The sequence below is a fragment of the Paraburkholderia sp. USG1 genome, assembly GCF_031570135.1.
GTDB lineage: Bacteria > Pseudomonadota > Gammaproteobacteria > Burkholderiales > Burkholderiaceae > Paraburkholderia > Paraburkholderia dioscoreae.
In genome coordinates this window covers 1-114,585 of the sequence record NZ_JAMWXW010000025.1, presented here as the reverse complement: position 1 = coordinate 114,585, position 114,585 = coordinate 1, and the positions used below count along the sequence as shown (strand labels likewise).

Annotated in this window: 105 protein-coding genes and 1 tRNA gene (1 of these 106 only partly in view); 71 read left to right on the top strand and 35 right to left on the bottom strand. The window is 63.2% G+C overall.

The genetic code is table 11. From position 1 onward, the window contains the following. A protein-coding gene (locus tag NE850_RS28385; protein WP_007180294.1) for a long-chain fatty acid--CoA ligase crosses the window boundary here: on the top strand, positions 1 to 771 show its end. 903 nt of this gene lie to the left of the window's left edge; 771 of the gene's 1,674 nt are visible here — the last part of the coding sequence; the start codon falls outside the window, past its left edge; the stop codon is at positions 769 to 771. 210 nt (positions 772 to 981) lie between these two features. Here the strand turns inward: NE850_RS28385 and NE850_RS28380 are convergent, their stop codons facing one another. Then, positions 982 to 2,151 (bottom strand): porin, encoded by a 1,170-nt coding sequence (locus NE850_RS28380; RefSeq protein ID WP_007180295.1) that lies wholly within the window; start codon positions 2,149 to 2,151, stop codon positions 982 to 984. Between the two features lie 302 nt (positions 2,152 to 2,453). Here NE850_RS28380 and coq7 point away from each other — a divergent pair, with 302 nt between their 5' ends. The 18 genes from coq7 to lpxC all read left to right on the top strand — a co-directional run bounded on the left by coq7 (position 2,454) and on the right by lpxC (position 23,197). Further along, positions 2,454 to 3,092: a 2-polyprenyl-3-methyl-6-methoxy-1,4-benzoquinone monooxygenase gene (gene coq7, locus NE850_RS28375; RefSeq protein WP_007180296.1), complete on the top strand. Its 639-nt coding sequence runs from the start codon at positions 2,454 to 2,456 to the stop codon at positions 3,090 to 3,092. Positions 3,093 to 3,569: 477 nt separating this feature from the next. Further along, positions 3,570 to 3,998, top strand: coding sequence for a division/cell wall cluster transcriptional repressor MraZ (mraZ, locus tag NE850_RS28370; protein ID WP_165187104.1), 429 nt, complete (start codon positions 3,570 to 3,572; stop codon positions 3,996 to 3,998). A gap of 15 nt (positions 3,999 to 4,013) precedes the next feature. Continuing rightward, a complete protein-coding gene (rsmH, locus tag NE850_RS28365; protein ID WP_011489924.1) occupies positions 4,014 to 4,967 on the top strand; it encodes a 16S rRNA (cytosine(1402)-N(4))-methyltransferase RsmH in 954 nt (317 codons plus the stop codon). Continuing rightward, on the top strand, positions 4,964 to 5,314 hold the full coding sequence (gene ftsL / locus NE850_RS28360; protein WP_007180299.1) for a cell division protein FtsL: 351 nt from the start codon (positions 4,964 to 4,966) through the stop codon (positions 5,312 to 5,314). The genes rsmH and ftsL overlap by 4 nt, the downstream gene beginning before the upstream one ends. Continuing rightward, positions 5,311 to 7,176 carry a penicillin-binding protein 2 gene (locus tag NE850_RS28355; protein WP_007180300.1) on the top strand — a complete coding sequence of 622 codons (1,866 nt, stop codon included), beginning with the start codon at positions 5,311 to 5,313 and terminating at the stop codon, positions 7,174 to 7,176. The genes ftsL and NE850_RS28355 overlap by 4 nt, the downstream gene beginning before the upstream one ends. After that, positions 7,173 to 8,729, top strand: a complete 1,557-nt coding sequence (locus NE850_RS28350) for a UDP-N-acetylmuramoyl-L-alanyl-D-glutamate--2,6-diaminopimelate ligase (protein WP_007180301.1) — start codon at positions 7,173 to 7,175, stop codon at positions 8,727 to 8,729. The genes NE850_RS28355 and NE850_RS28350 overlap by 4 nt, the downstream gene beginning before the upstream one ends. Further along, positions 8,726 to 10,138: a UDP-N-acetylmuramoyl-tripeptide--D-alanyl-D-alanine ligase gene (murF, locus tag NE850_RS28345; RefSeq protein ID WP_007180302.1), complete on the top strand. Its 1,413-nt coding sequence runs from the start codon at positions 8,726 to 8,728 to the stop codon at positions 10,136 to 10,138. Before NE850_RS28350 ends, murF begins: the two co-directional genes overlap by 4 nt. A gap of 17 nt (positions 10,139 to 10,155) precedes the next feature. Continuing rightward, a complete protein-coding gene (gene mraY / locus NE850_RS28340) occupies positions 10,156 to 11,325 on the top strand; it encodes a phospho-N-acetylmuramoyl-pentapeptide-transferase (protein WP_007180303.1) in 1,170 nt (389 codons plus the stop codon). Positions 11,326 to 11,351: 26 nt separating this feature from the next. Further along, entirely contained in the window at positions 11,352 to 12,866 is a 1,515-nt protein-coding gene (gene murD / locus NE850_RS28335) for a UDP-N-acetylmuramoyl-L-alanine--D-glutamate ligase (protein WP_007180304.1), read from the top strand. Further along, complete coding sequence (gene ftsW, locus NE850_RS28330; RefSeq protein ID WP_007180305.1) at positions 12,863 to 14,140, top strand: putative lipid II flippase FtsW; 1,278 nt, start codon at positions 12,863 to 12,865, stop codon at positions 14,138 to 14,140. The genes murD and ftsW overlap by 4 nt, the downstream gene beginning before the upstream one ends. Before the next feature lie 246 nt (positions 14,141 to 14,386). Further along, positions 14,387 to 15,505, top strand: a complete 1,119-nt coding sequence (gene murG / locus NE850_RS28325) for an undecaprenyldiphospho-muramoylpentapeptide beta-N-acetylglucosaminyltransferase (RefSeq protein ID WP_310699698.1) — start codon at positions 14,387 to 14,389, stop codon at positions 15,503 to 15,505. Next, a complete protein-coding gene (gene murC / locus NE850_RS28320) occupies positions 15,502 to 16,905 on the top strand; it encodes a UDP-N-acetylmuramate--L-alanine ligase (protein WP_007180308.1) in 1,404 nt (467 codons plus the stop codon). The genes murG and murC overlap by 4 nt, the downstream gene beginning before the upstream one ends. A gap of 5 nt (positions 16,906 to 16,910) precedes the next feature. After that, positions 16,911 to 17,852, top strand: a complete 942-nt coding sequence (locus NE850_RS28315; protein WP_007180309.1) for a D-alanine--D-alanine ligase — start codon at positions 16,911 to 16,913, stop codon at positions 17,850 to 17,852. A gap of 24 nt (positions 17,853 to 17,876) precedes the next feature. Further along, on the top strand, positions 17,877 to 18,629 hold the full coding sequence (locus NE850_RS28310; RefSeq protein ID WP_007180310.1) for a cell division protein FtsQ/DivIB: 753 nt from the start codon (positions 17,877 to 17,879) through the stop codon (positions 18,627 to 18,629). Between the two features lie 27 nt (positions 18,630 to 18,656). Next, positions 18,657 to 19,889, top strand: coding sequence for a cell division protein FtsA (gene ftsA / locus NE850_RS28305; RefSeq protein ID WP_007180311.1), 1,233 nt, complete (start codon positions 18,657 to 18,659; stop codon positions 19,887 to 19,889). 150 nt (positions 19,890 to 20,039) lie between these two features. Then, on the top strand, positions 20,040 to 21,236 hold the full coding sequence (gene ftsZ, locus NE850_RS28300) for a cell division protein FtsZ (RefSeq protein WP_007180312.1): 1,197 nt from the start codon (positions 20,040 to 20,042) through the stop codon (positions 21,234 to 21,236). A 252-nt stretch (positions 21,237 to 21,488) separates the two neighbouring features. Next, entirely contained in the window at positions 21,489 to 21,992 is a 504-nt protein-coding gene (locus NE850_RS28295) for a peroxiredoxin (RefSeq protein ID WP_007180313.1), read from the top strand. A 287-nt stretch (positions 21,993 to 22,279) separates the two neighbouring features. After that, positions 22,280 to 23,197, top strand: coding sequence for a UDP-3-O-acyl-N-acetylglucosamine deacetylase (lpxC, locus tag NE850_RS28290; protein ID WP_007180314.1), 918 nt, complete (start codon positions 22,280 to 22,282; stop codon positions 23,195 to 23,197). A 71-nt stretch (positions 23,198 to 23,268) separates the two neighbouring features. Here lpxC and NE850_RS28285 read toward each other — a convergent pair whose 3' ends face one another. Beyond that, a complete protein-coding gene (locus NE850_RS28285; protein ID WP_310699697.1) occupies positions 23,269 to 23,754 on the bottom strand; it encodes a DciA family protein in 486 nt (161 codons plus the stop codon). 291 nt (positions 23,755 to 24,045) lie between these two features. On the opposite strand from NE850_RS28285, the gene secA reads away from it, so the two are divergent. The 4 genes from secA to NE850_RS28265 all read left to right on the top strand — a co-directional run bounded on the left by secA (position 24,046) and on the right by NE850_RS28265 (position 29,610). After that, positions 24,046 to 26,856, top strand: coding sequence for a preprotein translocase subunit SecA (gene secA / locus NE850_RS28280; RefSeq protein ID WP_310699696.1), 2,811 nt, complete (start codon positions 24,046 to 24,048; stop codon positions 26,854 to 26,856). 151 nt (positions 26,857 to 27,007) lie between these two features. Then, a complete protein-coding gene (argJ, locus tag NE850_RS28275; RefSeq protein WP_007180318.1) occupies positions 27,008 to 28,249 on the top strand; it encodes a bifunctional glutamate N-acetyltransferase/amino-acid acetyltransferase ArgJ in 1,242 nt (413 codons plus the stop codon). A gap of 54 nt (positions 28,250 to 28,303) precedes the next feature. Next, positions 28,304 to 29,173 carry an ATP-binding protein gene (locus tag NE850_RS28270; RefSeq protein ID WP_007180319.1) on the top strand — a complete coding sequence of 290 codons (870 nt, stop codon included), beginning with the start codon at positions 28,304 to 28,306 and terminating at the stop codon, positions 29,171 to 29,173. A gap of 8 nt (positions 29,174 to 29,181) precedes the next feature. Next, on the top strand, positions 29,182 to 29,610 hold the full coding sequence (locus NE850_RS28265; RefSeq protein WP_007180320.1) for an NUDIX domain-containing protein: 429 nt from the start codon (positions 29,182 to 29,184) through the stop codon (positions 29,608 to 29,610). A gap of 77 nt (positions 29,611 to 29,687) precedes the next feature. Here NE850_RS28265 and yacG read toward each other — a convergent pair whose 3' ends face one another. The 9 genes from yacG to NE850_RS28220 form a co-directional block, all read right to left on the bottom strand. Next, complete coding sequence (yacG, locus tag NE850_RS28260) at positions 29,688 to 29,885, bottom strand: DNA gyrase inhibitor YacG (RefSeq protein ID WP_007180321.1); 198 nt, start codon at positions 29,883 to 29,885, stop codon at positions 29,688 to 29,690. Positions 29,886 to 30,018: 133 nt separating this feature from the next. Then, positions 30,019 to 30,774: a cell division protein ZapD gene (zapD, locus tag NE850_RS28255; RefSeq protein WP_007180322.1), complete on the bottom strand. Its 756-nt coding sequence runs from the start codon at positions 30,772 to 30,774 to the stop codon at positions 30,019 to 30,021. A gap of 193 nt (positions 30,775 to 30,967) precedes the next feature. Beyond that, positions 30,968 to 31,570: a dephospho-CoA kinase gene (gene coaE / locus NE850_RS28250; protein WP_007180323.1), complete on the bottom strand. Its 603-nt coding sequence runs from the start codon at positions 31,568 to 31,570 to the stop codon at positions 30,968 to 30,970. 3 nt (positions 31,571 to 31,573) lie between these two features. Further along, positions 31,574 to 32,530: an A24 family peptidase gene (locus tag NE850_RS28245; RefSeq protein ID WP_007180324.1), complete on the bottom strand. Its 957-nt coding sequence runs from the start codon at positions 32,528 to 32,530 to the stop codon at positions 31,574 to 31,576. A gap of 27 nt (positions 32,531 to 32,557) precedes the next feature. Further along, the gene (locus NE850_RS28240; RefSeq protein WP_310699695.1) at positions 32,558 to 33,787 is read right to left on the bottom strand and encodes a type II secretion system F family protein; all 1,230 of its coding nucleotides are present in this window, start codon (positions 33,785 to 33,787) and stop codon (positions 32,558 to 32,560) included. Beyond that, positions 33,784 to 35,079, bottom strand: coding sequence for a GspE/PulE family protein (locus NE850_RS28235; RefSeq protein WP_007180326.1), 1,296 nt, complete (start codon positions 35,077 to 35,079; stop codon positions 33,784 to 33,786). The genes NE850_RS28240 and NE850_RS28235 overlap by 4 nt, the downstream gene beginning before the upstream one ends. A 130-nt stretch (positions 35,080 to 35,209) precedes the next feature. After that, the gene (locus NE850_RS28230; protein ID WP_007180327.1) at positions 35,210 to 36,508 is read right to left on the bottom strand and encodes an HlyC/CorC family transporter; all 1,299 of its coding nucleotides are present in this window, start codon (positions 36,506 to 36,508) and stop codon (positions 35,210 to 35,212) included. A gap of 200 nt (positions 36,509 to 36,708) precedes the next feature. Beyond that, positions 36,709 to 36,785, bottom strand: a tRNA-Pro gene (locus tag NE850_RS28225). Between the two features lie 49 nt (positions 36,786 to 36,834). Beyond that, positions 36,835 to 37,827 (bottom strand): polyprenyl synthetase family protein, encoded by a 993-nt coding sequence (locus NE850_RS28220; RefSeq protein WP_007180328.1) that lies wholly within the window; start codon positions 37,825 to 37,827, stop codon positions 36,835 to 36,837. A gap of 246 nt (positions 37,828 to 38,073) precedes the next feature. Here NE850_RS28220 and rplU point away from each other — a divergent pair, with 246 nt between their 5' ends. The 4 genes from rplU to proB all read left to right on the top strand — a co-directional run bounded on the left by rplU (position 38,074) and on the right by proB (position 41,220). Beyond that, entirely contained in the window at positions 38,074 to 38,385 is a 312-nt protein-coding gene (rplU, locus tag NE850_RS28215) for a 50S ribosomal protein L21 (protein ID WP_007180329.1), read from the top strand. A gap of 25 nt (positions 38,386 to 38,410) precedes the next feature. Further along, on the top strand, positions 38,411 to 38,674 hold the full coding sequence (gene rpmA, locus NE850_RS28210; protein ID WP_007180330.1) for a 50S ribosomal protein L27: 264 nt from the start codon (positions 38,411 to 38,413) through the stop codon (positions 38,672 to 38,674). Positions 38,675 to 38,910: 236 nt separating this feature from the next. Further along, positions 38,911 to 40,032 carry an Obg family GTPase CgtA gene (gene cgtA, locus NE850_RS28205; protein WP_007180331.1) on the top strand — a complete coding sequence of 374 codons (1,122 nt, stop codon included), beginning with the start codon at positions 38,911 to 38,913 and terminating at the stop codon, positions 40,030 to 40,032. A gap of 69 nt (positions 40,033 to 40,101) precedes the next feature. Beyond that, positions 40,102 to 41,220, top strand: a complete 1,119-nt coding sequence (gene proB / locus NE850_RS28200; protein ID WP_007180332.1) for a glutamate 5-kinase — start codon at positions 40,102 to 40,104, stop codon at positions 41,218 to 41,220. Positions 41,221 to 41,356: 136 nt separating this feature from the next. Here the strand turns inward: proB and NE850_RS28195 are convergent, their stop codons facing one another. Beyond that, positions 41,357 to 41,914, bottom strand: a complete 558-nt coding sequence (locus NE850_RS28195) for a CNP1-like family protein (protein WP_007180333.1) — start codon at positions 41,912 to 41,914, stop codon at positions 41,357 to 41,359. A gap of 77 nt (positions 41,915 to 41,991) precedes the next feature. Next, complete coding sequence (locus NE850_RS28190; protein ID WP_007180334.1) at positions 41,992 to 42,741, bottom strand: RNA pyrophosphohydrolase; 750 nt, start codon at positions 42,739 to 42,741, stop codon at positions 41,992 to 41,994. Positions 42,742 to 43,046: 305 nt separating this feature from the next. Between NE850_RS28190 and NE850_RS28185 the strand changes: the two genes are divergently transcribed. Continuing rightward, entirely contained in the window at positions 43,047 to 44,783 is a 1,737-nt protein-coding gene (locus NE850_RS28185; protein WP_007180335.1) for a proline--tRNA ligase, read from the top strand. Between the two features lie 12 nt (positions 44,784 to 44,795). Beyond that, positions 44,796 to 45,395 carry a MarC family protein gene (locus NE850_RS28180; protein ID WP_310699694.1) on the top strand — a complete coding sequence of 200 codons (600 nt, stop codon included), beginning with the start codon at positions 44,796 to 44,798 and terminating at the stop codon, positions 45,393 to 45,395. 116 nt (positions 45,396 to 45,511) lie between these two features. Here NE850_RS28180 and NE850_RS28175 read toward each other — a convergent pair whose 3' ends face one another. Both NE850_RS28175 and ffh read right to left on the bottom strand, forming a co-directional pair. Further along, positions 45,512 to 46,063, bottom strand: coding sequence for a hypoxanthine-guanine phosphoribosyltransferase (locus NE850_RS28175; RefSeq protein ID WP_007180337.1), 552 nt, complete (start codon positions 46,061 to 46,063; stop codon positions 45,512 to 45,514). Positions 46,064 to 46,217: 154 nt separating this feature from the next. Further along, positions 46,218 to 47,585 carry a signal recognition particle protein gene (gene ffh, locus NE850_RS28170; RefSeq protein WP_007180338.1) on the bottom strand — a complete coding sequence of 456 codons (1,368 nt, stop codon included), beginning with the start codon at positions 47,583 to 47,585 and terminating at the stop codon, positions 46,218 to 46,220. 81 nt (positions 47,586 to 47,666) lie between these two features. Here ffh and NE850_RS28165 point away from each other — a divergent pair, with 81 nt between their 5' ends. The 7 genes from NE850_RS28165 (at position 47,667) to NE850_RS28135 (ending at position 55,946) form a co-directional block, all read left to right on the top strand. Continuing rightward, entirely contained in the window at positions 47,667 to 48,584 is a 918-nt protein-coding gene (locus NE850_RS28165) for an inner membrane protein YpjD (RefSeq protein ID WP_007180339.1), read from the top strand. A gap of 9 nt (positions 48,585 to 48,593) precedes the next feature. Then, positions 48,594 to 48,914, top strand: coding sequence for a PP0621 family protein (locus tag NE850_RS28160; protein WP_007180340.1), 321 nt, complete (start codon positions 48,594 to 48,596; stop codon positions 48,912 to 48,914). Further along, positions 48,911 to 49,507, top strand: a complete 597-nt coding sequence (ampD, locus tag NE850_RS28155; protein WP_007180341.1) for a 1,6-anhydro-N-acetylmuramyl-L-alanine amidase AmpD — start codon at positions 48,911 to 48,913, stop codon at positions 49,505 to 49,507. The genes NE850_RS28160 and ampD overlap by 4 nt, the downstream gene beginning before the upstream one ends. Positions 49,508 to 50,047: 540 nt before the next feature. Continuing rightward, the gene (locus tag NE850_RS28150) at positions 50,048 to 53,053 is read left to right on the top strand and encodes a ribonucleoside-diphosphate reductase subunit alpha (RefSeq protein ID WP_165187092.1); all 3,006 of its coding nucleotides are present in this window, start codon (positions 50,048 to 50,050) and stop codon (positions 53,051 to 53,053) included. A 596-nt stretch (positions 53,054 to 53,649) separates the two neighbouring features. Next, the gene (locus tag NE850_RS28145; protein ID WP_035518486.1) at positions 53,650 to 54,885 is read left to right on the top strand and encodes a ribonucleotide-diphosphate reductase subunit beta; all 1,236 of its coding nucleotides are present in this window, start codon (positions 53,650 to 53,652) and stop codon (positions 54,883 to 54,885) included. Between the two features lie 86 nt (positions 54,886 to 54,971). Then, a complete protein-coding gene (locus NE850_RS28140; protein WP_007180344.1) occupies positions 54,972 to 55,298 on the top strand; it encodes a hypothetical protein in 327 nt (108 codons plus the stop codon). A 30-nt stretch (positions 55,299 to 55,328) separates the two neighbouring features. Next, positions 55,329 to 55,946, top strand: coding sequence for a histone H1-like DNA-binding protein (locus tag NE850_RS28135; protein WP_007180345.1), 618 nt, complete (start codon positions 55,329 to 55,331; stop codon positions 55,944 to 55,946). A gap of 268 nt (positions 55,947 to 56,214) precedes the next feature. Here NE850_RS28135 and NE850_RS28130 read toward each other — a convergent pair whose 3' ends face one another. From NE850_RS28130 to NE850_RS28085, 10 genes are all read right to left on the bottom strand, one after another. After that, complete coding sequence (locus NE850_RS28130; protein WP_007180346.1) at positions 56,215 to 56,691, bottom strand: glycine zipper 2TM domain-containing protein; 477 nt, start codon at positions 56,689 to 56,691, stop codon at positions 56,215 to 56,217. A gap of 26 nt (positions 56,692 to 56,717) precedes the next feature. Continuing rightward, positions 56,718 to 57,656: a carbohydrate kinase family protein gene (locus tag NE850_RS28125; RefSeq protein ID WP_310699693.1), complete on the bottom strand. Its 939-nt coding sequence runs from the start codon at positions 57,654 to 57,656 to the stop codon at positions 56,718 to 56,720. Between the two features lie 94 nt (positions 57,657 to 57,750). Next, positions 57,751 to 58,251: a thiol peroxidase gene (gene tpx, locus NE850_RS28120; RefSeq protein ID WP_007180348.1), complete on the bottom strand. Its 501-nt coding sequence runs from the start codon at positions 58,249 to 58,251 to the stop codon at positions 57,751 to 57,753. 73 nt (positions 58,252 to 58,324) lie between these two features. Next, positions 58,325 to 59,617 (bottom strand): zinc-ribbon and DUF3426 domain-containing protein, encoded by a 1,293-nt coding sequence (locus tag NE850_RS28115; protein WP_310699692.1) that lies wholly within the window; start codon positions 59,615 to 59,617, stop codon positions 58,325 to 58,327. Positions 59,618 to 59,665: 48 nt separating this feature from the next. After that, on the bottom strand, positions 59,666 to 60,568 hold the full coding sequence (prmA, locus tag NE850_RS28110) for a 50S ribosomal protein L11 methyltransferase (protein ID WP_007180350.1): 903 nt from the start codon (positions 60,566 to 60,568) through the stop codon (positions 59,666 to 59,668). Between the two features lie 3 nt (positions 60,569 to 60,571). Then, positions 60,572 to 61,939 (bottom strand): acetyl-CoA carboxylase biotin carboxylase subunit, encoded by a 1,368-nt coding sequence (gene accC / locus NE850_RS28105; protein WP_007180351.1) that lies wholly within the window; start codon positions 61,937 to 61,939, stop codon positions 60,572 to 60,574. Positions 61,940 to 62,067: 128 nt separating this feature from the next. Continuing rightward, positions 62,068 to 62,532, bottom strand: coding sequence for an acetyl-CoA carboxylase biotin carboxyl carrier protein (accB, locus tag NE850_RS28100; protein WP_007180352.1), 465 nt, complete (start codon positions 62,530 to 62,532; stop codon positions 62,068 to 62,070). A 69-nt stretch (positions 62,533 to 62,601) separates the two neighbouring features. Continuing rightward, the gene (gene aroQ / locus NE850_RS28095; RefSeq protein ID WP_007180353.1) at positions 62,602 to 63,057 is read right to left on the bottom strand and encodes a type II 3-dehydroquinate dehydratase; all 456 of its coding nucleotides are present in this window, start codon (positions 63,055 to 63,057) and stop codon (positions 62,602 to 62,604) included. 194 nt (positions 63,058 to 63,251) lie between these two features. After that, on the bottom strand, positions 63,252 to 63,800 hold the full coding sequence (locus tag NE850_RS28090) for a TlpA disulfide reductase family protein (RefSeq protein WP_035517871.1): 549 nt from the start codon (positions 63,798 to 63,800) through the stop codon (positions 63,252 to 63,254). Positions 63,801 to 63,810: 10 nt separating this feature from the next. After that, on the bottom strand, positions 63,811 to 64,464 hold the full coding sequence (locus NE850_RS28085; RefSeq protein ID WP_007180355.1) for a hypothetical protein: 654 nt from the start codon (positions 64,462 to 64,464) through the stop codon (positions 63,811 to 63,813). A 278-nt stretch (positions 64,465 to 64,742) separates the two neighbouring features. Between NE850_RS28085 and mpl the strand changes: the two genes are divergently transcribed. The 6 genes from mpl (at position 64,743) to NE850_RS28055 (ending at position 71,438) form a co-directional block, all read left to right on the top strand. Beyond that, the gene (gene mpl, locus NE850_RS28080; protein WP_007180356.1) at positions 64,743 to 66,137 is read left to right on the top strand and encodes a UDP-N-acetylmuramate:L-alanyl-gamma-D-glutamyl-meso-diaminopimelate ligase; all 1,395 of its coding nucleotides are present in this window, start codon (positions 64,743 to 64,745) and stop codon (positions 66,135 to 66,137) included. Next, on the top strand, positions 66,134 to 66,736 hold the full coding sequence (locus NE850_RS28075; RefSeq protein ID WP_007180357.1) for a YqiA/YcfP family alpha/beta fold hydrolase: 603 nt from the start codon (positions 66,134 to 66,136) through the stop codon (positions 66,734 to 66,736). The genes mpl and NE850_RS28075 overlap by 4 nt, the downstream gene beginning before the upstream one ends. 178 nt (positions 66,737 to 66,914) lie before the next feature. Then, the gene (locus NE850_RS28070) at positions 66,915 to 69,056 is read left to right on the top strand and encodes an RNB domain-containing ribonuclease (RefSeq protein ID WP_310699691.1); all 2,142 of its coding nucleotides are present in this window, start codon (positions 66,915 to 66,917) and stop codon (positions 69,054 to 69,056) included. Beyond that, positions 69,053 to 69,916, top strand: coding sequence for a shikimate dehydrogenase (aroE, locus tag NE850_RS28065; protein WP_007180359.1), 864 nt, complete (start codon positions 69,053 to 69,055; stop codon positions 69,914 to 69,916). The genes NE850_RS28070 and aroE overlap by 4 nt, the downstream gene beginning before the upstream one ends. A 49-nt stretch (positions 69,917 to 69,965) precedes the next feature. Then, complete coding sequence (gene mtgA, locus NE850_RS28060) at positions 69,966 to 70,688, top strand: monofunctional biosynthetic peptidoglycan transglycosylase (RefSeq protein WP_007180360.1); 723 nt, start codon at positions 69,966 to 69,968, stop codon at positions 70,686 to 70,688. Between the two features lie 525 nt (positions 70,689 to 71,213). Continuing rightward, complete coding sequence (locus tag NE850_RS28055; protein WP_310699690.1) at positions 71,214 to 71,438, top strand: hypothetical protein; 225 nt, start codon at positions 71,214 to 71,216, stop codon at positions 71,436 to 71,438. Positions 71,439 to 71,729: 291 nt separating this feature from the next. On the opposite strand, the gene NE850_RS28050 is transcribed toward NE850_RS28055, so the two are convergent. Further along, positions 71,730 to 72,200: a site-specific integrase gene (locus tag NE850_RS28050; RefSeq protein ID WP_310699699.1), complete on the bottom strand. Its 471-nt coding sequence runs from the start codon at positions 72,198 to 72,200 to the stop codon at positions 71,730 to 71,732. A gap of 480 nt (positions 72,201 to 72,680) precedes the next feature. Here NE850_RS28050 and NE850_RS28045 point away from each other — a divergent pair, with 480 nt between their 5' ends. The 11 genes from NE850_RS28045 to pyrF all read left to right on the top strand — a co-directional run bounded on the left by NE850_RS28045 (position 72,681) and on the right by pyrF (position 84,273). After that, positions 72,681 to 73,661 carry an IclR family transcriptional regulator gene (locus tag NE850_RS28045; RefSeq protein WP_007180361.1) on the top strand — a complete coding sequence of 327 codons (981 nt, stop codon included), beginning with the start codon at positions 72,681 to 72,683 and terminating at the stop codon, positions 73,659 to 73,661. Then, positions 73,658 to 74,722: a 2-dehydro-3-deoxygalactonokinase gene (locus NE850_RS28040; protein WP_007180362.1), complete on the top strand. Its 1,065-nt coding sequence runs from the start codon at positions 73,658 to 73,660 to the stop codon at positions 74,720 to 74,722. The genes NE850_RS28045 and NE850_RS28040 overlap by 4 nt, the downstream gene beginning before the upstream one ends. A 36-nt stretch (positions 74,723 to 74,758) precedes the next feature. After that, on the top strand, positions 74,759 to 75,439 hold the full coding sequence (locus NE850_RS28035; RefSeq protein ID WP_007180363.1) for a 2-dehydro-3-deoxy-6-phosphogalactonate aldolase: 681 nt from the start codon (positions 74,759 to 74,761) through the stop codon (positions 75,437 to 75,439). Further along, complete coding sequence (locus NE850_RS28030) at positions 75,436 to 76,212, top strand: SDR family oxidoreductase (RefSeq protein WP_007180364.1); 777 nt, start codon at positions 75,436 to 75,438, stop codon at positions 76,210 to 76,212. The genes NE850_RS28035 and NE850_RS28030 overlap by 4 nt, the downstream gene beginning before the upstream one ends. Before the next feature lie 132 nt (positions 76,213 to 76,344). Beyond that, positions 76,345 to 77,343 carry an arabinose ABC transporter substrate-binding protein gene (locus NE850_RS28025; protein ID WP_310699689.1) on the top strand — a complete coding sequence of 333 codons (999 nt, stop codon included), beginning with the start codon at positions 76,345 to 76,347 and terminating at the stop codon, positions 77,341 to 77,343. Positions 77,344 to 77,582: 239 nt separating this feature from the next. Beyond that, the gene (gene araG, locus NE850_RS28020) at positions 77,583 to 79,115 is read left to right on the top strand and encodes an L-arabinose ABC transporter ATP-binding protein AraG (protein WP_007180366.1); all 1,533 of its coding nucleotides are present in this window, start codon (positions 77,583 to 77,585) and stop codon (positions 79,113 to 79,115) included. Between the two features lie 54 nt (positions 79,116 to 79,169). Then, entirely contained in the window at positions 79,170 to 80,186 is a 1,017-nt protein-coding gene (araH, locus tag NE850_RS28015) for an L-arabinose ABC transporter permease AraH (RefSeq protein WP_007180367.1), read from the top strand. A 39-nt stretch (positions 80,187 to 80,225) separates the two neighbouring features. Then, entirely contained in the window at positions 80,226 to 81,026 is an 801-nt protein-coding gene (locus NE850_RS28010; RefSeq protein WP_007180369.1) for an SDR family NAD(P)-dependent oxidoreductase, read from the top strand. A gap of 20 nt (positions 81,027 to 81,046) precedes the next feature. Beyond that, entirely contained in the window at positions 81,047 to 81,937 is an 891-nt protein-coding gene (locus NE850_RS28005; protein ID WP_035517876.1) for an SMP-30/gluconolactonase/LRE family protein, read from the top strand. Between the two features lie 216 nt (positions 81,938 to 82,153). Then, positions 82,154 to 83,215, top strand: coding sequence for an aldose 1-epimerase (locus NE850_RS28000; RefSeq protein ID WP_035518487.1), 1,062 nt, complete (start codon positions 82,154 to 82,156; stop codon positions 83,213 to 83,215). Positions 83,216 to 83,457: 242 nt separating this feature from the next. Then, complete coding sequence (gene pyrF, locus NE850_RS27995; protein ID WP_007180372.1) at positions 83,458 to 84,273, top strand: orotidine-5'-phosphate decarboxylase; 816 nt, start codon at positions 83,458 to 83,460, stop codon at positions 84,271 to 84,273. 52 nt (positions 84,274 to 84,325) lie between these two features. On the opposite strand, the gene NE850_RS27990 is transcribed toward pyrF, so the two are convergent. From NE850_RS27990 to thiL, 4 genes are all read right to left on the bottom strand, one after another. Further along, positions 84,326 to 84,850 carry a cupin domain-containing protein gene (locus NE850_RS27990; RefSeq protein ID WP_007180373.1) on the bottom strand — a complete coding sequence of 175 codons (525 nt, stop codon included), beginning with the start codon at positions 84,848 to 84,850 and terminating at the stop codon, positions 84,326 to 84,328. Between the two features lie 23 nt (positions 84,851 to 84,873). Further along, positions 84,874 to 85,374 carry a CinA family protein gene (locus tag NE850_RS27985; RefSeq protein WP_007180374.1) on the bottom strand — a complete coding sequence of 167 codons (501 nt, stop codon included), beginning with the start codon at positions 85,372 to 85,374 and terminating at the stop codon, positions 84,874 to 84,876. Between the two features lie 63 nt (positions 85,375 to 85,437). Beyond that, entirely contained in the window at positions 85,438 to 86,019 is a 582-nt protein-coding gene (locus NE850_RS27980) for a phosphatidylglycerophosphatase A (RefSeq protein WP_310699688.1), read from the bottom strand. After that, entirely contained in the window at positions 86,009 to 87,004 is a 996-nt protein-coding gene (thiL, locus tag NE850_RS27975) for a thiamine-phosphate kinase (protein WP_007180376.1), read from the bottom strand. The genes NE850_RS27980 and thiL overlap by 11 nt, the downstream gene beginning before the upstream one ends. Positions 87,005 to 87,211: 207 nt before the next feature. On the opposite strand from thiL, the gene NE850_RS27970 reads away from it, so the two are divergent. The 4 genes from NE850_RS27970 (at position 87,212) to NE850_RS27955 (ending at position 93,900) form a co-directional block, all read left to right on the top strand. After that, positions 87,212 to 89,551 carry an NADP-dependent malic enzyme gene (locus tag NE850_RS27970; protein WP_007180377.1) on the top strand — a complete coding sequence of 780 codons (2,340 nt, stop codon included), beginning with the start codon at positions 87,212 to 87,214 and terminating at the stop codon, positions 89,549 to 89,551. 1,495 nt (positions 89,552 to 91,046) lie between these two features. Beyond that, positions 91,047 to 92,750, top strand: a complete 1,704-nt coding sequence (ltrA, locus tag NE850_RS27965; protein ID WP_310699687.1) for a group II intron reverse transcriptase/maturase — start codon at positions 91,047 to 91,049, stop codon at positions 92,748 to 92,750. 153 nt (positions 92,751 to 92,903) lie between these two features. Continuing rightward, entirely contained in the window at positions 92,904 to 93,320 is a 417-nt protein-coding gene (locus NE850_RS27960; protein ID WP_007180378.1) for a ribonuclease, read from the top strand. Positions 93,321 to 93,336: 16 nt separating this feature from the next. Next, positions 93,337 to 93,900, top strand: coding sequence for a barstar family protein (locus NE850_RS27955; RefSeq protein WP_007180379.1), 564 nt, complete (start codon positions 93,337 to 93,339; stop codon positions 93,898 to 93,900). 159 nt (positions 93,901 to 94,059) lie between these two features. Here the strand turns inward: NE850_RS27955 and NE850_RS27950 are convergent, their stop codons facing one another. From NE850_RS27950 to speE, 3 genes are all read right to left on the bottom strand, one after another. Continuing rightward, the gene (locus NE850_RS27950; RefSeq protein WP_007180380.1) at positions 94,060 to 94,800 is read right to left on the bottom strand and encodes a 16S rRNA (uracil(1498)-N(3))-methyltransferase; all 741 of its coding nucleotides are present in this window, start codon (positions 94,798 to 94,800) and stop codon (positions 94,060 to 94,062) included. Between the two features lie 19 nt (positions 94,801 to 94,819). After that, complete coding sequence (locus NE850_RS27945; RefSeq protein ID WP_007180381.1) at positions 94,820 to 95,233, bottom strand: glyoxalase/bleomycin resistance/extradiol dioxygenase family protein; 414 nt, start codon at positions 95,231 to 95,233, stop codon at positions 94,820 to 94,822. A 114-nt stretch (positions 95,234 to 95,347) separates the two neighbouring features. Continuing rightward, entirely contained in the window at positions 95,348 to 96,220 is an 873-nt protein-coding gene (gene speE / locus NE850_RS27940; RefSeq protein ID WP_310699686.1) for a polyamine aminopropyltransferase, read from the bottom strand. A 279-nt stretch (positions 96,221 to 96,499) separates the two neighbouring features. On the opposite strand from speE, the gene tkt reads away from it, so the two are divergent. Both tkt and gap read left to right on the top strand, forming a co-directional pair. After that, positions 96,500 to 98,521, top strand: coding sequence for a transketolase (tkt, locus tag NE850_RS27935; RefSeq protein WP_165187076.1), 2,022 nt, complete (start codon positions 96,500 to 96,502; stop codon positions 98,519 to 98,521). 95 nt (positions 98,522 to 98,616) lie between these two features. Continuing rightward, complete coding sequence (gene gap / locus NE850_RS27930) at positions 98,617 to 99,627, top strand: type I glyceraldehyde-3-phosphate dehydrogenase (protein WP_007180384.1); 1,011 nt, start codon at positions 98,617 to 98,619, stop codon at positions 99,625 to 99,627. Between the two features lie 91 nt (positions 99,628 to 99,718). Here gap and NE850_RS27925 read toward each other — a convergent pair whose 3' ends face one another. Further along, a complete protein-coding gene (locus NE850_RS27925; protein ID WP_007180385.1) occupies positions 99,719 to 100,423 on the bottom strand; it encodes a FadR/GntR family transcriptional regulator in 705 nt (234 codons plus the stop codon). Positions 100,424 to 100,651: 228 nt separating this feature from the next. Here NE850_RS27925 and NE850_RS27920 point away from each other — a divergent pair, with 228 nt between their 5' ends. From NE850_RS27920 to NE850_RS27910, 3 genes are all read left to right on the top strand, one after another. Next, the gene (locus NE850_RS27920; protein ID WP_007180386.1) at positions 100,652 to 101,974 is read left to right on the top strand and encodes a C4-dicarboxylate transporter DctA; all 1,323 of its coding nucleotides are present in this window, start codon (positions 100,652 to 100,654) and stop codon (positions 101,972 to 101,974) included. A gap of 115 nt (positions 101,975 to 102,089) precedes the next feature. Further along, positions 102,090 to 103,100, top strand: coding sequence for an allantoicase (alc, locus tag NE850_RS27915; RefSeq protein ID WP_165187068.1), 1,011 nt, complete (start codon positions 102,090 to 102,092; stop codon positions 103,098 to 103,100). Positions 103,101 to 103,113: 13 nt separating this feature from the next. After that, positions 103,114 to 103,626 carry an ureidoglycolate lyase gene (locus NE850_RS27910; protein WP_165187065.1) on the top strand — a complete coding sequence of 171 codons (513 nt, stop codon included), beginning with the start codon at positions 103,114 to 103,116 and terminating at the stop codon, positions 103,624 to 103,626. A gap of 114 nt (positions 103,627 to 103,740) precedes the next feature. Here NE850_RS27910 and fur read toward each other — a convergent pair whose 3' ends face one another. Continuing rightward, the gene (gene fur / locus NE850_RS27905; protein WP_007180389.1) at positions 103,741 to 104,169 is read right to left on the bottom strand and encodes a ferric iron uptake transcriptional regulator; all 429 of its coding nucleotides are present in this window, start codon (positions 104,167 to 104,169) and stop codon (positions 103,741 to 103,743) included. Between the two features lie 158 nt (positions 104,170 to 104,327). Here fur and NE850_RS27900 point away from each other — a divergent pair, with 158 nt between their 5' ends. From NE850_RS27900 to NE850_RS27860, 9 genes are all read left to right on the top strand, one after another. Then, the gene (locus tag NE850_RS27900) at positions 104,328 to 105,155 is read left to right on the top strand and encodes an outer membrane protein assembly factor BamE (RefSeq protein ID WP_007180390.1); all 828 of its coding nucleotides are present in this window, start codon (positions 104,328 to 104,330) and stop codon (positions 105,153 to 105,155) included. Positions 105,156 to 105,330: 175 nt separating this feature from the next. Continuing rightward, positions 105,331 to 106,128 (top strand): 4-hydroxy-tetrahydrodipicolinate reductase, encoded by a 798-nt coding sequence (gene dapB, locus NE850_RS27895; RefSeq protein WP_007180391.1) that lies wholly within the window; start codon positions 105,331 to 105,333, stop codon positions 106,126 to 106,128. An 89-nt stretch (positions 106,129 to 106,217) separates the two neighbouring features. After that, on the top strand, positions 106,218 to 106,928 hold the full coding sequence (locus NE850_RS27890; protein ID WP_007180392.1) for a MotA/TolQ/ExbB proton channel family protein: 711 nt from the start codon (positions 106,218 to 106,220) through the stop codon (positions 106,926 to 106,928). A 28-nt stretch (positions 106,929 to 106,956) separates the two neighbouring features. Continuing rightward, positions 106,957 to 107,388, top strand: a complete 432-nt coding sequence (locus tag NE850_RS27885) for a biopolymer transporter ExbD (protein ID WP_165187060.1) — start codon at positions 106,957 to 106,959, stop codon at positions 107,386 to 107,388. A gap of 274 nt (positions 107,389 to 107,662) precedes the next feature. Then, positions 107,663 to 110,254, top strand: coding sequence for a leucine--tRNA ligase (gene leuS / locus NE850_RS27880; protein WP_007180394.1), 2,592 nt, complete (start codon positions 107,663 to 107,665; stop codon positions 110,252 to 110,254). Positions 110,255 to 110,345: 91 nt separating this feature from the next. Further along, positions 110,346 to 110,897, top strand: a complete 552-nt coding sequence (lptE, locus tag NE850_RS27875; protein ID WP_007180395.1) for an LPS assembly lipoprotein LptE — start codon at positions 110,346 to 110,348, stop codon at positions 110,895 to 110,897. Positions 110,898 to 110,951: 54 nt separating this feature from the next. Then, a complete protein-coding gene (holA, locus tag NE850_RS27870; protein ID WP_165187057.1) occupies positions 110,952 to 112,070 on the top strand; it encodes a DNA polymerase III subunit delta in 1,119 nt (372 codons plus the stop codon). Between the two features lie 254 nt (positions 112,071 to 112,324). Further along, positions 112,325 to 113,596, top strand: coding sequence for a glutamate-5-semialdehyde dehydrogenase (locus tag NE850_RS27865; protein WP_165187055.1), 1,272 nt, complete (start codon positions 112,325 to 112,327; stop codon positions 113,594 to 113,596). An 86-nt stretch (positions 113,597 to 113,682) separates the two neighbouring features. After that, a complete protein-coding gene (locus tag NE850_RS27860) occupies positions 113,683 to 114,099 on the top strand; it encodes a CopD family protein (protein ID WP_007180398.1) in 417 nt (138 codons plus the stop codon). The last annotated feature ends 486 nt before the right edge of the window (positions 114,100 to 114,585 follow it).

Below are 114,585 nucleotides of genomic sequence, written 5' to 3'. Positions count from 1 at the left end.
ATCACGACAATTCCCGCCGTCAACACGCTCTACAACGCGATGTTGAATAGCCCGGATTTCCATAAGCTCGATTTTTCGAAGCTGATCGCCGCGAACGGTGGTGGTATGGCGGTGCAGGAGGCTGTAGCCAAGCGCTGGTACGAGCAGACGCACACGCCGATCATTGAAGGCTACGGGTTGTCGGAAACGTCGCCGTGCGTGACCTGCAATCCGGTGACCGTCACCGAATACAGCGGGACAATCGGCTTGCCGCTGCCGTCGACGGAAATCTCGATTCGAGACGACGAAGGCAACGAAGTGCCGCTCGGCCAGCCGGGTGAAATCTGCATCCGGGGCCCGCAGGTAATGGCGGGTTACTGGAACCGGCCCGACGAAACGGCAAAAGTGATGACGGAGGATGGCTTCTTTAAATCGGGCGATGTCGGCCTGATGAACGAAGGTGGCTTCGTCAAGATCGTCGACCGCAAGAAGGACATGATTCTGGTGTCCGGCTTCAACGTCTATCCGAACGAAATCGAAGACGTGGTCGCCAAACTGCCGGGCGTGTTCGAAGTCGCCGCGGTCGGCGTGCCGGATCAGCATTCGGGCGAGGCGGTGAAACTGTTCGTCGTGAAGAAAGATCAGGCACTCACCGATGCGGACATCTTTGCGTACTGCAAGCAGCAACTGACCGGTTACAAGCGGCCGAAGATCGTCGAATTCCGTACCGAACTGCCGAAGAGCAACGTCGGCAAGATCCTGCGCCGCGAGTTGCGCGACGGGCGCGCGTAAGCGGGATCGCGAACCGATCACGCACGAAGTCGGCATGAAATAGCGTACAGCGGTAAACGGCAAAAGCCCGGCAGATGAAAATCTGCCGGGCTTTTTTCAGTTCTGCGTCACCGCTGCCGTGCGAGGCCCGTCCGCAGTAGTGCGCAGCGCAGCGCCATAAAAAAAGGCGCCCGAAGGCGCCTTTAAGGCAAACTGCTTTATTACGACTTATTAGAACTTGTGGCGGATACCGACGCGCGCCGTGAACTGGTTCTGGTTCGACGAACCCGTCAGGCCGTTGATGCCTGCCGTTGCGTCGACCACAGCGCCACCAGCGGTGACCGTGTCGCCCAGAGCGTGTTGATACACACCCGTCACGTACACGTCGGTACGCTTGGACAGGAAGTAGTCCACGCCAACTGCGCCTTGGTGGTACTGAGCACGCGAGTTGCCGTTGATTTCCGCGCCGCGCGTGTAGTCATACGCTGCGCCGACCAGCAATGCCGGGGTCAACTGATACTTGAAGTTCAGTTCGGCGTTGTTGAACGTAGCCGACTGGCCCTTGAACGGCGATGCGAACGAAGCGCCCAGGTTGCCGAAGCGGATGTTCGAGTACGTCACGCCGACCGTTGCTGCGCCGAACGTGTATGCGCCGCCTGCACCGATGACCTGGTACGTGTTAGCCGACGAGAATCCAGCGTAGACCGGCGACGTCACTGCACCTGCTGCCGTCGTAGCCGTACCGCCGTTGTTGAACAGGCCACCCGAAGCTGCCGGGGTGCGTGCGTTCAAGTAGGCAACGCCCAAAACGAGGGGACCGTTGTTGTAGCCAGCGCCCAACGACCAGATCTGGTTCGACGTGACGTTGCCCGCGATGCCGCCGAAGCTGTACGTGCCGCCGAACGTCAGGCCGCCGTAGTTTGCGCTCGTGAACTTGACCGTGTTGTTGGTGCGGTATGCGTTGTTGAAGTTGTCGATATCGCCCGGGTGAGCAGCGATGTAGCCGCCCCACTGGTCGCCGGCTTCGAGCGGACCAACGTAGTCAACCACGGAGTCGTACTGACGACCCAGCGTGACCGTACCGAACTGGCTCGACAGGCCGACGTAAGCTTGACGACCGAACATCAGGCCGCCTTGACCGAGCTTGCCGTTGTTCACGTCAAAGCCGTTTTCCAACACGAAGATGGCCTTCAAACCGCCACCCAGATCTTCCGTGCCGCGCAGACCCCAACGCGAGCCTTGCAGAACGCCGCTCGACAGGTTGTACAGGTGCTTGCCACCCGAGTTGGTGTTGATGTTGAAGCCTTCGTCAATGATACCGTACAGGGTCACGCTGCTCTGAGCATGTGCGACGCCTGCGAATGCGCCCAGTGCTGCGAGAGCGAGAAGCGACTTTTTCATCGAATGATCTCCAAGGATTACGAATCTTTTGTACAAGGCGAATATTTATCTAGCGTTGAGGCCTTGCTTGTCCAACTTCGCGAGAAGTTGCACGTAATGTAACAAAAGGCCTACATGGCACAAAGAAAAAGGAGCGGGGCGGGAAGGCTCCTGTTTCGTTTACGCAACATGGTCTAAAATCAGAAACTGGCCGCCTGATTCACGCGGTTTGAAGGTTTCCGCGCAGCCCGAATTCAGCCGTAAAGCCTTATGGCACGGACCTGGCGGATCGATAAGGCGGTTGGTGAACGAGGGAGCGTTGAATGTTTCTGGACGAGTTGATTAGCGAGTTTGATCGGGGTTTACGCTCAATGACTGGCGTGTCGCGAATGAGCCGTCCGTTGCCGGTGCCGCAAGAATCCGCGGTGACGGAAGCGGCGCCCGAACTCTCACCGGCGGAGCGTGCGCACTCGGCCGGATTGATGCGCGTGAACCACGTCGGCGAGGTGTGCGCGCAGGCGCTCTATCAGGCTCAAAAACTCGCGACCAGGTCACCTTCGTTGCGCGCCGTGTTCAATCGCGCGGCAATCGAGGAAGAGGATCACCTCGCATGGACTGCGAAGCGTCTGGAAGCGCTCGACTCGCGCCCCAGTCTGTTGAACCCGCTCTGGTACACCGGCGCGCTGGCAATCGGCGTTGCAGCGGGGCGCATGGGCGACCGTGTCAGCCTGGGCTTCATGGCCGAAACCGAGCGTCAGGTGGAGCAGCATCTGGATAGCCATCTGGAGCAATTGCCGGCAGCCGACCGCGAGTCACGCGCAATCGTCGAACAGATGCGTGTGGACGAGGTGGAACATGGCAAGGCCGCAATGGAAGCCGGCGGAATCGAATTGCCGTTCCCCGTGCGCGGACTGATGCGTGCCGTGTCGAAAGTCATGACCCGTACGGCTTATTACATATAAGCTCGAGCTATCAGTTCGAGCGCTCCGCTCACGTACCTGCCGAAAGTGGGACGGCGCCTCGTGCGCCGTCGCCTGAAGTACCGGAAACGCCATCCGACACCTCCCGATCCCGCTTGACGATCTCTTTCAATCCGCGCCTTTCCCCTGCACTTTTCACGTATCACCTTCACAAGTTGCACTAGCTCATTCATTTATAACGGTTTTCCGTTTTATGTCTGGCGTGAAGGAGTCGCGCTAAGTCCTTGTTCTAACAAACAAAATTCGTCGCAAAAGCGCGCATCTCCCTTGACCCCTGTTTAGCGTTCCTCTAAAGTGGGAGACAGTGTGAGAAAGTGTATTTTTGTGTGATCTCACAGGCAGTTTCGGGTAGATTTTCACGAATCGGACAGCGGGCGCAAAAGCGCCACGAGCAACCAGGTTGCATGGGACCGGAGTAAAGCGCAAAAGCGCCAACTCCGGTCGACAGGGGAGAGCGAAGTGTTCCAAGGGGCGTCGGCGCTGACGCTCGATGCGAAAGGGCGGATGTCTATTCCCTCTCGGTATCGGGATGCGCTGCAAACACAGGCAGAGGGCCGGGTGACGATCACCAAGCACCCGGACGGCTGCCTGTTGCTCTTTCCTCGCCCGGAGTGGGAAATCTTTCGCGACAAGGTCGACAAGCTGCCCATGAACGCGACCTGGTGGAAGCGCATTTTTCTCGGCAACGCAATGGACGTGGATATGGACGGCGCAGGGCGCGTGCTCGTGTCGCCGGAATTGCGCACGGCCGGCGGGCTGGAAAAAGAAGTGACCTTGCTCGGCATGGGCCGTCACTTCGAGTTGTGGGATGCACAGACATACACCGCGAAGGAACAGGCGGCAATGGCAGAGGGCATGCCCGATGCCTTGAAAGATTTCACGTTCTGATCGCGGTTTACATATATGGCACCTGCGATGGGAAATGAATTGCAGCATCGCACGGTGCTGCTGGAAGAAGCGGTTCAGGCGCTGGTCACCCGCGCGGACGGCGTGTATGTGGACGGCACCTTCGGGCGCGGTGGTCACAGCCGGCTGGTGTTGGAGAAGTTGGGTGAGTCGGGGCGTCTGATCGCTTTCGACAAAGACCCGCTTGCCATCGCCACGGCTCAGCAAATTACGGATCCGCGCTTTGGCATCGTGCACGAGAGTTTTGCTTCACTGCGCACCGCAATGGCGGAGCGCGGCGTAGGACGGGTGTCGGGCGTTTTGCTGGATCTGGGCGTGTCGTCGCCGCAAGTCGACGATCCGGAGCGGGGCTTCAGCTTTCGCGCCGACGGCCCGCTCGACATGCGGATGGACCCGACGCGCGGCGAATCGGCGGCTGACTGGCTGGCGCGGGCCACGGTGCAGGAATTGACGGAGGTGATACGAGATTATGGGGAAGAACGGTTTGCTTTTCAGATTGCAAAGGCGCTTGTTGCTCGCCGGGCAGAGTCCGACCGTCTTGGGCCTCTCGTCAGCACGGGCGAGCTTGCCCAAATCGTGGCTAACGTCGTCAAGACCCGTGAGAAGGGCAAGGATCCGGCAACCCGCACCTTTCAAGCTATACGGATTCACATCAATCAAGAGCTTGCGGAGCTGCAAGTCGTTTTAGAAGCGGCGTTGTCGCTGTTGGAGCAAGGGGGGCGGCTGGTGGTCATCAGCTTTCATTCGCTCGAAGACCGGATCGTCAAGCGATTCATGCAGGCGCACGCGAGTACGCCGGCGGTCGATCGCCGTCTGCCGATTCGCGCAGTCGATCTGCCGAGCCCTCCGCTCAAGATCATCGGCCGCGTGTTCGCGAGCGACGCTGAAGTCGCCGCGAACCCGCGCGCCCGTTCTGCCGTGATGCGCGTGGCGGAGCGGATCGCACCATGAACCGCCTCAATATCTTCCTGCTGATTATCGTGATGGGCTGCGCCTTGTCGGTCGTCAACGCCACCAATCAGCAGCGTCAGATCTTTATCCAGTTGCAGCGCGCCCAATCGCAGGAGCGCCAGTTGCAGCAGGACTATTCGCAACTTCAATATCAGCAGAGCGCACTGTCGAAAACGTCGCGCATCGAGCAGATCGCCACTGATTCCCTGAAGATGCAATCGGTTACGACCGGCCGCACCCAGTACCTCACGCTCGATCCGGGCGCGGCGAAAGCCGAAGATGCGCCGATCCCGACTTCCGGCCCCGCATCGACGCCGGCGGCGACCCGTCGCGGAGGCGTGCGATGAAAAAATCGTCGGCTCGCAAGAGCGTGGCTTTCTCGGCCAATCCGATCCTGTCGGTGCGCCTGCCGATGTGGCGCTCCAAGCTCGTCGTGTTCATGCTTTTCATGGCGTTCGTCGCGCTCACCGCGCGCGCCTTCTGGATTCAGGGCCCGGGCAACGCGTTCTATCAGAAGCAGGGTGAAATCCGCTATCAGCGCCGGCTCGAACTGCCGGCCACGCGTGGCAAGATTCTCGACCGTAACGGTCTCGTGCTGGCCACGAGTCTGCCGGTGCGCGCGATCTGGGCGATTCCGGAATCGGTGCCGGACGACCTCGGCGCCGACAAGCTGACTTCGCTCGGCAAGCTGCTCGGCATGACGAACAAGGAATTGCGCACCAAGCTGTCGGAGGACAAAAACTTCGTCTACGTGAAGCGCCAGGTGCCGGTGGACATTGCCGAAAAAGTCTCCGCGCTGGAGATTCCCGGCATTTACGCGCGCGACGAGTACAAGCGCTTCTACCCGGAAGGCGAGATCACGGCTCACCTGATCGGCTTCACCAACGTGGAAGACGAAGGCCAGGAAGGCGTCGAACTCGGCGACCAGAAGCTGCTCGCCGGCGTGTCGGGCAGCCGGCGCGTGATTAAAGACCGCATGGGCCACATCATCGAGGACGTGGACGAGCAGGTCGTGCCGCACAACGGCCAGGACGTGGATCTCTCGATCGACAGCAAGATTCAGTACATCGCTTATACGAACCTGAAGGCGGCCGTCGAAAAATTCAAGGCGAAGGCCGGCGCGGCAATGGTGATCGACGTGCGCACCGGTGAAGTGCTGGCGCTCGTCAATTACCCCACATACAACCCGAACGACCGCACCCACCTGACCGGCGACCAGTTGCGCAACCGCATCCTGACCGACACGTTCGAACCCGGCTCGATCATGAAGCCGTTCACGGTCTCGCTCGCGCTCGATCTGCACCGCGTCACGCCGACTACACTGGTTGATACAGGCGGCGGCCGTTTCGTGCTTGACGGCGCGCCGATTACCGACGACAGCGCGTTCGGCGTACTGACGGTGGGCGGCGTGATCCAGAAGTCGAGCAACATCGGCGCGACGAAGATCGCCATGCAGCTCAAGCCCGAAGAGATGTGGAACATGTACACCAGCATCGGTCTCGGCCAGGCGCCGAAGGTCGGCTTCCCGGGCGCGGCGGCTGGCCGTCTGCGTCCGTGGAAGAGCTGGCGCCGCATCGAGCAGGCAACCATGTCGTATGGCTATGGTCTGTCGGTGTCGCTGTTCCAGTTGGGCCGCGCTTACACCGCGATCGCGCATGACGGCGAGATCATGCCGGTGTCGATCTTCCGCACGCCAGGCGATCAGCCGGCCACCGGCCCGCAGATCTTCGCGCCCACTACAGCGCGCGAAGTGCGCGCCATGCTCGAAACCGTCACGGCGCCGGGCGGCACCTCGCCGGATGCGGCGGTGCCGGGCTATCGCGTGGGCGGTAAAAGCGGTACGGCGTACAAGCACGGCGCGCACGGTTACGACCACTCCAAATATCGCGCGTCGTTCGTCGGCATGGCGCCCATGCCGAATCCGCGCATCGTCGTGGCCGTTTCGGTCGACGAACCGACGGCGGGCAGCCACTTCGGCGGTCAGGTGTCGGGCCCGGTGTTCTCGAGCATTGTCGGCGATACGCTGCGCTCGCTGAATGTGCCGCCGGACATGCCGGTCAAGCAAATGGTGGTGTCCGACGACTCGGCCCCGCCCGCACCGACTGCGCCCGCCACGCCTGCCACGGTCAAGAAACTCTCCACTAGCGCCGGCGCGAAGAAGATGACGATTTCCGCGAACGCGAAAAGCCATCCGGGAGTCGTGCGATGAGCGCGCTGCGTCACAAGCATCCCGCGCAGCGGCAGATCGCCGACGCTCTAACCTGGCTGCACGCTCACGTGCAGCCAGGCGCGCATCTGCACGCAGACACGCGCTCGCTCGCGGCCGGCGACGTGTTTTTCGCCTACGCAGTGGACGGCGCGGACAACCATCCGTTCATCGAGGGTGCGATCGAACGTGGCGCCGCCGCCGTGCTGGTTCAGCCCGAGGGCTTCAGCGGCGCGATCGATCCGTCGAACACGCTCGCCGTGCCGGCGTTGAACGAACTCGCGGGTTCGATCGCGAGCGGCTGGTACAACGACCCAAGCGACAGCATGCTGACGGTCGGCATTACCGGCACGAACGGCAAGACTTCGTGCAGCCAGTGGATCTCGGCGGCGCTGACGGCGCTCGGCACGCGTTGCGCGATCATCGGCACGCTCGGCACGGGTTTGCCCGGTCACCTGGTGCACACGGGTTTCACCACGCCCGACGCACCGCAACTGCAACGCAGCCTCGCGCAATTGCGCGACGCGGGCGCGCAGGCGGTCGCCATGGAAGTGTCGTCGCACGCGCTGCACCAGGGGCGCGTGAACGGCACGGCGTTCGACATCGCCGTGTTCACGAATCTCACGCAGGACCATCTCGACTATCACCAGACGTTCGAAGCCTACGAAGCCGCCAAAGCGCGCCTCTTCGCCTGGCCCGAACTGCGTGCGGCCGTGATCAATCGCGACGATGCAGCCGGCCGCCGTTTGCTCGCCAGCACGCAAGGCCATGCGCGCACGATTGCCTACGGCCTCGACAGCGAACAAGGCGCGCTGCAGGACGCGCCGCGAGCTGACGCGTTGCTGCTGGCCTCGAATGTGCGCGCCACGGCCACGGGCACCGCGTTCCATCTGAGCACCTCGGAGTGGGGCGATGCCGAAGTCGAAGTGCAAACGCTCGGCGCGTTCAACGTGAGCAATCTGCTCGGCGTACTGGGCGCGTTGCTTGCCGCCGACGTGCCGTTCGAAGCCGCGCTGGCCGAACTGGCGAAGCTCGAACCGGTGAACGGCCGCATGCAGCGTCTGGGCGGCCGCTTGCAGAACGACGAACCGCTCGTCGTGATCGATTACGCGCACACGCCGGATGCGCTGGAAAAGACGCTGGAGGCGCTGCGCCCGATGGCCGCCGCACGCGGTGGCGAACTGATCTGCATGTTCGGCTGCGGCGGCGATCGCGATGCGACCAAGCGTCCGCTGATGGGCGCGATCGCCGAGAAGATCGCCGACGGCGTCGTGCTGACCAGCGACAACCCGCGCAGCGAAGATCCGCAATCGATCATCGAGCAGATCGCGGCGGGTATGAAAGACGCGTCGAAGGCACGCCGTATCGAGGACCGCGCAAGCGCGATCCTGCAGGCGATCCGCAGCGCCGCGCGCGAAGACGTTATCGTGCTGGCCGGCAAGGGGCATGAAGCAACACAGGAAATCATGGGTAAGAAACGCGCTTTCTCCGATCAGGATCACGCTCGCCTCGCGCTGGCCGCGCGCGCGACGCAGGCACGCGGAGGTGGCGAATGAGCATGTTCTCGCTGCGTGAAGCTGCGGCGCTGATCCCGGGCTCGACCGTGCTCGGCGACGACAGCGTCGCTTTTGAACGCATCTCGACCGACAGCCGCAGCGCCGGCCCGGGCGATCTGTTCGTCGCGATCAAGGGCGACCGGTTCGACGCGCACGACTTCCTGCCGGACGTGGCCGCGCGTAACGTCACGGCGGCACTGGCCTCGCGCACGCCGCAAGACTGGAACGTGCCCACGCTGCAAGTCACCGACACGCGTGTAGGTCTGGGTGCGCTCGCACGCGGCTGGCGCCGCAAGTTCAGCATGCCGCTCGTCGCCGTGACGGGCAGCAACGGCAAGACCACGGTCAAGGAAATGATCGCGTCGATCTTCGCGGCCGCGGTCGGCGCCGACGCACGTCTCGCCACTGCGGGCAACTTCAACAACGACATCGGCTTGCCGCTCACGCTGTTCCGTCTGCACGCAGCACATCAACTGGCGGTAGTCGAACTCGGCATGAACCATCCGGGCGAAACCTCTGACCTCGCGAAAATCGCCGAGCCGACCGTCGCGGTAGTAAACAACGCACAGCGCGAGCACCAGGAATTCATGGCGACTGTCGAAGCCGTCGCGCTGGAACACGCAAGCGTGATTCACGCGCTCTCGCCCCAAGGTATCGCCGTGTTCCCCGCCGACGACGCTTACGCGAGCATCTGGCGAGTGGCCGCAACCGGCAACCGCATCATGGACTTCGCGCTGAACTCCGCGGAGCGCACCACTGAAGCTGCGGTAAAAGGCACGTTCGCCGGCAACATCTTGAGCATCGACACGCCGGAAGGCCATATCGAAGTCACGCTGCAAGTGCTCGGCGACCACAATGCGCACAACGCACTCGCCGCAACGTCAGCCGCTCTCGCCGCAGGCGTGTCGCTCGACGCGATCAGGCGCGGCCTCGAGTCGTTCGGCGCAGTAAAGGGCCGCTTGCAGGTGAAGCAAGCCGTACTCGGCACGCTCGCCGGCGCAACCGTGATCGACGACACCTACAACGCTAACCCCGATTCGATGCGCGCCGCAATCGACGTGCTCGCCCCGCGCCCCGCGCCCCGCGTGCTGGTGATGGGTGACATGGGCGAAGTCGGCGACAACGGTCCGGCGTTCCACCGCGAAATCGGCGCGTACGCGAGGGAACGCGGTATCGACGCGCTGTACGCAATGGGCGACGCCTCGCGCGACGCCTGCGCCGCGTATGGCGCGAACGCGCACCACGTCGCCGACGTCGGCACGCTGGTCGCGCAATTGCAGCAGGCCGGTTTCGGTCCTGCCGCAACGCTTCTCGTGAAAGGCTCGCGCTTCATGCAGATGGAGCGCGTGGTGGACGCCGTAACGAGTCCACAACCCAACGCAGCGGGCAGCACGCCCGCCGCACATTGAAATAGAAGGACCGAAGCATGCTACTGGCGCTGGCGCAATGGCTGCAGAATGACGCAAGCTTCTTGCGCGTGTTCAGTTATCTGACTTTCCGTGCGGTGATGGCGACCATCACCGCGCTGCTGATCGGGCTCGTCTGCGGCCCGGCGGTGATCCGCAAGCTGACCGCCATGAAGGTCGGTCAGGCCGTTCGTAAAGACGGCCCGCAGACTCACCTCGTCAAATCCGGCACGCCGACCATGGGCGGTGTGCTGATTCTGCTCGGCATTGCCGTGGCCACGTTGCTGTGGGCCGATCTGACCAATCGCTTCATCTGGATCGTGATGCTCGTCACGTTCGGTTTCGGCGTGATCGGCTGGGTCGACGATTACCGCAAGGTGGTCTACAAGGATCCGCGCGGCATGTCGTCGCGCGAAAAGTATTTCTGGCAGTCGGTGATCGGCCTGTTCGCCGCCGTGTACCTCGCGTTCAGCGTGTCCGAAGCGAGCAATGTGCGCGTGTATGACCTGTTCATGGCGTGGGTGCGCAGCGGCCTGTCGATGGGCCTGCCTCCCCACGCCGACCTGATGCTGCCGTTCGTCAAATCGATCAGCTATCCGCTCGGCGTGTGGGGCTTCATCGTACTGACGTATCTGGTGATCGTCGGCGCGAGCAACGCGGTCAATCTCACCGACGGCCTCGACGGTCTCGTGATCATGCCGGTCGTGCTGGTCGGCGCGTCGCTCGGCGTGTTCGCTTACGTGATGGGCAGCTCGGTCTACTCGAAATACCTGCTGTTTCCGCATATTGCCGGTGCGGGCGAACTGCTGATCTTCTGTTCGGCAATGGGTGGGGCGGGGCTCGCGTTCCTCTGGTTCAACACGCACCCGGCGCAAATGTTCATGGGCGACGTCGGCGCGCTGGCGCTCGGCGGCGCGCTCGGCACGGTCGCGGTGATCGTGCGCCAGGAAATCGTGCTCTTCATCATGGGCGGCATTTTCGTCGCGGAGACGCTCTCCGTGATGTTGCAGGTGACCTGGTTCAAATTCACCAAGCGTCGTTTCGGCGAAGGGCGGCGTCTCTTCAAGATGGCGCCGCTGCATCACCACTTCGAATTGTCGGGTTGGAAGGAAACCCAAGTGGTCGTGCGCTTCTGGATCATCACGTTGATGTTGTGTCTCTTTGGTTTGTCCACGCTCAAACTGCGTTAAGCAGCAGGTATTAGGGGAAGCAGGCGATGTTCGGCGAGAAGTTTCGGGATCGGCAAAAGCCGATGGTGCTCGTGCTGGGACTGGGTGAATCCGGTCTCGCTATGGCGCGCTGGTGCGCGCGGCACGGCTGTCGGCTGCGTGTGGCCGATACGCGCGAAGTGCCGCCGAACCTGTCCGCGCTCGAAGCACACGGCGTCGACGCGCAATTCGTCGGCGGCCCGTTTTCTCCGGTGCTGCTCGAAGGCGTCGAACTCGTCGCCATCAGCCCGGGTTTGTCGCCGCTTGCCGCGGATCTGTTGTCGCTGATCGCGGCGGCGCGCGAGCAGGGCATCCCCGTGTGGGGCGAACTCGAATTTTTCTCGCAAGCGCTGAAGACGCTCGGCGAAAGCGGCTATGCGCCGAAAGTGATCGCGATTACCGGCACTAACGGCAAGACCACGACCACGAGCCTCACTGGACTGCTCTGCGAGCGCGCCGGCAGGAAGGTCGCGGTGGCGGGCAATATCAGCCCGGCGCTGCTCGACAAGCTCTCGGAAGCGATCGACAACACCGCGTTGCCGGACGTGTGGGTGCTGGAGCTCTCGAGCTTCCAGCTCGAAACCGCGCACACGTTTTCGCCGGATGCGGCGGTTGTGCTGAACATCACCCAGGATCACCTCGACTGGCACGGCGGACTCGACGCATACGCTGCCGCGAAGGGCCGCATCTTTGGTACACAAACGGTGCGTGTGCTGAATCGGGACGACTCGCGCGTCATGGCGCTGGCGCCTTCGGAAGACAGCGAAGCAGAGGTGATCACGTTCGGCGTCACCGAGCCGAAGAACGACGGCGACTACGGTTTGCTGCGCGACAACGGCATGATCTGGCTGGTCGAAGCGCACGATCGCGACGCGAGCGACGAACCTGTGCCGAAGCGCCGCCGCAAGAACGAAGTGGCGACGCCGCCGAACATTGCGTTGAAGCGCCTGATGCCGGCGGACGCCTTGCGCATTCGCGGTTTGCACAACGCCGCCAACGCGCTCGCCGCCTACGCGCTCGCCCGCGCGGTCGGCCTGCCGGGTGCGCCGCTGCTGCACGGTCTGCGCGAATATCGCGGCGAGCCGCATCGCGTGGAATTGATCGCGTCGATCGACGGTATCGATTATGTGGACGACAGCAAGGGCACCAATGTCGGCGCGACGGTCGCCGCGCTCGACGGACTCGCGCAGCGCGTGGTGCTGATCGCCGGCGGCGACGGCAAGGGCCAGGATTTCGAACCGCTCGCGGCGCCGGTCATGCGCTGGTGCCGCGCCGTGATGCTGATCGGCCGTGACGCGCCGCAGATTCGCGCCGCGCTGGAAGACACCGGTATCGCGATGACGGACCACGCCACGCTCGAAGAAGCAACGCGCGCCGCGGCCGCGCTGGCGCAGCCGGGCGACGCCGTACTGCTGTCGCCGGCTTGCGCAAGCTTCGACATGTTCAAGGGTTACGCGCACCGCGCCGCGGTGTTCCGCAGCACGGTGGAAGAGATCGCAGCCGAACGGGGGACGATGATATGAGCTGGTCGGAACGTTTCGGTTCGCGTCAGGCTGCCGCCAGCGACGCAGGCGGTTTGGGCGGCGCGGGTCGGGTCGGTGGCCGCACGGGCGGCAGCGGTCTCGCGAGCGCCGTCAACGGCGTGCGTCCGCTGCGCTCGCGCATGCTCGACTACGATCATTCGCTGCTGTGGGTGGTCGTCGCGCTGCTCGGACTCGGCGTGGTGATGGTGTATTCGGCGTCGATCGCCATGCCCGATTCGCCGAAATACGCGTCGTACCGCGACTACGCATTCCTCGTGCGCCAGATCATCTTCGTGGTGATGGGCTCGGTGATCGGCGTCGTGGCGTTCCGCGTTCCAATCGCGACGTGGGACAAGTACGCGCCGAAGCTGTTTCTGATTTCGCTGGCCGCGTTGGTGATCGTGCTGATTCCACACGTCGGCAAGGGCGTGAACGGCGCGCGCCGCTGGATTCCGCTCGGCATCACGAACATGCAGCCGTCGGAAATCATGAAGCTCGCCGTGACGATTTACGCGGCGAACTACACGGTGCGCAAGCAGGAATACATGCATAGCTTCGCCAAAGGCTTTTTGCCGATGGCGGTGGCGGTGGGACTCGTCGGCGCGTTGCTGCTGCTCGAGCCGGACATGGGCGCGTTCATGGTGATCGCGGCGATCGCAATGGGCGTGCTGTTTCTCGGCGGCGTGAACGGCAAGCTGTTCGGCGGACTGGTGGCGACCGCGGTCGGCACGTTCAGCTTGCTGGTGTGGGCGTCGCCGTGGCGTCGTGAGCGGATTTTCGCGTACCTCGATCCGTGGGACGACCGCTATGCCCAGGGCAAGGCTTATCAATTGACGCACTCGCTGATCGCGTTCGGGCGCGGCGAATGGTTCGGCGTGGGACTCGGCGGCAGCGTCGAGAAGCTCAACTATCTGCCGGAAGCGCATACCGACTTCATCCTCGCGGTGATCGGCGAGGAACTGGGTTTTGTCGGCGTGCTGGTCGTGATCCTGATGTTCTACTGGATCGTGCGGCGCTCGTTCGAGATCGGCCGCCAGGCGCTTGCGCTTGATCGCACGTTCGCGGGCCTTGTGGCGAAGGGCGTCGGCATCTGGTTCGGCGCGCAGACTTTCATCAACATGGGCGTGAACCTCGGCTTGCTGCCGACCAAGGGTCTCACGTTGCCGCTCGTCAGTTACGGCGGCTCGGGCATTTTGCTGAACTGCGTCGCAGTGGCCGTGCTGATGCGCGTGGATTATGAAAATCGTGTGCTGATGCGTGGGGGGAAGGTATGACCCCCATGCAGCAGCGCACGATTTCGGCGAAGGCTAACTTCGTGCGCAAGGCGCGCGAAGTTAAGCGCAGCGGCCGAAGCCAAAACGGGTTTTCGTCCATGCTGATGCGTGGGGGGAAGGTATGACCCCCATGCAGCAGCGCACGATTTCGGCGAAGGCTAACTTCGTGCGCAAGGCGCGCGAAGTTAAGCGCAGCGGCCGAAGCCAAAACGGGTTTTCGTCCATGCTGATGCGCGGAGGAAAAGTATGACCGCTGTGCCGCAACGCACGCTGATGGTGATGGCCGGTGGCACCGGGGGACACGTGTTCCCGGGGCTCGCGGTCGCTCATCTAATGCAGGCGTGGGGCTGGAAGGTCGTATGGCTCGGCAATCCCGCGGGCATGGAAGCGACGCTGGTGCCGAAGCACGGCATCCCGATGGAATACGTGCGCTTTGGCGGCCTGCGCGGCAAAGGCCTGAAGACCAAGCTGATGCTGCCGCTGAATCTGCTGCGCGCATGCACGCAAAGCCTCAGCGTGCTGCGCCGCGTGAAGCCTGATGTGGTGCTCGGCATGGGCGGCTACATTACGTTTCCGGCCGGTTTGATGACCGCGTTGAGCGGCCGTCCGCTGGTGCTGCATGAACAGAATTCGATTGCCGGTCTCGCGAACAAGGTGCTCGCGAAAGTCGCTAAACGCGTGCTGGTTGCGTTCCCGAATGCACTGCCGCACGGCGAATGGACGGGAAATCCGATTCGTGCGGAACTTGCGGGCGCAATTGCACCCAAAGCACGCTACGCGCAGCGCAGCGGTCCGTTGAACGTGCTGGTGGTGGGCGGCAGTCTGGGCGCGGCGGCATTGAATGAAGTCGTGCCGCGCGCGGTGGCTTTGCTGGCGCCGAACGAACGGCCGCGCATCGTGCATCAGGCGGGCGCGAAGCACATTGAAGCGCTGCGCGAGAACTACGCGGCAGCCGGTTTGCTAGCAGGCGCTGACGTCGAACTCGTGCCGTTCATCGACGACATGACGAGCGCCTACGCGAACGCGGACCTGGTGATCTGCCGGTCCGGCGCGATGACGGTTTCCGAGATTTCGGCAGTAGGCGTGGCGGCGCTTTTCGTGCCGTTCCCGTATGCAGTAGACGATCATCAAACCACTAATGCAGCGTTCCTCGCCGACAACGGCGCGGCGCTGGTCGTGCAGCAACGCGACCTGTCGGCGGAAACCCTCGCCGACTGGTTGCGCAGCCAGACGCGAGCAACCCTCGCGGAGATGGCGGAGCGTTCGCGCTCGCTCGCGAAACCCGACGCCACGGAGCAGGTCGCGCAGATTTGCGCGACCGTGGCGGGTTCGATTTCGGGCGCGAGCCCAGAAGGAAAGCAATGAAACACATCGTCAAACACATTCACTTTGTCGGCATCGGCGGGGTCGGCATGAGCGGCATCGCAGAGGTGCTGGTCAACCTCGGCTATCAGGTGAGCGGCTCGGATCTGACGAGCAACGCGATTACCGATCGCCTCGCCGCACTCGGCGCGCGGATCGCGATCGGTCACGCGGCGGGGAACATCGAAGGCGCGAACGCGGTGGTCGTCTCTACCGCCGTGCGTAGCGACAATCCGGAAGTGCTGGCCGCGCGTCATCGCCGCATTCCGATCGTGCCGCGCGCGGTGATGCTCGCGGAACTGATGCGCCTGAAGCAGGGCATCGCGATTGCCGGCACGCATGGCAAGACCACGACTACCTCGCTGGTGGCGAGCGTGCTCGCGGCCGGTGGACTCGACCCGACCTTCGTGATCGGCGGCCGGCTGATCAGCGCGGGCGCGAATGCGCGGCTCGGTACGGGCGACTTCATCGTCGCGGAAGCCGACGAGTCGGATGCGTCGTTCCTGAATCTGTTCCCGGTGATCGAAGTCATCACGAACATCGACGCCGATCACATGGACACCTACGGCCACGACTTCGCGCGGCTCAAGCAGGCGTTCATCGAATTTACGCACCGTCTGCCGTTCTACGGTATCGCGGTGCTGTGCGTCGACGATCCGAACGTGAAGGAGATCCTGCCGTTCGTGTCGAAGCCGATCATCCGCTACGGCTTCGCGCCGGATGCGCAAGTGCGCGCGGTGAACGTACAGGCGCGTGACGGCAAGATGCATTTCACGGCGATGCGCGAAGACGCGGCGCCGCTCGACATCGTGCTGAACCTGCCCGGCGAGCACAACGTGCAGAACGCTTTGGCAGCCATTGCCATTGCGACTGAACTTGAAGTGAAAGATGCCGATATCCAGCGAGCGCTGGCGGATTTCAACGGCGTGGGCCGACGCTTCCAGCGTTACGGCGAGGTGCCGGTGTCTAGCGAAGGCAAGACGAACGGCGCGTACACACTGGTCGACGACTACGGTCATCACCCGGTCGAAATGGCGGCCACGGTGGCGGCGGCGCGCGGCGCATTTCCGGGCCGGCGTCTGGTGCTGGCCTTCCAGCCGCACCGCTTCACACGTACGCGTGACTGCTTCGAAGATTTTGTGAAAGTGCTGTCGACCGTCGACGCGCTTGTGCTGACCGAAGTCTATTCAGCTGGCGAGTCGCCGATCGTCGCCGCGGACGGCCGTGCTCTCGCGCGTGCGCTGCGGGTGGCGGGCAAGGTCGAACCGGTGTTTGTCGATACGGTGGATGAAGTGCCGGACGCGCTCTCGGCGATAGTGCGCGACGGCGATGTGGTGATCACGATGGGCGCAGGTTCGATCGGCGGTGTGCCGGCTCGCCTCGCGCAGGAAACAAAGGTGTGAGTGAGATGAGCAGTATCGACCCCAAACAATTCGGCAAGGTGGCAGTGCTGCTCGGCGGCAACTCCGCCGAGCGCGAGGTGTCGCTCAATTCCGGGCGTCTCGTGCTGCAAGGTCTGCGCGACGCCGGCATCGACGCGCATCCGTTCGATCCGGCCGAGCGTCCGCTCGCCGCATTGAAGGAAGAGGGTTTCGTGCGCGCGTTCAATGCGCTGCATGGCGGCTATGGCGAGAACGGCCAGATCCAGGGCGCGCTCGACTTTTACGGCATCCGCTACACGGGCAGCGGCGTGCTCGGCTCGGCGCTCGGTCTGGACAAGTTCCGCACCAAGCTCGTGTGGCAGCAACTCGGCGTTCCGACGCCGCCGTTCGAAACGGTGCTGCGTGGCGACGACTACGAAGCGCGCGCCAAAGACATCGTCGCGAAGCTCGGTTTGCCGCTCTTCGTGAAGCCGGCGAGCGAAGGGTCGAGCGTCGCGGTGATCAAGGTGAAGAGCGCCGACGCACTGCCCGCCGCGCTGATCGAGGCGGTCAAGTTCGACAGGATCGTGGTGGTCGAAAAGAGCATTGAAGGCGGCGGCGAATACACCGCATGCATCGCCGGCAATCTCGATCTGCCGGTGATCCGCATCGTGCCGGCCGGCGAGTTTTACGACTATCACGCGAAGTACATTGCGAACGATACCCAGTATCTGATCCCGTGCGGTCTGGCGGCGGACGAGGAAGCGCGTCTGAAAGTGCTGGCGCGCCGTGCCTTCGACGTGCTCGGTTGCACCGACTGGGGTCGCGCGGATTTCATGCTCGACGCCGATGGCAACCCGTATTTCCTCGAAGTGAACACAGCGCCTGGCATGACCGATCACTCGCTGCCGCCGAAAGCGGCGCGCGCGGTGGGCATCAGCTATCAGGAACTCGTTGTCGCCGTGCTGGCGCTGACGCTTAAGGACTAACCGGGGCGACCCGAAAGCAACACCATGTGGAACAACGTTCGCCAGCTCAATTTCGCCGCCAACGCATTGCATGTGTTGCTGGTGCTCGTGCTGCTGGCGGCAGGCGGTTACTGGCTGATCCAGCGCCCGAATTTCGCGCTGCGCGAAATCCAGATCGACGGCGACACCGAGCACATCAATTCGCCGACGGTGCGCGCGGGTGTAGTAGGCCGGTTGAAGGGCAACTTTTTTACGGTGGATCTCGACCTGGCGCGTCAGGCGTTCGAGCAGATGCCGTGGGTGCGTCATGCGAGCGTGCGGCGTGTCTGGCCGAACGCGCTGGCTGTCACGCTCGAAGAGTACAAACCGCTGGGGACGTGGGGCAGCGATCAGTTGGTGAGCGTCGACGGCGAGTTGTTTACCGCGAATCAGGGCGAGCTCGAGGAGGATCTGCCCGCGTTCGACGGTCCGGACGGCACGGCAAAAGAGGTGGTCGCGCGTTATCACGACTTCCAGAAATGGTTTGCGCCGTTGGGCGCGACGCCTGAAGAAGTGACGCTGTCGCCGCGCTACGCGTGGACGGTGAAGCTCTCGAACGGCACGCAGGTGGAACTTGGGCGCGAGCGCAATCAGGACACGCTGCTCGATCGGAGCCGCCGCCTGAGCGCGGCGTGGAGCGCGGTGACGCAACGTTGGGGAAAGGATATCGAGTATGCGGACTTGCGCTATCCGAACGGTTTCGCGATTCGCGCGGCAGGGATGCGCTTTATCACCGAACCCGACAAGGGCAAGAAGTAAACGGACATCACACGCAATGAGCACGCTATGAGTAAAGACTATAAAGATCTGCTGGTCGCCCTCGACATCGGGACGTCGAAGGTCGTGGCCATCGTCGCCGAGTTGAAGGGCGAAGGTCACTACGAGGTGATCGGCCTCGGCCAGAGCGAATCGAAGGGGCTCAAGAAAGGCGTGGTGGTGAACATCGAAGCCACTGTGCAGTCCATTCAGCGCGCGCTCGAAGAAGCCGAGCTGATGGCCGACTGCAAGATCACGAACGTATTTACCGGGATTGCCGGCAGCCATATCCGCAGCTTCAATTCCAGCGGCATGGTGGCGATCAAGGAGAAGGAAGTCACGCAGACGGACGTGGCGCGCGTGATCGAAACGGCGAAGGCGATCAACATCCCGACCGATCAGCAGGTGCTGCATATCCTGACGCAGGAATTCATCATCGACGGGCAGGAGGATGTGCGCGAGCCGATCGGCATGAGCGGCATTCGCCTCGAAGTGAAGGTGCATATCGTCACCGGCGCGGTGAGCGCGGCGCAGAACATCGTGAAGTGCGTGCGCCGCTGCGGGCTCGAAGTGAACGATCTGATTCTGCAACCGCTTGCGTCGTCGCTCGCGGTGCTGACGGAAGACGAAAAAGAACTCGGCGTGGTGCTGGTCGATATCGGCGGTGGCACGACGGACATCGCGATTTTCAGCGAAGGCGCGATTCGTCATACGGCGGTGATTCCGATCGCCGGCGATCAGATCACCAGCGACATCGCGATGGCACTGCGCACGCCGACGCCGGACGCGGAAGACATCAAGGTGGATTACGGCATCGCCAAGCAGGCGCTCGCCGATCCGGACGAAATGATCGAAGTGCCGGGTCTCGGCGAACGCGGTCCACGCACGCTGTCGCGCCAGGCGCTGGCGGCGGTGGTCGAGCCGCGCGTCGAAGAACTGTTTTCGCTCGTGCAGCAGGTGGTGCGCGAGTCGGGTTACGAGGAACTGCTCAGCTCCGGCGTGGTGCTGACCGGCGGCGCGTCGATGATGCTCGGCATGGTCGAACTGGGTGAGGACATTTTCCTGAAGCCGGTGCGAATCGGCGTGCCGGAATACGCGGGCGGTCTCGCCGATGTAGTGCGCAATCCGCGCTACTCGACGGCGATGGGCCTGCTCGTCGAAGGACGCTCGCAACGCATGCGCGGCCGCAAGGTCGCCGTGCAGTCGGGCTCCATGGGACAGGTCTTCACCCGCATGAAGGACTGGTTCCTCGGCAACTTCTAACGCATTCGCTGTATCGCTGCACAGAACAGGTTTCGAACGGGTTGTAGGAATACGCGCTGGTGCCGGCGGCCGGCGCGCGACAGGAGGTTGCCCGATCTCCCGCCGAATAACGGCCGAGTGGCTGTAATTTTTTATCTTGACGGAGGCATCATGGATTTCCAAATGCTGGAAACCGAAACGAACGGCACCATCATCAAGGTGATCGGAGTAGGTGGCGCTGGCGGCAATGCCGTTCAGCACATGATCAACAAAGGCGTGCAAGGCGTCGACTTCATCGTGATGAACACGGACGCGCAGGCGCTGTCGCGTTCGCGCGCCTCCGCGGTGATCCAGCTCGGCAACACGGGTCTGGGCGCCGGCGCGAAGCCGGAAATGGGCCGCGCCGCGGCGGAAGAAGCCCGTGAGCGCATCGCCGACGCACTGCGCGGCGCGCACATGGTCTTCATCACGGCCGGCATGGGCGGCGGCACGGGCACGGGCGCAGCACCCGTGGTCGCGCAGATCGCCAAGGAAATGGGGATTCTGACCGTTGGCGTCGTCAGCAAGCCGTTCGAATTCGAAGGCGGCAAGCGCATGCGCGTCGCGGAAGCCGGTTCGCAGCAACTGGAGGATCACGTCGACTCGCTGATCGTCGTCCTGAACGACAAGCTGTTCGAGGTGATGGGCGATGACGCCGAGATGGACAAGTGCTTCCAGTGCGCAGACGACGTTCTGAACAACGCAGTTGCCGGCATCGCGGAAATCATCAACGTCGACGGTCTGGTGAACGTCGACTTCGAAGACGTGAAGACGGTGATGGGCGAGCAGGGCAAGGCGATGATGGGCACGGCGACGGTTGCCGGTGTCGATCGCGCGCGTCTGGCCGCCGAGCAGGCTGTCGCCAGCCCGCTGCTGGAAGGTGTGGACCTGTCGGGTGCGCGTGGCGTGCTGGTCAACATCACGTCGAGCCGTTCGCTGCGTCTGTCGGAAACGCGCGAAGTGATGAACACCATCAAGAGCTATGCTGCGGAAGATGCCACCGTGATTTTCGGCGCGGTGTACGACGATGCAATGGGCGACGCGCTGCGCGTGACGGTCGTGGCAACGGGTCTGGGCCGTGCGGCGAAGAAGCAGCAATCGGCACCGATGACGCTGCTGCGCACCGGCACCGACAACCAGCCGATCAACGCACACGCTACTTATGCACCGCAAACGTCGCACGCCAGCACCGCCGACTACGGTGCGCTGGATACGCCGGCAGTGTGGCGCACGTCGCGCGATACGGCCGCTTCGCACGTACAGGCGCTGCAGGAAAAGGGCGTCGATACGTACGACATTCCGGCATTCCTGCGCAAGCAGGCGGACTGAGCGCACGGGCAGGCTTTCGTTGCCGCGCCGATTCAGGCGCTGGCGGACGAATGCACGAGCGTGGCGGGTGAACGGCGAACAAGTCGCGTATCTTTAAGGATTCGCGACAAGGACGACTGCCCTCTTCGGATTCGCGAAGCGGAGTGGGCGACTGTCGCCGGACGGCGGAGCGTGTAGTGGGGTTCACGCCGGATTTTTCACTGCGACACGACGACGTGCGAGCGTGCTTCGCATCGATGCAAAGGACTGAGCATGATTCAGGCAGGTGACAAGCTGCCCGACGCAACGCTCTTCGAGTTGATCGAAGACGAGCGGCCGGGCTGCACGATCGGGCCTAACAGCTTCGACGTGCGCGAGCAGACGGCGGGCAAGCGCGTGGTGATCTTCGGATTGCCGGGCGCGTTCACGCCGACCTGTTCAGCCAAACATGTACCGGGTTATGTCGAGCATGCCGAGCAGTTGCGCGCTCTCGGCATCGACGAAATCTGGTGCGTGTCCGTCAACGACGCGTTCGTAATGGGCGCGTGGGGACGCGATCAGCACGCCTCGGGCAAGGTGCGCATGATGGCGGACGGTAGTGCGGCTTTCACGCGGGCGCTCGGTCTCGAGCAGGATTTGTCGGCGCGCGGCATGGGAATCCGTTCCCAGCGCTACGCGATGGTGGTCGACGACGGCGTGGTCAAGACGTTGAACGTCGAGGCTGCCGGCAAATTCGAAGTCAGCGATGCAGGGAGTATTCTCGCCACGTTGAGCTAAGCACGTTGGCGTCGCGGCCTTCACCTTGGGCATACGCTTTGCGCGTTGTGCCAGGGCAACGGTCGATAAGACGCTTTTGTGACAGGCCGTTACGCGGGCCGATGACCGGAAACGCCTCCGTTCCGGGACATCGGCCCGTCACGCTTCCCCTGATGGGCGCCCAAGGGTAATGCAGCGAAACAGATTGATACGTTCCGCGCAAAGACGCTCTTTAGGGTATTGGAGTATACTTCGCGCTATGGAATAAAAAGTCCCGATTGGGATTTTCAATCGAATAGAAGATCACCATGTTGAAGCAGCGCACTATCAAACAAATCGTCAAGACAGTCGGCATTGGCCTGCACTCGGGCCGTAAAGTCGAACTGACGCTTCGTCCGGCCGGGCCGGATACGGGCATTGTGTTTTCGCGCGTGGATCTGGCCACGCCGGTAGACATTCCCGCGTCGGCGATGGCGATTGGCGATACGCGTCTGGCTTCTGTCTTGCAGAAAGACGGCGCGCGCGTTTCGACCATCGAGCATCTGATGTCCGCCTGCGCCGGTCTTGGCATCGACAACCTGTATGTCGACGTCACCGCCGAAGAAATTCCCATCATGGACGGCAGTGCCGGTTCGTTCGTGTTTCTGATTCAATCGGCAGGTATTGAAGAGCAGAACGCGGCGAAGAAATTCATCAAGGTCACCAAGCCGGTGGAAATCCGCGACGGCGATAAGTTCGCGCGTCTCGATCCGTATTTCGGTTTCAAGCTCAAATTCACGATCGATTTCCGTCACCCGGCTGTGGATAAAACCGGCCAGGCGCTGGAAGTGGATTTTGCCAATACATCGTACGTGCGCGAAATCGCGCGTGCCCGTACCTTCGGTTTTGCGCATGAAGTGGAAATGATGCGCGAACTGGGTCTCGCACGCGGCGGCAGCATGGACAACGCGATCGTGCTCGACGAGTACCGCATTCTGAACAACGACGGCCTGCGCTACGACGACGAGTTCGTGAAGCACAAGATGCTCGACGCGATCGGCGATCTGTATGTGGTCGGCCATCCGTTGCTGGCGTCGTACACCGCGTACAAGTCGGGTCACGGCCTGAACAACGCGTTGCTGCGCGAACTGTTGGCGCACGAAGATTCGTACGAAATCGTCACCTTCGACGACACGCAGAAAGCACCGCGGGGCTTTGCCTACGAAACCCAGACGGCTTTCGCCTGACGCCTTCTGGCGAAATTTCCGAAACAAGCGCATGAAAAGCAAGCGGCCCAGTCGGGCCGCTTTTTTTCTGCCTAGCGATTTCTCCGATGCCGGGCCGCCATTTTCGCCAGGGCTTCCTGTAATGGCGACGGCGCCAGTGATTCGCTCAGCGCGTGGAGCGCGTCGGCGCCGGCCGGCGTCATGCGGGCCTGCTTGACCGGCGGCGGTTCCTTGACGGGTTGCGGCCGCACCCGAATCCGCAGTGCATTGACGGGCCAGCCGCGCTGCTGCAGATCTGACAGCAGCCGTGGCTCCAGATGCCGAAGCCGTGCCGCCAGCGCGTTATGGCCGGCAAACAGGGCGAGCACGCCTTCCTTGATAAAGCTGGGCTCGACGCTCGTTGCCAGGTAGTCGGGCAGCAGCGCACGCAGGTCCTTCTCCAGCGCCGCAATCTGCTCGACGCCCGCGCGCAGGGCCGCGAACGCATCCGTGCGGTTGAGCACTTCGGCGACCGGCTGCGGGCGGCGCGCCTTGAACTGCTTGGGCGGCGGCCTTGAAAAGGAAGGAAAACGGTTCATTTTCGGTAGGTAGCGGCGTGTTCGCACCCTATGCGCGTTCACGCCGCGATTGTACCGCGCGGGATGCACGCGGACCCGCCTCATGCGCACTCTCCGGGCGCGCTGCCGCGGGCTTCGGATGCCCTGCCGCCGTCTCATTGCTGACACAGGCGTGGGCGGGGGCGCGTGCTAAAATGCGCGATTCGAATTCACTCTTGGACTAAGCCGCCGAGGCCCTTCTGACCCCCGGAGCGCACGTGCACGAACTGCACGGCGCGACCCAGCCGAAGCCGCGACGCAGACACCGATCCGATGACCACCGGTTTTCTACAGAAGATTTTTGGCAGCCGCAACCAGCGGCTAGTCAAGCAATATCAAAAGACCGTCGCGGCGATCAATGCGCTCGAACCGCAGATCGAGCAATTGACGGACGATCAACTGCGCGCCAAAACGGGTGAATTCCGCCAGCGCGTCGCGAGCGGCGAGTCGCTCGACAAGCTCCTGCCCGAAGCCTTCGCGGTGTGCCGCGAGGCCAGCAAGCGGGTGCTGAAAATGCGCCACTTCGACGTGCAGCTGATCGGCGGCATGGTTCTGCACTACGGCAAGATCGGCGAAATGCGCACTGGCGAGGGCAAGACGCTCGTCGCCACGCTGCCGGTGTACCTGAACGCGCTGTCGGGCCGCGGCGTGCACGTCGTCACGGTCAACGACTACCTGGCCCAGCGCGACGCCGAATGGATGGCGCGCCTGTACAACTTCCTCGGTCTGTCGGTCGGCATCAATCTGTCGCAGATGGATCATGCCGCGAAGCAGGAAGCCTACGCGGCGGACATCACCTACGGCACGAACAACGAATTCGGCTTCGACTACCTGCGCGACAACATGGTCTACGAGACCGACGCGCGCGTGCAGCGAGCCCTGAATTTCGCGGTGGTCGACGAGGTCGACTCGATCCTGATCGACGAAGCCCGTACGCCGCTGATCATCTCCGGCCAGGCCGAAGATCACACCGAACTCTACGTGCGCATGAACGCGCTGCCGCCGCTGCTGGAGCGCCAGATCGGCGAAGAGAAAGCGGACGGCACCGGCGTCGAAAAGCCGGGCGACTACACGCTGGACGAAAAGGGCCGCCAGGTGTTCCTGACGGAATCGGGCCACGAAAAGGCCGAGCGCCTGCTCTCCGAGTGGGGCCTGATCGGCGAGGGCGAAAGCCTGTACGCGCCGCAGAACATCACGCTGATGCACCACGTGTACGCCGCGCTGCGCGCGCACACGCTGTTCTTCAAGGACCAGCATTACGTCGTGCAGAACGGCGAGGTGGTGATCGTCGACGAATTTACCGGCCGCCTGATGTCTGGCCGCCGTTGGTCGGACGGCTTGCACCAGGCTGTCGAGGCGAAGGAACACGTCAAGATCCAGAGCGAGAACCAGACGCTCGCGTCGATCACGTTCCAGAACTACTTCCGCATGTACGCGAAGCTGTCCGGTATGACCGGCACGGCGGATACCGAAGCCTACGAATTCAACGAGATCTACGGGCTCGAAACGGTCGTGATCCCGACCAACCGTCCGCCCAAGCGGATCGACAAGCAGGATCAGATCTACAAGACCGCCAAGGAACGCTACGACGCGGTGATCCGCGACATTCGCGATTGCTACGAGCGCGGTCAGCCGGTGCTGGTCGGTACTACGTCGATCGAAAACTCCGAGTTGCTGTCGCATCTGCTGAAGCAAGCCGGCTTGCCGCACGAAGTGCTGAACGCCAAGCAGCACGCGCGTGAAGCCGAGATCGTCGCCGAAGCCGGCCGTCCCAAGCGCATCACGATCGCCACCAACATGGCCGGTCGCGGTACGGACATCGTGCTCGGCGGCAATGCGGAAAAGCAGGCGTCGTTTCTCGAACTGGACGAAACGCTGCCGGAAGACGAAAAGCGGCGCCGTATCCAGAAACTGCACGACGAATGGCAAGCGCTGCACGATCAGGTGAAGGCCGCGGGCGGTCTGCACATCATCGGCACCGAGCGTCACGAATCGCGCCGGATCGACAACCAGTTGCGTGGCCGTGCCGGCCGCCAGGGCGACCCGGGTTCGTCGCGCTTCTATCTGTCGCTGGAAGATCCGCTGCTGCGCATTTTCGCCGGCGACCGTGTGCGCGCGATCATGGACCGCCTGAAAATGCCGGAAGGCGAAGCGATCGAGGCCGGCATCGTCTCGCGCTCCATCGAATCGGCGCAGCGCAAAGTGGAAGCGCGCAACTTCGACGTTCGCAAGCAATTGCTCGAATACGACGACGTGTCGAACGATCAGCGCAAGGTGATCTACCAGCAGCGCAATGAATTGCTCGAAGCGAACGACATCACCGAAACCATCGGTGCGATGCGCCAGAGCGTGATCGCCGACATCGTCCACCAGTTCGTGCCGTCCGGTAGCATTGAAGAGCAGTGGGACGTGCCCGAGCTGGAGGAAGTGCTGCGCAACGAGTGGCAGCTCGACCTCGCGATCCAGGAAATGATCAACGAGTCGAACTCGATCAGCGCCGACGAGATTCTCGAAGCAGTTGAAGCCGCCGCAGACGAAGCGTACGAAGCGAAGGTCGAACTGGTCGGCCGCGAGTCGTTCAGCGCGTTCGAACGCTCGATCATGCTGCAAACGCTGGATCGCAGCTGGCGCGAACATCTGGCCGCGCTCGACCATCTGCGCCAGGGCATCCATCTGCGCGGCTATGCTCAGAAGAACCCGAAGCAGGAATACAAACGCGAGGCGTTCGAACTGTTCGCCGCGATGCTCGACGCCGTGAAGCTCGAAGTCACCCGCGTGGTGATGAACGTGCAGATCCAGTCGCCGGAGCAGTTGGAGCAGGCCGCGGAACAGCTCGAAGAGCAGGGCGGCCACCTCGAAAACGTCGAATTCCGCCACGCCGAATTCGCCGAAGCCGCAGCGGCGGCGCCGGTCGCCGCAGAGGCGGCAACGGCTGCCATGATCGGCGACGCCATGAGCCACGGCTCGTCGCAGGCGGCCGCAGCGAGCATGAGCGCGGACAACGTGCCGAAAGTCGGCCGTAACGACCCATGCCCGTGCGGCAGCGGCAAGAAGTACAAGCAGTGCCACGGCAAGATCGTGTAATGCCGAAGGCGGCGCGATGCAAGGCGCGCCGCGTCGTTTTACGTTGTACCTTATCTTGATTTCGCGGTGGTCCGGCAGCACGCCCGGGCCATCAGTTTCCGTTTCCCTGAATGCCGGCGCCTGCCGGCATTTTCTTCGACAGGTCGCGACCATGGCTGTCAATTTCCCCTCGATCGATCCCGCTCAACTCCATCCCGTCGCCGGCGTTTCGCTCGGCTGGGCAGAGGCGAATATCCGCAAGCCGAACCGCAAGGACGTGCTCGTCATTTCCGTGGGCGAAGGCGCTACGGTCGGCGGCGTGTTCACGCAGAACCGTTTTTGCGCGGCGCCTGTCACCGTGTGCCGCGAGAATCTGGAACGCGTGCGCGCGGGAGGCAAGCCGATCCGCGCGCTGGTGATCAACACCGGCAACGCGAATGCAGGCACGGGCGAGCCGGGCCTCGTGGCGGCGCGCGAAACCTGCGCCGAACTCGCGCGTCTGGCGGACATCACGCCGGAACAGGTGCTGCCGTTTTCGACGGGTGTGATTCTGGAGCCGCTGCCGGTGGATCGTCTGAAGGCGGGGCTGCCGGCTGCACTCGCAAATCGCAAGGAAGCGAACTGGTACGACGCCGCGCAGGCGATCATGACCACGGACACGCTGCCCAAGGCTACGTCGCGCCAGGTCACGATCGACGGCCACACGGTCACGCTGACCGGCATCAGCAAGGGCGCCGGCATGATCAGGCCGAACATGGCGACCATGCTCGGCTTTCTCGCGTTCGACGCCGCCGTCGCCCAGCCGGTGCTCGACGCGCTGGTCAAGCACGTGGCCGACCGCTCGTTCAACTGCATTACGATCGATGGCGATACGTCGACCAACGATTCGTTCATCCTGATCGCATCGGGCAAATCGAGCCTGCCGGCGATCACGTCCACCGACTCGCCCGCTTATGCAGCGCTGCGCGACGCGGTGACCGAGGTCGCCCAGACCCTCGCACAGTTGATCGTGCGCGACGGCGAAGGCGCGACCAAATTCATGACCGTGCATGTCGAAGGCGGGTCGAGCGTCGGCGAATGCCGCCAGATCGCCTATGCGATCGGCCACTCGCCGCTCGTGAAGACGGCCTTCTATGCATCGGACCCGAATCTCGGCCGCATTCTGGCGGCCATCGGCTATGCCGGCGTGGACGATCTCGACGTCGGCAAGATCGATCTGTATCTCGACGACGTGCTGGTTGCGACTGCCGGCGGCCGCAATCCGGCCTACCGTGAAGAAGACGGCCAGCGCGTCATGAAAAAGAGCGAGATCGGCATTCGTGTCGTGCTCGGCCGCGGCGATGCGCAAGCCACGATCTGGACTTGCGACCTGTCGCACGACTACGTGAGCATCAACGCCGACTATCGTTCGTAACCAGGTTCCTCATCAGGGTTTTAACGCGGCCTGCTGGCCGCTTACCTCATAGTCATGGACAAACTCGAACAGTTTCTGACCCGAGCCGAAGCCGTGCTCGTCCGCCTGGAGGCCATGCTTCCGCCCGCCGCGCCGGAGATCGACTGGTCGGCGGCGGTCGCGTTTCGCTGGCGTAAGCGCCAGGGGCGCGGCTACCTGCAGCCGGTGCCGGCCATCTCGGCGATCACGCTCGACGACCTGCAGAATATCGATCGCCAGAAAGGGTTGATCGAGCAGAACACGCGTCAATTCGTGCACAGGCAGCCGGCCAATAATGTACTGCTGACGGGTGCGCGCGGCACCGGCAAATCGTCGCTGATCAAGGCGTGCCTGAACGCGTATGCGAAAGACGGCCTGCGTCTGATCGAAGTGGACAAGGACGATCTGCACGACCTCGGCGATATCGTCGATTTGATCGCGCAGCGGCCGGAGCGCTTCGTGGTGTTTTGCGACGACCTGTCGTTCGAAGACGGCGAGTCGGGCTACAAGGCGCTGAAGGTCGCGCTCGACGGCTCGATCGCCGCGCAGTCGGACAACGTGCTGATTTACGCGACGTCGAACCGCCGCCATCTGTTGCCCGAGTATATGAGCGACAACGAGACGTACAAGCACACGTCGGACGGCGAGATTCACCCCGGCGAACTGGTGGAAGAAAAAATCTCGCTGTCCGAGCGTTTCGGGCTGTGGGTCAGCTTCTATCCGTTCAAACAGGACGACTACCTGTCGATCATCGGCCACTGGCTGCGGCATTTCGGCTGCGACGACGCCGAAGTGGAAGCGGCGCGCGGCGATGCACTGGTGTGGGCGCTGGAGCGCGGCTCGCGTTCGGGACGTGTCGCGTGGCAGTTCGCGCGCGACTGGTCCGGCCGCAAGACCTCAGCGTGAGCCTCGGCATGAGCGACGGCACGCAGAAGAACGCCGCTGGCCGCAAGGTGACGGAAGTCGCCGTTGGCGTGCTGGTTCAGCCCGATGGGCGCTATCTGTTGGCGCAGCGCCCCGCCGGCAAGCCGTACGAGGGTTACTGGGAGTTTCCGGGCGGCAAGCTGGAAGCGGGCGAGTCGGTCGAGGCCGCGCTCGCCCGTGAACTGCACGAGGAACTGGGTATCGAGGTTAAGGCGAGCCATCTCTGGCATACGCTCGAACATGACTACCCGCACGCCTATGTTCGGCTTTTTTTCTGCAAGGTCACGCAGTGGTCCGGCAAGCCGCACGGCCGCGAAGGTCAGGCTTTTGTCTGGCAAACGCTGCCCGCGGATGTCGAGCCGCTGTTGCCGGCGACCATTCCCGTGCTGGAATGGCTCGCGGCCGAAAAGAAGAACTGAAACGAAAGAGACGGGCGCGCGATAACGGGCGCTGCATTAGCAGCACCGGCCCGCGTGACCCGGACAGCGGGCCGCGCTCAATGCGGGGTGTAATCCCCGTCAGGCGTCTCGTCCGACGACGCTTCCTGGTCGGATCCACCGATCTTGTACTTCTCAGTGGCCCAGGCGCCGAGATCGATCTGCTTGCAGCGGTTTGAGCAGAAGGGACGGAAGCGGTTTTCAGGTGTCCAGCGGACGTCCTTTCCGCAAGTGGGGCATTTGACGACAGTAGGCATACGGTCAGGCAGTTAATCGCAAACGGACAAGTAACGAATATAGGGGCATTTTTCGCCGCTTTAAAGGCATGTCCCTTCGGTTCGGACCAACCAGGTAAGGTTAGGTAAACGTGACAGGCCCTGCGAGCGCGACTTACAGGCTGCAGAGCGTGAGCTGGAAAGGTACGTCGACATCCACCGCACGCGGACGCAGATCGCCGTCCTGCACCGTGAAGCGCACCCACAGCATGTACTTGTTGGCGCTGGCCTCGGGGATCACGCGCAATTCCGGTGCCACCCTTACCTGCATCAATTGATACGAACGGCCGGACAGCATCTGCTGATAGCTGCCCTGCATGGCCATGACCTTGGACGCCTGGCCGGATTCGCGCGCGAGCCGCAGCACGATGGTGGCTGCGTCGCGCAACGGCAGCAGCGGGGTCACCCACTTGGCAATATCCTGGCGGCGCTGATCGGGATGAAGCTGCTGCCACGCGTAGTAGGACGGCAAATCGAATTTGCAGGTGCCGCCCGGAATGATTGCGCGGCTGCGGATGCTGGCGAGCCACTCGTTGTCCGCAAGATGCTGGCCGGTCTTGCCCTGCATCTGCGAAAGCCCCGACAGGGTTTGCTCGATCTCGCCGAGTACGGCCTCAAGCGCGTTCTGCTCGATTCCCGGATTGCCGCGAAACGGCGCCAGCGTTTGCCGCTGGCGTTCGAGCTCTTTCATCAGATCCGACTTCAGATCCGCGCGACCCGCAACCTCCGAGATTTCGAACAGCGTGGTCAGTGCGACGTGATGTTCCCTGGCGTCTTCCTGGGTCAGAAAGAACGTGAAGCGCTCGAACAGGTCTTCGAGGCGCAATAGCGTCCGGATTCGCTCGTTGAAGGGATACTCGTAAAGGATCAAGCGGGCTCGCCTCGGGCGTGGTCGGTGACGGGAATGCAGAACATTCTAATGCCGTGAGACTACCCTAGCAATCACGCACTTTTTCAGCGCGCATTCGCAACTTTTTTCACATGTTGCGGGCGGTTTTCAACGCGCTTTTGGCAGGCGCATGGCCGCGAAGTTCAACCGGCGTTTCCTGAACGACGCGTCGGCCTCATGCGCCGGCGAGCGACAGATACACGCGATGCTGCGCGTCGACTTGCGCCCTGAGCGCTTCGAGCGACACGTTGTCGTTGTCGATCACGTCGTCGGCTGCGGCGAGACGCGCTTCGCGTGTGGCCTGGCGGGCGATGATCGCCAGCACCTGTGCGCGACTGAAATTGTTGCGGCTCATCACGCGCGAGATCTGTGTTTCCATGCTGCAGTCGACCGTCAGCACGCGATTCACGCGGTTTTTCCACGTGCCGGACTCGACCAGCAGCGGCACCACCACGATCACGTAAGGGCCTTGTGCCTCGCGCTGCTCGCGTTCGGTCTCCGCACGAATCAACGGATGCGTGATGCCTTCGAGTCGTTTGAGCGCGCTGTCGTCGCTGAATACGAGCGTTCGCATGCGGGCGCGGTCGAGCGAACCGTCGGCGGCGACGAACGCCTCGCCGAACTCGGCGGCGATCTGCGGCATCGCCATGCCGCGCGGCGCGGTAACCCGGTGCGCGATCAGGTCGGTATCGACCAGCGGCACGCCGTGCGCGGCAAACAGGTCGGCCACGGTCGATTTGCCGCTGCCTATGCCGCCGGTCAATCCCACAGCAAACATGCTTCAGCCCCCCAGAGCCAGATAAAGCGGTGTGCCGAGAAACAGCGTGAGTGCGCCGCCTGCCGCGAGAAACGGCCCGAAAGGCAGCGGCTCTTCGAAACGCATGCGGCCGCGCCATGTCGCCAGCAGGCCGATGACGGCGCCCGCCACCGCTGCGATCAGCACGATCTGCGGCAGTGCCGCCCAGCCGAGCCACGCGCCGAGCGCAGCGAGCAGTTTGAAATCGCCGTAACCCATGCCTTCGACGCCGCGTACGAGGCGAAACACCCAATGCACGACCCACAGTACCAGGTAGCCGAAGATCGCGCCGAGCACCGCATCGTGCAGATTCGCAAACATGCCGTTGAAGTTGACGATGATGCCCGCCCACAGCAACGGCAGCGTCAACGAGTCGGGTAGCAGGTGGGTGTCGATGTCGATCGCGCTCATTGCGAGCAGTGCGGCGCACAGTCCGAAAGCAGCGAGCGCCGTGAGGGTCGGGCCGAACAGCGCAAGCGAGCCGGCCGCGAGCGCCGCGCTGGCGATTTCGAGAAGCGGATAACGCAGGCTCACATGAGCCTTGCATGCGGAACAGCGCCCGCGCAACAACACATAACTCAGCACCGGCAGGTTCTCCCGCGCGCTCAACACATGGCCGCAGTGAGGACACGCGCTGCGCGGCACCCACAGGTTGTAGCGCGCCGGCAGGCCGTCTGGTTCCTGTTCCGGCGGTTCACCGGCGGCGTCGTTGAATTCCGCTTGCCATGCACGTTCGAGCATGATCGGCAGCCGGTGCACGACCACGTTCAGGAAGCTGCCGATCACGAGGCCGAACAGGATGGCGAACGTCATCTGCAGACCGGTAGGCAAGCTGCCGAACGCGAAACCGAGACCGGTTGCGAAGTGATCGATACGGCCGGGCAGTAAGCCCGACAGCAGGCTGGGAGAGGTGTCTGGCACGAGGAGAGTTGTTGCCCGCATGGATAAAGGATGGATTCGGCTGCGATCCTACACCACGTTGCCGAGTTGAATAATGGGAAGATACATCGCGATCACGAGGCCGCCGACCAGCGCGCCCAGCACGACGATGACGAGCGGCTCGCACAGGCTCGAGAGCGTGCCGATCTTTTCGTCTACCTGACGATCGGCGAGCGACGCGACATCGATCAGCATGGTGTCGAGTGCTCCGGACTCCTCGGCAACCGCGATCGGCTGTACGACCTCGGGCGGGAAGCAGCGCGCTTCGCGCATGGCGGCGGCTAGCCGTTCGCCGCGCCGAAGCCGCGCGGCGATTTCCACGGTAGCACGGTCGAAGAAGGCGTTGCCGGTGGCGTGAGTCAGTGAACCGAAAGCGTCGGCGAGCGGCGTGCCGGCAGATAGCAAGGTGCCGAGCGCACGGCTCCAGCGCGCCGCGCACAACGTGCGCAGCAGCGGACCGGCGACCGGTATTGTCAGCGATACGCGTGCAAAGCGGATGCGCGCCGCTTCGGAGCGTCGCAGCAGAAATGTCGCTGCCGAGCTCGCTGCAAAGATCAGGGCGAACGCCGGTACGCTCCATCGCGCGAGGCCGGCCGACAACGCCAGCACGAACTGCGTCGGCGCGGGCAGTCTGGCACCGAAGCCATCGAAGATCTGTTGGAACGTCGGCACGACCCACACGAGCAAAGCCGCGGTAATCGCCAGGGCCAGCACGAGTATCGCGACGGGATAGGTGAGTGCCGCGCGCACTTTCGCACGCTGCGCGGCAGCGCGTTCGCGGTCCTCGGCGATGCGGGCGAGGACGGCCGCAAGCGCGCCGGCCGCCTCGCCGACTTCGACGAGCTGGCAGTACAGCGCATTGAATTGCGCGGGGTGCCGCTGCAATGCCGCCGAGAAACGCAGCCCGCCGGTGATGTCGCGCGCAAGAGCGCCGACGATCCTCGGCATGCCCTGGCGGCGTGAAGCCTGTGCTTGCGCGAGCAGATCCAGCGCGGGCGCGAGCGGCAGGCCGGCGCGCAGTAGGCTGGCGAGCTGCCGGGTGAACAGCGTGATGTCCGCGGCGCGGGCGCGCGGGCGCGGTGCCGGACCAAGCGCCGTCAATTCGATGACAAACAGGTTGTCGCGTTTGAGCACCGTGCGTGCGGTGGCCGCGTCGGCTGCGATGAGCGCGCCGTTTTTTCGCACGCCGTCGGCGTCGACGCCCCGCCATTTGAAACGCATATCGGTGGCCAGAGGCCGATGAGTCGTGACTGTATTCATGCGACCTCGGTCGCAGCGAGCGCTTCGGCGAGACTGGTGGAGCCGTCGCGCACGCGCGCCAGCGCTGCGTCACGCAAGGTGGCCACCCGTTCGGTTTGCGCGAGCCGCGCCAGTTCGTGCGTGCCCGCGCTTGCCACGATCAGCTCGCGCATCGCGTCGGACACGGGCATCACCTGGTGAACGCCGAGGCGCCCCCGATAGCCGATGCCGTGGCACGCCGCGCAGCCGCGGGCGGCGTAGGGCTGCCAGCCGTCGAGTTGATGCTCGCTGAAACCCGCTGCCCGAAGCGCCGCCGCCGACTGCGGCGCGGGCACCCGACAGGCAGTGCAGAGACGCCGCACCAGCCGTTGCGCGGTCACCATGCGCAACGCAGCCGCAAGGTTGTACGGTTCGACACCGATATCGATCAGGCGCGCGACCGCGGCGGGCGCGTCGTTCGTATGCAGGGTCGACAGCACGAGGTGGCCGGTTTGCGCGGCCTTCACGGCGACGTCGGCGGTTTCTTCGTCGCGGATTTCGCCGACCATGATGACGTCGGGATCCTGGCGCAGAAAGGCGCGCAACGCCACGGCGAAGGTCAGCCCGGCTTTTTCGCGCACGCTGACCTGATTGATGCCGGCCAACTGGATCTCGGCGGGATCTTCCACCGAACACAGATTACGCGCTTCGCCGTTGAGCAGATTCAGAAAGCAGTACAGCGACAGCGTCTTGCCGCTCCCAGTGGGCCCGGTGACGAGCACGAGGCCGTGCGGCGCGCGGATCGCGGCGTCGACTGTTTCGCGTTGGTGCGGATCGAGGCCGAGCGAGTCGAGTGAAAGATCGGCGGGCAGCGCGTCGAGTCTGCGCAGCACGAGTTTTTCGCCGAACAGCGTAGGCAGCGAATTGACGCGATAGTCTTCAACGCGCCCGGGCGACGTGGAAATACGCAGACGGCCGTCCTGCGGCACGCGCCGCTCGGCGATATCCATGCGAGCGAGCACCTTTACACGCGTAATGAATGCATCGCGCAGATGCGCGGGCGGCGGCGGGATCTCGTGCAGCACGCCGTCGATTCTCAAGCGCACGCGCCAGCCGTGTTCCACTGGCTCGATGTGAAGATCCGACGCATTGCGGCGGGTCGCTTCCTGCAATGTGTCGGTCAGCAGACGCACGGCGGGGCCGTCGTCGGGATCGGCGAGACTTGCCGCGCCGGGCTCGCGTGCGAATGGGCCCGGCTTCGCCCGGACCGCGCTCTCCTGCGAGGTCGCGGTGGGACGCGGCAATGCCGCCGCGGGTTGAAAAGAAGCTTGCATGAGAGACCGGTGATGAGCCGCCTGTAGTACACGACAGCTTCATCTTCCGGTACGGCGGGGGGCGCCGCCATTCAGCCATTCGGCTAATGGCGCGCGCTGCGCGCCTATGCGATGCTGTGCCGTGTCGCGCCTAGCTGCGCAAGACCTTGGCGGCTTTCGCGCGCACCGGCGGCCTGAACAGCTTGACGGTGCGAATCGCCTGATCGTCGCTACGCATCACTTCCAGTTTGACTTCGCCGATCTGCACGCACACGTCGCCGTCGGGGATATCTTCGAGGATTTCGAGAATCAGGCCATTGAGCGTTTTCGGCCCGTCGGTGGGCAGCGCGAGTTGCAGCCAGCGGTTCAATTCGCGCAGCGGCATGCTGCCTGCCACGATGCATTCGCCGTTGTCGTTCCAGCCGCCGCGCGAATTGGCGCTACGCGGAATCGACGTGGTGAATTCACCGATCAGTTCTTCGATGATGTCTTCCGGCGTGACGAGGCCTTGCAACTCGCCATATTCGTTGACAACCAGCGCCGTGCGGTGACGGCTCTCCTGGAAGTATTGCAATTGCTGGAACACGGGCGTGCCGCTCGGCACGAAATACGGTTCGGCGAGCAACTCGCGCAGCGTCTCGCGCTCCAGTTCCTGGTTGTGCAGGGCGGCCAGCGTCTTGCGTACGTGCAGCACGCCGAGCACCCGGTCGATGTCGCCTTGATAAACGATCAGCTTGTTGTGATAGCAGGTTTCCAACTGATGCAGGATCTGTTCGAACGGCGCGTCGAAGTCGAGCGCCTCGATGCGGCGGCGCGGGATCATCACGTCGTCGACGGAAATGTTTTCGAGGTCGAACAGGTTCAGCAGAATGCTGCGGTGCTTGGTCGGCATGAAGCTGCCGGACTCGAGCACGATGGTGCGCAACTCTTCGGTGGACAGGCGCTGATCGCGCACGCCTTTCGTATTGATATGCAGCACGCGCAGGATGCCATTCGCAAACAGATTGACGAACCAGATGAGCGGTTTGGCAACGCGCATCATCGGCGCGATCAGCAGGCTGGCCGGCAGCGCGATCTTTTCCGGGAACGTTGCGCCGACGATTTTCGGCGTGATCTCCGCGAACACGATGATCAGAAACGCGACGATACCGGTCGCGATCGACAGCACCAGGTTATTGCGGCCGAACGTGTGCAGCGCGATCGAGGTGGTGAGCACCGGAATGATCGTATTGAACAGGTTGTTGCCGATCAGCACGACGCTCAGCAACTGATCGGTATGCGCGAGCAGACCCTGAGTGGTTTTGGCGCCGAGCGCATTCTGGTTGGCGAGATGTTTCAGGCGATGGCGGTTGATCGCCATCATCGCCGTTTCGGAGCTCGAAAAAAAACTCGAGCAGATAAGCAGCAGAAAGACGGCGCCGATCTGCGCCCATAAGGGAAGTTGTTCCACGCGTCGTGAAGGATAGGGGAAAGGATGGAGAGAATATAGCAGAGGGGTTTGCCAGAGCCTTCGCGGCTGGCGGCTAAAGACAGGGCGGGCGGCAGCGGCACAGGGCGTTGCGCGTGAAACTAGCAACTTGCGTGATCCAAAACAAAAAACCGCCGAGCAAGCTGGGCGGTTTTTTGAGCCTCGAACTAACAAGGCGAATCTGGTCGGGGTGAGAGGATTCGAACCTCCGGCCTCTACGTCCCGAACGTAGCGCTCTACCAGGCTAAGCTACACCCCGATTTTGTACTGCGGACTCGATTCAGACTAACCCGGCCTTTCAGTCTCGTTCAAGACTGTCTTGCCGTCGAGTAAGAACATAATTCTAGCAGGCTATCTTTGAAAATGGAATCCGGAAACGAAGAAATTGCGGTCGCGGCGGCCTGGGCTTCCTGTTTCGCGCATTCGAGCGTGTGATCCAGTGCGCCGGAACGCGTGATCGCCTCGAAAATGGTGTCGAAACGATCCGTGCCGCCTTGCTCGATTGCTTCCCGTGCCAGCGCCGATTGCTCCGGCGTGCCGCGTTCGATCAGATAGATCAGCGGGAGCGTGGGTTTGCCTTCGCGAAGGTCGTCGCCGGCATTTTTCCCCATCGATTCGGCCGTGCCCGTGTAGTCGAGCCAGTCGTCCATGATCTGGAACGCTGTGCCGATGCGCCGGCCGAATTCCGCCGCCGCCGCTTCGGTTTTCGCGTCCGAACCGGCCAGCACCGCGCCGAGTTGGGCCGCGGCCTCGAACAGCTTGGCTGTCTTGTAGCGAATCACCTGCATGTAGCGGGCTTCGTCCACGTCGGCGTCGTGCATGTTGAGGAGCTGCAGCACTTCGCCTTCGGAGATGATGTTGGTCGCCTCCGACAGAATTTCCATGACGCGCATCTTGCCCACGCCGACCATCATCTGGAACGAGCGCGAGTACAGGAAATCGCCCACCAGCACGCTCGCGGCGTTGCCGAACAGCGCGTTGGCCGTCTGACGGCCGCGCCGCAGGTCGGATTCGTCGACCACGTCGTCGTGAAGCAGCGTGGCCGTATGGATGAATTCGACGACCGCCGCCAGTTCATGCCGGTGCCCCGTGGTTTCACCCAGCGCGCCGGCCACCAGCAACAGCAGCGCGGGCCGCAGCCGTTTGCCGCCGGCGCTGATGATGTACTCGGAAATCTGGTTGATCAGCATCACGTCGGACGCAAGACGGTGCCGTATGACGCGATTGACCTGCTGCATGTCTTCGGCGATCGGAGCGAGCAGGCTGGCGGCGTTGGAGGAGGGAGTGGCAGTCGACGACATGATGGCTGAGTTGGGTAGTGCCGCGAATTATAAGGCGAATCGCGGCAGTTCCGGGTCGCAGGCTGCGGCGCGGGGCGTTCCGGGCTGCGGCAGAGCCGCGCGCCGCAGCTTTGCGGCAAGGCGCCGGGCGCGGCGCGCGGCGCGCGGCGGCTCTCAACGAGTTTTGACCGAGCAGCTAACTCTATGTATAATCACGGGTTTCCGCGCGCGGTGCGTGGGAAAAATGAACACAGAGTGAGGTTCTCAATGTACGCGGTCATAAAAACCGGTGGCAAGCAGTATAAAGTTGCCGTCGGCGAAAAACTTAAAGTAGAACAGATACCGGCAGACATTGACGCTGAAATCACGCTCGACCAGGTTCTCGCAGTGGGCGAAGGCGAATCGATTAAGTTCGGTACGCCGCTGGTCAGTGGGGCTTCCGTCAAGGCTACCGTCGTGTCGCAAGGTCGTCACGCAAAAGTGACCATCTTCAAGATGCGTCGCCGGAAGCACTACCAGAAGCATGGCGGCCACCGCCAGAACTATACCGAACTGCGCATCGACGCGATCAACGCGTAAGCGCACCGGTTAAGGAGCAAATCAAATGGCACACAAAAAGGCAGGCGGATCATCCCGCAACGGCCGCGACTCCGAATCGAAGCGCCTCGGCGTGAAGGTTTACGGCGGTCAGGCTATCAACGCTGGCGGCATCATCGTTCGCCAACGCGGCACGCGTATGCACCCGGGCGAAAACGTCGGTATCGGCAAGGATCACACCTTGTTCGCGCTGACGGACGGCCACGTCAATTTCTCGACGAAGGGCGCAGCGAAGAAGCACATGGTCAACGTCGTCCCGGCAGCAGTCTGAGCTTACTCAGGCACGGGCTTCAGGACCGGAAAAAAGGCCCCGCGAAGTTAGCGGGGCTTTTTTTATTCCGGGATTTTTTTGCCGGATGAATGAGCGCGAATGCATGCGCTCACGCCGCGCGCCTATGCTGTTCGGTCGATTGATCAGCACGCGCCGGGCGCGGCAAAATAGCATCATCCAGTAGCAACCCAATCTAGCAGCACTATCTGGCAGCACACCACGGGACGGAGTTACGCATGAAGTTCATTGACGAAGCGAGGATTGAAGTCATCGCCGGCGACGGAGGGGATGGCAGCGCGTCGATGCGCCGCGAGAAATTCGTTCCGTTCGGCGGCCCGGATGGCGGGGACGGCGGCCGGGGCGGCAGCGTGATCGCGGTCGCGGACCGCAACATCAATACGCTGATCGATTACCGCTACGCCAAGAAGCACCTGGCGCGCAACGGCGAAAACGGCCGCGGCGCGGACTGCTACGGCAAGGGCGGCGACGACATCACGCTGCGCATGCCGGTGGGCACCACGATCACCGACATGGAGACCGGCGAGCTGATCGCCGATCTGACCGAGCACAACCAGAGCGTGCAGATCGCTCAGGGCGGTGCGGGCGGTCTCGGTAACCTGCATTTCAAATCCAGTACGAACCGCGCGCCTCGTCAGAAGACCGACGGCAAGCCGGGCGAGCGCCGCATGGTGCGCCTCGAGCTGAAGGTGCTGGCGGACGTCGGTCTGCTCGGCATGCCGAACGCGGGCAAGTCGACCTTTATCGCGTCGGTGTCGAACGCAAGGCCGAAGATCGCCGATTACCCGTTCACCACGCTCGCGCCGAATCTCGGCGTGGTGCGTGTCGGGCCGAGCCGCAGCTTCGTGATCGCGGACATTCCCGGACTGATCGAAGGCGCGGCGGAGGGCGCGGGCCTCGGTCACCAGTTCCTGCGCCATCTGCAGCGCACGGGCTTGTTGCTGCATATCGTCGACCTCGCGCCGTTCGACGAATCTGTCGATCCGGTCGCGGAAGCCAAGGCGATCGTCAACGAACTGCGCAAGTACGACGAACTGCTGTATGAAAAGCCGCGCTGGCTCGTGTTGAACAAGCTGGATATGGTGCCGGAAGACGAGCGTGAAGCGCGGGTCTCGGCATTCATCGAAGGCTTCGGCTGGGATGGTCCGGTGTTCGAAATCTCGGCGCTGACCGGCCAGGGCTGTGAAAATCTTTGCTACGCGGTGTTCGATCACATCGCCGCGCATTCGGACGCACAGCGCGCGGCCGAAGCCGAAGATCTCGCCGCCGACGTCCGTTTCCGTGCAAAGCCGCAAGACCCTGTTGCAGCGGACGATTCCAGCGCCGACCCGCAACAATAAGAAGCTCGAGCACCGGCGCCTGAGTGGGTTGCCGGTCTGCACCACGCGTCATCTTGGAGACTGCGCACAATGCGTTCCGTCATCGCAGATTCACGGCGATTGGTAGTGAAAGTGGGTTCGAGCCTCGTCACGAATGACGGGCGCGGCCTCGATCATGCCGCTATCGGCCGGTGGGCCGGACAGATTGCCGCCCTGCGCGCGCAAGGCAAGGAGGTGGTGCTCGTGAGTTCGGGCGCCATTGCCGAAGGGATGCAACGGCTCGGCTGGACCAAGCGGCCGCGCGAGATCGACGAACTGCAAGCGGCTGCGGCCGTCGGTCAAATGGGTCTTGCGCAAGTCTACGAAAGCCGCTTTGCCGAGCATTCCATTCAGACCGCGCAGATTCTGCTGACTCACGCGGACCTGGCCGACCGCGAACGCTATCTGAATGCGCGCTCCACGCTGCTCACGCTTTTGCGCCTGGGCGTGGTGCCGATCATCAACGAGAACGACACGGTCGTCACCGACGAAATTAAATTCGGCGACAACGACACACTGGGCGCGCTCGTCGCGAACCTGATCGAAGGGGACGCGCTTGTCATCCTCACCGATCAGCAAGGGCTCTTTACCGCCGACCCGCGCAAGGATCCGGCCGCCACCCTCGTCCAGCAGGCCGATGCCGGCGCGCCAGAACTGGAAGCAATGGCGGGCGGCGCGGGCTCGAGCCTTGGGCGCGGCGGCATGCTGACCAAGATTCTGGCCGCTAAGCGCGCGGCTCACAGCGGCGCGAATACGGTGATCGCGAGCGGGCGCGAAGTGGACGTGTTGTCGCGGCTTGCATCGGGCGAGGCGATCGGCACGCAGTTGATCGCGCGCACGGCACGGATAGCGGCGCGCAAGCAATGGATGGCGGATCATCTGCAGGTGCGTGGCCATGTCGTGATCGACGACGGCGCAGTCGAAAAGCTCACTGAAGGCGGCAAGAGCCTGCTGCCCATTGGCATCGTCGGTGTTCAGGGCGCGTTTGCGCGCGGTGAGGTGATTGCCTGTCTGAGCGCCGCGGGCCGAGAAGTGGCGCGCGGCCTGACGAACTACAGCAGCGCTGAAACCAAGCTGATCCAACGGCGTCCGAGTGGCGAAATCGAATCGGTGCTCGGCTATATGCTGGAGCCTGAGTTGATTCACCGCGACAACCTGGTGTTGGTCTGAGTCACTAATCGGCGCGGGCGCAGGCGCGCGCACAAGCACGGCAAACAAAAAAGCCGTTCCAGCAGGAAGCTGGAACGGCTTTTTCTCGTCTGCTACTCAAACGCGCTCAAATTCAAGGCGCGCTCAGTAAAGTACCTCAGTGGATCAACGAACTCGCCGTGCGCTTGTAGCGGATGTTCTCCAGAATCGTCTTTGCATTCCCCATCGGCATCTTGTTCGCGCACAGATAATCCTGATACAGCGCGGCATGGTAAGCGTTCAGCGTGCCGTTCTCGATGCGCGTGAAATCATTCGCGACCGTTGTGTCCCACCCGTCGTGGTCCGCATTGAGGCCGGCATACAGGCGCCATTCGTATGTGTCGCAGCGGATCCCTTCGTAGTTCACGTTGCGAGCGCCGCTCGCGCTCGTCACGACCACCGTATAGCGGACCACGCCGTCGGAGCCGACGGTGAGCGAGTTGCGATCGACCGCGAACTGCAGCGGCGTATTGCCGGAAACTTCGAAGGGCAGCAGATTCGAGTCTTGTGGCAACGGCGGCAGAGTGCCCACCTTGTTCTCAACCCAGTTGCTCTGCCGGTCCAGCAAATACGTGAACGCGCTGTCGTCTTTATTGGTAGGTTTGCCGGCGCTCGAACAGCCAGCCAGCAGGGCGCCGGTGGCGACGCACGCCACGACGAGAGCAAGTGCTTTCAATATGATTTCCTCGAAACACTGGCGCGGCTCGACGAGCCGCGCCAGAGAGAGGCGGCGTGGACAGCCGCACAGAGTTGTTAATTGCGCACGCCCGGGCGGAACAGCGAGCCGGCCGTTTCGCGCGCCGATTCGTCTTCGTGTTCCGGCGCGGCACCTACCTCGGCCGTTGACCCGGAGCCCGGACCGCAATCGGACGCGATCGTTGCGTGAACCGATGTTTCGATGCTGACGGATGTCACCGAGGTTACGGTGGTCACCGTCATTACCGTGGAATCCGGCGGATTTTCCATTGACGACGCTATCCGGGGATAACGCGGCCCATGATGCCCGCCAGGTTTTTCCGCACGCGGCGCAGCCCGGCGCATGAAACGGGACAGCTCCGTCAGCGCCAACTGATACACATCCCGCTTGAACTCGATCACACAGTCGAGCGGCACCCAGTACTCGTTCCAGCGCCACGCATCGAACTCAGGGTGGTCGGTGGCGCGCAAGCAGATGTCGCAGTCGCGTCCAACCATCCGGAGCAAAAACCAGATTTGTTTCTGGCCGCGGTAATGACCGCGTACTTCGCGCTTGATGAACTTGTCAGGCACCTCGTAACGCAACCAGTCGCGCGTGCGACCAATCACCTTGACGTGCTCAGGAAGCAGCCCGGTTTCTTCGTGTAACTCCCGATACATCGCTTGCACGGGGGTCTCTCCGTACTTGATGCCCCCTTGCGGAAACTGCCAGGAATGTTCACGGAGCCGTTTGCCCCAAAACACCTCGTTGTGCGCGTTCAAGAGGATGATGCCGACGTTCGGGCGAAAGCCTTCACGATCCAGCATACAACCACCTTCGAATCCTTTAAAATTGCTTTGATTATAAACAGATAACGGACCTGACGCACCGATTCGCACCAGATTGGAACGATTCGCCGCAAAAGGCCCCGTGTTTGCGGTAGCCTGTCAGTCTTTCCGTGCCTTATCCCTTGTGCAAAGGCTTTGCGCGGCGGCCTGGGCGCCGCGGGCGGCCAGCGCTCAGTGTCATTGTCAGGTGAGCCGTGCCGGCTCAGAGCCGGATCTGTGTCGATTTCCCACCGTTTTCACCTTTCGGGCGGTCCCTCCGGAGCCGCCGCTTTTGGATAATCTGAATGAAAGCTTCCCGTTTCTTTATCGGTACCCTCAAAGAAGCTCCCGCCGACGCAGAGATCGTCAGCCACAAGCTCATGGTGCGTGCCGGCATGATCCGGCGCGTCGCCGGCGGTATCTATAACTACCTGCCGATCGGCCTGCGCTCGATCCGCAAGGTGGAAGCCATCGTGCGCGAAGAAATGAACCGGGCAGGCGCGATCGAGTTGTTGATGCCGGCCGTGCAGCCGGCCGAGTTGTGGCAGGAATCGGGCCGCTGGGAAAAGTACGGCCCCGAGCTGCTGCGCTTCAAGGACCGCAAGCAGTCCGATTTCGTGATCGGACCGACCCACGAAGAAGTGGTCACTGATATTGCGCGTAATCAGATCAAGAGCTATCGGCAGTTGCCGGTGAACTTCTATCAGGTCCAGACAAAGTTCCGCGACGAGATCCGTCCGCGTTTCGGCGTGATGCGCGGGCGCGAATTCATCATGAAAGATGCCTACTCGTTCGACAAGGACATGGACGGTCTGCGCGAGTCGTATCGCAAGATGTACGACGCGTACGTGCGCATCTTCACGCGCCTCGGTCTGGACTTCCGCGCGGTGGCGGCGGACAACGGTTCGATCGGCGGCAGCGGCTCGCACGAATTTCACGTGATTGCCGAGACCGGTGAAGACGCGATTGCCTATTGCCCGACCTCCGACTTCGCGGCGAACGTCGAGGCGGCTGAAGCGCTGCCGCTCCACGCGGAACGCGCGGCGCCCGCCGAGGAAATGAAGAAGACCGCCACGCCCGGCAAGGCAAAGTGCGAGGCCGTGGCCGAGCTGCTGAACATTCCGCTTGAGCGCACCATCAAGTCGATCATTCTCGCAACCGAGAACGAAGGCGCCGAGCCGACTATCTGGCTGCTGATGCTACGCGGCGACCACGATCTGAACGAGATCAAGGCGAGCAAGCTGCCGGGTCTGGCCGATTTCCGTATGGCGACCGAGGCTGAAATCATCGAAACCTTCGGCACGCCGCCGGGCTACCTCGGCCCGCTCAACACGAAGAAGCCGGTCAAGGTCGTGGCGGATCGCACGGTCGCGAACATGAGCGACTTCGTGGTCGGCTCGAACGAGGTGGATTACCACACCACCGGCGTGAACTGGGGCCGCGATCTGCCGGAACCGGTCGTCGCCGACATTCGCAACGTGAAGAAGGGCGATCCGTCGCCGGACGGCAAGGGTGTGATCGACATCTGCCGCGGTATCGAAGTGGGCCACGTGTTCCAGCTCGGCACCAAGTATTCCGAAGCCATGAACGCGACCTGCCTCGACGAAACCGGCAAGCCGCGCCCGATGGAAATGGGCTGCTACGGTATCGGCGTCACGCGTATCCTGGGCGCCGCGATCGAACAGAATTTCGACGATAGAGGCATCATCTGGCCGGAATCGATCGCGCCGTTCGAAGTCGTGCTGTGCCCGATGGGTTATGACCGCAGCGAAGCCGTGCGCGAGGCGGCCGACAAGCTGTACGCAACGCTCGTCGAGGCGGGCATCGACGTGATCCTCGACGACCGCGGCGAGCGCCCCGGCGTCATGTTCGCCGACTGGGAACTGATCGGTGTGCCGCATCGCCTCGTAATCGGCGACCGTGGCCTCAAGGACGGCAAGCTCGAATATCAGGGCCGCCGCGACGCTGAGGCGACGCTGCTGCCGGTCGAAGACGCCGCGCAAACGGTGATCGGCAAGGTTCGCGCAGCGTTGGCCCGCTAAGCGGAGCGGACGGTGGAGTACACCTTCCTGTCCGCGACCATCCTGCTGATTCTGATCACCGACCCGCTCGGCAACATTCCGCTCTTCATCAGCTGTCTGCGCGGTGTGTCGCCGAAGCGGCGCACGATCGTCATTCTCCGCGAGGTGGCGATCGCCTTCGCGATCCTGCTGATCTTCATGGTGGTCGGCGACGGCTTTCTGCGCATGATGAGCCTGACCGATCAGTCGCTGCGCATTGGCGGCGGGATCGTGCTGTTTCTCATCGCGCTGAGGATGGTGTTTCCGCACTCGGACGGTCCATTCGGCGGCGACACGCGCGGCGGCGAACCGTTGATCGTGCCGCTCGCCATTCCGGCGTTGGCGGGACCGTCCGCGTTGGCTACCGTGATGCTGCTGACGTCGCAGGCGCCTGGCAAGATGTTCGAGTGGATCGCCGCGCTGACCGTCACGATGATCGTCTGTGCGGTCGTGCTGATGCTGGCGGAACGCATTCAGGCGTGGCTCGGCGAGCGTGCCATGATGGCCTTCGAACGGTTGATGGGTCTCGTGCTGGTGGCGATTTCGGTCGAGATGATGCTTGGCGGTATCCGGTCGTTCGTGCATCAACTGTGATGCGGTAACCGCCGGGGCGCTGAGCCCCACAAAGTACAGCGCAAAGAAAAGCGGCCCGTCGTGGGCCGCTTTTCCGTGTCGATTCACCGCCCGCTGGCGGCCGCTTCAAAGAAGCCTCAAGCGCCTTCAGTCAGCGCGCGAATCGTGGGCAGGTTACGCCAGTAACCCTTCGCATCCATGCCGCAGCCGAACACATAACGGTCCGGCACTTCGAACCCGCAGTAATCCGGGCGCAGCGGCTTGGCCTTCGGAATGATCTTTTCGCACAGCACCGCGCTCAGGAAGCGCTTCGCGCCCATCGCGAGAATGCGGTCGCGGATCGCGGCCATCGTCTCGCCTTCGTCGAGAATATCGTCGAGCACCAGCACGACGCGATCCTTCACCGACTCCGCCGGCGCCACGCGCCATTGCATCTCGTTGCCGCCTTTGGTGGTGTTGCGGTAGCGGGTCAGATGGATGTAGTCGAACTCGAGCGGGAAATCGAGGTGCGGCAACAGCATGCCGGTGAAGACCGCCGCGCCGCCCATGACCGACAGCACGAGCGGGAAGTCCTCGCTCATCTCGTCGCGGATGGCGGCCGCCATGCCGCTGATCGACGCGTTGACGTCGTCGGCCGAAACGATTTCTTCGGAGTGGCTAAAAATGTGGAGAGCTTCTTCGCGGTTCATGACGTCTGACGGGCGGTGACTGTATACATAGTGTGAGTGAGGACGGCGGTGCGCGGTACAGAATAAACCCGCACAAAGCTGAAGTCAGCCGCGCGGAGTCAGGGTCGCGTTCCGTGGTTCATGCGCGGAACGCACGCCACTGTCTTGCTAAAGCTTAGCGCATGCCAGGCAACATGCCCTTCATGCCGCGCATCATCTTCTGCAGATTGCCGCCCTTGAGCTTTTTCATCATGGTGCGCATCTGGTCGTACTGATTCAGCATGCGGTTGACTTCCTGGACCTGCACGCCCGCGCCCGCGGCAATGCGGCGCTTGCGCGTGGCCTTGATCAGGTCGGGCTTCGCGCGTTCCAGCGGCGTCATGGAATTGATGATGCCTTCCATGCGGCGCATCTGCTTTTCGGCCTGGCCCATGTCGGCGCCGGCGGCGGCCTGCTGGAATTGCGCGGGCAATTTGTCCATCAGCGACGACAGGCCGCCCATGCCCTTCATTTGCGTCAGCTGTGCGCGGAAATCGTTCAGATCGAAGTCGCCGCCTTTCTTGACCTTGTCGGCGAGTTTCTGCGCCGCCTGAACGTCCACACCGCGCTGCGCTTCTTCGACGAGGGCAAGAATGTCGCCCATGCCGAGAATCCGGTTCGCCATGCGATCCGGGTGGAAGACTTCGAGGCCGTCGAGCTTTTCCGCGACGCCGACGAACTTGATCGGCTTGCCCGTGACATGGCGCACGGAGAGCGCCGCGCCGCCGCGCGAGTCGCCGTCGAGCTTGGTGAGGACCACGCCGGTGAGCGGCAGTGCGTCGCTAAAGGCCTTGGCGGTGTTCACCGCGTCCTGGCCGAGCATCGCGTCAACCACGAACAGCGTTTCCGCCGGTTTCAGCTCGGTGTGCAGCGCGGTGATTTCCTTCATCATCGCTTCGTCGATGCCGAGACGGCCGGCCGTGTCGACCAGCAGCACGTCGTGATAGTGGCGCTTGGCCCAATCCACGGCGGCGCGCGCGATGTCGACCGGTTTCTGGTCCGGTTCGGACGGGAAGAAATCCGCGCCGACCTGCTCGGTCACCGTCTTCAACTGCGCGATAGCGGCAGGGCGGTAGACGTCGCACGAAACGGTCAGTACTTTCTTCTTGTACTTTTCGCGCAGCAGCTTGGCGAGCTTGCCGACGGTGGTCGTTTTACCGGCGCCTTGCAGGCCCGCCATCAGGATGACGGCCGGCGGCGTGACGGCGAGGTTGAGTTCGACCGCCTTGCCTTCGTAGTCGCCGCCGATGATCGCGGTCAGTTCGCGCTGCACCACGCCAACGAGCGCCTGGCCCGGCGACAGGCTGCTGATGACTTCCTCGCCGAGCGCCTTTTCCTTCACCTTGGCGATGAACTCGCGCACGACGGGCAGCGCCACGTCGGCCTCGAGCAGCGCGAGACGCACCTCGCGCAGCATTTCCTGGGTGTTCGCCTCGGTGAGCCGGGCTTCGCCGCGCAGCGTCTTGACGACGCGCGCCATCCGTTGAGTCAGATTGTCGAGCATGGGGAGCGATGAACAGTGCGGCCGGAGCGGGGCGCGATGCAGGAGACGTCGCGGAGCAGGGGCCTAGTGTAAACTTCGAATATGGATATTGTACTGTATGCCCTCACTGCGCTCCTCTACGGCGGTTTAGCCGTGGCCGGCTGGCGCTCGCACCGGCACGCCGCCGTGCGCCCCATGCTCGAAAGCGTGCCGCCAGTGCCGGCCGCCGCGGGCGGTTCGGCCGCTTCGGGCATGAGCACGTCGGGCCGCGCGCTGCTGTTCGTGGCGCTGCTCGCTCACGGCGTGCTGCTGCATACCACCATCTTTCCCCAGAACGCGATGGTGTTCGGTTTCGCGTTCGCGCTGTCGGCTATGTTCTGGCTGGGCGCCGGCATCTACTGGATCGAGAGTTTTTTCTTTCCGCTCGACGGTTTGCGCCTGCTGGTTCTGCCGCTCGCGTGCGTCGCCTCGCTGTTGCCGCTTGCGTTCAACGGCGTGCGCGTGCTGCCGTATTCCGCCGCGCCAATGTTCAAGCTGCACTTCCTGATCGCCAACATCGCGTATGGTCTGTTTGCGATCGCGGCGCTGCATGCGGTTCTGATGCTGCTGGTCGAGCGGCGTCTGCACGCCATGCGCGGCGGCGTCGCCCAGCGGCATGCGGCCGCGGCGGGCAACGGCTGGTTGTCGAGCTGGCTCGATACGCTGCCGCCGCTCCTCACGCTGGAGAAGCTGCTGTTCCGTCTGATCGGCGCGGGTTTCGTCCTGCTGACGCTCACGCTGGTGTCGGGCATCCTGTTCAGCGAGCAATTGGTCGACCGTGCGTTGCAACTCGATCACAAGACCGTGTTCGCGATTCTTTCCTGGGTGATGTTCGGCGCGCTGCTGACCGCGCGCAAGGTTTCCGGCTGGCGCGGCCGTGCGGCATTGCGCTGGGTGCTGGCGTCGTTCGTCGCGCTGTTGCTGGCGTACGTCGGCAGCCGTTTTGTTTTCGAGGTGCTGTTGCACCGTGCTGTAGTGTGAGCGTGTCCCATGCGACAAATATTTCTGTTGATCCTGTTGTTCATCGTCGGCCAGTGGCTGGTGAAGGCGCTGCGTCGTCATGACGCGCAGGCGTCCCAGCGCAACGGTACCGGCGCCAATGGCGCCGCGGGTGCAAAAGGCCCGAATGGTCCGAACGGCGGCGCGCGCGCTTCCGCGCCGGCGCAACTCGCCGAGCCGATGATCCGTTGTGTCGAATGCGGCGTGCACGCGCCGAAGAGCGATTCCGTGGTGGTGGCGGGGCAGCCGTTCTGCTGCGCCGCGCACGCGCAGCGTCACGGCGCGCGACCCACGGGCCGCGACGCTCGATGAGCGTCGAGTTCACCGTCGACGCCGACGGTTGGGTCGCCGCCGCACGCAAACTGCCATCGCCGAATTTCGAAGCGCGGCCCGACGGGGCCGAGCCGACGCTGATCGTCGTCCACAACATCAGCCTGCCGCCCAACGAATTCGGCGGCACCGCAATCGCCGAACTGTTCCTCAACACGCTCGATTGCGACGCTCACCCGTACTATGACTCGCACCTGCGCGGCGTGCGGGTGTCGGCGCATTTCGTGATTCATCGCGACGGCGCGCTCGAGCAATTCGTGTCGTGCAACGAACGCGCGTGGCACGCCGGGCCGTCGAATTTTTTCGGCCGCCAGCGTTGCAATGATTTCTCGATCGGTATCGAGTTGGAAGGCAGCGACACCACGCCTTTCGAAGCGGCGCAATACCGCACGCTCGGCGCCCTGGTGAACGCGCTGAAGGCGCGCTATCCGGTCGAGGCGCTTGCCGGTCACTCGGACATCGCCCCCGGTCGCAAGACCGATCCGGGGCCGCATTTCGACTGGCAGCGTCTGCAGCGCGACACCTCGCTCGCCGCTCAGTATTTCCCCTATCTCAAGTTTTCCAAAACGCGGTAACGGCCCTTCGTGCGACTTCGCGTGATGCGAGGAGAACAAGGCGCTGCCTTGTTCTCCGGGGAGTCGGCTTCGCGCCGCGCGATGCGTTGTCAACCCTTTCGAAACAAAATAAAACGATTTGACCTGTCTCGAATCTCCACTATACTTGGTGCCACAAAACCCGTTGTGCACTATATCTTGTGTTGTACTGTGCATAACCATGTGAATAACCTGGTGCACAACTGGGTGAATAAGTCAGCGGCGCCCCGCTCCCGAGCACGGCGCCGCAAGCATTCCAGGCAGAGAAAAAATTCCTGTGGCGCGGCCGGCGAGACCACCGGCGGCATCCAGAAAACCTTCAGGAAAAGGGCTTAGCCAGTGATCGCGACACACACCGTGAAGACCGTTATCAATTCGAATCAGGCTTCATCGCTGTCGCATCCCGCCACCCGGCTCAGCCGGCCTTTTTCCTGCACCCCATCGCTTGCGCACGCGCCGGCGCAGCGGTCGTTTTAATCCGCGGATCTTCCCGCAACATTTCCAGGACCAGGAGCTTTGCACATGCAAACCACCGACAACGTGACGACCCGGTATGAGGGCTCACCGACTGGCCAGGCCTTTGGCCAGGCACAAGGCGCACAAGCGCTCGCGCCGCAAGCGACCTTCGCCGACTACAAGGTGATCCGTCGTAACGGCAGTGTCGTGTCGTTCGAACCGTCGAAAATCGCCATCGCCGTGACGAAGGCATTTCTGGCCGTCAACGGTGGTCAAGGCGCCGCGTCGGCGCGCGTGCGCGAACTGGTCGAGCAACTCACGCAGAACGTGGTGCGCGCGCTCGTGCGCAGCCGCCCGAACGGCGGTACGTTCCATATCGAAGACATTCAGGATCAGGTGGAACTCGCGCTGATGCGCGGCGGCGAGCACAACGTCGCGCGTGCGTACGTGCTGTATCGCGAGAAGCGCACCCAGGCTCGCGGTCATGACGATCAGATCGTGGCGAACACGCCGGGTCTGAACGTGACCGACAACGGCGTCACGCGTCCGCTGGACATGGCCGCGCTGCGCGGCATCATCGAACTGGCTTGCTCGAACCTGGGCGACGCGGTGAGCGCCGATCCGATCATCGCGGAAACGGTCAAGAATCTGTACGACGGCGTGCCGATGAGCCAGGTCTACGATTCGGCGATCCTGGCTGCCCGCACGATGATCGAAAAGGATCCGGCTTATAGCCAGGTCACCGCGCGCATCCTGCTGCACACCATTCGTCGCGAGATCCTCGAAGAGGAAGTCACGCAAACGGAAATGGGCGAGCGCTACGCGGAATACTTCCCGCAGTTCATCAAGCGCGGCGTGCAAGCCGAACTGCTCGACGACAAGCTGCTGCAGTTTGACCTGAAGCGTCTCGGCGCCGCGCTCGACAACAACCGCGACCTGCAATTCGGCTACCTCGGTCTGCAAACGTTGTACGACCGCTACTTCCTGCATCACGACGGCGTGCGCATCGAAATGCCGCAGGCATTCTTTATGCGTGTCGCGATGGGCCTGTCGCTGAACGAGATCGACCGTGAAGCGCGCGCGATCGAGTTTTACAACGTGCTGTCGACCTTCGACTTCATGTCGTCCACGCCCACTTTGTTCAACTCGGGCACCCGCCGCTCGCAACTGTCGTCGTGCTACCTGACCACGGTCGACGACGACCTCGACGGCATCTACGAAGCGCTGAAGGAAAACGCGCTGCTGTCGAAGTTCGCCGGTGGTCTGGGCAACGACTGGACGCGCGTGCGTGCGCTCGGTTCGCACATCAAGGGCACCAACGGCAAGTCGCAAGGCGTGGTGCCGTTCCTGAAAGTGGTGAACGACACGGCGGTCGCCGTGAACCAGGGCGGCAAGCGCAAGGGCGCGGTGTGCGCGTACCTGGAAACGTGGCACCTGGACATCGAGGAATTCCTCGAACTGCGCAAGAACACCGGCGACGACCGCCGACGTACCCACGACATGAACACGGCGAACTGGATTCCCGACCTGTTCATGAAGCGCGTGATGGAAGGCGGCGACTGGACGCTGTTCTCGCCGTCCACCTGCCCGGACCTGCACGACAAGTTCGGCGCCGAGTTCGAAACGGCTTACACGGCTTACGAAGACAAGGTCGCGCGCGGCGAGATCAAGCTGTTCAAGAAGATCCCCGCGGCGCAACTGTGGCGCAAGATGCTGGGCATGCTGTTCGAAACCGGCCACCCGTGGATCACGTTTAAGGATCCGTGCAATGTGCGCTCGCCGCAACAGCACGTCGGCGTCGTCCACTCGTCGAACCTGTGCACGGAAATCACGCTGAACACGAGCGACGCTGAAATCGCCGTCTGCAACCTGGGCTCCGTGAACCTCGTCGCTCACCTGAAGGAACAGGCCGACGGCACGCTCGTGCTCGACCACGACAAGCTCAAGCGCACCGTCAGCGTGGCGATGCGCATGCTCGACAACGTGATCGACATCAACTACTACGCGGTCGCCAAGGCGCGTAACTCGAACCTGAAGCACCGTCCGGTCGGCATGGGCATCATGGGCTTCCAGGACTGCCTGCACCTGCTGCGCACGCCGTACGCGTCGGAAGAAGCGGTCAAGTTCGCCGACACGTCGATGGAAGCGGTCTGTTACTACGCTTACTACGCGTCGACGGAACTGGCGCAGGAGCGCGGCCGTTACTCCAGCTACCGTGGCTCGCTGTGGGATCGCGGCATCCTCCCGCAAGACTCGGTGAAGCTGCTCGCCGAAGCACGCGGCGGTTATGTGGAAGTCGATTCGAGCGAGTCGATGGACTGGACCGAGTTGCGTTCGCGCATCGCCACCTACGGCATGCGCAACTCGAACTGCGTCGCGATCGCGCCGACGGCGACGATCTCGAACATCATCGGCGTGTCGGCCTGTATCGAACCGACCTTCCAGAACCTGTATGTGAAGTCGAATCTGTCGGGCGAATTCACGGTGGTCAACGACTACCTGGTGCGCGACCTGAAGGCACGCGGCCTGTGGGACGAAGTGATGGTCGCCGACCTGAAGTACTTCGACGGCACGCTCTCGCGCATCGACCGTATTCCGGCCGACCTGCGCGCGATCTACGCCACCGCGTTCGAAGTCGATCCGAAGTGGCTGGTCGAAGCGGCGTCGCGTCGTCAGAAGTGGATCGACCAGGCGCAGTCGCTGAACATCTACATGGGCGGCGCATCGGGTAAGAAGCTCGACGAGATCTACAAGCTCGCCTGGGTGCGTGGCCTGAAGACCACGTACTACCTCCGCACGATGGCGGCGACCCACGTCGAGAAATCGACGGTGGCGCACGGCGCGCTGAATGCGGTGAGCTCGGGTGGCGGCGAAGGTTCGGGCGGTGCCGCGGGTGGCGCAGCCGGTGGTTTCGGTGCGAACAACGGTGCGGCTGGTGGTGCCGCAGGTGGCTTTCAGGCTGCAGCGGCCGCGCCAGCAGTCGCGGTTGAAGCAGCGCCGGAAGCGGATGGTCCGGTGTGCATGATGCGTCCGGGCGATCCTGGCTTCGACGAGTGCGAGGCTTGCCAGTAACAGGCAGGCAAGCACGAAGCCGGCAGCAGGATCGCTGCTTGCTGACGGGTTGTAGGTAATGACCCGCATGCAGCGAGCAGCGAACCAGATAGAAGACAGATAGAAGTGAATGGAAATGGAGTCGATGAGCGGCGCGGCGAGTGAAGTACGAAGCGCGCCGCTCATCGCACCGGTAGCGAAGCAGCGCAGTTCGCTGAAGTGGCGAAGCGGCCATCGTGACCCGGTCAATCAGCAGTCAGCAGTCGGCAGCACCAGACGAAGCGCGCGACACAGTGCGCGCACTACACGCTTCGATCGATGGTCGATCGACACGCCGGCCGGATCGCGGCAAGCAGTCGCAAGACGCTACAGGCACGCTCCGCAATACAGATAGATAGAGCAGCGAAACGATGCTTCGGCACGTTGCTCTTCGAGTTCGCGAAGCACCTCGACGACACACGTTCAACACGCTTCACACGAGGCGACGCACACACTCTGTTGAACAAAGTGTTGTATGAACGTAGCAACGCGAATCGAAAACAGGATTTTTCATCAGCGAACTCTTTTATCGCTCGTGAAAAGATGGTACAAACCGTTCTAAATTGATGGTGACATTTATGCTCAACTGGGATGACGAGATCACTGCCGTAACTCCCTCGAGCGCTACGCAACAGAATGTGTTGCGCAACGCTGCGGGATCGGCTGTCGGTTCGCAAGTCGGAACGCGTTCCGCTCCTCATGCTCCCTCGGCTCAAGACGTCTTCGCGAACGACATTGCTGTCGCTCCCGTCGCTCATGTGACCAACGCTGCGGCTGGAACGGCTGCCGTTTCGGAAGCGCGGGTCAACGTCGCCGACAAGCGCATCATCAACGGCCAGACCGACGTCAATCAGTTGGTGCCGTTCAAATACAAATGGGCGTGGGAAAAGTATCTGGCTGGTTGTGCCAACCACTGGATGCCACAAGAAGTGAACATGTCGCGCGACATCGCCCTCTGGAAAGACCCGAACGGTCTGACCGAAGACGAGCGCCGCATCGTCAAGCGCAACCTGGGCTTCTTCGTGACGGCCGATTCCCTCGCCGCCAACAATATCGTGCTGGGCACCTACCGCCACATCACGGCGCCCGAATGCCGCCAGTTCCTGCTGCGCCAGGCGTTCGAAGAGGCGATCCACACGCATGCCTACCAGTACATCGTCGAATCACTAGGTCTCGACGAAGGCGAAATCTTCAACGCGTATCACGAGGTCTCCTCGATCCGCGCGAAAGACGAATTCCTGATTCCGTACATCCACGTGCTGACCGATCCGGCCTTCAAGACCGGCACGCTCGAGGCAGACCAGACGCTCCTGCGCTCGCTGATCGTGTTCGCGTGTGTGATGGAGGGGCTGTTCTTCTACGTCGGCTTTACCCAGATCCTGGCGCTGGGTCGCCAGAACAAGATGACGGGCGCGGCGGAACAGTACCAGTACATCCTGCGCGACGAGTCGATGCACTGCAACTTCGGCATCGACCTGATCAACCAGATCAAACTCGAAAACCCGCAACTCTGGACGGCTGAGTTCCGCGCGGAAATCCGCGAGATCTTCCAGCAGGCGGTCGAACTTGAGTATCGTTACGCAGAAGACACGATGCCGCGCGGGGTGCTCGGCCTCAATGCGTCGATGTTCAAGAGCTATCTGCGCTTCATCTGCAACCGCCGTTGCCAGCAGATCGGTCTCGATCCGCTGTACCCGAACGAGGAAAACCCGTTCCCGTGGATGAGCGAGATGATCGACCTGAAGAAGGAACGAAACTTCTTCGAGACGCGAGTGATCGAATATCAGACTGGCGGCGCGCTGACCTGGGAGTGATCCGGGTTCGTGCTGCAGATGCATTCATCGATGGGGATGCCGTTGGCTCGGGCCGCGGCAATTTTGGTTAGGAGCAGAATCGCCTGATGCAAAGCATGCCCGGTGCGCCGCGTGCCTTCGCGGCCCACAACTATGACAGGCACTTTGCGAACCCTTCAGTGGGATGGGCAAACTTCCCCCCGGAAAAAGCCGCTGGCGCGATCGCCGGCGGCTCGATCAAGCAATTGCCGGCGTTGAGATTCAACGCCGAACAGATCTGGCGCGCGGTGCCTTGTGGCACGGCGCGCCTTACCGCATTCATTAGCGTAAGCGCGCAGCACCTGCGTACGCCGATGAATAGCCCGCTTCGTAGCGCGCGCCCTGAGAAGCGTCCGCGGGAAGCGGGTTTTGACGAAGGGTGTAGTTTGAACTGACTCTCATCTGAAAACCTGAAGGAGAAAATGATGGCAACTGCAAAAAAAGCCGCCGCGAAGAAACCCGTAGCGAAGAAGGTCGCAGCAAAGAAGGCTGCTCCGGCTAAGAAGGCCGCTCCGGCGAAGAAAGTCGCTGCCAAGAAAGTCGCAGTGAAGAAGGTTGCAGCGAAGAAGGCAGCACCGGCGAAGAAGGTTGCAGCGAAGAAAGCTGCTCCGGCCAAGAAGGTTGCAGCCAAGAAAGTCGCAGTGAAGAAGGTTGCGGCGAAGAAGGCAGCACCGGCCAAGAAAGCCGCAGTGAAGAAGGTTGCAGCAAAGAAGGCAGCACCGGCCAAGAAGGCTGCAGCGAAGAAGGCTGCGCCGGCTAAGAAGGCTGCTGCCAAGAAGGCTGCGCCTGCGAAAAAGGCTGCTGCTAAAAAGGCTGCGCCCGCGAAAAAGGCTGCCGCTAAAAAGGCTGCGCCTGCCAAGAAGGCTGCCGCGAAGAAGGCCGCTGCTCCTGCCAAGAAGGCTGCCCCTGCGAAGAAGGCTGTCGCCAAGAAGGCGGCTCCCGCACCCGCTGCGACTTCTGTCTCGAGCGCACCGGCGGCGACGGTGAAGACCGCGCTGAACCCGGCAGCAGCATGGCCGTTCCCGACGGGCAGCCGTCCGTAAGCTGGCGCATCAGCGGTAGAAGTACTTCGGCACATCGTACTCTGTGTCGATGATCGAGTAGCGCTTAAGTAGCAGCATGACTGAGCGATACTCGGTCAGGGTCCCGTTGCCGGGTTTCTGGCGACGGGATTTTTTTTGCTCCGGCGCAGGCGCCTTCTTTTAAGGCACGCTTCAAAACCCGCAGGCGAAAAAAAACGCATGCACAGGGGAGGGCATGCGTGTGAGGTCGTCGCGGCGGCATAAAGCCTCGCCGCACGAGAGGGGAAACTTAGTGCGTGACGCGCGTGACGCCTCCACTGGAGAGCAGCCGCACGCGCTCGCCGGCGCGGAAGATCTCGCCCGTGGCGCTTTGGGTGATGGCGCGCATGTCGCCGTTGTCCAGGCGCACGGTGATCTCCAGGCCGTCGTGCACGGCGACGCCGTTCTCGATCGAGTTGCCGGCCACGGCACCCGCCAGACCGCCGATAATGCCCGTGACGATCGAGCCGCGCCCGCCGCCGATCGCGCTGCCGGCAACCGCGCCGAGCGCGCCGCCGCCGATCGCGCCCAGACCGCTCGGCTGGCCGTTGTTCGAACTGATCTTCACCGCGCGCACGCTGTCCACCGTGCCCATGCGGACCGTTTCTTCCCGCTGTGCCTGCGACGCCGTGTAGACGTCCGCAGAGCTGCTGTTGTACGCACACCCCGACATGGCCAGCGAACCGGCGATCAAGGCGGCCACTATCAGGCGACTCGTTGTTCTCATTCCCTAAACTCCAATAGCTCTCGGTATTACGGCAGGTCGTATCCGAACGCCTGCTTGAACCGCTCGTTGATCTCGGCCCGGCTGGGCACGTAGTTTTGCGGGCCCTGGTGTTCGATCTTCAGCGCGCCCATCAGGCTTGCGAGCCGGCCGGTGGTGGCCCAGCCGAGCTTGTTTTCGATGCCGTACAGCAGGCCGCCGCGAAATGCGTCGCCGCAGCCTGTGGGGTCGAGCACTTGCTGTGCCTTGACCGCAGGAATCTCTTCGACGCCGCCGGCATGATGGATCTGCGCGCCTTGCTCGCCCAGCGTGACGATCAGCGCTTCGACCTTGCCGGCGATTTCTTCGATCGACCAACCCGTTTTGTTGCTCACCAGTTTGGCTTCGTAATCATTGACAGCCACATAGGTAGCGAGTTCAATCATGCGCCGCAGCGATGCACCGTCGAAGAGCGGCAACCCTTGGCCCGGATCGAAGATGAACGGCACGCCCGCGGCCGCGAGGTGCTCGGAATGCTGGATCATGCCGTCGTAGCCGTCGGGCGCGACGATGCCGAGCGTAATGCCCTTGGCCTGATCGGCGCGATTCAGGTGCGATTGCATCATCGCGCCCGGGTGGAACGCGGTGATCTGATTGTTTTCCAGATCCGTGGTGATCATCGCCTGGGCCGAATAGGTGTCGGGCACCACCAGCACGCTTTCCGTCGACAGGCCGAGTTGCCTGAACCGGTCCATGTAGAGCTGCGCGTCGACCGAGCCGAGCGTGCCCATGATGCGCGCGTCGCCGCCGAGCAGATGCAGCGAGTAGGCGATGTTGCCCGCGCAGCCGCCGAACTCCCGGCGCATGGTCGGCACGAGAAAGCTCACGTTCAGGATGTGGACCTGCTCCGGCAGGATGTGCTCCCGGAAGCGGCCTTCGAAAGTCATGATGTTGTCGTAGGCGAGCGAGCCGCAAATCAGCGTAGCCAAGGCGAGCGTCCTGTAAAAACGATAAAGGGAATGGGTACGACGATGTGACAGCGCCGCGCATGGAGCGCGGCGCCGGAGTCCGTATGCGACGGTGTTACTTCAACGCGGCGAGTGCTGCGTCGTAATCCGGCTCGTTCTTGATCTCGCCGACCAGTTCGGCATGAACGACCTTGTCGTTCTCGTCGATCACCACCACGGCGCGTGCCGTCAGGCCGGTCAGCGGGCCGCTCGTCACGTCCACGCCATAGGCTTGCGCGAACTCATGGCCGCGGAACGTGGATGCGGTGACGACGTTCTCGATGCCTTCGGTCGTGCAGAAGCGCGACGCGGCGAACGGCAGATCGCCCGACACGACGATCACGGCCGTGTTGGTCAGTTTCGCGGCGGCTTCGTTGAACTTGCGGGTCGACGTGGCGCAGGTCGGCGTGTCGAGGCTCGGGACGATATTCAACACTTTGCGTTTGCCGGCGAAATCGGCCAGCGAAACCGGCTTCAGATCCTTGCCGACCAGCGAGAAAGCGGGCGCGGCCTGGCCCACCGACGGGAACGTGCCGGCTACTTCAATCGGGTTGCCACCCAGCGTGACTTGACTCATGTTGTTGTGCTCCGAAAATTCGTCAGTGATGACGGTGGACGCGCCCGGTCGGTGCCGGGCACGCAAGAATGCGTTACGGATAAAAAATCTGCACGCGGAAATTGGAAGCGACCGCATTGCCCGTGTCGAGATGCACGATCATGGTCTGGGTCGTGTGCGCGGGCAGGCCGGCCGCGATCGGCGTGCCGGGCGGGACATAGTCTTGCGGCCACAGCACGCGGCGTACCGCGACATTGTTCTGGTCGTCGAGCAGCGTGAGTTCGATGGCCGGATAAGCGAGCGCGATATTGAAGCGGTTGCGCAACGGCATCTTCAGTTCGAGCTTGTGCGGGCCGTCGATCTGCCGCAGATCGGAAGGTTCGACCTGCAAGCCGTCGATGTCGTGCGGTGGGGTGACGAGGCAGCCCAGCGTCGAGCAGGCCTTCGCGTAGAGCGTCTGGGAGCGCGGCAAATACACCATCACCGTTTCGCGCTGCCACCACGCGAGTTGCGCGAGCAGCGCGATGATCAACAGCCCCGCCACCACCGAGCCGACGATGATCCAGCCCATGCGCCGCGGTTCGGCCGGGCGCGTTTCGCGCACGACGGGGAAGGGATCGGCGCCGTCGTTGACCGGCTGGACGGAGAAGGGCTCGCCGCTGGCGGCGAGCGGGGGGGCGCTGCTGACGGGCGCCGCGCCGGCGGTAGCGGCGGGGCTGGCAGTACCGAAGGCGACCGTGCCTGCGCCCGCAGTCGCGCTTATGCCGGCGGCGCCTATGCCGGCCACACCGAAACGCGGCTCATTGTCAGGGATGCCGTGCAAGGTAGCCGATTGATCCAGAACCGGCTCCTCCAGTGGCGATTCAGAAGCCCGCTCGGTCTTGTGCCAAACGCGCGGCGCTTCTTCCACGGGCGGATCGACGGGATAGGCGAAGGGGTCGAGCGGCGCGTCCGCCAGTATCGGTTCGTGGTCAGGCGGAATGGGCGCGGTGAATGCGCTGGCCGGCAATTCGGGTTCCGTAGCGTGGCGCGGCGTGACCGCAATGCCTGCACCGGTGGAGACCGGCGCGAGCGGCACATTGCCGGCGTTGTGGCGCAGACGGTTGTCGATTGCGGCATCGGGTGTCGGCGCCCACGGATCCCATGCTTCGGCGCTGAAGTCCGGACCTTTCGGGCGCACGCCCGAGAGCGCTTCGATCGCCGCGGCAGCGGCGACCGGTTTGGCGGTGGAGAAGTCGCCGCCTTCGGTAATGTCGAACAGGCTGCTCGACGCGTCGAACACTTCCTGGCAATGCCCGCAGCGCACGAGGCCGCGGCGTAGCGCGAGCTGTTCCGTTTGCAGGCGGAAGACGGTTTCACAGAAGGGGCAACGCGTCGCCAGGAGCATATTGAGCCGATGAGCCGAAGGGCCGTTGGTTGGACAATACGCCTTATTCTAATGGCTTTCGCGACGCGTTCCCGACAGACATACCCAGCCTTCGTGTTCGCGCCAGACGCTGATGTCGATCCATCGTGCGTAGACCTGCGCGACTTCGTCCGCCTGCCGCGCCAGAATGCCCGACAGCGCGATCCGGCCACCCGGCTTGACCTTCGACGAGAGCATCGACGCCATCAGCTTGAGCGGATTGGACAGGATATTGGCGACTACGATATCGAACTCGCCGGTGGGGCATTCGTCGGGCAAACCGTACGTGACTTCCGCGCGATTGCGCTCGCTGTTATGACGTGCCGACTCCACCGCTTGCGGGTCGATGTCGATGCCGTACACCGGATCGGCGCCGCACTTCTTCGCGAGGATCGCCAGAATGCCGGAGCCGCAGCCGTAATCGAGCACGGACTGTCCGGGCTGCACCGATTGCTCCAGCCATTCCATGCAAAGCCGCGTGGTGGGATGGCTGCCGGTGCCGAAGGCGAGTCCCGGATCGAGTTCCAGCACGAGTGCTTCCGGGTCCGGCGCATCGTGCCACGACGGCACGACCCAGATGCGTTCGCCGATCTTGATCGGATCGAACTGCGACTGCGTGAGCCGCACCCAATCCTGCTCCTCGACTTCACGCACGGTGAACGAAGGCGCTGCTTCCAGGCCGATTTCATTGGCCGCGGCAGTCAGCAGTACCGCCGGCTCGTGTTCCGGCGCGAGCAGTGCGATCACGCGTGAACGCTGCCATGCCGTGCGATCCGGCGTGAGACCGGGCTCGCCGAACAACGGCTGCTCGTCGGGCGTGTCGGCGTCCGCGTCTTCGACCGACACGGACAACGCGCCCAACTCGAGCAGCGCGTCGGAGAATTCCTCCGCGTGCTCGCGTGCCAGTTCGGCGATCAGTTCCCGGTAGCTCATGAGTTACGCTTCTTCCGGCGCGGCCTGCTGCTTCGCGGCCAACCGGTTTTCGAGGTAGTGAATGCTGGTGCCGCCTTCGACGAACTTCGCGTCCAGCATCAGCTCGCGGTGCAACGGGATGTTGGTCTGAATGCCTTCCACCACCATTTCCGACAGCGCGATGCGCATGCGCTTGATCGCCTGCTCGCGCGTCGCGCCGTAAGCGATCAGCTTGCCGATCATCGAATCATAGTTCGGCGGGACGAAGTAGCCGTTGTAGGCATGCGAGTCGACGCGGATGCCGGGGCCGCCCGGCATATGCCACGACGTCAGGCGTCCCGGCGACGGAATGAACTTGAACGGATCTTCCGCGTTGATCCGGCATTCGATCGCGTGACCCTTGAACACGATGTCGCGCTGACGGAAGGCGAGTTTTTCGCCGGCCGCAATGCGGATCTGTTCCTGCACGATGTCGACGCCCGTGATCAGTTCGGTCACCGGGTGCTCGACCTGCACGCGCGTGTTCATCTCGATGAAGTAGAACTCGCCGTTCTCATACAGGAACTCGAACGTGCCCGCGCCGAGATAGCCCATTTTCTTGCACGCGTCCGCGCAACGATCGCCGATACGGTCGATCAGGCGGCGCGCGATACCCGGCGCCGGCGCTTCTTCGATCACTTTCTGGTGACGGCGCTGCATCGAGCAATCACGCTCGCCCAGCCAGACTGCGTTCTTGAACGAATCGGCCAGCACCTGAATTTCGATGTGCCGCGGGTTCTCCAGGAATTTCTCCATGTAGACCTGCGGGTTGCCGAACGCGCGGCCGGCTTCTTCGCGCGTCATGTTGACCGCGTTGACCAGCGCCGCTTCCGTGTGAACCACGCGCATGCCGCGGCCACCGCCGCCGCCCGCCGCCTTGATGATGACCGGATAGCCGACCTGGCGGGCAATCTTCACGATCTCTTTCGGATCTTCCGGCAACGCGCCTTCCGAACCCGGCACGCAAGGCACGCCGGTCTTGATCATGGTCTGCTTGGCCGTGACCTTGTCGCCCATCATCCGGATCGTTTCTGGGCGCGGGCCGATGAAGGTGAAGCCGGACTGTTCGACACGCTCGGCGAAGTCGGCGTTTTCCGAGAGGAAGCCGTAGCCGGGGTGGATTGCTTCGGCGTCGGTCACTTCCGCCGCGCTGATCAGCGCGGGCATGTTCAGATAGCTCAGGTTCGAAGGCGCCGGGCCGATACAGACCGCCTCGTCGGCGAGCTTCACGTACTTGGCTTCCTTGTCGGCTTCCGAATAGACGACGACTGTCTTGACGCCAAGCTCGCGGCAGGCGCGCTGGATACGAAGCGCGATCTCGCCACGATTGGCAATGAGGATTTTTTCAAACATAGCGGGTTTTCGACTCATCAATGGGCGCCGGGTTGATCACAACGCCGGCTGCCTCAGAGGATCGGTCGCGCGCCCTGATAGCGGGCGCGCGGGCGGCATGCGCAAAACAGTGCGCTAGGCGTGCCGCGTCAGCCGACCACGAACAGCGGTTGGCCGTACTCGACCGCCTGGCCGTTTTCGACGAGAATTTCCTTCACCACGCCGGATTTGTCCGACTCGATTTCGTTGAGCAGCTTCATGGCTTCGATAATGCAGATCGTCTGGCCTTCCTTGACCGTGTCGCCTACCTGGACGAACGGATCGGCGCCCGGCGACGGCGCGCGGTAGAAGGTGCCGACCATCGGCGAGGTCACCACATGGCCTTGCGGCGCGGCGGGGGCCGGCGTGGCCGGTGCGGCCGCTGCCGGCGCTTCGCCGCCAGCGGCGGGCAGCGGCTGCGCGTATTGCGGCGCATACGAGGCGGACGGTTGCACGTAAACCGGCGGCGCATTCTTGACGATGCGAACCTTGCCTTCGCCCTCGGTCACTTCGAGTTCGGAAATACCGGACTCCGAGACGAGGTCGATCAGAGTTTTCAGTTTACGTAGATCCATCAGGAAGCCCCTTTCAATGCGTAAAGTGCCGGCGCGTGCGCAGCCGGCGCAAATTAGACGTGTTTGGAATCAGCCGCGCGACGAGCCGGCCGAGAGCCGGTCGAGCGCGAATTCGAGCGCGTACAGATAGCCCTTCCAGCCGAGGCCGCAGATCACGCCCTCCGCCTGGTCGGAGAAATACGAGTGATGCCGGAACGGTTCGCGACGATGCACGTTCGACAGATGAATCTCGACGAACGGGATGCCGACCCCCGCCAGTGCGTCCCGAAGGGCCACGCTGGTGTGCGTGTACGCGGCGGGATTGATCAATATGAAATCGGTGTTTTCAGTCCGGGCGGATTGGATGCGGTCCACCAGAGCGCCTTCATGATTGCTCTGGAACGACGCGAGTTCGGCGCCTGCGTCCGCTGCGCGGTCCGCCAGCGCCTGATCGATCTGCGGCAAGGTCACGCGACCGTAGACCTCGGGTTCCCGGGTACCGAGAAGGTTGAGGTTGGGTCCGTGCAGTACCAGCAGTCGCGTCATGGTCGCTTCTTTTTCCGTGGAATTGGGCGCACTTTAGCGCTGATTAGAGAAACTTGTCTAGTTTCCCGCGCGTATGGATCGATTGTGGCGCCCTTTTGCCACGGCTGCGGGCGCTCATCTTCTCTCAAATCCGCGCGATTTGCGCGTATTTTTGCGCGTTCAACAGGTAAGTGAGTGTCAAAAGAATGTGAAATTTAAAGCGCGTCGAGCGTCTGTTTCAGCGCTTGCGGGTCGATTTGTCCTAATTTTGTCGAGCGAATGTTGCCTTTTGCGTCGATTACGACGGTAAAGGGCAGGCCGCCCGCCGTATTGCCGAACGCGCGCGCGAGGTCGGCGCCGCCGAAGCCGGTTACGTAGACCGGGTACGCCACTTTCACTTTTTGCAGGAACGCCTGAACGTTTTTATCCGAATCGACGCCAAGTCCAACGAACTGGATGCCTTTTTTCGCGTAATCGTGCTGAAGCTGCGAGAGTGCGGGCATTTCTTCGACGCAAGGCCCGCACCACGAGGCCCAGAAGTTGACGACGATTGGGTGCCCTTTAAGCAAATTTAGCGTCTGTGGCTTGCCGTCCACCGTGGTCACCGGCGCGGTCCACAGTTGGGCGACCGCGCTTTCGGCCGAAGCCGGCTGCGACGCATGCGCGACTTCGGCGCCGCCGTTCAGCCAGTGGTTCGCCAGCACACCGCCGCCCGCAGCGACGATGGCGATAAGCGCACCCGCCAGAATCCGTCTCATATTCATCCTGGTCAGTCTAGTTGGTTGAGGGAGCGACGCCGCTGCTGTCGAGCAGCGTCTGAACGGCCTGCAGGTTCGCGCGCGCCGTGCGGCCGCGCGTGTCGGCGCGTACCGCGCCGCGCAGGTCGTCGGTCTCGTAAAGCGCGACGTGTACGCCGACCGGCTCCGCGTCGCGCCCTTCGTTAGTGGGCCGCCACAGGAAGCTGAGCGTTTCGACGTAGCCGCGGCCGGCAAAATGCCGCGTTTCCGAGACGTCGTACTGGATGTTCGCGTTCAGAAAGTAGATCGCGACTTCTTTCGGATTGTCGCAGAACACCTGAAGGTGAATGTCCGAGTGTTCGCCGGCGGTGCCGCCGAGCACCGCGCCGGTCAGATAGGGGTTGAACGGCGCGAGCCGCTCCATCCAGTCGACGGCGATACAGCGCAGCCGACGTAACAGCGCAGGCTGGCTGTCACCCTGAAACAGCGACTGATATTCCCGGATTTCTTCCTCAATCTGGTCGTTATCCGGCAGCCATTCGCCGGCAACGCGGCTCTCGCCGACAACCTGCCGGGCCGCTTTGCGCTTCGCCGTGGCGTAATCCAGACCGTCTTCGGCGATCATGCGCGCAGCCGCGATGGCGATTTCCTCACGCACGCGCTGCGGATCGAAGTGTGATTTGCGAACCATCCCCCGATCATACTAGAGAATGATGACGGCCTTTCCTGGCGGGTCGCAGCGCGCGTCGGGCCACGGGCCGCGCGGACCAGGCGTTCGTAGGGCGATCCGGAGGCGTCGGTTACAATAGCGTCCTTTGCAGACGGTCGTTTCGGCCGCTCTTCTGCGCTCCCATCCCTCTCAGGAAAACGCCGGGCCGCCCCAGGTTTTCTTGCCCCCTCGGGGGCCTGGCGCGAAGCGGCAGGTTAGGGGCCCTTCCAGGAAAAACGCCCGCGCGGCACGACAGGCTTATGCACATCCACATCCTCGGTATTTGCGGCACGTTCATGGGCGGTCTCGCGGTCCTCGCGCGCGGCGCGGGCCACACCGTGACGGGTTGCGACGCCGGCGTCTATCCCCCCATGAGCACGCAGCTGGAGGCGCAAGGCATTGGTCTGATAGAAGGTTACGACGCGGACCAGCTGAACGGCCTGAACGCGGACCTGTTCGTGATCGGCAACGTGGTCTCGCGCGGCAACCCGCTAATGGAAGCCATTCTCGACCGCGGCCTGCCGTATACCTCCGGTCCGCAATGGCTCGGCGAGCATGTGCTGAACGGTAAATGGGTGCTGGCGGTGGCCGGCACGCACGGCAAGACAACCACCAGCTCCATGCTGACCTGGCTGCTCGAAGACGCCGGCCTCAATCCGGGCTTCCTGATCGGCGGTGTGCCGCTGAATTTCGGCGTGTCGGCCCGGCTGACCGATTCCAGCTTCTTCGTGATCGAAGCCGACGAGTACGACACGGCCTTCTTCGACAAACGCTCCAAGTTCGTCCACTACCGGCCCAAAACTGCCGTGCTGAACAACCTCGAATTCGATCACGCGGACATTTTCCCCGATCTGGCCGCGATCGAAACGCAGTTCCACCATCTGATCCGCACCGTGCCGGGCATTGGCCGGATCGTGACGAACGGCCGTGAAGACGCGCTCGAGCGCGTGCTGACGCGCGGTTGCTGGAGCGAAGTGGAGCGCTTCGGCGTGCAGGGCGGCTGGGAAACCCTGCCGGCGGAAGACGGCGTGCCCGTCGACGAGCGTTTCGCCGTCTATCACAACAGCGAACGCGTCGGCGTGGTCGAGTGGCAGGTGCAGGGCGAGCACAACCGCATGAATGCGCTAGCCGCGATCGCCGCCGCGCGCCATGTCGGCGTGCCGCCAGCGCAGGCCGCCCAGTCGCTGGCGAGCTTTCGCAACGTCAAGCGTCGCATGGAGGTGCGCGGCAGTGTCGACGGCGTGACCGTCTACGACGACTTCGCGCATCATCCCACCGCCATCGACACGACCCTGGCCGGGCTGCGCGCCCGCGTGGGCCGTGACAACACGCGCATTCTCGCCGTGCTGGAGCCGCGCTCGAACACCATGAAGCTTGGTGTGATGAAAGCGCAGTTGCCGGCCAGCCTTGCCGACGCCGATCTCGTATTCGGCTACGGCGCGCCGACCGGCCGCGACGCGCTCGGCTGGAACCTCGGCGAGGCGCTCGCGCCGCTCGGCGGCAAGGCGCAGGCCTTCGACAATCTCGACGCGCTGGTCAAAGCGGTAGTCCACGCAGCGCGCCCCGGCGACCAGATTCTGGTGATGAGCAACGGCGGCTTCGGCGGCGTGCATCAGAAACTGCTCGACGCTCTTTCCGCGCGAGGCACTTCGTGATCCTTTATCTGCACGGTTTCCGCTCGTCACCCAATTCGTTCAAGGCGCGCGTGCTGGCGGCGCGGCTCGTCGAACTTGGCCGCGGCGACGAATGGTGCTGCCCCATGCTGCCGGTTTCACCGTTCGAGACGGTGGCGCTTGCCGAATCGCTGGTAGCTGCCGCGAAACCAGAAAACGTCACGCTGATCGGCAGTTCGCTGGGCGGCTACTTCGCCACCTATCTGGCCGAGAAGCACGGCTGGCCGGCGGTGCTGCTGAACCCGGCGGTCGTACCGCAGCGCGATCTGAGCGCTTATCTCGGCGAGCAGCCGTTGTGGCACGGCGGCGGCAGCATCGTCGTCGAGCCGCATCATCTGGATGAGCTGCGCGAGCTCGGCGTCGCGTCGATCACGCGGCCCGAACGCTATTATTTGATAGCCGCCACCGGCGACGAAGTGCTCGACTACCGCGAAATGCTCGCGCACTATCCCGGCGCACGCACTACGCTGATCGAAGGGAGTGACCACGCGATCAGCGAGTTCGCGCAATACGTCGACGAAGTGCTGGCTTTTTGCGACGCGGAAGACGTCGAGCCGCCGGCGCCGCGCGAAGCCGCCTGAGGCCGGGCATTCCGGCAGCGGGGCATTAGCCGCTGCTCATCAGATTCATGCCGCCGGCGCGCGCGTATCGCGCCGCGGATCCACTACCACGAACACGTTGCCGTGCCGCGCACGCAGTGACCGATCGCTGAGCAAGATCGGGCGCGCCGGCAGATGCAAGTCAGAACGAGAGTATTGAGTGAACGTTTTCTTCGAGGAATCGGGCAGTTTCAAGGCCGGCAGCGTGCTGTCGCGCCAGGGCGACGCTTTTCAGGTCGAGTTGCCGGGCGGCCGCCGCGCCAAGGTGCGCGCGAAAGATGTGCTGATCGAATTCGACAAGCCGAGTGCGGCCGAACTGATGCAGCAGGCCGACGCCGCCGCGCAGGAGATCGATCTGGACTTCCTGTGGGAATGCGCGCCTGACGACGAATTCCAGTTCGCCACGCTTGGCGCCGAGTACTTTGGCGAACGCTTCGGCTCGATCGAGCGCGCCGCGCTGGTGCTGCGCCTGCATGGCTCGCCAGTGTATTTCCGCCGCAAGGGCCGTGGCATCTATCAGCGCGCGCCGCAGGAGCAACTGAAGATGGCGCTCGCCGGGCTGGAGCGCAAGCGTCAGCAGGCGCTGGTGCAGGCCGGCTATGAAGAAGAGTTGAAGGCCGGCCGGCTGCCGGAAGCCTTTACCGGCAGCAAGGCGCTGGCGCTGTTGACCAGGCCCGACAAGAACACGATCGAATACAAGGCGCTCGAAGGCGCTGCGGCGGCGCGCGGCATTTCGCAAGCGCGCCTGATGCTCGAATGCGGCGCCATTCCGTCGGCGCGTGCGTTGCACGAAGCGAAATTCCTCTCCGAGTTTTTCCCGCACGGCACCGGCTTTCCGCCGGTCACCGTAGGCAGCGTGCCGGAAGATCTGCCGGAAGCGGACGTGCAGGCGTTCTCGATCGACGACATCACCACCACCGAAATCGACGATGCGTTCTCCGTCGAGCATCTGGCGGATGGCCGCGTGCGGATCGGCGTGCATATCGCCGCGCCGGCGCTCGGCATTCAGCGCGGCGACGAGGTCGACGCGATCGCGCGCACGCGCCTTTCCACCGTGTATATGCCGGGCGACAAGATCACCATGCTGCCCGACAGCGTCGTCGAAGCGTTCACGCTGGCCGAAGGCGGCTTGCGCCCGGCGCTTTCGCTGTATGTGATCGTCAATCGCGAGACGCAGGAAATCGTCGCGAGCGAAACGCGCGCCGAGCGCGTGTTCGTGAAGAACAATCTGCGCCACAACACGCTCGACGAACTGGTCACCGAAGAGGCGCTGGCCGCCGGCGCCGGCGACTATCCGCACAAGGACGACATCGCCGTGTTGTGGCCGTTCGCGCAGGCGCTGTTCGAAAAGCGTCAGGCCGCTCGCGCCGGTTATGGTCTGCGTCGCGAAGTGCAGCGCAATACCGACTTCAACTTCTACGTGGAAGGCGAGCACGTCACGATCACGCCGCGCCGGCGTGGTTCGCCGCTCGATACGATCGTCGCCGAACTGGCGATTCTCGCGAACTCGTCATGGGGCGCATTTCTGCATGATCACGGCGTGCCGGGCATCTATCGCACGCAGCGTGCATTCGGCGCGCCGACCGGCCCCAAGCGCACGCGCATGCAGACCAATGCCGCGCCGCACGAAGGCCTCGGCGTCACGCAATACGCGTGGAGCACGTCGCCGCTGCGCCGTTATGTCGACCTGGTGAACCAGTGGCAACTGATCGCCTGCGTGCAGCATGGGGTGACCGCGAAACTGGCCGCGCCGTTCAAGCCGAAAGACGCCGACCTGTTTGCCGTCGTGCAAGGTTTCGACGACACCTATACCGCGTACGCCGATCACCAGCGCCGCATGGAGTACTTCTGGTGCCTGCGCTGGCTGAAGCAGGAGAACAGGAAGCAGGTGGTGGCGTCGGTGGTGAAGGGCGATCTGGTGCGCCTCGAAGAGATTCCTCTGCTGCTGCATGTGCCGGGCCTCGGCGTGCATGCGCGCGGCACGCGTTTGCAGATGGAAGTGATGTCGATCGATGAATTGACCGTCGAAGCGTCCGTGCGTCTCCTGCACGTGCTCGACGCGCCGACCGTGACGAGCGGCAGCGAGGCTGAAGAAGCGGACGAGGGCGAAGAAGAAATCATCGACGCCCCCGACGAGAGCGCCGAAGGCGAAGCCGAGGCTCAGGCCGAAGCCGAACTCGACGGCGACGAGGCGGCGACCGCGCCGGGCGACGCCGCAAGTGGCGAAGGCAAAGGCGAAAGCGAAAGCGAAAGCGCGAGCGATGCCACCACGCATCAGCATGTCGCGGAGCCGGGACGATGAGCGCCAGCGATTCACTCGACCGTTACGCGGTCATCGGCAATCCGGTCGGTCATAGCAAGTCGCCGTTCATTCACGGCCGCTTTGCCGCGCAGACCGGCGAGCCTGTCGAGTACGGCCGCCTGCTCGCGCCGGTGGATGCGTTCGTGCCGTCCGTGCGGGCTTTTATCGAAGCAGGCGGGCGCGGCCTGAACGTGACCGTGCCGTTCAAGCTCGAAGCGCACGCGTTCGCCGACACGTTGTCGCCGCGTGCGGCCGTCGCGGGCGCGGTGAACACGTTACGCGTCGATGCGAACGGTATTTACGGCGACAACACCGATGGCTTTGGTCTCGTGCGCGATATCGAGGTGAATCTCGGCGTGTCCCTGAAGCGCGCGCGCATTCTGTTGCTGGGTGCGGGCGGCGCCGCGCGCGGCGTGGTTCTGCCGATGCTGGAGCGTGCGCCGCATACGCTGACCATCGTCAATCGTACGGCGGCGAAGGCCGAAGCGCTGGTCGAGCAGTTCGCGCAGGCCGCGCGCGACGCGGCCTGCCGTCTGAGCGGCGGCAGCGCGCGGGCGATCGAAGCGGGCACGTATGACGTGATCGTGAACGCGACGGCAGGGAGCCTGGACGCGTCGTTGCCCGAGTGCGACGACCGCGCGTTCGGCAGCGGCACGCTCGCTTACGACATGATGTACGGCGCGCATCCGACGGTATTCATGGAGCACGCGCGGAAACTGGGCGCGCGCGGCGCCGATGGACTCGGCATGCTGGTCGAGCAGGCCGCCGAATCGTTTTACGTGTGGCGCGGCGTGCGGCCTGACGGCGCGCCGGTGCTGGCCGAATTGCGGGCGCTGTTGGCGGCGCCGTCGCACGCATAAAGTTGCGCGTCACCTTGCCGCACTCACCGACACGAGGATCTCGAGCACGATGACAGCAACGCGGCGCGTGAGCCGGCCAGGTCCGGTGCGGTGGATGTTTTATCTGGGGGCGGTGGTGGCGATTGCGTGGCTCGCGACGCAGGCGTTTTACTTCGCGCAGATCGCGGTGTGGAATTACGTGAATCCGCGGACTACCTCGTTTATGCGGTCGGACGCGTGGCGGTTGTCGCAGGATCGGCCGGATCTTTCCATGCAGCATACGTGGGTGCCGTATGACCAGATTTCGCGCAATCTGAAGCGGGCGATCATTGCTTCTGAAGATGCGAATTTTGTTAATAACAATGGGTATGAGACGGACGCTATTTTGCAGGCATGGGAGCGGAATAAGGCTAAGGGCAAGATTGTTCGTGGTGGGTCCACGATTACCCAGCAGTTGGCGCGGAATCTGTTTTTGTCGCGGGAGAAAAGTTATATCCGGAAAGGGCAGGAACTCATCATTACGTGGATGCTTGAGACCTTGATGGATAAGGAACGGATTTTTGAGATTTACCTCAACTCCGTTGAGTGGGGGAATGGGGTTTATGGGGCTGAGGCGGCAGCTCATTATTATTTCAAGACCTCGGCCAGTAAGTTGACTGCTGCGCAGTCGGCTCGTTTGGCAGTTATGTTGCCGCAGCCTAAGTATTTTGATGAGCATAGAGGGTCGCCGTATCTGGCGCAGCGCTCGCGGGTTATTGCCCGGAGGATGGGGGCGGCGGAGTTGCCTGATTAGATTTTTTTGCCTGTGCGGCGCTTGTTGGGTTGTGGTTCTGGGGTGTTGGCCTTTCCTTACATTCACGGTGGTTTATTAGCGTTGCCCCTTGTGCGGGGCGGCATTCACTTTCTTTGCGGCCGCGGCAAAGAAAGTAGGCAAAGAAAGCGGCTTACACATTCGTGGCCGATTGGTTGAATGTTTTCACACACGTACGCTACATTTATGGCCGTTATCATTCCGCGCATGCCGCCAAGTCATTCTGGCAGAAGCATCACTGGTACTGAGCGATGAGCCTGTCTCCAACTCTTTTTGCCGGCCTCATGTTTAGCGCGGTATCCACTCTGGCCCACGCAGACTCCCTTCCCAAGTTCACGGAGTGTCCCGCAGCGGTTGAGTCAGGACACATTTCGGTGCCACCGCCTGACATTTGCCGATACCAGGGGACGGCAATACAGGACCGTTATTCGTGACGCGGCCCACGGGCCGGTAAATTTCGCTGGGCATTATGTTCTTGTGACCTGGGGATGCGGGTCTGGTTGCGTCATGGCGGCGGCCATCGACGCCAAATCCGGCCGCGTCACTTCACTGCCGTTCACAGTCTTTGACTGGCCGATAGATGTAACCGAGCCGCTTTCTTACCGCGCAGACAGTTGCCTGCTTGGAGTGCATGGTAGCCGTAACGAAAGCACAGAGCGCGGCACCTACTATTACGCGTTTGACGGCAAGACGTTCAGGTTGCGCACGAGCGCAAACGAGCCCAAGCCTTAAGCCAGCCGGTTGACCAGCGATTTGGTTGCTCGTGGGCGTGTCGTTGCTAGCACGTTCGGCCCCGATACAGGTACGGTCATTCCCGGCACGTTGATCGAATTTATCGCGCCGCACAGTATCGGGGAGCTATAACGGCGCCAATCGCGGCCACATTGACCGCAGCGCTAGACAAGATAGCGAGCGAGTCGGATCTTAACGAGATTCGTATCAATCGCCGACAGCAGCAACTGTCGAAGGCAACAGAAAGCCCGTGCGCCACGCGGGCTTTCTGTTCGTCCGGGCGCGCCAGGATCAGCCTGGGCGGCCTCGGCCAGTGCGGTTGATATATGCACGATCGAGGATGGCCAGCGTCTCATGCAGCTTCGTTTCGCGTGCCTTGAGGTAGCGCGGCGTCATGCGGCCGTCCATATGGCCGAGAATCTTCTGGGCGAGATACTCGCTCGCGCCTTCGTTAATCAGTCGGGTGGCGGTGTGGTGGCGCGTGTCCATGAAGCGGAAGCTCTCGACCTTCGCGGCGCGCCTGATCTTCGTCCAGTCGCGCACTTCGCGTAGGCGTTCGCCTATCTCGTTGGTGAACACAAATTCAAACCGGGTCCGACGGCGCCACGCCTTGAGCACGGCCAAGGCCTCGTCGTTCAGCGGCACCGCGCGGTGCCGCTTGACCTTCGATGACCACGGCTCGCCGTTCACCGTCCTGGCTTTCCAGTCAATCGCGGTCCAACGCATGCGCAGCAGTTCCGAACGGCGCAGCGCGGTATTGATCGCAACGAGGATTCAGCACGCGCACAGGCCGGCGTGTCCGCCGTCAGGTCCGTGCGCCTGATCTGGTCCAGCACCAGTTCGCGGGCACGCTCCGCGTCCATGTCGTCCGCGACCTTGCCGAGCGTCACGCGCCACCGTGAATGCAAGGAAAGACCAAGACACCAAGAACACAGACACAAAAAAGCCCACGTCAACCAAAAATCCCATTATATGAATCAAACATTCACATATTGGAGCTTTCTCAAAAACCGCCCTACAATCCAACCCGCCGCCCAAAGCGCCGCACCGGCAAAGCAACCCTTCCGCCGCCAAAGCGCCAAAAAGCCAAAAAAGCAGCAGCAAAAAAAACCGGAGACAAAGCCCAACCATGCCTAAAACCCAAAGGCAGCACCCCCGCGCCCGCCGCACGGCGAGCACCCAAGGCCTTCTCTCCGGCCCCGCGCTGTAAGCGCAAAGAAAACCACCGAAAAGCGAATCGCCATGAACAAAGCGATGCCCACTCACGCCGCGACCGCGTCCGAAGCCGATCTGGCGCCATCCGCCGATCAGGCGCCCCGCGCCGCCCCGCGTCCCTCGCCCGCCGCCAAAGTGCCTCGCGCCAGCACAGGAATCCAACCGCCTCCGGTCGACGGAATCGCCTTACCCAGCACGCTGCTCGACATCACACCGCAACAAGCCGGCACGCAAACGCTGCTGCGCGGCCTCGCGATCCTGGAAGCCGCCGCCGCCGGCGTACGCGACCTGCGCACCTTCGGCGCCGCGCTCGGCACGACCCGCAGCACGACGCATCGACTGGTGAGCAGCCTCGTGCAAGCGCGCTATCTGCGCCAGGTGCAAGGCGGCTATCTGCTCGGCCCGAAGCTGATCGAACTCGGCACCATCGCGCTCGAACAGATGCCGCTCACCGCGGTTGCCCGTCAGCACCTCGAATCGCTTGCGGAGCAAACCCTCGACACCATCCACCTCGGCGTGCGCGACGGCGACGACGTCCTGTACATCGACAAGATCCCCGGCACCCGTGGCCTCGAAATGCGCTCGCGCGTCGGCCACCGCATGCCGCTGGCGTCGACGGGAATCGGCAAGGCGATGATGCTCGATCTCACACCGGACGTCTGGCAATCGCTCTTCGACGCATCGCGGCGCGCGCTCGCCGGCGTCAGCTTCAAGCCGGATAACCGCCCCGACGCGCAGACCTTCATGCAACGCATGGCCAACTACGCCGCGGGCGGCTACACCTTCGACCTCGAAGAAAACGAAGCGTCGATCCGCTGCGTCGCGGCGCCCGTGCGCGATGCTTCGGGCGCCGTGGTGGCGGCGCTCTCGGTGGCGAGCACGATTCCGTACATGTCGCTCGAACGCATGGATGAACTGATTCCGGTCGTGCAGCGCGAGGCACGCGCGATCTCGGAAGAACTCGGCTGGCGCGCCCCGCAACCGGCCACCCGTAGGATCAAGCGATGAAGCACGCGGGTTCTCCCACGCCGACAGCCAGTCACGCGGCGGCAGGCGCGGTCGACGCCAGCCACGCGCACGCCGCGCTGATCGCGCTCGACTGGGGCACGACGTCGCTGCGCGCGTATCTGTACGACGCGTCCGGCAACGTGCTGGCCACGCGCGGCTCGGCGGCGGGCATCATGAACCTGCCGTGCAGCGCGGATCAGGGCGGCTTTGACGCGGCTTTCGACGACGCCTGCGGCGCCTGGCTCGAGCACGCGCCCGCCGTGCCGGTGATCGCGGCAGGGATGGTCGGCAGCGCACAAGGCTGGCTGGAAGCGCCGTACGTGGACACGCCGGCGAGCGCCGATGCGCTGGTGGCCGGCATCGTTCGCGTCAAGGCGGCGTGCGGCGTCACGCTGCATATCGTGCCGGGCGTCCTGCAACGTGGCGAACTGCCCAACGTGATGCGCGGTGAAGAAACGCAGATTTTCGGCGCGCTCGGCCAGGAAGCGGGCGCCGCGAACGCGGCCGACAGCGGCAAGCGCTCGCTGATCGGCCTGCCCGGCACTCACGCGAAATGGGCGGTGGTGCAGGCGGGCCGGATCGAACGTTTTCACACCTTCATGACCGGCGAAGTATTCGCGGCCCTGCGCGACCATACGATCCTCGGCCGCACGATGGACACGCCGGATCGTCCGGATACGGGCGCATTCCTGCATGGCGTGAACATCGCCCGGGAAAAGGGCCAGGCGGGTGTGCTCGCGACCATATTTAGCGCGCGCACGCTCGGCCTCACCGGACAACTTTCGCGTGAACAGCAGCCCGACTATCTGTCGGGATTGCTGATCGGGCACGAACTGGCCGGCCTCGACGCCGTGCTCGCGCAACAGCAAAGCGCACTCGCCGGGCAAAGCCTGCGCCTGATCGGCAACGAAGCGTTGTGCGAGCGCTATCGCCTCGCGCTGACGCAATTCGGCTGCACCCAGGCGGAGTTGGTCAAGCACGCCACCGAGCGCGGCTTGTGGCGCGTCGCCTCGCAGGCGGGGCTCGTCAAACCTGCGCCCCAAGCGGCGCGTGCGGGCTAACCGGCAGCACCGCCGCTCACGAAACAAGGAACCGACATGCAACCTCATATCAATCTGCCCGCTCCGTATCTGCCGCACCCGGGTTTGATCGCGGCGTTCGAAGCGTGTCCGCTGATCGCGATCATGCGCGGCGTGACGCCCGCGGATGCCGCCGCTCACGGTCAGGCGCTTTACGAAGCCGGTTTCCGGATCGTCGAAGTGCCGCTGAATTCGCCGCAACCGTTCGACAGCATCGCCGCGATCCGCAAGGCGCTGCCGGCCGACGCGATCGTCGGCGCGGGCACGGTGCTGCATCCCAGTTTCGTCAACGACGTGAAGTCGGCGGGCGGCGAACTGATCGTCATGCCGCATAGCGACCCGGACGTGGTCAGCGCCGCCAAAGCGCAAGGCATGGCCTGCTCGCCGGGTGTCGCGACGCCCACGGAAGCGTTCATCGCGCTGAAGAACGGCGCGGACGTGCTGAAGATGTTCCCCGCCGAACAACTGGGCTGTCAGGTAGTGAAGGCATGGCGCGCGGTGATCGCGGCGGAAGTGCCGCTGGTGCCGGTAGGCGGCATCACGCCGGACAACATGGGGCCGTTTCTGAGCGCGGGCGCGAACGGCTTCGGTCTCGGCTCGGCGCTGTACAAGCCGGGCCAGAGCGCGGCCGTGACCGCGTCGCATGCGAAGGCGTTCATCAACGGTTTGCGTATCGCCCGCGCAGGGGCGAAGAAATGAAACGGCTTGCCGGCAAAGTGGCGCTTGTCACCGGAGCTGGACGCGGCATCGGCGCGGCGATCGCGTACGCGTTCGCGCGCGAGGGTGCGGCGGTGGTGCTGGCGGAACTGGATATCGAAACCGCGCAGCAGACAGCGGAGCATATCAAGTCGCAGACCGGTGCGCGCGTGCTCGCAGTGCACACCGACGTGACGCAGGCGGCCTCGGTTCAGCACGCGGTGAGCGAGGCCGAACGCGTGTTCGGCGCGCCAGACGTGCTGGTCAACAACGCCGGCATCAACGTGTTCTGCGATCCGCTGACCATGACCGACGACGACTGGCGCCGCTGCTTCGCGGTCGATCTCGACGGCGTGTGGAACGGCTGCCGTGCAGTGTTGCCGGGCATGGTGGAGCGCGGCGCGGGGAGCATCGTGAATATCGCGTCGACGCACTCGTTCAAGATCATCCCGGGCTGCTTTCCGTACCCGGTTGCCAAGCACGGTGTGATTGGCCTCACGCGCGCGCTCGGCATCGAATACGCGCCGCGCAATGTGCGGGTCAACGCGATCGCGCCGGGTTACATCGAAACGCAATTGACGCACGACTGGTGGAACGAACAGGCCGATCCGGCCGCCGCGCAGCAGGCGACGCTCGATCTGCAGCCGATGAAACGCATCGGCCGCCCGGAAGAAGTGGCAATGACGGCGGTATTCCTCGCCTCGGACGAAGCGCCGTTCATCAACGCCACCTGCATCACGGTGGATGGTGGCCGCTCGGCGCTGTATCACGACTGATTTTTGCAGTACCCGGATTGCGCAGGGGCGCAACGAGTACACCGGACGACGCGCTGGCCGCGTGTGTCACACCCGGTACAAGAAGACGCGGCCGATACCTTCTCGTTATCAATTAGTCAGGAGACACGCATTATGAAACGTAGAATTTTCCTCACGCTGGCAGCAGCGGCGGCGGGTGTGCTCTTCAATGCACCGGTCGCGCAGGCCGCTGATCCGGTGAAGATCGGCTTCCTCGTGAAGCAGCCGGAAGAACCGTGGTTCCAGGACGAGTGGAAGTTCGCCGAGATCGCCGCCAAGGAGAAGGGCTTCACGCTGGTGAAGATCGGCGCGCCGTCGGGCGAGAAGGTGATGAGCGCAATCGACAACCTGTCGGCGCAGAAGGCGCAGGGCTTCGTGATCTGCACGCCTGACGTCAAGCTCGGACCGGGCATTGTCGCGAAAGCGAAAGCCGACGGCCTGAAGATGATGACGGTGGACGATCGTCTGGTCGATGGCGCGGGCAAGCCGATCGCGTCGGTGCCGCATATGGGTATCTCGGCGTACAACATCGGCAAGCAGGTCGGCGACGGTCTGGCTGCTGAAATCAAGAAGCGCGGCTGGGACATGAAGGACGTGGGCGCGATCGACGTGACCTACGAACAGTTGCCCACCGCGCATGACCGCACCAGCGGCGCAACCGACGCACTGGTCGCCGCCGGCTTCCCGAAAGCGAACGTGATCGCCGCGCCGCAAGCGAAGACCGACACGGAAAACGCGTTCAACGCGGCCAACATTGCGCTGACGAAGAATCCGAACTTCAAGCACTGGGTCGCCTATGGTCTGAACGACGAAGCCGTGCTCGGCGCGGTGCGCGCAGCGGAAGGCCGCGGCTTCAAGGCGGACAACATGATCGGTATCGGCATCGGCGGCTCGGACTCGGCACTCAACGAGTTCAAGAAGCCGTCGCCGACGGGCTTCTACGGCACGGTCATCATCAGCCCGAAGCGCCACGGCGAGGAAACCTCCGCGCTGATGTACGACTGGATCACGCAAGGCAAGGCACCGCCGCCGCTGACCCTGACGACCGGCATGCTGGCCACGCGTGACAACGTCGCGGATGTGCGCCAGAAGATGGGCCTCGCGGCAAATTGAGCGGTTCGATTCGGTACGCGTGACATGAAGTGAACTGCCGGTGCGTCTTGCTCCAAAGATTGGCGCGCCGGTAGTAGCAATAAAAGATCAGCAGTAGAGACAGACGGTTCACACGAAGCAGCAATAACTTGCATGGGACCAGAGTAAGCGCTAAAGCGCTAACTCTGGTCGACCGCAATAACTTGCATGGGACCAGAGTAAGCGCTAAAGCGCTAACTCTGGTCGACATAGGAGGCGAAGTGTCGGCGACGCTACGTTTTGACAATATCGGTAAGGTCTTTCCAGGCGTGCGCGCGCTCGACGGTGTGTCCTTCGACGTCAACGTCGGCCAGGTGCACGGCCTGATGGGCGAAAACGGCGCAGGGAAATCGACCCTGCTGAAGATTCTCGGCGGTGAATATCAGCCCGATTCGGGCCGCGTGATGATCGACGGCAACGAGGTGCGCTTCACGAGCGCGGCGTCGTCGATCGCGGCGGGCATCGCGGTGATTCACCAGGAACTGCAATACGTGCCCGATCTCACGGTCGCGGAAAACCTGCTGCTCGGCCAATTGCCGAACTCGCTCGGCTGGGTCAACAAGCGCGAAGCCAAACGCTTCGTGCGCGAACGTCTCGAAGCGATGGGCGTGGCGCTCGATCCGAACGCGAAACTGCGCAAGCTCTCGATCGCGCAACGCCAGATGGTGGAAATCTGCAAGGCGCTGCTGCGCAACGCGCGCGTGATTGCGCTCGATGAGCCGACCAGTTCGCTGTCGCACCGTGAGACCGAAGTGCTGTTCAAGCTGGTGCGCGATCTGCGCGCCGACAACCGCGCAATGATCTACATCTCGCACCGCATGGACGAGATCTACGAGCTGTGCGACGCCTGCACGATCTTCCGCGACGGTCGCAAGATCGCCTCGCATCCGACGCTCGAAGGCGTGTCGCGCGACACCATCGTCAGCGAGATGGTGGGGCGGGAAATTTCGGACATCTATAACTATTCGGCGCGGCCGCTCGGCGAAGTGCGCTTCGCGGCAAAAGCGATCGAAGGCCACGCGCTCGCGCAGCCGGCCAGCTTCGAAGTGCGGCGCGGCGAGATCGTCGGCTTTTTCGGTCTGGTGGGCGCGGGCCGCAGCGAACTGATGCATCTGGTGTACGGCGCCGATCGCAAGAAGGGCGGCGAACTGGTGCTCGACGGCAAGCCGATCAAGGTGCGCAGCGCGGGCGAAGCGATCCGGAACGGCATCGTGCTGTGTCCTGAAGACCGCAAGGAAGAGGGCATCGTCGCGATGGCGAGCGTGTCGGAGAACATCAATATCAGTTGCCGCCGCCACTATCTGCGCGCGGGCATGTTCCTCGATCGCAAGAAGGAAGCGGAAACCGCGGACCGTTTCATCAAGCTGCTCAAGATCAAGACGCCGAGCCGCCGCCAGAAGATCCGCTTTCTCTCGGGCGGCAATCAGCAGAAGGCGATCCTGTCGCGCTGGCTGGCCGAGCCGGATCTGAAAGTCGTGATTCTCGATGAGCCGACGCGCGGCATCGACGTCGGCGCGAAGCACGAAATCTACAACGTGATCTATCAGCTTGCCGAACGCGGCTGCGCGATCGTGATGATTTCGTCGGAATTGCCGGAAGTGCTCGGCGTGTCCGACCGAATTGTCGTGATGCGCCAGGGCCGGATTTCCGGCGAGCTGGCGCGCCAGGATGCAACGGAACAATCGGTGTTGAGCCTCGCGTTGCCGCAGAGCTCGACCGCGCTGCCCGAAACCGCCGCCCAACAGGCGGCCTGAACATCATTCGGACGAAAGTCCGGCAACCCGTGGGGAACGGGAGGAGTCTTCAACATGCAAGCCAGAGAAAACCTCGCGCAACAGGCCGCCAAGGGCGCAGCCGAAGCGCTGATTCCGCAGTCCAACGACAAGGCGAAATGGTGGCAGCAGATCACCGAGTACAGCCTGATCGTGATCTTCGTGGTGATGTTCGCCACCATGTCGCTGACCGTCGATCACTTCTTCTCGATCGAGAACATGCTCGGCCTCGCGCTGTCGATCTCGCAGATCGGCATGGTGGCGTGCACGATGATGTTCTGCCTGGCCTCGCGCGATTTCGACCTTTCGGTGGGTTCGACGGTCGCGTTCGCCGGCGTGCTGTGCGCGATGGTGCTCAACGCCACCGGCAACACCTTCATCGCGATCGTCGCGGCGGTGGCGGCGGGCGCCGTGATCGGTTTCGTCAACGGCGCGGTGATCGCGTATCTGCGCATCAACGCGCTGATCACGACGCTCGCCACGATGGAAATCGTCCGCGGTCTCGGCTTTATCGTGTCGCACGGTCAGGCGGTCGGCGTGTCGTCGGATACGTTTATCGCGCTGGGAGGTTTGAGCTTCTTCGGCGTGTCGCTGCCGATCTGGGTCACGCTGCTGTGCTTTATCGTATTCGGCGTGATGCTCAATCAGACCGTGTATGGCCGTAACACGCTCGCGATCGGCGGCAACCCGGAGGCGTCGCGTCTGGCCGGTATCAATGTGGAACGCACACGCGTCTACATCTTCCTGATTCAGGGCGCGGTGACCGCGCTGGCCGGTGTGATTCTGGCCTCGCGTATCACGTCGGGTCAGCCGAATGCCGCGGAAGGCTTCGAGCTGAACGTGATTTCCGCGTGCGTGCTGGGCGGCGTGTCGCTGCTCGGCGGCCGCGCGACGATTTCCGGCGTGGTGATCGGCGTGCTGATCATGGGTACGGTCGAAAACGTGATGAACCTGATGAACATCGACGCGTTCTATCAGTACCTCGTGCGTGGCGCGATCCTGCTCGCCGCCGTGCTACTCGACCAGTTGAAGAATCGCGGCTCGCGGGATTAAATCCGCTACTAGCTCATTTGCTCTAAAAGGAATTGAACGATGTCGTCTCCGGCCAATGCAAACGCCCGTCTCGCGGAGAGCGCTTTCGCCCGCTATCCGAGTCTTGTCGACCGCACGGTGTTGATCACGGGCGGCGCGACCGGCATCGGCGCATCGTTCGTCGAGCATTTCGCGGCGCAAGGCGCGCGCGTCGCGTTCTTCGACATCGACACGAGCGCCGGTGAAGCGCTCGCCGACGAGCTCGGCGATTCGACGCACAAGCCGCTGTTTCTGCCGTGCGACCTGACCGACATCGACGCGCTGCAAAAAGCTATCGCCGACGTGAAGGCCGCGCTGGGTCCGATCCAGGTGCTGGTGAACAACGCCGCGAACGACAAACGCCACACGATCGGCGAAGTCACGCGCGAGTCGTTCGACGCGGGCATCGCGGTGAATATCCGCCACCAGTTTTTCGCGGCGCAAGCGGTGATGGAAGACATGAAGGCGGCCAACAGCGGCTCGATCGTCAACCTCGGTTCGATCAGCTGGATGCTGAAGAACGGCGGTTATCCGGTCTACGTGATGTCGAAAGCGGCGGTGCAGGGTTTGACGCGCGGTCTCGCGCGCGACCTCGGTCAGTTCAATATCCGCGTCAATACGCTGGTGCCGGGCTGGGTGATGACCGAGAAGCAGAAGCGGCTGTGGCTCGACGACGCGGGCCGCCGTTCGATCAAGGAAGGGCAGTGTATCGACGCCGAGCTGGAACCGGGCGATCTCGCCCGCATGGCGCTCTTCCTCGCTGCCGACGACAGCAGGATGATCACGGCGCAGGACCTCATCGTGGACGGAGGCTGGGCGTGAGTGCGGACGGTTCGTCAGGCATGGCTGCGAAGCGCGCCGCGCTGCTGCTCGACACGAAATGTACGCTCGGCGAAGGCGCGACATGGTGCGCGCGAACCGGCCGCTTCTACTGGACGGATATCGAAGGCGCGCGGCTGTGGCGCCATGACCCGAGCGACGGCCGCAGCACGTACTGGCGCATGCCCGAGCGTCTCGCCACGTTCGCGCTGTGCGCCGATCCGCGTTACCTGTTGCTTGGGCTGGCCACGCATCTCGCGTTTTTCGATCTGGCCACCGGCGAGACACGGCGTATCGTCGACGTCGAACCGGGTTTGAACACGCGCGTGAACGACGGCCGCTGCGATCGGCAGGGCCGCTTCGTGTTCGGGACCAAAGATGAAGGCACGCCGCTGCGGCCGGTCGGCGGCTTTTACCGGCTCAATCACGATTTGTCGCTGGAGCGTTTGCCGCTGCCCGCGCCGGCGATCTCGAACAGCATCGCGTTCAGTCCCGACGGCGCGACGATGTACTACTGCGATTCGCCCACGCGCGAAATCCGCGTCTGCGATTATCGCGCGGACGGTAGCGTTGCCAACGACCGGCTATTCACGCGCTTGACCGATGCCACCGGCGAACCCGACGGCTCGACCGTCGATCGCGACGGCGGGCTGTGGAATGCGCAGTGGGGCGGCCGGCGGGTGGTGCGTTACGGGCCGGACGGCGTGGAGACCGAACGCGTCGACGTGCCGACGGCGCAGCCGAGTTGCGTCGCACTGGGCGGTCCGCAACTCGGCACGCTGTACATCACGAGCGCGCGTTGCGATCTCGATGCGGCGGCGCTCGCCGACGACAAACGGGCGGGCGGCGTGTTCATCGCCATGCCCGGACAGCGCGGTTTGCCGGAGCCGGTGTTTCAAGGCGCGCCCGCTTAGCGCAGAATGACGCTGCCCCGGTCGCGAGGCAGCGATAAAGCGATGAAGCGCAGCAAGCCAGTGAATCTCACAGTGAGTCGCAAGTTGATGTTGCAATCCCAGTGGCAGCAAATCGGCAGCATGCAGTTCGGACCCAGAGGCGACCTGTTCAAAAATCGCCCTACAGCATCCGTCAGCAATGACGGCAACGTCCCAAGCCTCTCGATGGAGCCAGATATGACTGTTGCGAATCTCGTTTCCTCCTCTTCCCAAACCTCTCAGAGCCGACGCTCGCGACTTGCCGCGGCGGCCAATCCGGTGCTTGCGGGCCCCAGCACGTCGGCGGTGGCCGTCGGCGAAACCAGCGGCGGCGATGTCGCGTGCATTACGCTCGCCAACACGCATTTGCGTCTCGATGTCGCGCCGACGCTCGGCGGCGGCGTCACCCGTTTCGACTGGCGCGACGACGGCGCGCTCACGCCGATTTTCCGGCGCTGCCGCCACGTCGCGGCCGACACGCAGCCGAACGAACTCGCCTGTTATCCGCTGCTGCCGTATTCGAACCGCATCGGCGGCGGGCATTTCAACGTGGCGGGTCGGCGCGTGGACGTGCCGCGCAATCGCGCCGACGAACCTTTGCCGATTCACGGCGACGGTTGGCAGTCGGCGTGGCAGGTCGCGGAGTCGGACCGTGAAAACGTCCGCCTCACGCTCGATCGCCGCGACGGCAAGCCCTACGCGTACCGTGCGACGCAGACTTATACGCTGGACGGCCCCACGCTCGTCGTGACGCTCGAAATCGAAAACGCCGGCCGCGAGGCGCTGCCTTTCGGGCTGGGCGTGCATCCGTTCTTCGTGCGCGACGCGGACACCGAGCTGTCGGCCGCGGCCGGCGGCCTGTGGCTCTCCGGCGACGACTGGCTGCCGGTGCGGCACGTGCCGGCACCGCCCGCCTGGCAATTCGGCGTGGCGTATCCGCTGCCGGAAACCATCGTCAATCACGCCTTTACCGGCTGGAGCGGGCAAGCCGCGGTGGTGTGGCCCAAGCGCCGCCTGTCGCTGAACATCGCTGCCGACACCGATTACTATGTGCTGTACACGCCGCGTGGCGAAGACTTCTTCTGCTTCGAACCGGTCGATCATCCGATCAACGCGATGAACCTGGCCGGCGGCGCGAGCGAAAACGGCATGACCTTGCTGGGACGCGGCGAGCGCCTCACCCGCACGTTCCGCTTTACCGTCGAGCGCACGGGCTTGCGTTCGATGCCGGGCGCGCGCGGCTCGAAGCGGCGGCAGTAGCGGCGAGGTTGGGGCGACCGCGCGGACGCGTGTATGGCCTGATGCGCTGCGCACAATCGGCTCGTACGCTTCGCGAGCGCCGGGCCGATGCATGTGCGCACTCAGGGCGCGTTGCGGGTGGTAGCCGCGCCTGTTCGCGTGTCGCGCCGGACCGCCGCTGCGCACGCTCCCGGCGCGGCTCGCCTCGCAGGACGGGTAAAATACGCGCCTCTTCCGTTTTCCTGCTCGCCGCGAGACCCACCATGTCCCATTTCATCCAGACACTCAACGACGCCTGGCAGCGCACCAACTCGCTGCTGTGCGTCGGCCTCGATCCCGAGCCCACTAAATTCCCGGGCGCGCTCGCGGGCCGTCCCGAGGCGATTTTCGACTTCTGCCGCGCGATCGTCGACGCGACCGCGCCGTACGCGTCGTCGTTCAAACCGCAGATTGCCTACTTCGCGGCGCATCGCGCGGAAGACCAGCTCGAGCAGTTGATCGCCCACATTCATGCGAACCATCCGGGCTTGCCGGTCATTCTCGATGCGAAGCGCGGCGACATCGGCAGCACCGCCGAGCAATATGCGCGCGAGGCGTTCGAGCGCTATCAGGCCGACGCGGTGACGGTGAATCCTTACATGGGTTTCGATTCGATCCAGCCGTATCTGGAGCACGAAGGCAAAGGCGTGATCGTGCTGTGCCGCACGTCGAACGCGGGTGGCTCCGATCTGCAATTCCTGGAAACGGGTGGGCGTCCGCTCTATCAGGTCGTCGCGCAACTGGCGGCGGACAAATGGAATGCGAGCGGTCAGCTGGGGCTGGTGGTCGGCGCGACGTTCCCGAAGGAAATCGAAGTGGTGCGTGGGATTGTCGGCGATATGCCGCTGCTGATTCCGGGCATCGGCGCGCAAGGCGGCGACGTGCAGGCAACGGTCAACGCCGGCCGCACCGCGAACGGCACGGGCATGCTGATCAACTCGTCGCGGGCGATTATCTATGCGGGCAAGGGCGACGATTTCGCCCAAGCCGCGGCGAAGGCCGCGATGGAAACGCGCGACCGGATCAACGCGTTCCGGTAACGCGGGCTGTCTTTCTCGAAGAGAGCTTTAGAAACGAGCGGGCGAGTTTCAGTCAGGCCGGCCGCAGCCGCTCGATCAACGCCGCATGCCGCGGGTGCCGCGCTTTCAACGCGTCGACATCCGCCAGCTCGAATTCGCTGAATTCAAAGCCTGGCGCCACGGTGCAGCCCACCAGCGCGAATGTCGCCGGATCGGCGCATTCCGCTGCGAACCACAAACCTGCCGGCACGAAGGCCTGAAACACCGCATTCGTGTGCGTCAGCGCGTTGCCGAGCTTGTGCGTCACCAGCGCGCCTGATTCGTCGAGCACGTGGACGTTCAACGGTTCGCCGGCATAAAAATGCCAGACTTCGTCGGACTTGATCCGATGCCACGCTGAATGCGCGCCGTCGCAAAGCAGGTAGTAGATCGCGGTCGACGCCGAGCGCGTTTGCGCGGAACCGCTGCCATCTTTGTCGCGGATCACGCGCTCCGCCGAGCGGTATGTCTCGCTAAAAAATCCACCTTCGGGATGCGGCTTGAGATCGAGGCGGCGGATCAGTTCGTCCTTGACTGCGTGCAAATCAGGATCAGGCATCGGCTTTCCGCTCCGGACAGAGGTCAATGCTCGCGCTCGTCGAGCAATGCGAGTACCCCGCGCAATGCATGCGCGGCGGCCTGCACGCGGATCTTTTCGCGATCGCCCTTGAAAATCTTCGTTTCCACCGACGTATGCAGCCGGTTGCTCCAACCGAACGACACCATGCCGACCGGCTTGGTCTCGGTGCCGCCGCCCGGCCCGGCGACGCCGGTAATCGACACCGAAACCTGCGCGCGGCTATTGCGCAGCGCACCTTCGGCCATAGCGCGCGCCACCGGCTCGCTGACCGCGCCGTGCTTGTCGATCAGATCGGCGGGTACGCCGATCATCTCGCTCTTCGCCTGATTCGAATACGTGACGAAGCCGCGCTCGAACCAGCCGCTGCTGCCGGAAATGTCGGTGATCGCGGTCGCCACCATGCCGCCCGTGCAGGACTCGGCGGTGACGAGCATGAGGCGCTCGTCGCGCAGGCGGTTGCCCACGCGAATGGCGAGCTGATGAACGATCGAATCGGTAGGCATGGCGTCAATCCGGAAACAGGGGCCGGGTAGATGCCCGGCGGCGCGGCGGCCGCGGAGCAGCGGTTAAACGGACATGCGCCAGAGCGCAATCACGAGCAGCGTGAAAAACGCGGCGACCAGGTCATCGAACATGATGCCAAAGCCACCTTTCAGACGGCGATCGAAATAACCGATGGGCGGCGGCTTCACCATGTCGAAGAAGCGGAACACGATGAACGCCCACAACTGGCCGGTGAGCGTGACTGGCGTGACCATCAGCAGCACCAGCCAGAAGGCGATGATTTCGTCCCAAACCACCGGCGACGGATCGTCGATGCCGAGTCTCTTCGCGGTAAATCCGCAAATCGCAATGCCGCCGATGAACCCGGCGACGATCAGGATGCCCCATTCGATCACCGTCAGGTAGTGGCTCAGGACAGCGAACGAGGCCCACGCGAACAACGTGCCGATCGTGCCCGGCGCGATCGGCGACAAGCCGCTGCCAAACCCCAGCGACACGAGGTGCAGCGGATGCGACAGCATGAAGCGTGCGGTGGCGCGGCGCGGCTGACGGCCCGGCGGGCGTGGTTCGGGCGCGCGCGGCGCACGGGGCGGCTCACCGCCGATGAGTTTGTCGGCAGCGCCGAGCGGGGGATCAGTCTGCATGAAAGTGATCGAAGCCTTGCAACGTCAGTGTGAGCGGCGCGCCGGCGGCGTCGCGCCAGCCGATCGCCGGGCGCTCGGCCGCCTGGAGAGCGCTTATTGTACCGATGCGGGTGACCGATACATCCACCTCGCGGCCGGCAGCTTCCACCGAGGCGCGCGCCGTGGCCGGCGCGGTGAAGCACAGTTCGTAGTCGTCGCCGCCGGCGAGCGTGCAGCGGCGCTGGATGTCGGGCGGCAGACGGCGCAGCGCGGCGGAACGCGGCACGGCATCGACGTTGACGGTGGCCCGCACGTTCGAACGTTCGAGGATGTGCAGCAGATCGCCGGCGAGGCCGTCCGAGAGGTCGAGCGCCGCGTGGGCGATGCCGCGCAGTGCCAGACCGAGCGCGACGCGCGGCTCCGGGCGCTCGAGAGCGCGACGAAACGTCGCAGCGTCGCTGGCATCGGCGGACCATTCGCCGCGCTGTATGCCGAGGCCGGCGCGCGCGTCGCCGAGCGTGCCGGAAATCCAGATATCGTCGCCCGGTCGAGCTGTGTCGCGGCGCAGCGCTGCCTGTGGCGGCACGCTGCCGAATACCGTGATGCACAGATTGAGCGGGCCGCCGGTCGTGTCGCCGCCGATCAGTTCGCAGCCGTAGCGTTCGGCCAGTGCGAACAGCCCCTCGCTGAATGCGGCAAGCCAGGTTTCGTCCGCTTTCGGCAAGGCGAACGCCAGCGTGAACGCCAGTGGTTGCGCGCCCATCGCGGCGAGGTCCGATAGATTCACCGCGAGCGCTTTGTGACCCAGCGCCTCGGGATCGATGTCGGGGAAAAAGTGGCGGCCTTCGACCAGCATGTCCGTCGATATCGCCAGCATTTCGCCCTCGGGCGGCGCGAGCAGCGCGCAGTCGTCGCCGATGCCGAGCGAGCCGCTTGCGGCGTCGGACGGCCGGGCAGCGGCGCGGCGGGCGAAGAAACGGTCGATCAGCGAAAACTCGGAGAGCATGGTGGCGATGAGTGAGCGGATAAGTGCCGCGAAGTTCGGCTAACGGCGCGCATTGTACGGAGTAACCACCCGGTAAAGACTCGATCCGCCGGCAACTCCAATCCGGGCGGCGTTTGGGCGCGCGCCGGTTACGTCAGCCTTTCGCTATGTTTAAGTCGCGGCAGTTGTACCCGTATTGAAGGAATTGGGCTGGCAATTGGGGCTACAATGCCGTCGAACGTCTATTCTAATCTGCCCTTCGAAGCCCGCCTTATGTCGACTCCCGTCAATAGCAAACTCCGCGAAGCCGCTCTCGATTACCACGAGTTCCCCACCCCCGGGAAGATTGCGATCGCCCCGACCAAGCAGATGATCAACCAGCGCGATCTGGCGCTGGCGTACTCGCCGGGCGTGGCATTCGCGTGCGAGGAAATCGTCGAGAACCCGTTGAATGCCGCGCGCTTCACCGCGCGCAGCAACCTGGTCGGCGTGGTCACGAACGGCACCGCGGTGCTGGGTCTGGGCAACATCGGGCCGCTCGCCTCGAAGCCGGTCATGGAAGGCAAGGCCGTGCTGTTCAAGAAGTTCGCCGGCATCGACGTGTTCGATATCGAGCTGAACGAGTCCGACCCGCACAAGCTGGTCGACGTGATCGCGGCGCTGGAGCCGACCTTCGGCGGCATCAACCTCGAAGACATCAAGGCGCCGGACTGTTTCATCGTCGAGCGCGAATGCCGCAAGCGCATGAAGATTCCGGTCTTCCACGACGACCAGCACGGCACGGCGATCGTCGTCGCGGCAGCCATCACCAATGGTTTGAAGGTGGTCGGCAAGGACATCAAGGAGGTCAAGCTGGTGTCCTCGGGCGCGGGCGCGGCGGCGCTGGCCTGTCTGGATCTGCTGGTCGATATCGGCCTGCCGCTCGAAAACATCACCGTCACCGATCTCGCCGGCGTGGTCTACAAGGGCCGTGTCGAACTGATGGATCCGGACAAGGAGCGTTTCGCGCGTGAAACCGACGCCCGCACGCTCGCCGAAGCCATTGGTGGCGCGGACGTGTTCCTGGGGCTGTCGGCCGGTGGCGTACTCAAGCAGGACATGGTCAAGCGGATGGCGGACAAGCCGCTGATTCTGGCGCTCGCCAACCCGACGCCGGAAATCCTGCCGGAACTGGCGCTCGAAGTCCGGCCGGACGCCGTGCTGTGCACCGGCCGCACCGACTACCCGAACCAGGTGAACAACGTGCTGGTGTTCCCGTTCCTGTTCCGCGGCGCGCTGGATGCGGGCGCGACCACGGTGACGCGGGAAATGGAAATCGCGGCGGTCAATGCGATTGCCGAACTGGCGCGCCAGGAGCAGAGCGATATCGTCGCGACGGCGTATGGCATTCAGGATCTCTCGTTCGGGCCGGAATACCTGATTCCGAAGCCGTTCGATCCGCGCCTGATCGTCAAGGTCGCGCCGGCCGTGGCGCAGGCCGCGATGGATTCGGGCGTCGCCGAGCGTCCGATCGAGGACATGGACGCATACGAACAGCATTTGCAGCAGTTCGTGTATCACAGCGGCACGACCATGAAGCCGATTTTCCAATTGGCGCGTAGCGTCGAGCCGGAGAAGAAGCGCATCGTGTTCGCGGAAGGCGAAGAAGAGCGTGTGCTGCGCGCCATGCAGATCATCGTCGACGAAAAGCTGGCCAAACCGATCCTGATCGGCCGCCCGGCGGTGATCGAGCAGCGCATTGCGCGCTACGGTCTGCGTCTCGTCGCGGGTCAGGACTACACGGTGGTGAATACCGACCACGACGAGCGTTACCGCGACTTCTGGCAGGAATATCACCGGATGATGTCGCGCAAGGGCATCAGCGCGCAGATGGCGAAGCTCGAAATGCGCCGCCGCACCACGCTGATCGGCGCAATGCTGGTGGAAAAGGGCGAGGCGGACGGCATGATCTGCGGCACGGTGTCGACCACGCACCGGCATCTGCACTTCATCGATCAGGTGATCGGCAAGAAGGCGGGCGCGAAAGTCTACGCGGCGATGAACGCGCTGGTATTGCCGAACCGCCAGATCTTCCTGGTGGACACGCACGTGAACGTGGATCCGACACCGGAGCAACTGGCCGAAATCACGATCATGGCGGCGGAAGAAGTGCGCCGTTTCGGTATCGAACCGAAGGTCGCGCTGCTGTCGCATTCGAACTTCGGCACGAGCAACGCGCCGACCGCGCAGAAGATGCGCGACACGCTGGCGATCCTGCGCGAGCGCGCGCCGGATCTGCAGGTGGATGGCGAAATGCACGGCGATATCGCGCTCGACGCGAATCTGCGCCGCGAAGTGATGCCCGACTCGACGCTCGAAGGCGACGCGAATCTGCTGGTGCTGCCGAACATCGACGCGGCGAACATCTCGTACAACCTGCTGAAGACCGCCGCGGGCAACAACATCGCGATTGGTCCGATGCTGCTGGGCGCGGCCAAGCCGGTGCATGTGCTGACGGCTTCGGCGACGGTGCGCCGGATCGTCAATATGACGGCGCTACTGGTGGCGGATGTGATCGCGGCGCGTTAATCCGCGATCCGCACGAAGCATGGCGCGGGAATGACCGCGCCATGCAAAAAAAAGGCGCGCCCGCAATGGGCACGCCTCAGGGTGAACAGGGGATCCCTCACCCGAAAAAACGGCAAGTCAGACAAAATTTCATCGCCAAAGAGCGCTCAAGGGTTTGAAACCCTTGCAACAGCGCATCCAGATGCCTGCAGACGCAGGCGAAGCAGCCACCTTCCGCTCCCCACCTGACTACCTTCACCTCGATTCGCGTTGTTGGGCTAATTTTAGCCTGAATAAGCTGATTTTTCTGTCAAAAGTCGTCAAAGTCCCACCGGTGGCTCTCTCCCGCCCGATTGGAAGTTTTGGCCCGCCTGGCGAACGTTGATTCCGAGGACCATTAGCGATACCCTTACGACTTTCGTGCGACACGCACGCTCGTGTCCGGGCAGTCCCAACGTGAGGGACATCGACTAGCAGTGTCAGGAGGCGTCAACATGAGTCTGACCGGCTGCGACAAGCATACCGCGGGGCATCACAAAGGGGCGCGAGTCTCGGGATGCAACTGCCCCAACAACGCTGTGCTTGGTATTTGAGCTGTTGATGCGTCCCTACCAGGACGCACCATTTTTAGTGAAATGGAAACCGGGCAACCGGCGTCCAAATGCATTGACCTGATTACCGTCAGGTCCCGCCCAGTCAGCGGCTTCATCTCCGCCGACAGGGTGGGATGTCGTTTGTATTCTCCTCTGTTCTCGAACAGGGGATCTCGCTAACAGACACGTGCGAAAGCTCGGTGTGTCATTGTTTGTCCTCGTCAGTGTCATCGATGAGGGTAGTGAACCTGCTGTACGACCAGCAGTAGCCTAGGAGAACATGCGCCACTGGTAACGGTGGGGTCTGAAGCTTCTCCGACAATGCGTCCCCCGGAAGTTCGGGCGGTAGATCGTTGTGAAACGACCAACTGGAGACTCCTAGCAGCAAGGGGGTTGAGGGGCTAGGCTGATTGATAAGGTTAACTTTAGTGAACCACTGATAAACCTCGTGATAAGGACCGTGCCTAAGCTGCTAACGGGCACAAGCCAAAACGGTACGCGGTCGGATAACTCGCTGAAAGCACGGGTTACGTCGTCAAGAGACCGCCGGGGAATAGGTGGAACCTAAGTCAATCGTGTGACACGCCGGGAACGTGGTAAGCCCGTATGGTTGCCTGCGGAACACTGCAGGCAGGCGGACCGCAAGGAACGCTGTTGACCGTGCGGGTATGGGAGGACGGAAAAAGCGAAGGGTGTCCTGTAACGGGACGCATAGGGGTTGGAACATTACCCCACGCGAAAGCGGGCAGACTTCCGTCTGGTCTACCGTCGCAAGACGGCTGACTACCCTCTAGCGGAAATTGTGATTGCTGGCGGCTTCTAAGTCGTCAGTGTTGTTCTTACCCCGTTGCGGGAGCAAAACGCTCCCGCAAGGGTCGTGTTGCTCTTCGCGCGGGATTCACTTCTTCGAGCGGGAGAGCAGCATGAAAGTATCTGTCCGAAAGGATGGGTCTGCGCTTTCACACGCGCCGGACAACTGGTACGCCGTAGATTGGCGGAGGGTTGAGCGGAACGTGAGAGGGATGCAGATTCGAATTGCGAAGGCGACGCGGGAAGGTGACTGGCGCAGGGTGAAAGCCTTGCAACGGATGCTAACCCGCACGTTGTCCGCAAAGCTGTACGCGGTACGACGTGTTACGCAGAACCAGGGTGCGCGAACGGCTGGAGTCGATCGCGAACTATGGGATTCGCCTGAAAGCCGATGGGCAGCTGTCGGCAGGTTGACGAGGCGCGGATACAAGCCTCTGCCATTACGGAGAGTCTTTATCCCCAAGGCCAATGGGAAAGAACGCCCTCTGGGCATTCCGACCATGCGAGACAGGGCGATGCAAGCCTTGTATCTGCTGGCTTTGGAGCCTGTGTCGGAATCTACGAGCGATCCGAACTCGTATGGGTTCAGGCTAAACCGCTCGACGGCCGACGCCATGTCCCAGATCTTCGTCACCATGTCCAAACGGGTTTCGGCCCAATGGGTACTGGAGGCGGATATCAAAGGATGCTTCGACTACATCAATCACAACTGGCTGGTTGATCGTGTCCCGATGGACAAGGGAATCCTCCAGAGGTGGTTGAAGGCTGGCCTGATTCACAAGGGGCAGCTACAGGCGACGGAGGCCGGTACGCCACAGGGAGGGATTATCTCCCCGACGCTGGCTAACGTGACGCTGAACGGGCTAGAGCGTGAACTGATAGAGCATCTCGGTGCGAAATTGGGGATCGTGAAGGCGAAGAAGCTGAAAGTGAATGTGGTGCGATACGCGGACGATTTCGTGATTACTGGCGACTCGAAAGAGGTGCTGGAAAGCGAAATCCGACCTTGGGTGGAGGCGTTCCTCGCGCAGCGGGGTCTGCAACTGTCCGAGGAGAAAACGCGGGTCGTGCACATTGACGAAGGCTTCGATTTCCTAGGGTGGAATTTCCGGAAGTACTCGGGAAAGCTACTCATCAAACCGAGCAAGAAGAACGTGAAGACGTTCTATCGCAAGGTTGCGGAAACCATCAGCGGTAACAAGACGGTTAAGCAGGAGGAACTGATCCGCCTGTTGAACCCGATGCTACGAGGCTGGGCTCAGTATCACAGTCCCGTAGTCGCCAAGCAGGCATACACGCGTCTGGAGCATCTGATTTTCCGGAAGCTCTGGCGATGGTCGAAGCGCAGGCATTCAAACAAGAACGCTGACTGGGTGCGAAAGACGTACTTCCACACCGTAAGCGGGCGCGATTGGGTGTTCTCTGCACCCGTGGTTTACGAAGACGGCAGAAAAGGGTTGCTGGAGCTGTACCAGCTGAGCGGTACAGAAATCCACCGGCACAAAAAGATCAAAGGCGGATTTGATCCCTTTGATCCGATGTGGGAGCAGTACGGCGAGCAGTTGCGGCAGGAGCGCATGTGGGATTCGATGCGTTACCGCAAGCAATGGGCCAAGTTGTACATGTCGCAAGGCGGGTTATGTGCGCATTGTGGCTGTGCTCTGACGGACGAAACCGGCTGGCATGATCATCACCTGGAGTACCGGGTGCATGGCGGCACAGATGCTTTGTCCAACCGGGTGCTGTTGCACCCACACTGTCACCAGCAGGTGCACGCTGGGAAAGTTGCGGTAACTAAGCCGGTTCCATTACAGTGATGTGATGGGGCTTTGATTGGAATCAATGTAGGCTTGAGCCGTATGCGGGGAAACTCGCACGTACGGTTCTTAGGGGGGTGCTCTTCCGAAAGGAAGGGCGCCTACCCTCCATGGTCGTCAAACTCGTGATCTAACAGCGGGGAACCCTGATACATGGCACGCAAGTGGCAACGCATGAAAGGCGTGCTGATCGGTGCTGTTACGCTGTGCGCTTTATCCGGCCCCGTGCCTGGCGCGTTTGCGCGCGACTCCACGACACTCGCCGATTCGAACGCACAGTTGCAGGGCACAATCGCGTTGGCGCAGTTGCCAGGCGAAGCGGTCAATACATTGAACTTGATTGCCGCAGGCGGGCCTTACCCGTATGAGAAGGACGGCATCGTATTCGGCAATCGCGAACGGTTGCTGCCGGCCCATCGGCGCGGCTATTACCACGAATACACCGTTCCCACGCCTCGCTCACGTAATCGCGGGGCGCGTCGCATCGTCTGCGGAGGTCCGCTGAAGCGAACCGACAATTGTTACTACTCGGACGACCACTACACCAGTTTTAATCGTATTGTTGAATGACATCGGGATGAACGGCATGAGCGACAACGTCTACGCGCACGACTCCGGAGTCGCGACGGATCTTTTCGCGGCCGGCGACGGCAATCTGTTCCAGCGCGTCATGCAGATGCGAGCCGGCGATCAGGGCCGCGAGAACCAGAGCGAAGCAGCAGGCACTGTGGTTTCATCGAACGAGGAGCCCATGAGTCTTTTCAAGACCGTACGACCGAACATCGTACAGTCGATCCGCGCGTTCCGCGTGCAGGATCTGGCCGAAGAGGCCCACCAGCTCGGCCAGCATTTTCTGTATGCGTATTGCGCCAATGCGCAGTCCAAACAGGAAGTGCTTGAAACCATCGCGACGTCGTTCCTGTTTCCGAAACATTTCGGCAAGAATTACGACGCGCTCTACGACTGTTTGACCGATCTGGTTCATAAGGCGGGTGCGCAGCCGGGCTTCGTGATCGTGCTCGAGCAGTTGCCAGTCGCCCAGAAGTTCGACAAGGAAGGGCGCGAGACGCTGCTGGACGTGTTCCGCGAGGCCGCCGAGTTCTGGGCCGAGCGCAAAGTGGCGTTCCGTGTGTTTTACTCGTTCGCCTGATGTTTGAGTTGGAGTTTTAGCCTGGGTGTTGCCAGTTCAGGCTAAATGAGAAAGGCCCGCCAGTCGGCGGGCCTTTGCTTTTGCCGCTGCGCCAATGCCGGCATGAGTTGCCGCTTTCGATCAGATCAAGCAAGGTGGCACGTGCGGCGGCCAGGCGGCTTACCAGCCGCCCCAGCCCGCGGCCAGCGCCGAGAGCACTGCGATGCCGGCGGTCTCGGTGCGCATGACGCGCGGACCAAGACCGACGGCAGTGAAACCATGATCGGTTGCGGCCGCTTCTTCAGCGGCGGAGAAGCCGCCTTCCGGTCCGACCAGCACCGTCACGCGCCCTTGCGGCGGCTCGGCGGGCAACGCGGAAAAGCTGATGCTCGCGCGCGGCGACAGCAGAATGCGCAAGTCGCCCTCTTCAGGCGTGCGAGGCATGGCGCCCAGCCAGGTGGCGATTTCGCGCACCGGCATGACTTCCGGCAGCCGGTTGCGCCCGCACTGCTCGCACGACGCCCGCACGATGCCTTGCCAGTGCGCATGCCGCCGCTGCGCGCGCTCGCCGGAGAGACGCACGACGCTGCGCGTGGTGGTGAGCGGCACGAAGGCAGATGCGCCGAGTTCGACGGCTTTTTCGATCAGCCAGTCCATCTTGTCGCCGCCGGCGATACCCTGCGCCAGCGTGAGACGATACGGCGCTTCCACTTCGATGTTGCGGAATTCACGAATTCTTACCTTGGCCGACCGACGTTCGACCTCGACGAGTTCGGCGCTGTATTCGCCGCCTTCGCCGTTGAAAAGAACGATCGAATCGCCGGGCTGCAACCGCAGCACGAGCACATGCCGAACGACGTCATCGGGAAGCTGCATGATGTCGTCGGACTGGAGAGGCGTACCGACGAAGAAACGTGGCATCAGGAAAATACTCATTGGTTCACGAAAGGTGGCGAGCGAGCGCCCAGCGGTAGCCGTCCAGATCTTCGACCTGGGCGAAGCGGTCGCCCCAGAACTGATCCTGTGGCTCGCTCAGCGATTTTGCGCCGGCGGCCAGCGCCCGCGCGTAAATCGCGTCGACATCGTCGACATAGACATAGAACGATTGCGGTGCGATTGCGCCCGCGCTTTTGGGTGTTTTCGCCGCCGAGCCGAACGCGCCTTCCGGTGCGAACATCACGATCAACTGGTCTTGATAGGTCATCTCGACATGCATCACTACACCGTCGTCCTGAACACTGTCGCGAACTTCGAAGCCGAACGCCGCAGTAAAGAACGCGGACGCGGCACGTGCGTCGCGCACCGTCAGATAGGGGGTCAACCAGGGCACACCGGCTGGGCGGAAGGCGGTCATGGGATTCTCCGGATCTAAGGGGTTGGCGGGGCACAGGCTGCGAGCCCGGGCGGATGGTCGCGTATCGGTGTGCCGATAGTGCAGTCCGACGGAACCGTGCATTTTGCCCACGCGTTAGCTTGCTGGCTTTAAGAATTGACTTAGTTTATCGCGCACCGCGCGGGATGCCGAGAACAGTCCCGCGTGCATGGCCGCGTCGTAATGCATCAGGGCGTCGATTCGGCGTGCATCGAGGCGCTCTGTGAGCGTATCGGCAGAGAGGGCGGCAGGGTCGAGCGTGTCGCTCGCCGTCGCCATCATCCAGAGCGAGCCGTACAGCGGAATAAACGTATTCATGGTGCGGACGACGGCGAACGCCGCGCGCAAGTCGTCGAGCAGGCGCGCGATGCGCCCGGCATGAAAATACGGCGAGCCGAGATGCACGGAGACCACGGCGATCGGGCTCATGACCCGCTTGAGCTGCTGATAGAAGTCTTGCGTGTAAAGACCGGCGGCGGGCGAATCGGGCGGCGTCAGGTCGAACACGACGAGATCGAACTGCGCTGGCGCGGCGTTCGCGACGTAATGCGCGGCGTCGCCGATCACGAGCTCGACGCGCGGATCGTCGAAGGCGCCGCCGTGCACTTCGGGCAGATGCTCGCGCGTCAGGCGCACCACTTCGGCGTCGAGTTCCGCCACCACGATCCGTTCGATGCCCGCGTGCCGCAACAGTTGCCGCGCGGCGCCACCGTCGCCGCCGCCCAGCACGAGCGCCGCTTTCGGCAACGGATGCGCCAGCGCGGCCGGATGCACCATGCATTCGTGATAGATGAACTCGTCGCCGGTGGACGTCATGGGGCGGCCGTCGAGCGTGAAGAGCCGGCCGAGCTGCGGCGTGTCCCAGACTTCTATCCGCTGGTAAGGCGATACGACTTGCGCCACGCGCTTCGCGTGCGGAAATCCGTAGACGGCATCGGGACTCGGTCGGAACAGCAGCGGAGCGCTCACGGTTGGCGGGCTCCGTGCGGAGCGCGGTGGGTTAAGGTTGTGCAATTGTAAAGGGCGAAGCACGGCGCGGCCCCGGCGCATGCATCGAGCCGCATGACCAGGCGGCTTTCGGGTCGGGAGGCCGGCAACGATCTGTTAGAATGTCACGCTTTCAGCCTTGTCCGTTTGCTCTGCCCGTTTCGCGTCTCCTGGCGCCGCACCGTGCGCCCGAGTGAGCTGGCATTCGAGCATCCGGGCCTCAAGCGCACACCGCTTTCTGACTCTGTCTCCGGACTCGACATGACGACCCCGTCTCCCGCACCCACTTCCTTGATGGCCAACGCGATCCGCGCGCTGTCTATGGACGCCGTTCAAAAAGCGAATTCCGGCCACCCCGGCATGCCGATGGGCATGGCCGAAATCGGCGTGGCTTTGTGGTCGCGTCATCTGCGCCACAACCCGAAGAACCCGCAGTGGGCCGATCGCGACCGTTTCGTGCTGTCGAACGGCCACGGCTCGATGCTGCTGTATTCGCTGCTGCACCTGACCGGCTACGATCTGCCGATCGAAGAGCTGAAGAACTTCCGCCAGATGCATTCGAAGACGCCGGGCCACCCGGAATACGGCATCACGCCTGGCGTCGAGACGACCACCGGCCCGCTCGGCCAGGGTCTGGCGAATGCGGTCGGCATGGCGCTCGCCGAGTCGCTGCTCGCCACCGAATTCAACAAGCCCGACGCAACGATCGTCGACCACCACACGTACGTGTTCGTCGGCGACGGCTGCCTGATGGAAGGCATCTCGCACGAAGCCTGCTCGTTGGCGGGCGTGCTGAAGCTGAACAAGCTGATCGCGTTCTACGACGACAACGGCATCTCGATCGACGGCGAAGTGGTGCACTGGTTCCACGACGACACGCCCAAGCGCTTCGAAGCGTACGGCTGGAACGTGATCCCGAACGTGGTCGGCCACGACGTCGACGCGGTCGACGCAGCCATCAAGCAGGCCAAGCAATCCGACCGGCCCACGCTGATCTGCTGCAAGACGGTGATCGGCGAAGGCGCCCCGACCAAGGCCGGTAGCCATGATTCGCACGGCGCGCCGCTTGGCGACAAGGAAATCGCGGCCACGCGCGAAAAGATCGGCTGGAAGTGGGAGCCGTTCGTGATCCCGCAAGAAGTCTATGCAGCGTGGGACGCGAAGGAAGCCGGCGCACGCAACGAATCCGAGTGGGACAAGGCGTTTGCGGCGTACGCCGCCAAATATCCGCAGGAAGCCGCTGAATTCACGCGCCGCAACGCGAAGCAATTGCCCGCCGACTGGAAGGAAAAGGCCAAGGCGATCATTGCCGGCGCGAACGAGCGCGCGGAAACTGTCGCGACGCGCAAGGCCTCGCAACAGGCTATCGAAGCTTTGTCGGCCGTGCTGCCGGAACTGCTCGGCGGCTCCGCCGACCTGACTGGCTCGAACCTGACCAACTGGAAGGCCGCCAAACCGGTGCGCGTGAACGCCGAAGGCAAGGCTGCCGGCAACTACGTCAACTACGGCGTGCGCGAATTCGGCATGAGCGCCGCGATCAACGGCGTCGCGCTGCATGGTGGCTTCAAGGCGTTCGGCGGCACGTTCCTGACGTTCTCGGACTACAGCCGCAACGCACTGCGTGTCGCCGCACTGATGAAAGCGCCGTCGATCTTCGTGTTCACGCACGACTCGATCGGTCTGGGCGAAGACGGCCCGACCCACCAGTCGATCGAACATGTTGCGAGCCTGCGTCTGATTCCGCACCTGCAAGTGTGGCGTCCGGCTGATACCGTCGAGACGGCGGTGGCCTGGACCCATGCGGTCGAACATCACGGCCCGTCGTGCCTGATCTTCAGCCGTCAGAACCTGCCGTTCTCGGAGCGCACCGACGCGCAGATCGCCAACATCGAGAAGGGCGGTTACGTGCTGCGCGACTGGAACGACGAGATCGTCGCGCGCAAGATCATCCTGATCGCCACCGGTTCGGAAGTCGAACTGGCGCTGAACACGGTCGAGCCGCTGGCGCGCGAAGGCATCGCGGCGCGCGTCGTGTCCATGCCGTCAACCACCGTGTTCGACAAGCAGGACGCCGAATACCGCGAACGCGTGCTGCCGCAAGGCGTGCGCCGCGTCGCGATCGAAGCGGGTGTGACGGATTTCTGGCGCAAGTACGTGGGTCTGGAAGGCGGCGTGGTCGGCATCGACACGTTCGGCGAATCGGCCCCGGCTGGCGTGCTGTTCAAGCATTTCGGCTTCACCGTCGAACACGTGGTAGAGACGGCAAAAGCCGCACTCGGCTGATCCTGGACAAGCGTTGCCGTTCGCGTGCGAACGCGCGGCAACGCTGTCAGTCAGACGAACCTGGAAGTATTTTTTCAGCCATCAGGAGATAGACCATGACGATTCGCGTCGCAATCAACGGCTACGGCCGTATTGGCCGCAACACGCTGCGCGCCTTCTATGAAAACGGCAAGAAGCACGATATCGAAATCGTCGCCATCAACGATCTCGGCGATGCCAAGACCAACGCTCACCTGACGCAATACGACACGGCGCACGGCAAGTTCCCGGGCGAAGTGTCGGTGGACGGCGACTACCTGGTTGTCAACGGCGACAAGATCCGCGTGCTGGCCAACCGCAACCCGGCTGAACTGCCGTGGGGCGAGCTGAACGTCGACGTCGTGATGGAATGCACGGGCTTTTTCACGACCAAGGAAAAGGCCAGCGCGCACATCAAGGGCGGCGCAAAGAAGGTGATCATCTCGGCGCCGGGCGGCAAAGACGTCGACGCCACGATCGTCTACGGCGTGAACCACAACGTGCTGAAGGCCTCGGACACGGTGATCTCGAACGCATCGTGCACGACGAACTGCCTCGCGCCGCTCGTCAAGCCGTTGAACGACAAGATCGGCCTCGTGAACGGTCTGATGACCACGATCCACGCGTACACGAACGACCAGGTTCTGACGGACGTGTACCACGAAGACCTGCGCCGCGCGCGCTCGGCCACGCACAGCCAGATCCCGACCAAGACCGGCGCGGCATCGGCGGTCGGCCTGGTGCTGCCGGAACTGAACGGCAAGCTGGACGGCTACGCGATTCGCGTCCCGACGATCAACGTGTCGATCGTCGATCTGTCGTTCATCGCCGCGCGCGACACGACGGTCGAAGAAGTCAACGCGATCATGAAGGAAGCGTCGGAAGGCTCGCTGAAGGGCATTCTCGGCTACAACCAGGCACCGCTGGTGTCGATCGACTTCAACCACAACCCGGCTTCGTCGACGTTCGACGCCACGCTCACCAAGGTGTCGGGCCGTCTGGTGAAGGTGTCGAGCTGGTACGACAACGAATGGGGCTTCTCGAACCGCATGCTGGACACGGCTGTGGCGCTCGCCCACGCGAAGTAAATCACGGCGCTTCGTGCGCTATGCCCGCCAAAGCCGGCTTTGAGCCGGCGGTGGCACAGGGCAAGCAAAGCCGCTCTACGGAGCGGCTTTTTTACGTCTGCGGCTGGGCCGGCGGAGTTGGGAAATAGACGCCGGCGCGCTGCGCGGCGTTCGAAATATGCGTCTCGATGGCTCTGCCGGCTGCGGCGGAATCGCGCGCCTTGAGCGCGTCCAGAATCACACGGTGTTCGTTGTACGTGGACAGTACCAGTTCGCGCCGGTAATACGGCATGCGCTGGCTTTCCTTCATGATCTCCGCGCTGCTGCTCAGAATCGACTCGATCGCCGCGTTGCCGGCAATGCTGACGATCCGCATGTGGAAGTCGTAGTCGAGGCGCGCGGCTTCGTCGAGTTCGTCGCACGCGAGCGCCGATTGCATGGCCGTGATGTTTTCTTCGAACCAGGCGAGGTCGGAATCGCTGACCGCAAGCGCCGCCATGCGCGCGATAAAGCCTTCCAGCGCGAAGCGCATCTGATAGGTATCCGGCAGCGACGACTGCTCCGAGAAGCGCCACGATTGCGCGGCCGATGCCTGCGCGCTTTCCACATAGACGCCCTTGCCCGGTCGGATCACCAGCAGGCCGAGCGCTTCGAGCGTGGACAGCGCTTCGCGCAACGAAGCGCGGCTGATCGCGAGTTCCTCGGAAAGCTGGCGCTGCGCCGGCAGCAGACTGCCCACGGGATAAACGCCCGCTTCGATCCGTTCGCGGATGGTCGCGATCGCGGCATCGGTAACGGTATGCGGGACGTTTTTCATGATGGGCTCACTTTAAAGTGCGGTCTGACCAGCATTGTAATACGCGGTCCGAACGCTCGTGCGGCTTACCGTTCATCGCCGCGCATCCGGTCTGAAAGCGCTGTAAAAACAGCGGGTAAACACTGTTCCATGAACCCTTGACGCCAGTATATCGGCTTCCTACTATTCGACATAACAGCACTGGTCGGACCAGTCTGAACAGGTGGGAATCGCAACCAGGAGGAAGCCGTGTTGAAATTTTTCAATTCGCTGTTTGGCCGGGTCGTCATAGCGCTGGTGGCGGGTATCGTGATCGGCGCTGTGTACCCGCATTTCGCCCAATCGCTGCGCCCGCTCGGCGACGGTTTTCTCAAGCTGATCAAGATGGTGATCGGTCCAATCGTGTTCTGCGTCGTGGTGAGCGGCATGGCGCATGCCGGCGACTTGCGCAAGGTGGGGCGCGTCGGCCTGAAGGCCGTGATCTACTTCGAGGTGATGACGACGATCGCGCTCGTGATCGGCGCAATCCTGGCGTACGTCACGCGCCCCGGCGTCGGCATGAACATCGATCTGCGCTCGCTGGATCCTTCGTCGCTCTCGACTTACACCGAAAACGCGAAGAGCCTGAAGGACACGGCCGGCTTCCTGCTGAAGATCATCCCCGATACGGCGATCAACGCGTTCGCTACCGGCGACATCCTGCAGATTCTCGTGTTTTCGGTGCTGTTCGGCTCGGCGCTGTCGCTGCTCGGCAATAAGGCGCAGCGCGTGAGCAGCCTGATCGACGAACTGTCGCAGGTGTTTTTCCGCGTGATGGGTTTCATCATCAAGCTCGCGCCGCTCGGCGTGCTCGGGGCGATCGCCTTCACCACTGGCACGTACGGCGTCGAGTCGCTCAAGCAACTCGGCATGCTGGTGCTCGTGTTCTACGTGAGTTGCTTCGTGTTCGTGGCCGTGGTGCTGGGCGTGGTCATGCGGCTCGCCGGCTTCAGCATCTTCAAGCTGATCCGCTATCTGCGCGAAGAACTGTCGATCGTGCTCGGCACCGCTTCGTCCGATGCCGTGCTGCCGCAGATCATGCGCAAGCTCGAATGGATGGGCGTCAAGGATTCGACCGTCGGGCTCGTCATTCCGACCGGCTACTCGTTCAATCTCGACGGCTTCTCCATCTATCTCACGCTCGCAGTGATTTTCATCGCGCAGGCCACCAATACGCCGCTGTCCGTGCATGACCTGATCGTGGTGGTGCTGGTTTCGCTGGTGACGTCGAAGGGCGCGCACGGCATTCCCGGCTCGGCCATCGTGATTCTGGCCGCGACGTTGTCCGCGATTCCGGCGATTCCCGTGCTCGGCCTCGTGCTGATCCTGCCGGTCGACTGGTTCGTCGGCATTGCGCGCGCGCTCACCAACCTGATCGGCAACTGCGTGGCGACGGTGGTGGTCGCCGTGTGGGAAAACGATATCGACCGGGCGCGCGCGCATCGCGTATTGAACCGCGACGAGGCGTTGCGCTACGTGCCGGCCGGTGAAGACGCCGAACCCGCCGCGGGCGAACACGCTCCGGCCGTCTGAACCTGAGAAACCGTATCTGACTCCGCGCGCCAACGCAGCGCGCTTTCTGCGCCGGCAGAGGCAGCATAACCCGGCTCTCCTTCACTTTTTCGCCGCCTGACCGAGACTAGAGACTATGGCTAATCCGATCCTCGACCCCAACGCTCCCGCTTTCACCCGCCGCTATATGAACCTCGCCGACCCGCGTTTGGGCGCGAAGGCGCTCTTTGCCAGCGACGAATTCTTCGCGCCGAAAGAACGCATGCTCGAGCCGCAACCGGCGGTGTTCATTCCCGGTAAGTACGACGACCACGGCAAGTGGATGGACGGCTGGGAAACCCGCCGCAAGCGAACCACCGGTCACGATTACTGTGTGATCCGCCTCGCGCGCCCGGGCGTCGTGCACGGCGTGGATCTGGATACGAGCCACTTCACCGGCAACTTTCCGCCGGCCGCATCGATCGACGCCTGCTACGTGGAAGGTGATGTGCCGCCCGACAACGCCGACTGGCAAACCCTCGTGCCGGCGACCACGCTGCAGGGCAACCAGCACCACTATGTCGATGTGAACGACACGCGCGCGTTTACCCATCTGCGCGTGAATCTGTACCCGGACGGCGGCCTCGCGCGCCTGCGCGTGTACGGTCAGCCGAAGCGCGATTGGGAGCGCGTGGAGCGCGGGACGCTGCTGGATCTGGCCGCCATCGAGAACGGCGCCTATCTGGTCGCGGCGAACAACCAGCATTTCGGGCCGGCCTCGCAGATGCTGATGCCGGGCCGCGGCGTCAACATGGGCGACGGCTGGGAAACTCGCCGCCGCCGCGAGCCGGGCAACGATTGGGCGATCGTCGCGCTGGCGCGGCCGGGCGTGATCCGCAAAATCGAAGTAGATACGGCGCACTTCAAGGGCAACTTCCCGGACCGCTGTTCGCTGCAAGCCGCGTCGGTGACGGGCGGCACGGACGACTCGCTCGTCACGCAAGCCATGTTCTGGCCGGTGCTGCTCGGCGAACAGAAACTGCAGATGGACCACGTCCACACCTTCGCGGACGATCTCGCGTCGCTGGGCCCGGTCACGCATGTGCGTTTCAATATCCTTCCGGACGGCGGGGTGTCGCGCCTGCGCCTGTGGGGCGAAATCGCATAACGGAGCGGCGTCGATGAAGACATTGCAGATGGAACGGCTCACGCGCGCGGCCTTCGCACCGTTCGGCGACGTTATCGAGCTGGACGGTGCGCGTCATTTCGCCATCAACGGCGGGACGACCGAGCGCTATCACGACCTCGCTTGCGTCGACGTGATGGAAAACGGCGGCCGGCCGTTGATCAACCTGTTTCGCGCGCAGCCGCGCACGCTGCCTGTCGAAATCACGATGATGGAGCGGCACCCGCTCGGTAGCCAGGCTTTCATTCCCTTGAAGGCGGCTCGCTATCTGGTGGTGGTCGCACCGGCCGGCGAATTCGACCCGGCGCGGATGCGCGCTTTCTGGACCGATGCATGGCAGGGCGTGAATTATGCGAAAGGCGTCTGGCATCACCCGTTGCTCGCACTCGATCAGGTGAGCGATTTCGTGGTGGTGGATCGTGGCGGCGAGCAGCCCAATTGCGACGAATTGTCATTGGCGCAGCCGTGGCGGTTGACGTTCGAAGCGAACGCCGAACTGGTGGAATAGCGGCATAAGCGCCCGCGCACGAGCGCTGCCGCAAACAAAAAGCCCGGCCGATTCGCATCGGCCGGGTCTTTTTTTGCCCACCGGACCGCGCACCCCAGCGCGGCCGATATCGCGTCAGTGCTTGCGATGCGGGCAGTTTTCCTTGGTGCAGGCGCCGTACAAAGCCAACGCGTGCTCCTGCAGCTTGAAGCCGCGTTCCTTCGCGATGGACTGCTGACGGGCCTCGATTTCGGAGTCGAAAAATTCTTCGACGAGCCCGCAATCGAGACACACGAGGTGGTCGTGGTGCGACCCCTCATTCAGTTCGAACACCGCCTTACCCGACTCGAAATTGCTGCGCGAGAGCAGGCCGGCCTGCTCGAATTGCGTCAGCACGCGATACACGGTTGCAAGCCCGATATCGAGTTCTTCGTGCAGCAGGTTGCGGTAGACGTCTTCGGCCGTCAGGTGGCGCACCGGGCTGTGCTGAAAAATCTCAAGGATTTTGAGGCGCGGAAGGGTCGCCTTGAGCCCGATATTCTTGAGATCGGTTGGATTGGTCATGACAAGGGATCCCTAGAGTACAATGCTGGGCTCTCATAGTAATGTGTTTTTGGCGTTCTGGTCATCTTCGATGGAATGAAACTCGCGCGGCTCGTCAGCGGGCCCGCACGGTGAGTGAAATGATTTCAAAATCTCAATTGATCTACCGGGGGAGCCGCATGCGGGGTACCTTGATCGCTGTTGCGACTGTCGCGGTTCTTGCCGGATGTTCCACTTACGACAGCCTGACACAGCGCATTGCCCAAAGCATCACGCCGTACCGGATCACGGTAGTGCAGGGTAATTTCGTTTCGAAAGAAGCGGCGGCGCAGATGCAGGTCGGCCTGACCCGCGCGCAGGTCAAGCAATTGCTCGGCACGCCGCTGCTGGCCGACATGTTCCACGCGGACCGCTGGGACTACGTGTTCTATTTCAAGCGCGGCTCGACTAACGTCGTGCAGCAGCGCGACTTCGTGATTCTCTTCGCAGGCGACCGCGTCGCCAGCTGGTCGGGTGGCGAAGATCTGCCGTCCAACCTCGAGTTGCTGGCTGAAATCGACGGCGACAAGCTGGGCAAGAAGAAGGCCGCGGCCGCCGTGGCGACCAGTGCCAGCGGTGCGAGCGAGGCCGCCTCCGCTGCGGCGCCGGTCACGCTGGACACCACGCGTTCGCCGTCCGTCGCCGGCGCAGCCGCAGCGGCGGTGCCGTCCACGGACGCCAACGCGGAAGCCGCGCAAGCCGCCAATCGTGCGACCAATGCGGTGCAGTTGTCGCCCGCGCGTCCGTCCGTGCCGAGCGCGCCGACCGCCAACGGCGGCGGCATCCCGCAGCAAAGCCCCACGGGCAATGGGCAGCCGCAGTTCCAGTTCCATCGTCCGCCGCCGCCGCAGAATCCGGGTACGGACAACAGCAATCCGGTAGGCCCGACGGGCCCGCAGAGCAGCAACGGCGGCCCGACGTACAACACGCCGTTGACCTCTTCGCCGGCTTCGGGAACGGGCGGCTAATCGCGCTGTCCCTGTCTTAAGGCTCACGCTTAAGACGGGCGCCGCGCACGGGCAACGCGGTGTGCGGCGTCCGTGCGGCTCTCTGCCTGTTTCAGTCATGCGCGGCGCACGGGTGCTGCCCGCCGCCGCTTTCGCCCGCCTTTGCCGGGTTTTGCCTTTTCGAACCCTCGTAGCCATGAAAATTGCCATTGCTGGCGCATCGGGCCGTATGGGCCGCATGCTCATCGAAACTGTCCTCAACGATGCCGACGCTACGCTGTCCGGCGCACTCGACCGCGTGGGCTCCCCGCAGCTCGGTCAGGACGCGGGCGCATTTCTCGGCAAACAGACGGGCGTCGTGCTGACCGACGACATCGAGCGCGTATTCGCCGAATCCGACTACCTGATCGACTTCACGCGCCCCGAAGGCACGCTGGTGCATCTGGAAGCGGCGCAGCGTCACAAGGTGAAAATGGTGATCGGCACGACCGGCTTCGACAACGAGCAGAAGGCGCAACTGCGCGCCGCGGCGGACAGAATCGCCATCATGTTCGCGTCGAACATGAGCGTCGGCGTGAACGTCACGCTGAAGCTGCTCGAATACGCCGCGAAGCATTTCGCGACCGGCTACGACATCGAAATCATCGAGGCGCATCATCGTCACAAGGTCGATGCGCCGTCCGGCACGGCATTGACGATGGGCGAAGTGATCGCCCACGCGCTCGGTCGCAATCTCGACGACTGCGCGGTCTACAGCCGCGAAGGCGTGACCGGCGAGCGCGATCCGTCCACCATCGGTTTTTCGGCGATTCGCGGCGGCGATATCGTCGGCGACCATACGGTGCTGTTTGCGGGCATCGGCGAGCGCATCGAGATCACGCACAAGTCGGCGAGCCGTCTGTCGTATGCGCAAGGCGCGCTTCGTGCTGTACGTTTCCTCGAAGGCCACGCAACCGGCTTTTTCGACATGCAGGACGTACTTGGCCTGCGTTGAACGCTGAGTTGAACGTATTCTGAGCGGATGTCGGGGCGCATTGCGTTTCCCGGCGCGCTCGTGCAATCACTACTCCACGGCGAGGTCAGATGGCAGGCAGCAGCGGCATCATCCATTACCTGCAAACCAGCGACGCGATCACGCATGGCGTCGCTTACGTGCTGCTGGCCATGTCGATTGCTAGCTGGTGCTTTCTGATCGTCAAAAGCTGGATACTCACTCGCGCCAAACGTCAGGCCACGCGCGCGATTGCCCAGTTCTGGCAGGCGCCCACGCTGTCCGAAGGCGTCGCGGCGTTAAGGCGCACGGACCGCGAGCGGGTTTTCACGCCACTTGCGGAAGCGGCGCTTCATGCGGCTGAAGTGGACATTCCGGGTGCGCTGTTGGCCCGCGTCGAACGTGGCGAGCGGGTGCTGCGGGCGTTGCGCCAGGCGCTCAGTGCGTCGCAGCGGCGGCTCGAATTCGGCCAGGTTTTGCTGGCCTCGGTGGGCAGCACGGCACCGTTCGTCGGCTTGCTCGGCACCGTGTGGGGCATCTATCACGCGCTCGGCAGCATTGCGGCGAGCGGTCAGGCGCAGATCGAAAACGTCGCCGGGCCGGTTGGCGAGGCGCTCATCATGACCGCTTTCGGCCTCGTGGTGGCGATTCCGGCGGTGCTGGCGTACAACGTGCTCGGCCGGCTGGTGCGGCAGTTGTCGGAGGAGCTCGACGGCTTCGCGCACGATCTGCACGCCTACGTCTGCGCGCCGGCGGAACAGGCGCAGGCACCCGCGCGCGCCCCGCAGATCTCGACGCACTAGGCGCGCCGCTCAGGCAGAAGGAGGCGACATGGCATTCGGCGGACTCGACAAAAAGCAGGCGGCCGCGCCGATGGCCGAGATCAACATGACGCCGTTGATCGACGTGATGCTGGTGCTGCTGGTGATTTTTATCATTACCGCGCCTTTATTCACGCATGCGATCCGGCTCGATTTGCCGAAAGTCGCCGCCGCGCCCGCGCGCCAGACGCCGCAAACCATTTCCCTTTCCATCGACGCCGCCGGCAAACTCTACTGGAACGGCACTGTCATCACGCTTGAGCAGATGCGCACGCGCTTCGCACAAGCGGGAAAGCAGAGCGACCAGCCGGAGATCCATCTGAGCGCCGAGCGCTCCACGCGCTACGAAGTGATCGCGCAGGTCATGGGCGCGGCGCAGCAGGCGGGCCTGGAGCGGATCGGCTTCGTGACCGACCCGCCGCCGCCCGCTGCCAGGCCCTAGGCGTGCTGTGTCTGGCGGGACGGCCGCTCATCATGCCGCCGCAGTTCCTGGATTGCGCGCGAGCCCCCATCGCAGTGCGGGGCGCTGAGACCTGCCGAGCCCGCCATGCTGCGCCCCAGGCCGACCGGTCGTTACGCGTACTACGCGCGCGGCGTACCCGTCCGCGGACGGTATAATCAGCCCTTTCCCCCGCAGAAGGGGAATCGACGCCATTTCATCCAGCAGAGCACCAGGCCCGGTGCGAAAGCACCGAACCCAGCGATCCCATCACACCATGCACGAAAAATACGTTCCCTCCGACGTCGAATCCGCCGCGCAAGGGCAATGGCGCGCCATCGACGCGTACAAGACGACGGAAGTCACCGACAAGCCCAAGTTCTATTGCGTCTCGATGCTGCCGTACCCGTCGGGCAAGTTGCACATGGGTCACGTGCGCAATTACACGATCAACGACGTGATGTACCGCTATCTGCGGATGAACGGCTACAACGTGCTGATGCCGATGGGTTGGGACGCGTTCGGCATGCCGGCGGAAAATGCGGCGATGGCCAACAACGTGCCGCCGGCCAAGTGGACCTACGACAACATCGCTTACATGAAGAAGCAGATGCAGTCGATGGGCCTCGCGATCGACTGGTCGCGCGAAGTCGCGACCTGCAGCCCGGACTACTACAAGTGGAACCAGTGGCTGTTCCTGAAGATGCTGGAAAAGGGCATCGCGTACAAGAAAACCGGCACCGTCAACTGGGATCCGGTCGATCAGACCGTGCTCGCCAACGAGCAGGTGATCGACGGCCGCGGCTGGCGTTCGGGTGCGCTCGTCGAAAAGCGCGAAATCCCGATGTACTACATGCGCATCACGCAGTACGCGGACGAACTGCTGAACGACCTCGAAGGCCTCGGCTGGCCCGAGCGCGTCAAGATCATGCAGCAGAACTGGATCGGCAAGAGCTTCGGCGTGAACTTCGGCTTCCCGTACGAAATCGACGGTGAACAGAAGCTGCTGCGCGTGTTCACTACGCGCGCCGACACGATCATGGGCGTCACCTTCTGCGCGATCGCCGCCGAGCATCCGCTCGCCACGCGTCTCGCGAAAGACAAGCCGGAACTGCAGGCCTTCATTGAGGAATGCAAGCGCGGCGGCGTGGCTGAGGCCGACGTCGCGACCATGGAAAAGAAGGGCATGGCCACCGGCTTCTACGTCACGCATCCGCTGACGCAGGAACAGGTCGAAGTGTGGATCGGCAACTACGTGCTGATGAGCTACGGCGAAGGCGCGGTGATGGGCGTGCCGGCTCACGACGAGCGCGACTTCGCGTTCGTGAAGAAATATGGTCTGCCGGTCAAGCAGGTGGTCGCGGTCGAAGGCAAGGAATTTTCGACCGAAGCCTGGCAGGAATGGTACGGCGAGAAGACCGGCACGCTGATCAACAGCGGCAAGTACGACGGCCTCAACTACGAACAGGCAGTGGACCAGATCGCCGCCGACCTGAAGGAACTGGGCCTCGGCGACAAGCAGATCACGTGGCGTCTGCGTGACTGGGGCGTGTCGCGCCAGCGCTACTGGGGCACGCCGATTCCGATCATCCATTGCCCGAAGTGCGGCGACGTGCCGGTGCCGGAAAAAGATCTGCCGGTGGTGCTGCCGGAAGACCTCGTGCCGGACGGCACGGGCAATCCGCTCGCCAAGTCTGAAGCGTTCGTGAACTGCACCTGCCCGACCTGCGGCGGCGCGGCCAAACGCGAAACCGACACGATGGACACCTTCGTCGATTCGTCGTGGTACTTCTACCGCTATGCGTCGCCGGGTGCGAAGACCATGGTCGACGAGCGCACCGACTACTGGGCGCCGATGGATCAGTACATCGGCGGCATCGAGCACGCGATTCTTCACCTGTTGTACTCGCGCTTCTGGGCGAAGGTGATGCGCGACCTCGGGCTGATCAAGTTCGGCGAGCCGGCCAAAAATCTGCTGACGCAGGGCATGGTGCTCAACGAAACCTACTATCGTGAAAACGAAGCGGGCAAGAAGACCTGGTACAACCCGGCCGACGTAACCGTTTCGTTCGACGACAAGGGCCGCCCGGTCGGCGCGATCCTCAACGAGGACGGCCAGCCGGTGGTGCTCGGCGGTGTCGAGAAGATGTCGAAGTCGAAGAACAACGGCGTCGATCCGCAACTGCTGATCGATCAGCACGGCGCGGACACCGCGCGTCTGTTCGTGATGTTCGCCGCACCGCCGGAGCAGTCGCTCGAATGGTCCGGCTCGGGCGTGGAAGGCGCGAGCCGCTTCCTGCGCCGCGTGTGGAGCTTCAGCCAGACCAACGAAGCCGCATTGCGCCAGGGCGGCAGGTTCGACGCCGCGCAACTGAGCGACGTCGAGAAAGTCTTGCGCCGCGAAATCTACACCGTGCTGAAGCAGGCCGACTTCGACTATCAGCGTCTGCAATACAACACGGTGGTGTCGGCGGCGATGAAGATGCTCAACGCGCTCGACAGCGCGAAGGGCGCCCGCCCGGCCGTGCTGCGCGAAACCTGCAGCGTGATGCTGCGCGTATTGTATCCGGTCGTGCCGCACCTCACGTTCCAGTTGTGGCGGGAACTCGGTTACGCCGACGAGCTCGGCTCGCTGCTCGACGCGCCGTGGCCGAAGGTCGACGAGAAGGCGCTGGAGCAGTCCGAGATCGAACTCGTGCTGCAGGTGAACGGCAAGGTGCGCGGCGCGATCACGGTGGCGAAAGACGCCTCGCGTGAAGCGATCGAACAGCTCGCGGCCGCTCACGAGATGGTCGCGAAGTTCAGCGAAGGCAAGGCGCCCAAGAAGATCATCGTGGTGCCGGGGCGCCTCGTGAACGTGGTGGTGTGAGGACCGACGAAGAAATGACAGCAGGCAGGACGCCGTCGCGTGCGGCGGCGCTCTTGCCCGCTGCGGAATCTACTGCGAACCAGGAGCCAATGTGACTCGCAGATCGTTTTTGACGCTGGCTTGCAGCGTGCTGATGTTGTCCGCCTGCGGCTTCCAGTTGCGCGGTCAGCAGGACTACGCATTCAAACGCCTCTTCATCGCCGGCGGTTCGCCGGCGGCGGCCGCGCGCTTGACGCGTATCGTGCAAGGCGGCAGCGACACGGTCGTGGTCACTTCGGTCGCGAATGCCGACGCCACGTTGCAGATCACCGAAGGCCGTGGCATCAACACGCTGACGCTGAATTCGCTGGGTGCGGTCGAAGAGTATGGATTGAATCTCTCGATGACCTATTCGCTGACCGCCAAAGACGGCACGCTGCTGATTCCGTCGAGCGTGATCGCGCTGAACCGCGCGATGACCTATAGCGATCAGTTTTCGCAAGCGAAAGCCGCCGAGAGCGACATTCTCTTCGCCGATATGGAAAACGACGCGATCGACCAGCTCTCACGCCGCCTGTCGGTCGTGCGTTCTATGCATCCGGCGCCGGGCCAGGAAGTGCCGGGAGTCGTGCCGCGCGCGCCGTTGCCGCCGCCGCCGCTGTGAGCGTCGTGCTTCGTTCAATGTGCCGCACCTGTTCAACCTTGCCGATCGGTAGCCATGCAACTGCGACTTGACGCGCTCGAAGCGCATCTCGCCAAGGGACTCGCCGGACTGTACGTCGTGTACGGCGACGAGCACCTGCTCGCGCAGGAAGCGTGCGACCGCATCCGCGCCACCGCGCGCGCGGCCGGCTTCACCGATCGCTCGGTGTTCACGGTGGAGCGCGGCTTCGACTGGAGTTCGCTGCTGGGCGCGAGCCAGTCGATGTCACTGTTCGGCGACCGTCAACTGGTCGAATTGCGCATTCCGTCGGGCAAGCCCGGCAAGGAAGGCGCGGACGCGCTGAAAGCGCTGGCCGCTGCCGTGAATGAAGATGTGCTCACCATGATCACGCTGCCGCGGCTCGACGCGGCCACGCAGAAGTCGGCGTGGTTCACGTCGTTGTCCGACGCGGGCGTCGCGTTGAAGATCGATCCGGTCGAGCGTGCGCAGTTGCCCAATTGGGTTGGCCAGCGGCTCGCGGCGCAGGGTCAACGCGTGGCCGCCGGTGAAGAAGGGCGGCGCGCGCTGGCTTTCATCGCCGAGCGTGTGGAGGGCAATCTGCTCGCCGCGCATCAGGAAATCCAGAAGCTGGGGCTGCTGTATCCGGCCGGGTCGCTGAGCTTCGAGCACGTTCAGGACGCCGTGCTCAACGTCGCCCGTTATGACGTTTTCAAGTTGAACGAAGCGATGCTGGCCGGCGACGTCGGCCGTCTGTCGCGCATGCTCGACGGCTTGCGCGGAGAAGGCGAGGCCGCGGTGCTGGTGCTGTGGGCGGTGGTGGAAGAAGTCCGCACGCTGCTGCGGATCAAACGCGGCGTCGCGGCCGGCAAGCCGCTCGCGATGCTGGTGCGCGAGAATCGTGTTTGGGGGCCGCGCGAACGGTTGATCGGCCCGGCGTTGTCGCGTGTCAGCGAAGGCACGCTGGAAAAGGCGCTTGCGCTGGCGGCGCGGCTCGATCGGCAGGTGAAGGGTTTGTCGGGCGGCACGCCGGGTAATCATCGCAACGATCCGCCGCCTGATCCGTGGGATGGCCTGTTCGAATTGGCCATGACGGTGGCGGCGCCGAAAACGTCGCCCGTGCCACCGCCACGACCTCGGCCCGGGACTGCTGCACCGGCACGAAGGCCGGCCTGAACGGCAACGCCAGGCCAGCCGGCAGCTCTTGAGGGCGCTTGTGGGTTGGTCTTAAGGCGCTCTTGAGTCGCTTCGCAATGCGCTCCTGAGTCGCGAGTGAACCGGCAAGCCCGCTACCTTCACCGTGCGCCGGCGTGAAGCGCAACCCGCCCGGCGGCAAGCAAAGCGCCTTCGCCCGACTTACAATCGTTGAATCATTCGCTCATTCTGTCCGTCCGCCGCACCTCAATGGGCGCGGCACCACGAGAATTTCCATGGATATCGACCAGTACATGACCGACCTCGGCCGTCGCGCCCGCCAAGCATCGCGGGCCATGGCGCGGGCGTCGACGGCGGCGAAGAACGCCGCGCTCGCAGCCGTCGCCGAGGCGATCGAGCGTGACGCGGCCGCGCTGAAAGAAGCGAATGCGCGCGACGTCGCCAAGGCTCGCGAGAAAGGCCACGATGCCGCGTTCATCGACCGTTTGACGCTGTCGGACAAAGCGCTGAAGACGATGGTGGAAGGCTTGCGGCAAGTCGCCGCGCTGGCCGATCCGATCGGCGAGATCAGCAATCTGAAGTACCGGCCGAGCGGCATTCAGGTCGGTCAGATGCGCGTGCCGCTCGGCGTGATCGGCATCATCTACGAATCGCGTCCGAACGTGACGATCGACGCCGCGGCGCTTTGCCTCAAGTCGGGCAACGCGACCATTCTGCGCGGCGGTTCCGAAGCGCTCGAATGCAATACGGCGCTGGCGAAGCTGATCGGCGAAGGTCTGGAAGCCGCCGGATTGCCGCAGGACGCCGTGCAAGTGGTGGCCACCTCGGATCGCGCGGCGGTCGGCAAGCTGATCACCATGACCGAATACGTCGACGTGATCGTGCCGCGCGGCGGCAAGAGCCTGATCGAGCGCCTGATGAACGAAGCGCGCGTGCCGATGATCAAGCATCTCGACGGCATCTGCCACGTGTACGTCGACGATCGCGCGGACCTGACCAAAGCGCTGACCGTCTGCGACAACGCCAAGACGCACCGCTACGGCACCTGCAATACGATGGAAACGCTGCTGGTCGCGCGCGGTGTGGCGGCCCAGGTGCTGCCGCCGTTGGGCAAGCTGTATCGCGCCAAGGAAGTCGAACTGCGGGTGGACGCCGCGTCGCGCGCGGTGCTGGCGGATGCGGGCGTGGGTCCGCTCGTCGATGCGACCGAAGAAGACTGGCGCACCGAATATCTCGCGCCGGTGCTGGCGATCAAGGTGGTGGACGATCTCGATGCGGCGATCGAGCACATCAACAAGTACAGCTCGCAGCACACCGACGCGATCGTCACCGAAGACCACGATCGCGCGATGCGCTTCCTGCGCGAAGTGGACTCGGCGAGCGTGATGGTCAATGCGTCGACACGGTTTGCCGATGGTTTCGAATTCGGTCTGGGCGCGGAGATCGGCATTTCGAACGACAAGCTGCATGCGCGCGGTCCGGTGGGACTCGACGGGTTGACGTCGATGAAGTACGTCGTGCTCGGGCACGGCGAAGGCCGTCAATAAGGGCGCCTTCGCGGGCTCGTTCTTCGCCTGAGGCGCGCTGATACGCGCGCTTCTCTTTACGCCAATACGCTGTACAAGGATCGTCGATGCTTTGGGTCAAAACGTTTCATATCGTTCTGGTTGCTTCGTGGTTCGCCGGCCTGTTCTATCTGCCGCGCATCTTCGTCAATCTGGCGATGGAAACGGAACCCGCGGCCACGGCGCGTCTGTTGACGATGGCGCGCAAGCTGTTTCGCTTCATGACGTTTATCGCGGTGCCGGCGCTCGCGTGTGGGCTGTGGCTGTGGTTGGTGATTGGCATCGGCAGCGGGCAGGGGTGGATTCACGCGAAGGTTGGTGTGGTGGTGCTGCTGATCGGTTATCACGCGTATTGCGGTGTGTTGTTGCGGACTTTTGAGCGCGGTGAGAATCGCCGGTCGGACAAGTGGTATCGGATGTTTAATGAGTTGCCGGTGCTGGGGATGTTGGCGGCGGTGGCGTTGGTGGTGATCAAGCCGTTTTGACTCACGCATGCGCGAGCGGTTGCTGCGTTGGTTGGGTTGCAGGTTTGGATTCGTAGAAAGGCGGTTTGCCGGATTCGGCAGACTGCCTTTTTTATTGTTGGTGCTGATGTGCGACGTGTTGTCTTAGGCTGAACGGCCAGAGCGGTGGTGAGGCTATATTGGGACGGCCAAAGCGTGTGGGCGCTGATTTATAATTTCCGAACCACCGGCACCAACCGGTGGTCTGGTTTAGCAGCCAGTGCCAAAAACCGCACACCCGCCCAGGCGGGCGTGCGTCTGCCTCTGCACGTCTAATTTCAATGGGCGGGCCGTGGTGGGGAGCCGAAAGGCTCGCCGGTATGTTTTTGGCCCGGTCTGCTATACATGGACGCCCCCAGTTTGCACAGCCGTCATTCGGTGATCGTTAGCAGATGAAGGATTGCAGCCATACATCCGGACTTGTGAGGACTTGCCTCTGTCCCTGATGGAATGTGCAGATCGGTTTCT

Coding starts and splice junctions, on each gene's coding strand:
- mraY (WP_007180303.1), top strand. CDS start 10,156: ATGCTACTGGCGCTGGCGCAATGGCTGCAGAATGACGCAAGCTTCTTG.
- coaE (WP_007180323.1), bottom strand. CDS start 31,570: ATGTTTGCTGTGGGATTGACCGGCGGCATAGGCAGCGGCAAATCGACC.
- alc (WP_165187068.1), top strand. CDS start 102,090: ATGGCTAATCCGATCCTCGACCCCAACGCTCCCGCTTTCACCCGCCGC.
- ffh (WP_007180338.1), bottom strand. CDS start 47,585: ATGCTCGACAATCTGACTCAACGGATGGCGCGCGTCGTCAAGACGCTG.
- araH (WP_007180367.1), top strand. CDS start 79,170: ATGCAAGCCAGAGAAAACCTCGCGCAACAGGCCGCCAAGGGCGCAGCC.
- NE850_RS28115 (WP_310699692.1), bottom strand. CDS start 59,617: ATGCTCCTGGCGACGCGTTGCCCCTTCTGTGAAACCGTCTTCCGCCTG.
- cgtA (WP_007180331.1), top strand. CDS start 38,911: ATGAAGTTCATTGACGAAGCGAGGATTGAAGTCATCGCCGGCGACGGA.
- pyrF (WP_007180372.1), top strand. CDS start 83,458: ATGTCCCATTTCATCCAGACACTCAACGACGCCTGGCAGCGCACCAAC.
- NE850_RS28355 (WP_007180300.1), top strand. CDS start 5,311: ATGAAAAAATCGTCGGCTCGCAAGAGCGTGGCTTTCTCGGCCAATCCG.
- accC (WP_007180351.1), bottom strand. CDS start 61,939: ATGTTTGAAAAAATCCTCATTGCCAATCGTGGCGAGATCGCGCTTCGT.
- murD (WP_007180304.1), top strand. CDS start 11,352: ATGTTCGGCGAGAAGTTTCGGGATCGGCAAAAGCCGATGGTGCTCGTG.
- NE850_RS28135 (WP_007180345.1), top strand. CDS start 55,329: ATGGCAACTGCAAAAAAAGCCGCCGCGAAGAAACCCGTAGCGAAGAAG.
- NE850_RS28150 (WP_165187092.1), top strand. CDS start 50,048: ATGCAAACCACCGACAACGTGACGACCCGGTATGAGGGCTCACCGACT.
- mtgA (WP_007180360.1), top strand. CDS start 69,966: ATGACAGCAACGCGGCGCGTGAGCCGGCCAGGTCCGGTGCGGTGGATG.
- coq7 (WP_007180296.1), top strand. CDS start 2,454: ATGTTTCTGGACGAGTTGATTAGCGAGTTTGATCGGGGTTTACGCTCA.
- NE850_RS27910 (WP_165187065.1), top strand. CDS start 103,114: ATGAAGACATTGCAGATGGAACGGCTCACGCGCGCGGCCTTCGCACCG.
- NE850_RS28310 (WP_007180310.1), top strand. CDS start 17,877: ATGTGGAACAACGTTCGCCAGCTCAATTTCGCCGCCAACGCATTGCAT.
- NE850_RS28130 (WP_007180346.1), bottom strand. CDS start 56,691: ATGAGAACAACGAGTCGCCTGATAGTGGCCGCCTTGATCGCCGGTTCG.
- NE850_RS28025 (WP_310699689.1), top strand. CDS start 76,345: ATGAAACGTAGAATTTTCCTCACGCTGGCAGCAGCGGCGGCGGGTGTG.
- accB (WP_007180352.1), bottom strand. CDS start 62,532: ATGGATCTACGTAAACTGAAAACTCTGATCGACCTCGTCTCGGAGTCC.
- NE850_RS27955 (WP_007180379.1), top strand. CDS start 93,337: ATGAGCGACAACGTCTACGCGCACGACTCCGGAGTCGCGACGGATCTT.
- NE850_RS27865 (WP_165187055.1), top strand. CDS start 112,325: ATGGATATCGACCAGTACATGACCGACCTCGGCCGTCGCGCCCGCCAA.
- argJ (WP_007180318.1), top strand. CDS start 27,008: ATGGCTGTCAATTTCCCCTCGATCGATCCCGCTCAACTCCATCCCGTC.
- NE850_RS28040 (WP_007180362.1), top strand. CDS start 73,658: ATGAAGCACGCGGGTTCTCCCACGCCGACAGCCAGTCACGCGGCGGCA.
- leuS (WP_007180394.1), top strand. CDS start 107,663: ATGCACGAAAAATACGTTCCCTCCGACGTCGAATCCGCCGCGCAAGGG.
- NE850_RS28245 (WP_007180324.1), bottom strand. CDS start 32,530: ATGCGGGCAACAACTCTCCTCGTGCCAGACACCTCTCCCAGCCTGCTG.
- secA (WP_310699696.1), top strand. CDS start 24,046: ATGACCACCGGTTTTCTACAGAAGATTTTTGGCAGCCGCAACCAGCGG.
- holA (WP_165187057.1), top strand. CDS start 110,952: ATGCAACTGCGACTTGACGCGCTCGAAGCGCATCTCGCCAAGGGACTC.
- NE850_RS28350 (WP_007180301.1), top strand. CDS start 7,173: ATGAGCGCGCTGCGTCACAAGCATCCCGCGCAGCGGCAGATCGCCGAC.
- NE850_RS28145 (WP_035518486.1), top strand. CDS start 53,650: ATGCTCAACTGGGATGACGAGATCACTGCCGTAACTCCCTCGAGCGCT.
- NE850_RS28185 (WP_007180335.1), top strand. CDS start 43,047: ATGAAAGCTTCCCGTTTCTTTATCGGTACCCTCAAAGAAGCTCCCGCC.
- NE850_RS28265 (WP_007180320.1), top strand. CDS start 29,182: ATGAGCGACGGCACGCAGAAGAACGCCGCTGGCCGCAAGGTGACGGAA.
- aroE (WP_007180359.1), top strand. CDS start 69,053: ATGAGCGCCAGCGATTCACTCGACCGTTACGCGGTCATCGGCAATCCG.
- ftsZ (WP_007180312.1), top strand. CDS start 20,040: ATGGATTTCCAAATGCTGGAAACCGAAACGAACGGCACCATCATCAAG.
- murG (WP_310699698.1), top strand. CDS start 14,387: ATGACCGCTGTGCCGCAACGCACGCTGATGGTGATGGCCGGTGGCACC.
- NE850_RS28380 (WP_007180295.1), bottom strand. CDS start 2,151: ATGAAAAAGTCGCTTCTCGCTCTCGCAGCACTGGGCGCATTCGCAGGC.
- NE850_RS28220 (WP_007180328.1), bottom strand. CDS start 37,827: ATGTCGTCGACTGCCACTCCCTCCTCCAACGCCGCCAGCCTGCTCGCT.
- NE850_RS28090 (WP_035517871.1), bottom strand. CDS start 63,800: ATGAATATGAGACGGATTCTGGCGGGTGCGCTTATCGCCATCGTCGCT.
- NE850_RS27925 (WP_007180385.1), bottom strand. CDS start 100,423: ATGAAAAACGTCCCGCATACCGTTACCGATGCCGCGATCGCGACCATC.
- thiL (WP_007180376.1), bottom strand. CDS start 87,004: ATGCTCTCCGAGTTTTCGCTGATCGACCGTTTCTTCGCCCGCCGCGCC.
- prmA (WP_007180350.1), bottom strand. CDS start 60,568: ATGAGCTACCGGGAACTGATCGCCGAACTGGCACGCGAGCACGCGGAG.
- NE850_RS28270 (WP_007180319.1), top strand. CDS start 28,304: ATGGACAAACTCGAACAGTTTCTGACCCGAGCCGAAGCCGTGCTCGTC.
- NE850_RS28165 (WP_007180339.1), top strand. CDS start 47,667: ATGGATATTGTACTGTATGCCCTCACTGCGCTCCTCTACGGCGGTTTA.
- rpmA (WP_007180330.1), top strand. CDS start 38,411: ATGGCACACAAAAAGGCAGGCGGATCATCCCGCAACGGCCGCGACTCC.
- NE850_RS28045 (WP_007180361.1), top strand. CDS start 72,681: ATGAACAAAGCGATGCCCACTCACGCCGCGACCGCGTCCGAAGCCGAT.
- NE850_RS28295 (WP_007180313.1), top strand. CDS start 21,489: ATGATTCAGGCAGGTGACAAGCTGCCCGACGCAACGCTCTTCGAGTTG.
- NE850_RS27980 (WP_310699688.1), bottom strand. CDS start 86,019: ATGCAGACTGATCCCCCGCTCGGCGCTGCCGACAAACTCATCGGCGGT.
- NE850_RS28005 (WP_035517876.1), top strand. CDS start 81,047: ATGGCTGCGAAGCGCGCCGCGCTGCTGCTCGACACGAAATGTACGCTC.
- ampD (WP_007180341.1), top strand. CDS start 48,911: ATGAGCGTCGAGTTCACCGTCGACGCCGACGGTTGGGTCGCCGCCGCA.
- murC (WP_007180308.1), top strand. CDS start 15,502: ATGAAACACATCGTCAAACACATTCACTTTGTCGGCATCGGCGGGGTC.
- rsmH (WP_011489924.1), top strand. CDS start 4,014: ATGGCACCTGCGATGGGAAATGAATTGCAGCATCGCACGGTGCTGCTG.
- NE850_RS27960 (WP_007180378.1), top strand. CDS start 92,904: ATGGCACGCAAGTGGCAACGCATGAAAGGCGTGCTGATCGGTGCTGTT.
- aroQ (WP_007180353.1), bottom strand. CDS start 63,057: ATGACGCGACTGCTGGTACTGCACGGACCCAACCTCAACCTTCTCGGT.
- NE850_RS28235 (WP_007180326.1), bottom strand. CDS start 35,079: ATGCAAGCTTCTTTTCAACCCGCGGCGGCATTGCCGCGTCCCACCGCG.
- NE850_RS27950 (WP_007180380.1), bottom strand. CDS start 94,800: ATGCCACGTTTCTTCGTCGGTACGCCTCTCCAGTCCGACGACATCATG.
- NE850_RS28160 (WP_007180340.1), top strand. CDS start 48,594: ATGCGACAAATATTTCTGTTGATCCTGTTGTTCATCGTCGGCCAGTGG.
- NE850_RS28030 (WP_007180364.1), top strand. CDS start 75,436: ATGAAACGGCTTGCCGGCAAAGTGGCGCTTGTCACCGGAGCTGGACGC.
- fur (WP_007180389.1), bottom strand. CDS start 104,169: ATGACCAATCCAACCGATCTCAAGAATATCGGGCTCAAGGCGACCCTT.
- NE850_RS28055 (WP_310699690.1), top strand. CDS start 71,214: ATGGCGGCGGCCATCGACGCCAAATCCGGCCGCGTCACTTCACTGCCG.
- NE850_RS27945 (WP_007180381.1), bottom strand. CDS start 95,233: ATGACCGCCTTCCGCCCAGCCGGTGTGCCCTGGTTGACCCCCTATCTG.
- ftsW (WP_007180305.1), top strand. CDS start 12,863: ATGAGCTGGTCGGAACGTTTCGGTTCGCGTCAGGCTGCCGCCAGCGAC.
- NE850_RS28240 (WP_310699695.1), bottom strand. CDS start 33,787: ATGAATACAGTCACGACTCATCGGCCTCTGGCCACCGATATGCGTTTC.
- NE850_RS27885 (WP_165187060.1), top strand. CDS start 106,957: ATGGCATTCGGCGGACTCGACAAAAAGCAGGCGGCCGCGCCGATGGCC.
- NE850_RS28000 (WP_035518487.1), top strand. CDS start 82,154: ATGACTGTTGCGAATCTCGTTTCCTCCTCTTCCCAAACCTCTCAGAGC.
- ltrA (WP_310699687.1), top strand. CDS start 91,047: ATGAAAGTATCTGTCCGAAAGGATGGGTCTGCGCTTTCACACGCGCCG.
- NE850_RS27900 (WP_007180390.1), top strand. CDS start 104,328: ATGCGGGGTACCTTGATCGCTGTTGCGACTGTCGCGGTTCTTGCCGGA.
- rplU (WP_007180329.1), top strand. CDS start 38,074: ATGTACGCGGTCATAAAAACCGGTGGCAAGCAGTATAAAGTTGCCGTC.
- gap (WP_007180384.1), top strand. CDS start 98,617: ATGACGATTCGCGTCGCAATCAACGGCTACGGCCGTATTGGCCGCAAC.
- NE850_RS28085 (WP_007180355.1), bottom strand. CDS start 64,464: ATGGTTCGCAAATCACACTTCGATCCGCAGCGCGTGCGTGAGGAAATC.
- NE850_RS28175 (WP_007180337.1), bottom strand. CDS start 46,063: ATGAACCGCGAAGAAGCTCTCCACATTTTTAGCCACTCCGAAGAAATC.
- NE850_RS28035 (WP_007180363.1), top strand. CDS start 74,759: ATGCAACCTCATATCAATCTGCCCGCTCCGTATCTGCCGCACCCGGGT.
- lpxC (WP_007180314.1), top strand. CDS start 22,280: ATGTTGAAGCAGCGCACTATCAAACAAATCGTCAAGACAGTCGGCATT.
- NE850_RS27985 (WP_007180374.1), bottom strand. CDS start 85,374: ATGCCTACCGATTCGATCGTTCATCAGCTCGCCATTCGCGTGGGCAAC.
- dapB (WP_007180391.1), top strand. CDS start 105,331: ATGAAAATTGCCATTGCTGGCGCATCGGGCCGTATGGGCCGCATGCTC.
- murF (WP_007180302.1), top strand. CDS start 8,726: ATGAGCATGTTCTCGCTGCGTGAAGCTGCGGCGCTGATCCCGGGCTCG.
- tpx (WP_007180348.1), bottom strand. CDS start 58,251: ATGAGTCAAGTCACGCTGGGTGGCAACCCGATTGAAGTAGCCGGCACG.
- mpl (WP_007180356.1), top strand. CDS start 64,743: ATGCACATCCACATCCTCGGTATTTGCGGCACGTTCATGGGCGGTCTC.
- tkt (WP_165187076.1), top strand. CDS start 96,500: ATGACGACCCCGTCTCCCGCACCCACTTCCTTGATGGCCAACGCGATC.
- NE850_RS28140 (WP_007180344.1), top strand. CDS start 54,972: ATGCAAAGCATGCCCGGTGCGCCGCGTGCCTTCGCGGCCCACAACTAT.
- NE850_RS27970 (WP_007180377.1), top strand. CDS start 87,212: ATGCCGTCGAACGTCTATTCTAATCTGCCCTTCGAAGCCCGCCTTATG.
- NE850_RS28010 (WP_007180369.1), top strand. CDS start 80,226: ATGTCGTCTCCGGCCAATGCAAACGCCCGTCTCGCGGAGAGCGCTTTC.
- NE850_RS27990 (WP_007180373.1), bottom strand. CDS start 84,850: ATGCCTGATCCTGATTTGCACGCAGTCAAGGACGAACTGATCCGCCGC.
- NE850_RS27890 (WP_007180392.1), top strand. CDS start 106,218: ATGGCAGGCAGCAGCGGCATCATCCATTACCTGCAAACCAGCGACGCG.
- ftsA (WP_007180311.1), top strand. CDS start 18,657: ATGAGTAAAGACTATAAAGATCTGCTGGTCGCCCTCGACATCGGGACG.
- ftsL (WP_007180299.1), top strand. CDS start 4,964: ATGAACCGCCTCAATATCTTCCTGCTGATTATCGTGATGGGCTGCGCC.
- NE850_RS27860 (WP_007180398.1), top strand. CDS start 113,683: ATGCTTTGGGTCAAAACGTTTCATATCGTTCTGGTTGCTTCGTGGTTC.
- proB (WP_007180332.1), top strand. CDS start 40,102: ATGCGTTCCGTCATCGCAGATTCACGGCGATTGGTAGTGAAAGTGGGT.
- yacG (WP_007180321.1), bottom strand. CDS start 29,885: ATGCCTACTGTCGTCAAATGCCCCACTTGCGGAAAGGACGTCCGCTGG.
- NE850_RS28315 (WP_007180309.1), top strand. CDS start 16,911: ATGAGCAGTATCGACCCCAAACAATTCGGCAAGGTGGCAGTGCTGCTC.
- NE850_RS28190 (WP_007180334.1), bottom strand. CDS start 42,741: ATGCTGGATCGTGAAGGCTTTCGCCCGAACGTCGGCATCATCCTCTTG.
- NE850_RS28285 (WP_310699697.1), bottom strand. CDS start 23,754: ATGAACCGTTTTCCTTCCTTTTCAAGGCCGCCGCCCAAGCAGTTCAAG.